Origin of the sequence: Paenibacillus sp. NPDC093718, assembly GCF_050279985.1 — a bacterium.
GTDB lineage: Bacteria > Bacillota > Bacilli > Paenibacillales > Paenibacillaceae > Paenibacillus_AQ.
The window spans coordinates 1-115,343 of sequence record NZ_JBNNUS010000004.1; the positions used below are offsets into that span (position 1 = coordinate 1).

At 47.2% G+C, this 115,343-nt stretch carries 89 protein-coding genes and 1 rRNA gene (1 of these 90 running past the window's edge); 10 read left to right on the plus strand and 80 right to left on the minus strand.

Annotated elements, in window-relative coordinates:
* Positions 1-74, minus strand: a 16S ribosomal RNA gene (locus ACQKPA_RS13010); the annotation flags it as partial.
* Positions 75-568: 494 nt separating this feature from the next.
* On the opposite strand from ACQKPA_RS13010, the gene ACQKPA_RS13015 reads away from it, so the two are divergent.
* Positions 569-1,825 (plus strand): MFS transporter, encoded by a 1,257-nt coding sequence (locus tag ACQKPA_RS13015; protein WP_427492811.1) that lies wholly within the window; start codon positions 569-571, stop codon positions 1,823-1,825.
* A gap of 63 nt (positions 1,826-1,888) precedes the next feature.
* Here ACQKPA_RS13015 and ACQKPA_RS13020 read toward each other — a convergent pair whose 3' ends face one another.
* The 25 genes from ACQKPA_RS13020 to ACQKPA_RS13140 all read right to left on the minus strand — a co-directional run bounded on the left by ACQKPA_RS13020 (position 1,889) and on the right by ACQKPA_RS13140 (position 35,507).
* Positions 1,889-2,080: a hypothetical protein gene (locus ACQKPA_RS13020; protein WP_427492813.1), complete on the minus strand. Its 192-nt coding sequence runs from the start codon at positions 2,078-2,080 to the stop codon at positions 1,889-1,891.
* 252 nt (positions 2,081-2,332) lie between these two features.
* Positions 2,333-6,802 carry a S8 family serine peptidase gene (locus tag ACQKPA_RS13025; RefSeq protein WP_427492815.1) on the minus strand — a complete coding sequence of 1,490 codons (4,470 nt, stop codon included), beginning with the start codon at positions 6,800-6,802 and terminating at the stop codon, positions 2,333-2,335.
* 360 nt (positions 6,803-7,162) lie between these two features.
* Positions 7,163-9,178, minus strand: a complete 2,016-nt coding sequence (gene ligA / locus ACQKPA_RS13030) for an NAD-dependent DNA ligase LigA (protein ID WP_427492817.1) — start codon at positions 9,176-9,178, stop codon at positions 7,163-7,165.
* 144 nt (positions 9,179-9,322) lie between these two features.
* Entirely contained in the window at positions 9,323-11,653 is a 2,331-nt protein-coding gene (gene pcrA, locus ACQKPA_RS13035; protein ID WP_427492819.1) for a DNA helicase PcrA, read from the minus strand.
* 284 nt (positions 11,654-11,937) lie between these two features.
* Positions 11,938-12,627, minus strand: coding sequence for a heptaprenylglyceryl phosphate synthase (locus ACQKPA_RS13040; protein ID WP_427492821.1), 690 nt, complete (start codon positions 12,625-12,627; stop codon positions 11,938-11,940).
* A 423-nt stretch (positions 12,628-13,050) separates the two neighbouring features.
* Positions 13,051-13,923, minus strand: coding sequence for a phosphatidylinositol-specific phospholipase C/glycerophosphodiester phosphodiesterase family protein (locus ACQKPA_RS13045; protein WP_427492823.1), 873 nt, complete (start codon positions 13,921-13,923; stop codon positions 13,051-13,053).
* 117 nt (positions 13,924-14,040) lie between these two features.
* On the minus strand, positions 14,041-15,441 hold the full coding sequence (locus ACQKPA_RS13050) for an undecaprenyl-phosphate glucose phosphotransferase (protein ID WP_427492824.1): 1,401 nt from the start codon (positions 15,439-15,441) through the stop codon (positions 14,041-14,043).
* Complete coding sequence (locus ACQKPA_RS13055; protein WP_427492825.1) at positions 15,438-16,349, minus strand: glycosyltransferase family 2 protein; 912 nt, start codon at positions 16,347-16,349, stop codon at positions 15,438-15,440. Before ACQKPA_RS13055 ends, ACQKPA_RS13050 begins: the two co-directional genes overlap by 4 nt.
* 109 nt (positions 16,350-16,458) lie before the next feature.
* Complete coding sequence (locus ACQKPA_RS13060) at positions 16,459-17,388, minus strand: glycosyltransferase family 2 protein (RefSeq protein WP_427492827.1); 930 nt, start codon at positions 17,386-17,388, stop codon at positions 16,459-16,461.
* A 127-nt stretch (positions 17,389-17,515) separates the two neighbouring features.
* Entirely contained in the window at positions 17,516-18,400 is an 885-nt protein-coding gene (rfbD, locus tag ACQKPA_RS13065; RefSeq protein ID WP_427492828.1) for a dTDP-4-dehydrorhamnose reductase, read from the minus strand.
* Positions 18,397-19,419 (minus strand): dTDP-glucose 4,6-dehydratase, encoded by a 1,023-nt coding sequence (rfbB, locus tag ACQKPA_RS13070; protein WP_427492829.1) that lies wholly within the window; start codon positions 19,417-19,419, stop codon positions 18,397-18,399. Before rfbB ends, rfbD begins: the two co-directional genes overlap by 4 nt.
* 12 nt (positions 19,420-19,431) lie before the next feature.
* The gene (gene rfbC, locus ACQKPA_RS13075; RefSeq protein ID WP_427492831.1) at positions 19,432-19,980 is read right to left on the minus strand and encodes a dTDP-4-dehydrorhamnose 3,5-epimerase; all 549 of its coding nucleotides are present in this window, start codon (positions 19,978-19,980) and stop codon (positions 19,432-19,434) included.
* 26 nt (positions 19,981-20,006) lie between these two features.
* The gene (locus ACQKPA_RS13080) at positions 20,007-21,209 is read right to left on the minus strand and encodes a glycosyltransferase family 4 protein (protein ID WP_427492833.1); all 1,203 of its coding nucleotides are present in this window, start codon (positions 21,207-21,209) and stop codon (positions 20,007-20,009) included.
* Positions 21,210-21,253: 44 nt separating this feature from the next.
* Complete coding sequence (locus tag ACQKPA_RS13085) at positions 21,254-22,114, minus strand: dTDP-4-dehydrorhamnose reductase family protein (protein ID WP_427492835.1); 861 nt, start codon at positions 22,112-22,114, stop codon at positions 21,254-21,256.
* A gap of 20 nt (positions 22,115-22,134) precedes the next feature.
* Positions 22,135-23,265 carry a non-hydrolyzing UDP-N-acetylglucosamine 2-epimerase gene (wecB, locus tag ACQKPA_RS13090; protein WP_326120383.1) on the minus strand — a complete coding sequence of 377 codons (1,131 nt, stop codon included), beginning with the start codon at positions 23,263-23,265 and terminating at the stop codon, positions 22,135-22,137.
* A gap of 18 nt (positions 23,266-23,283) precedes the next feature.
* On the minus strand, positions 23,284-24,336 hold the full coding sequence (locus ACQKPA_RS13095; RefSeq protein WP_326120384.1) for an SDR family NAD(P)-dependent oxidoreductase: 1,053 nt from the start codon (positions 24,334-24,336) through the stop codon (positions 23,284-23,286).
* 15 nt (positions 24,337-24,351) lie between these two features.
* Entirely contained in the window at positions 24,352-24,702 is a 351-nt protein-coding gene (locus ACQKPA_RS13100) for a hypothetical protein (protein WP_326120386.1), read from the minus strand.
* A 45-nt stretch (positions 24,703-24,747) separates the two neighbouring features.
* Positions 24,748-25,491 (minus strand): sugar phosphate nucleotidyltransferase, encoded by a 744-nt coding sequence (locus ACQKPA_RS13105; protein WP_427492838.1) that lies wholly within the window; start codon positions 25,489-25,491, stop codon positions 24,748-24,750.
* Positions 25,488-25,865 (minus strand): DUF2304 domain-containing protein, encoded by a 378-nt coding sequence (locus ACQKPA_RS13110; protein WP_427492841.1) that lies wholly within the window; start codon positions 25,863-25,865, stop codon positions 25,488-25,490. The genes ACQKPA_RS13105 and ACQKPA_RS13110 overlap by 4 nt, the downstream gene beginning before the upstream one ends.
* Before the next feature lie 10 nt (positions 25,866-25,875).
* A complete protein-coding gene (locus tag ACQKPA_RS13115; protein WP_427492843.1) occupies positions 25,876-26,586 on the minus strand; it encodes a glycosyltransferase family 2 protein in 711 nt (236 codons plus the stop codon).
* Complete coding sequence (locus ACQKPA_RS13120) at positions 26,583-29,039, minus strand: DUF7657 domain-containing protein (RefSeq protein WP_427492844.1); 2,457 nt, start codon at positions 29,037-29,039, stop codon at positions 26,583-26,585. Before ACQKPA_RS13120 ends, ACQKPA_RS13115 begins: the two co-directional genes overlap by 4 nt.
* Positions 29,040-29,063: 24 nt before the next feature.
* Positions 29,064-31,322 carry a glycosyltransferase family 2 protein gene (locus tag ACQKPA_RS13125; protein WP_427492846.1) on the minus strand — a complete coding sequence of 753 codons (2,259 nt, stop codon included), beginning with the start codon at positions 31,320-31,322 and terminating at the stop codon, positions 29,064-29,066.
* Positions 31,323-31,352: 30 nt separating this feature from the next.
* Entirely contained in the window at positions 31,353-32,903 is a 1,551-nt protein-coding gene (locus tag ACQKPA_RS13130; RefSeq protein ID WP_427492848.1) for a class I SAM-dependent methyltransferase, read from the minus strand.
* Positions 32,900-34,117 carry an ABC transporter ATP-binding protein gene (locus tag ACQKPA_RS13135; RefSeq protein WP_427492850.1) on the minus strand — a complete coding sequence of 406 codons (1,218 nt, stop codon included), beginning with the start codon at positions 34,115-34,117 and terminating at the stop codon, positions 32,900-32,902. The genes ACQKPA_RS13130 and ACQKPA_RS13135 overlap by 4 nt, the downstream gene beginning before the upstream one ends.
* A gap of 22 nt (positions 34,118-34,139) precedes the next feature.
* The gene (locus tag ACQKPA_RS13140; protein ID WP_427492852.1) at positions 34,140-35,507 is read right to left on the minus strand and encodes an ABC transporter permease; all 1,368 of its coding nucleotides are present in this window, start codon (positions 35,505-35,507) and stop codon (positions 34,140-34,142) included.
* A gap of 112 nt (positions 35,508-35,619) precedes the next feature.
* Here ACQKPA_RS13140 and ACQKPA_RS13145 point away from each other — a divergent pair, with 112 nt between their 5' ends.
* Positions 35,620-38,079, plus strand: a complete 2,460-nt coding sequence (locus ACQKPA_RS13145; protein WP_427492854.1) for an O-antigen ligase family protein — start codon at positions 35,620-35,622, stop codon at positions 38,077-38,079.
* A 72-nt stretch (positions 38,080-38,151) separates the two neighbouring features.
* On the opposite strand, the gene galU is transcribed toward ACQKPA_RS13145, so the two are convergent.
* Positions 38,152-39,024, minus strand: coding sequence for a UTP--glucose-1-phosphate uridylyltransferase GalU (gene galU, locus ACQKPA_RS13150; RefSeq protein WP_427492856.1), 873 nt, complete (start codon positions 39,022-39,024; stop codon positions 38,152-38,154).
* 298 nt (positions 39,025-39,322) lie between these two features.
* Here galU and ACQKPA_RS13155 point away from each other — a divergent pair, with 298 nt between their 5' ends.
* Positions 39,323-40,369 (plus strand): acyltransferase family protein, encoded by a 1,047-nt coding sequence (locus ACQKPA_RS13155; RefSeq protein ID WP_427492858.1) that lies wholly within the window; start codon positions 39,323-39,325, stop codon positions 40,367-40,369.
* A 146-nt stretch (positions 40,370-40,515) separates the two neighbouring features.
* On the opposite strand, the gene ACQKPA_RS13160 is transcribed toward ACQKPA_RS13155, so the two are convergent.
* From ACQKPA_RS13160 to ACQKPA_RS13175, 4 genes are all read right to left on the minus strand, one after another.
* Positions 40,516-41,823 carry a lipase family protein gene (locus ACQKPA_RS13160; RefSeq protein ID WP_427492860.1) on the minus strand — a complete coding sequence of 436 codons (1,308 nt, stop codon included), beginning with the start codon at positions 41,821-41,823 and terminating at the stop codon, positions 40,516-40,518.
* Between the two features lie 24 nt (positions 41,824-41,847).
* A complete protein-coding gene (locus tag ACQKPA_RS13165; protein ID WP_427492862.1) occupies positions 41,848-42,117 on the minus strand; it encodes a hypothetical protein in 270 nt (89 codons plus the stop codon).
* A gap of 306 nt (positions 42,118-42,423) precedes the next feature.
* Positions 42,424-44,937 carry a DUF3656 domain-containing U32 family peptidase gene (locus ACQKPA_RS13170; RefSeq protein WP_427492863.1) on the minus strand — a complete coding sequence of 838 codons (2,514 nt, stop codon included), beginning with the start codon at positions 44,935-44,937 and terminating at the stop codon, positions 42,424-42,426.
* Positions 44,938-45,576: 639 nt separating this feature from the next.
* Positions 45,577-46,674 carry a DNA alkylation repair protein gene (locus tag ACQKPA_RS13175; protein WP_427492865.1) on the minus strand — a complete coding sequence of 366 codons (1,098 nt, stop codon included), beginning with the start codon at positions 46,672-46,674 and terminating at the stop codon, positions 45,577-45,579.
* Positions 46,675-47,282: 608 nt separating this feature from the next.
* On the opposite strand from ACQKPA_RS13175, the gene ACQKPA_RS13180 reads away from it, so the two are divergent.
* On the plus strand, positions 47,283-48,491 hold the full coding sequence (locus ACQKPA_RS13180) for an MFS transporter (protein WP_100540887.1): 1,209 nt from the start codon (positions 47,283-47,285) through the stop codon (positions 48,489-48,491).
* Between the two features lie 257 nt (positions 48,492-48,748).
* Here the strand turns inward: ACQKPA_RS13180 and ACQKPA_RS13185 are convergent, their stop codons facing one another.
* The 8 genes from ACQKPA_RS13185 to uvrB form a co-directional block, all read right to left on the minus strand.
* Positions 48,749-50,707, minus strand: a complete 1,959-nt coding sequence (locus tag ACQKPA_RS13185) for a GTP-binding protein (RefSeq protein ID WP_427492867.1) — start codon at positions 50,705-50,707, stop codon at positions 48,749-48,751.
* 244 nt (positions 50,708-50,951) lie between these two features.
* A complete protein-coding gene (locus ACQKPA_RS13190) occupies positions 50,952-52,886 on the minus strand; it encodes a copper amine oxidase N-terminal domain-containing protein (RefSeq protein ID WP_427492869.1) in 1,935 nt (644 codons plus the stop codon).
* Positions 52,886-53,962 (minus strand): S1C family serine protease, encoded by a 1,077-nt coding sequence (locus ACQKPA_RS13195; RefSeq protein WP_427492871.1) that lies wholly within the window; start codon positions 53,960-53,962, stop codon positions 52,886-52,888. Before ACQKPA_RS13195 ends, ACQKPA_RS13190 begins: the two co-directional genes overlap by 1 nt.
* Before the next feature lie 246 nt (positions 53,963-54,208).
* The gene (locus tag ACQKPA_RS13200; RefSeq protein ID WP_071219760.1) at positions 54,209-54,418 is read right to left on the minus strand and encodes a hypothetical protein; all 210 of its coding nucleotides are present in this window, start codon (positions 54,416-54,418) and stop codon (positions 54,209-54,211) included.
* 255 nt (positions 54,419-54,673) lie between these two features.
* Complete coding sequence (locus ACQKPA_RS13205; RefSeq protein ID WP_427492873.1) at positions 54,674-55,375, minus strand: hypothetical protein; 702 nt, start codon at positions 55,373-55,375, stop codon at positions 54,674-54,676.
* Between the two features lie 164 nt (positions 55,376-55,539).
* Entirely contained in the window at positions 55,540-56,169 is a 630-nt protein-coding gene (locus ACQKPA_RS13210) for an S-layer homology domain-containing protein (RefSeq protein WP_427492875.1), read from the minus strand.
* A 261-nt stretch (positions 56,170-56,430) separates the two neighbouring features.
* Entirely contained in the window at positions 56,431-59,298 is a 2,868-nt protein-coding gene (gene uvrA / locus ACQKPA_RS13215) for an excinuclease ABC subunit UvrA (protein WP_216534555.1), read from the minus strand.
* Positions 59,299-59,400: 102 nt separating this feature from the next.
* Entirely contained in the window at positions 59,401-61,392 is a 1,992-nt protein-coding gene (gene uvrB, locus ACQKPA_RS13220) for an excinuclease ABC subunit UvrB (protein WP_071219763.1), read from the minus strand.
* Positions 61,393-61,694: 302 nt separating this feature from the next.
* Here uvrB and ACQKPA_RS13225 point away from each other — a divergent pair, with 302 nt between their 5' ends.
* Together ACQKPA_RS13225 and ACQKPA_RS13230 are read left to right on the plus strand one after the other, a co-directional pair.
* A complete protein-coding gene (locus ACQKPA_RS13225) occupies positions 61,695-62,489 on the plus strand; it encodes a flagellar motor protein (RefSeq protein WP_427492878.1) in 795 nt (264 codons plus the stop codon).
* The gene (locus ACQKPA_RS13230) at positions 62,473-63,291 is read left to right on the plus strand and encodes a flagellar motor protein MotB (protein WP_427492880.1); all 819 of its coding nucleotides are present in this window, start codon (positions 62,473-62,475) and stop codon (positions 63,289-63,291) included. The genes ACQKPA_RS13225 and ACQKPA_RS13230 overlap by 17 nt, the downstream gene beginning before the upstream one ends.
* 207 nt (positions 63,292-63,498) lie before the next feature.
* Here the strand turns inward: ACQKPA_RS13230 and ACQKPA_RS13235 are convergent, their stop codons facing one another.
* From ACQKPA_RS13235 to ACQKPA_RS13245, 3 genes are read right to left on the minus strand one after another with little or no spacing between them, the layout of a single operon-like run.
* Entirely contained in the window at positions 63,499-64,662 is a 1,164-nt protein-coding gene (locus tag ACQKPA_RS13235; RefSeq protein WP_427492882.1) for an ABC transporter permease, read from the minus strand.
* A complete protein-coding gene (locus tag ACQKPA_RS13240; protein ID WP_427492884.1) occupies positions 64,655-65,836 on the minus strand; it encodes an ABC transporter permease in 1,182 nt (393 codons plus the stop codon). Before ACQKPA_RS13240 ends, ACQKPA_RS13235 begins: the two co-directional genes overlap by 8 nt.
* Positions 65,837-65,883: 47 nt before the next feature.
* Entirely contained in the window at positions 65,884-66,822 is a 939-nt protein-coding gene (locus tag ACQKPA_RS13245) for an ABC transporter ATP-binding protein (protein ID WP_427492886.1), read from the minus strand.
* Positions 66,823-67,019: 197 nt separating this feature from the next.
* Between ACQKPA_RS13245 and ACQKPA_RS13250 the strand changes: the two genes are divergently transcribed.
* Complete coding sequence (locus ACQKPA_RS13250; RefSeq protein ID WP_427492888.1) at positions 67,020-68,180, plus strand: sensor histidine kinase; 1,161 nt, start codon at positions 67,020-67,022, stop codon at positions 68,178-68,180.
* Positions 68,181-68,233: 53 nt separating this feature from the next.
* Positions 68,234-68,884, plus strand: a complete 651-nt coding sequence (locus ACQKPA_RS13255; RefSeq protein WP_427492890.1) for a response regulator — start codon at positions 68,234-68,236, stop codon at positions 68,882-68,884.
* Between the two features lie 72 nt (positions 68,885-68,956).
* Here the strand turns inward: ACQKPA_RS13255 and ACQKPA_RS13260 are convergent, their stop codons facing one another.
* The 5 genes from ACQKPA_RS13260 to ftsE all read right to left on the minus strand — a co-directional run bounded on the left by ACQKPA_RS13260 (position 68,957) and on the right by ftsE (position 74,854).
* Positions 68,957-70,279: a PDZ domain-containing protein gene (locus ACQKPA_RS13260; RefSeq protein ID WP_427492892.1), complete on the minus strand. Its 1,323-nt coding sequence runs from the start codon at positions 70,277-70,279 to the stop codon at positions 68,957-68,959.
* A gap of 93 nt (positions 70,280-70,372) precedes the next feature.
* Entirely contained in the window at positions 70,373-71,842 is a 1,470-nt protein-coding gene (locus ACQKPA_RS13265) for a S41 family peptidase (protein WP_427492894.1), read from the minus strand.
* Positions 71,843-71,973: 131 nt separating this feature from the next.
* Positions 71,974-73,242: a murein hydrolase activator EnvC family protein gene (locus ACQKPA_RS13270; RefSeq protein ID WP_427492896.1), complete on the minus strand. Its 1,269-nt coding sequence runs from the start codon at positions 73,240-73,242 to the stop codon at positions 71,974-71,976.
* 27 nt (positions 73,243-73,269) lie between these two features.
* Positions 73,270-74,178: a permease-like cell division protein FtsX gene (gene ftsX, locus ACQKPA_RS13275; RefSeq protein ID WP_427492898.1), complete on the minus strand. Its 909-nt coding sequence runs from the start codon at positions 74,176-74,178 to the stop codon at positions 73,270-73,272.
* Positions 74,168-74,854 carry a cell division ATP-binding protein FtsE gene (gene ftsE, locus ACQKPA_RS13280; protein ID WP_071219774.1) on the minus strand — a complete coding sequence of 229 codons (687 nt, stop codon included), beginning with the start codon at positions 74,852-74,854 and terminating at the stop codon, positions 74,168-74,170. Before ftsE ends, ftsX begins: the two co-directional genes overlap by 11 nt.
* A gap of 206 nt (positions 74,855-75,060) precedes the next feature.
* On the opposite strand from ftsE, the gene ACQKPA_RS13285 reads away from it, so the two are divergent.
* On the plus strand, positions 75,061-76,497 hold the full coding sequence (locus ACQKPA_RS13285; RefSeq protein ID WP_427492901.1) for a VanW family protein: 1,437 nt from the start codon (positions 75,061-75,063) through the stop codon (positions 76,495-76,497).
* 316 nt (positions 76,498-76,813) lie between these two features.
* On the opposite strand, the gene ACQKPA_RS13290 is transcribed toward ACQKPA_RS13285, so the two are convergent.
* Entirely contained in the window at positions 76,814-77,542 is a 729-nt protein-coding gene (locus ACQKPA_RS13290) for a polymer-forming cytoskeletal protein (protein ID WP_427492903.1), read from the minus strand.
* 387 nt (positions 77,543-77,929) lie between these two features.
* On the opposite strand from ACQKPA_RS13290, the gene ACQKPA_RS13295 reads away from it, so the two are divergent.
* On the plus strand, positions 77,930-78,706 hold the full coding sequence (locus tag ACQKPA_RS13295; protein ID WP_427492905.1) for an alpha/beta hydrolase: 777 nt from the start codon (positions 77,930-77,932) through the stop codon (positions 78,704-78,706).
* Positions 78,707-78,887: 181 nt separating this feature from the next.
* On the opposite strand, the gene argH is transcribed toward ACQKPA_RS13295, so the two are convergent.
* The 32 genes from argH to ACQKPA_RS13455 form a co-directional block, all read right to left on the minus strand.
* Positions 78,888-80,303: an argininosuccinate lyase gene (argH, locus tag ACQKPA_RS13300; protein ID WP_071219779.1), complete on the minus strand. Its 1,416-nt coding sequence runs from the start codon at positions 80,301-80,303 to the stop codon at positions 78,888-78,890.
* Between the two features lie 132 nt (positions 80,304-80,435).
* The gene (locus ACQKPA_RS13305) at positions 80,436-81,668 is read right to left on the minus strand and encodes an argininosuccinate synthase (RefSeq protein WP_260069440.1); all 1,233 of its coding nucleotides are present in this window, start codon (positions 81,666-81,668) and stop codon (positions 80,436-80,438) included.
* Positions 81,669-81,775: 107 nt separating this feature from the next.
* Complete coding sequence (argF, locus tag ACQKPA_RS13310) at positions 81,776-82,732, minus strand: ornithine carbamoyltransferase (RefSeq protein ID WP_427492907.1); 957 nt, start codon at positions 82,730-82,732, stop codon at positions 81,776-81,778.
* A gap of 58 nt (positions 82,733-82,790) precedes the next feature.
* Positions 82,791-84,008: an acetylornithine transaminase gene (locus tag ACQKPA_RS13315; protein ID WP_427492909.1), complete on the minus strand. Its 1,218-nt coding sequence runs from the start codon at positions 84,006-84,008 to the stop codon at positions 82,791-82,793.
* Positions 84,009-84,243: 235 nt separating this feature from the next.
* Positions 84,244-85,080 carry an acetylglutamate kinase gene (gene argB / locus ACQKPA_RS13320; RefSeq protein WP_427492911.1) on the minus strand — a complete coding sequence of 279 codons (837 nt, stop codon included), beginning with the start codon at positions 85,078-85,080 and terminating at the stop codon, positions 84,244-84,246.
* A 31-nt stretch (positions 85,081-85,111) separates the two neighbouring features.
* Positions 85,112-86,338: a bifunctional glutamate N-acetyltransferase/amino-acid acetyltransferase ArgJ gene (argJ, locus tag ACQKPA_RS13325; protein ID WP_427492913.1), complete on the minus strand. Its 1,227-nt coding sequence runs from the start codon at positions 86,336-86,338 to the stop codon at positions 85,112-85,114.
* Between the two features lie 18 nt (positions 86,339-86,356).
* Positions 86,357-87,412, minus strand: a complete 1,056-nt coding sequence (gene argC, locus ACQKPA_RS13330) for an N-acetyl-gamma-glutamyl-phosphate reductase (RefSeq protein ID WP_427492915.1) — start codon at positions 87,410-87,412, stop codon at positions 86,357-86,359.
* A 390-nt stretch (positions 87,413-87,802) separates the two neighbouring features.
* Entirely contained in the window at positions 87,803-88,372 is a 570-nt protein-coding gene (locus ACQKPA_RS13335) for a GNAT family N-acetyltransferase (protein ID WP_427492917.1), read from the minus strand.
* Positions 88,373-88,702: 330 nt separating this feature from the next.
* Positions 88,703-89,608, minus strand: a complete 906-nt coding sequence (locus ACQKPA_RS13340; RefSeq protein ID WP_071219787.1) for a YitT family protein — start codon at positions 89,606-89,608, stop codon at positions 88,703-88,705.
* 26 nt (positions 89,609-89,634) lie between these two features.
* Positions 89,635-90,748 (minus strand): peptide chain release factor 2 gene (prfB, locus tag ACQKPA_RS13345; protein ID WP_113059739.1). Its coding sequence is split into 2 segments (ribosomal slippage): positions 89,635-90,675 and positions 90,677-90,748, totalling 1,113 coding nucleotides; the frame shifts between segments, so codons are not numbered across the junction.
* A gap of 393 nt (positions 90,749-91,141) precedes the next feature.
* Positions 91,142-93,655: a preprotein translocase subunit SecA gene (secA, locus tag ACQKPA_RS13350; protein WP_427492920.1), complete on the minus strand. Its 2,514-nt coding sequence runs from the start codon at positions 93,653-93,655 to the stop codon at positions 91,142-91,144.
* Positions 93,656-94,378: 723 nt separating this feature from the next.
* Positions 94,379-94,942: a ribosome hibernation-promoting factor, HPF/YfiA family gene (gene hpf, locus ACQKPA_RS13355; RefSeq protein WP_100540918.1), complete on the minus strand. Its 564-nt coding sequence runs from the start codon at positions 94,940-94,942 to the stop codon at positions 94,379-94,381.
* Between the two features lie 198 nt (positions 94,943-95,140).
* Positions 95,141-95,338, minus strand: a complete 198-nt coding sequence (locus ACQKPA_RS13360; protein WP_009594275.1) for a cold shock domain-containing protein — start codon at positions 95,336-95,338, stop codon at positions 95,141-95,143.
* Positions 95,339-95,603: 265 nt separating this feature from the next.
* Entirely contained in the window at positions 95,604-97,352 is a 1,749-nt protein-coding gene (locus ACQKPA_RS13365) for a glycosyltransferase (protein WP_427492922.1), read from the minus strand.
* On the minus strand, positions 97,349-99,250 hold the full coding sequence (locus tag ACQKPA_RS13370; RefSeq protein WP_427492924.1) for a glycosyltransferase: 1,902 nt from the start codon (positions 99,248-99,250) through the stop codon (positions 97,349-97,351). Before ACQKPA_RS13370 ends, ACQKPA_RS13365 begins: the two co-directional genes overlap by 4 nt.
* 21 nt (positions 99,251-99,271) lie before the next feature.
* On the minus strand, positions 99,272-100,360 hold the full coding sequence (locus tag ACQKPA_RS13375; RefSeq protein ID WP_427492926.1) for a glycosyltransferase: 1,089 nt from the start codon (positions 100,358-100,360) through the stop codon (positions 99,272-99,274).
* A 52-nt stretch (positions 100,361-100,412) separates the two neighbouring features.
* The gene (locus ACQKPA_RS13380) at positions 100,413-103,583 is read right to left on the minus strand and encodes an IPT/TIG domain-containing protein (RefSeq protein ID WP_427492927.1); all 3,171 of its coding nucleotides are present in this window, start codon (positions 103,581-103,583) and stop codon (positions 100,413-100,415) included.
* A gap of 12 nt (positions 103,584-103,595) precedes the next feature.
* Entirely contained in the window at positions 103,596-103,919 is a 324-nt protein-coding gene (locus tag ACQKPA_RS13385) for a hypothetical protein (protein WP_427492929.1), read from the minus strand.
* Between the two features lie 2 nt (positions 103,920-103,921).
* Positions 103,922-104,308: a flagellar export chaperone FliS gene (gene fliS / locus ACQKPA_RS13390; protein ID WP_427492931.1), complete on the minus strand. Its 387-nt coding sequence runs from the start codon at positions 104,306-104,308 to the stop codon at positions 103,922-103,924.
* Between the two features lie 61 nt (positions 104,309-104,369).
* The gene (fliD, locus tag ACQKPA_RS13395) at positions 104,370-105,863 is read right to left on the minus strand and encodes a flagellar filament capping protein FliD (protein ID WP_427492933.1); all 1,494 of its coding nucleotides are present in this window, start codon (positions 105,861-105,863) and stop codon (positions 104,370-104,372) included.
* 21 nt (positions 105,864-105,884) lie between these two features.
* Positions 105,885-106,229 carry a flagellar protein FlaG gene (locus ACQKPA_RS13400; RefSeq protein WP_427492935.1) on the minus strand — a complete coding sequence of 115 codons (345 nt, stop codon included), beginning with the start codon at positions 106,227-106,229 and terminating at the stop codon, positions 105,885-105,887.
* Positions 106,230-106,304: 75 nt separating this feature from the next.
* Positions 106,305-107,129, minus strand: a complete 825-nt coding sequence (locus ACQKPA_RS13405) for a flagellin (protein WP_427492937.1) — start codon at positions 107,127-107,129, stop codon at positions 106,305-106,307.
* 164 nt (positions 107,130-107,293) lie between these two features.
* Positions 107,294-107,536, minus strand: a complete 243-nt coding sequence (csrA, locus tag ACQKPA_RS13410; protein ID WP_427492939.1) for a carbon storage regulator CsrA — start codon at positions 107,534-107,536, stop codon at positions 107,294-107,296.
* The gene (gene fliW / locus ACQKPA_RS13415; RefSeq protein WP_427492941.1) at positions 107,514-107,978 is read right to left on the minus strand and encodes a flagellar assembly protein FliW; all 465 of its coding nucleotides are present in this window, start codon (positions 107,976-107,978) and stop codon (positions 107,514-107,516) included. Before fliW ends, csrA begins: the two co-directional genes overlap by 23 nt.
* A gap of 74 nt (positions 107,979-108,052) precedes the next feature.
* Positions 108,053-108,628: a DUF6470 family protein gene (locus ACQKPA_RS13420; RefSeq protein ID WP_427492943.1), complete on the minus strand. Its 576-nt coding sequence runs from the start codon at positions 108,626-108,628 to the stop codon at positions 108,053-108,055.
* A 12-nt stretch (positions 108,629-108,640) separates the two neighbouring features.
* Positions 108,641-109,534 carry a flagellar hook-associated protein FlgL gene (gene flgL / locus ACQKPA_RS13425; RefSeq protein WP_427492945.1) on the minus strand — a complete coding sequence of 298 codons (894 nt, stop codon included), beginning with the start codon at positions 109,532-109,534 and terminating at the stop codon, positions 108,641-108,643.
* A gap of 12 nt (positions 109,535-109,546) precedes the next feature.
* A complete protein-coding gene (gene flgK, locus ACQKPA_RS13430) occupies positions 109,547-111,118 on the minus strand; it encodes a flagellar hook-associated protein FlgK (protein WP_427492947.1) in 1,572 nt (523 codons plus the stop codon).
* Positions 111,119-111,136: 18 nt separating this feature from the next.
* Positions 111,137-111,637 carry a flagellar protein FlgN gene (locus ACQKPA_RS13435; RefSeq protein ID WP_427492949.1) on the minus strand — a complete coding sequence of 167 codons (501 nt, stop codon included), beginning with the start codon at positions 111,635-111,637 and terminating at the stop codon, positions 111,137-111,139.
* The gene (flgM, locus tag ACQKPA_RS13440; protein WP_006213058.1) at positions 111,634-111,930 is read right to left on the minus strand and encodes a flagellar biosynthesis anti-sigma factor FlgM; all 297 of its coding nucleotides are present in this window, start codon (positions 111,928-111,930) and stop codon (positions 111,634-111,636) included. Before flgM ends, ACQKPA_RS13435 begins: the two co-directional genes overlap by 4 nt.
* An 87-nt stretch (positions 111,931-112,017) precedes the next feature.
* Positions 112,018-112,428, minus strand: coding sequence for a TIGR03826 family flagellar region protein (locus ACQKPA_RS13445; RefSeq protein ID WP_194539924.1), 411 nt, complete (start codon positions 112,426-112,428; stop codon positions 112,018-112,020).
* A 113-nt stretch (positions 112,429-112,541) separates the two neighbouring features.
* Positions 112,542-112,985 (minus strand): ComF family protein, encoded by a 444-nt coding sequence (locus tag ACQKPA_RS13450; protein WP_427492952.1) that lies wholly within the window; start codon positions 112,983-112,985, stop codon positions 112,542-112,544.
* Positions 112,986-113,530: 545 nt separating this feature from the next.
* Positions 113,531-115,343, minus strand: partial view of a helicase-related protein gene (locus tag ACQKPA_RS13455; RefSeq protein WP_427492954.1) — the 3' portion only. It continues 86 nt past the right edge of the window; only the last 1,813 of its 1,899 coding nucleotides appear in the window; its start codon lies beyond the right edge, outside the window — the gene reads right to left on this strand; its stop codon occupies positions 113,531-113,533.

The following is a 115,343-nucleotide window of genomic DNA, read 5'->3' on the forward strand; positions in this document are numbered from 1 at the left end:
CAAGTCCGCTCGACTTGCATGTATTAGGCACGCCGCCAGCGTTCGTCCTGAGCCAGGATCAAACTCTCCAATAAAGTGTTTGACTTGCTCATTTCAAAGCTAACGTATTAACGTTTGCTTGTGTTACATTGACGTGATCCATTTGTTCAGTTTTCAAGGAACTTGTTGGCTGCTTTGCCGATCATCTCAATCAGCAGCGCAGGTTTATATCTTATCAAGTATTTAACTTGATGTCAACACTTTTTTTCGACGCCGTTCGACAAGCTTCAAAAGCTTTCGTCAAAAGCGACAGTTAGTAATATACCATGATACAAAAAATATAGCAAGCATTTTTATAAGAAAATATGTAAAGTTTCGCATAACATCGTTCCTATCAAGATTTATACCTTATAGAGATCGATATATAATCCCGCCTGCCGGCGACATTGCTATAAATTTGCTCCGTCGTAGACTTCAAATTCATGAAGTATCATCTCGAATTGTAATTGATTTCCTATAGAAAAGGTTTTAAGGTTAGTTCATCGCTTTTCTGAAGCCCGACTACATACATAAGAAAGGAGTTCGCCGAATGGCAGACAAAAGCATCGCTCTCCAAAAGCCCACAGATACTCCAAGTCCTGCGCACGGAGAGGCAAATCAGGCTACCGTATATAAAATTCTAATCGCCATCAGTTTCGTTCATTTGTTCAATGATTCGATTCAGTCCGTGATCCCTGCTATCTTTCCTATATTAAAGGATAATCTGCTGCTTACCTTTACGCAGATCGGTTGGATCTCCTTTGCCATTAATTTTACTTCATCCATTATCCAGCCTGTTATTGGGTATGCCGCGGATCGAAGGCCGACACCAATTCTACTTCCGATTGGCATGTGTTTCACCTTCGCAGGCGTATTCATTCTCGCATATGCACATACATATATCCTTGTTCTGTTCGCGGTCGTTCTGATCGGATTAGGCTCGGCGACCTTTCACCCTGAGGGAATGCGGGTCGCTCATATGGCTGCAGGGATGCGAAAAGGGTTATCCCAATCGATCTTTCAAGTAGGAGGCAATGCCGGGCAATCACTTGCTCCGCTCCTGACACGATACATTTTCGTACCGTTCGGACAGTTTGGCGCGATCGGTTTCACCTTCGTTGCCGCGGCTGGTATCCTCGTGCAATCCTATGTTGCCCATTGGTATCACGGCATGCTGAAAGCTGGTTACACGTTTAAAAAGAAAGCTGCCGGACGCATGCTTGATCCAGCCCGCCGCAAAAGCGTACGCAATGCAACGCTGGTTCTCGTCATTCTCGTGTTTATCCGCTCCTGGTATGGCGCAGCCATTAGCAGCTATTATGCGTTCTACCTCATGGATGCGTACAAGATCACGATTGATAACGCTCAGATTTATATTTTTCTATTTCTCGCATCCGGAGCTGTGGGTACCTTCTTCGGCGGTCCGCTGGCCGACCGCTTTGGCCGCCGCAACATGATCATGCTCTCCATGATCGGCACAGCACCCATTGCGTTGATTCTGCCGTTCGCCTCCCCGTTCTGGGCGGCTGTATTGCTGCTGATTGGCGGTTTTGTTCTATTGTCCAGTTTTTCAGTTACCGTCGTATATGCCCAAATGCTGCATCCGGGCAATATCGGTACGGTATCTGGGCTGATCACCGGGTTTGCTTTTGGCATGGGCGGGGTCGGTTCGCTTGTGCTCGGTAATCTCGGGGATGCTTGGGGAATCGGCAATGTTATGATCGCCATCGGCTTCTTGCCGCTGCTTGGTCTGCTTGCCCTGCTTCTTCCCGGTGATGATAAGCTGGACCAGTGGTCGAGGGAATAATCGAGATTATGGGAAAAAGACACTCATCGTGCTGCACAATACGTGCGTGCGGTGAGTGTCTTTTTACTTTATTTTTCTGACAAGTTTAATGAACCAGTACAGGAATATCCATGGGAGCACGTACTTCGTCAGCCACTCGATGCTCATGCGAATCATTCCAGCAGCATCCTCAGCCGCGATATCCCCGAGCACCGTAACCATAATAAAAAATAGAACTATTCCAATGGTTACATAGAACACTGTATTATATTTCATTCCCTTCCTCCTTTCATCCGACTTCACACGCTACCGAAATATTACATATCTCGGGATGTATAATCAACATTTTTGTTGACGGTTCCAATAAACGAGGGCCAACTTTAAAAGGAGCAACGATGTTATCATACACGTGTATCAAAGCAAGCGCATATAAAAAGAGGAGATGCCCCGTCAATTCGCATGACATGGAGCAGCTCCTCTTTTGCTTAACCACGATTGTATTCTAAATGAATTAATCTTAGACCTTCATTAGATTTTGTTCAGATAATCCAGTAAACGATACACAATCACGGATACCTGAGCCCGAGTGGAAGTCTCACCCGGTCCAAAGCGGTTGCCATTCACTCCCTTCACCAGACCTTCCTTCACAGCAAAGGCTACGGCCGCGTGTGCATCCTCAGAGATTAAGTTATTGTCATTGAATGACAAGGAGCCTGCATCGGAATCAATCTTCAGTGCTTCCGCAATCATGACCACCATATCCTCACGGGTCAGCGGATTTTTCGCTCCCGCTTCTTTGCTGCGTGTTTCCCAATCGATGCCTGTTTCAAAAATACGATCAAGCAGTGTCGCAAATTCGGCACGGGTCACCGCATTGTTTGGCGAGAAGCGGCCTGCACCTGTACCGTTCGTGATATGCTGCGAGGCAGCAACCTCGATCTCATCCTTAGCCCAGTGACCGACAATGTCGTTGAATGTCACGTTATTCTCGGCAGCCACATATGAACCTGGACCGTTAACACGGAACGTGATCGATCCACGCGCAGTCGATTGCAGCAATCCAGCGGATTGCAGGTCTCCTTTTTCCGACTGCACATAGGCACCTACCTTGCGCGCATCCTTCACTTTTGTTGGGTCATAGTTCAATGTCAACAGAAGTGGGTGTTTGAACTTGTCTCCGTGTTTGATCGAAACGATCGGGGATACAGCGTTCAATGTGTTTCCGGATGCCGCTTTGCTTGCAGCTACGGAAACCGCTAAGCTGAATCCGCTGCTCGTTGTGAAATCATCCAAGGCATTAGCAGGAACCGTCAGGCTAAATCCGTTACCCGCAATAACAAGCGGTTTGCCTGATGCTTTCAGTTTATCCAAGGCAGCCTTACCGAGGGTAAAGGCTACATCGCTATATTTGCTGAAATCAAGCTTCGATACGTCCAGCTTCACTTCCTTGCCTTCCCCGGTAATCCCTGCCGCAACAGCTGCTTCAGACAGAGCAGCCGTTGCAGACTCGGTACCATCTGCATTTTTCTTCGTGGTTACTTTGGCATCCCCCAACACTTCAGGTGCTGGAGTGGTTGGAGTCGTAGAACCGCCGCCGGAGGACGAGCCACCACCGCCTGAGTTGCCTGGACCCGGAGCACCGGTCAGTTGCAGGTCAACCTTTGCTGTTCCTTCCAGACCTTGATGGTCCTTGACGGAAAGCTCAACGATATAGTTACCTGAAGACAGGTCGTCTAATGCGATGGTAAATGCACCATCCTGTTTGACATCGAAGCTGCCTTGCTTAGCCACCGTTTTGTTAGCTCTTTTAATGACATAGCTGGCATCCAGCCATTCGCTGACGTCAAAGTCTATCGTCCATTCATCCCACATCGCTGGAGCAGCCGTTACATAGAGGTCATCGATCGTGCCGGTTAGCGCTGGATTGTTCTTGCCGGAGATTTTGACATCCGCGCTCGTGTTAATGATTGGTGCTTTGGTTTTAACGAAGAATGGAACAGTTGCGTAATCGGAATAAACGATTCCATCCGCACCGAGGGATAGTAGTTCAACCGAGTACAGACCATCTTTAATCAATTCATATTTTTGAGTCGTATAGTTACCGAAAATACCATCCCAAGGAAGCTCATATTCAGTGTTGGCTTGTAAATCCAGCTCATCATAAAATATCCGCCCTATCCGCCCATCGCCATCTGGTCCTGATTCAGGGTTAAGGCTATCATAGAGATCAACTTGAACAGCTATCATAGGATTGTAGAATTCAAAACCTACATTCAGTTCACCCAGTTCTCCTTGTTTGTTCAGTGGGAAATGCGGCAAATAGTCCTCGGTCTCACTGTAAACCTTGGTATATTTGACACCGGTCATCTCCAGATTGAAGTAAGCTACATATGGTACAGAGTAAGAACGAGTTTCGTTTTTAAAAATAATGTAGCCTTGCTGTTCCGATACTCCAGATACACCCGTTGGAACTTGAAGCGATACAGCCAGTTCTTTCTCACCGCTTAAATCAAAGGAAGGCTGATCCACCGTTACCGCTACCCCAGGGGTTGATCGGGTTGTACTGACCTCAACCTCAAACTGTCCGCCAATGTCACCAATCTGTTCAATTTTTATTTTCTTTTGCACGGTTTGGGCGGTGGCGGTTTCTCCCGTAAAATTACCGAAGTTGATGCTTCCCGTAATGTTATCCTGCTCTTTACTTGTTCCGTTCTCCTGATACGAGGTCTTGTCCAAGACCTTCACCAGAGCCTCTGCCTGGATGGTATTGAGTGCTTGTACGCGTCCGGCTCCTTGATCCGTTACATCGTAGGATTCGGTATTCAGCACTTTGGCGTTATTCATCAGTGCGACTTTGACGTCGAATGGAGTCCAGTCGTTGTGCTTCTCCAAAATGAGAGCTGCAAGCCCTGCCACATGCGGGGATGCCATACTGGTGCCCGTGAAGCGATCATAGGACTGACTATAATCTGCATCGGCAATGTCCCTACCGTACGCCGGAATGGATGACAATATGCTTGTTCCCGGTGCAACCACGTCAGGCTTGATGTCCAGCGTCTTTTTAGCCGGGCCACGGGAGCTGGAATCATTAATTTCATCGCCTGCGGTTCGGTTTTTGATAAAATCCGTAAAATTCACTTTCATATTCGGGTTGGCATCGAGCAGCGATTTGATATAATCGCCGTCTTCTTTGCTCATACTAAAGGTTGGAATGAAGGCAAAACTGTCCCCAAGCAACACACCGATAGGTCCAGGGTTCTGGTTGAACACAATGGCACCCTTCGCGCCTGCCGCCTTAGCATTGGCAATTTTTTCGACGAAGGCAATTTCGCCGCGTTTAATCAATGCGATTTTGCCCGCTACGTCTTTACCCGTGAAATCCTCTGGCTTACCCAGATCCGCATATACCAGTTCGAAATCCCCATCCAGGACTACTTCTGGATCCTCGGCCAGATTCCAAGCCATTAATTCAAGCTTATACGTTGCATCTACCACAGTAATCGGAGCGTTATCGTCTGCTGAAGGCACTTCCTCATCCTTGACAGGTTCAACAGCCTCTTCTTCGGTAACCGGCTCCTCTCCGGCTACTTCAGTCGGTTGAGCCGGCTCTAGATCTTGCTCCGTATCGACGGAAGGCTCCGTCCCAACCATAGCAGCCGTGTCATCAGTCGATGTTGGCCCAGATGATTCATCTGCCTGTGCTCCTACATCCGTCTGCTCTTCAGGTGTAACGGGTTTTGTTGGCTCTGCTCCAAGCTCCAACGGCCCCTCATTGTTATCAATTGGCTCAACCGGCAATTCCGCATCCGTGAAAAAGTGCGATGTTGCCGCCATTTCGTCACTTGGACCCGTTGAGTTTCCTACCGTTATCGGAAAAGCCGCCGCACCCGGCGATCCAACCGTCCAGCGGTTAGGCCCTGAATTGCCACTTGCAACGACTGGCGTGACACCAGCCAGCGCAGCATTGTTGAGAGCTACGGACGTCACATAGTCCGGATCATTTCGGGAATTGCCCAGGGAGAGGTTGATTACATCCATTCCGTCCTGAACGGAACGGTCGATACCTCCCAGTACCCAGCTGGAATAGCCGCTTCCATACGGCCCAAGAACGCGATACGCATAGATATCCGCGTCCGGCGCAATGCCTACAACTCCATATTCGCCCACATCACGGGCTCCAATGGTACCTGCCACATGTGTTCCGTGATCCGTCCAGTACGTGCTGCCGTTGTCATCGACCTCTGGTGGATTGGAAGGGTCATTCTTCCAGTCGAGCGGGGTGGTCTCGTATGGATCATTATCATTATCAACAAAGTCGTATCCACCCTTGTAGGCATCCTTCAGAACAGGGTGAACGTAATCAATACCCGTATCGATAACGCCTACTTTAACGCCTTTACCTGTATAACCAAGATTCCATACTTCCGGAGCACCGATAAACGGCCCCGTATCCTTCATGTATGGATTCACTTCGCCCTTCGGTCCAACCGTTACCTCCAGATCGGGATATACACCTAGAACGCCAGGGAGATCAAGCAGCGCTTCAACCTTGCTGCCGTCGATCTCCATGGACAGCCCGTTGAATGCGTAACTATATTGCTCCGAGATTTCGTGCGTTATATTCTTCGTGCTCAGGCTGCGTATAAAAGTCTGCTGCTCCAATTGCACTTGTGCCTCAACCCTCGCCTCTGCGGAAGAACTAAAGGATTGACCCTGAATAGAGGAAAGCCCTTTGGCTAAGGCCACTGGCTCAGTAGACAGCTCTACAATGACTCTTGTAGGACCCCCGGCAGATTTCTGCAGGCTTTGTTCAAGCACCGGAAACTCCGCAAGCTTAGCTCGCTGTTTCAGAATATCCTTTATCTGCCTAGCTTCATCGGCACTGAGCGGATTGTCCAGCTCGATCTGCCGTTCTGACGGAGCCGCCCCAGCCGCTGGTGCAACGAGTGATAGCATTAATACAAAACTTAGTAGTGCGGACCATAACTTTTTACTCAAGGCTTTGCCCCTCCCATAAGATAGATTTCCCAATCACATTAGGGTCTGGGATGTCATCAGCATATCTGCGCTGCCTAACGATGGTATCCACTCCTTTCTGCATAAGACTGACCCGTGGTAAATTATTCTAGAATTAAAAATTAGATTCCTTCATCCTTTTCTGTATGCTTTTGTTAAATTCAGTCGATTGTATAGGAGGTTTTGACGAATGATCAAAAATATCAAAGATTCAAGGAAAATAAGGCTTACATAGGAAGTAAGGGAGGAGCAATGAAATCGAGAAAAAGAAAAACCGAGACTATGAAATAGCCTCGGTTTCTATGGGATGCAACTGATTCTGCAAGATATATCCAGGTTGTATTATGATTCGTTCAGCAGCCGCACGAACTCTTCTTCATCCTCCAGGATGTCGATGCCGAGCTGCTGGGCTTTAGCCAGTTTGCTACCGGCTTTTTCGCCTGCGATGAGGAGGTCGGTTTTCTTGGACACGCTGCCGGTGACTTTGGCGCCGAGCGCTTCCAAGCGTTCGGTTGCCTCTTCGCGTGTCAGCAGATGGAGGGTGCCTGTCAGCACCACCGTTTTGCCGCTGAAGTAGGAATCGGTGCTGACCGGCTTCGGTGCTTCCGGCGCTTTCGCTTGGACACCCAGCGAGAGCATCTTCTGAATGCTTGCTTGGGCAAACGGGTCCGCGAAGTATCCAGCGATGCTTTCGGCCACGATGCCGCCCACGTCCGGCAGCTCGACCAATTCTTCTGCTGTCGCTGTCATCACGCGTTGCAGATCACGGTAGTGATCGGCCAGCATTTTGGTTGTGGATTTGCCGGTATTCGGTATACCCAGTGCGAAGAGGAAGGATGCAAGATCCCGCTCCTTGCTCTTCTCGATGGCATCCAGCAGGTTCTGGGCTTTTTTCTCGCCGAAGCGCTCCAGCTTCAGCAAACTATCAAAAGATAACGTGTACAGATCAGCCGGTTCTCTCACGCCAAGTTCGTCGTATAACTGGATCGCAGTTTTGTCGCTGAACGTCTCAATGTCCATGGCATCCCTGGAAGCAAAATGCGTGATCCGGGCCACGATTTGCGGTTTGCATCCCGTCTTGTTGTTGCAGAAGAGATGAGCGCCGCGCTGCTCCAGCGGGAATCCGCAGGATGGACACTGCTCCGGATACAGGATCTCTTCTCCGTCCTGCTCCTCCGTTACTTTGCCGAGGATCTCGGGAATAACGTCATTCGAACGGCGAATGAAGACTCGGGAGCCCAGTGCGAACTTGAGGTTCTTGCGCTCAATATCCCCGATATTGTTCAGCGTACAATTTTGCACCGTGACCCCGGCAAGCTCAACAGGCTCTACACGCGCTAACGGCGTGATTTTTCCGGTCCGCCCCACATTCCAGGTTACCGACTGCAGCACGGTCGTGGTTTCTTCCGCTTCGAATTTATAAGCGACTGCCCAGCGCGGGAACTTATCGGTATATCCGAGGGCCTCGCGGATGCGGAAATCGGTGACCTTTACCACCGCTCCGTCAATGAGGTAATCGAGCTCGGAACGGCGCTTCTCGATATCGGCCAATTGCTCCATTACATCGTCAAATTGATCAAAATAGAAAATGTACGGATTGACCTTGAGCCGGTTCTCGCGCAGGAAATCCATCATCTCCTTGTGATCGGCAAAGGTGATTCCATCCGAATAACCTACATTGTAGAAGTAAGCGTTCAGCTTACGCTCGGCCGTTACCTTTGGATTGAGATTGCGGAGCGCCCCTGCGGCGGCATTACGCGCGTTTTTGAGCGGCTCGGCCGCGGTCTGATTGTATTGTTCCAGCACGGACAGGTTCATGATGCCTTCGCCCTGTACTTCAATCGTACCTTCCGTGTACGGAATCGTCATCGGTACCGACTTGATGGTCTTCACCTGAGCCAAAATGCCTTCGCCAACCGCACCGTTGCCCCGTGTCGACGCCTGAACCAGCTTACCGTCCTGATAGGTCAGATTCAACGTCAGCCCGTCAAACTTCAGCTCCAGTGCATAACAAGGTGACGACAGAGGATTACCGGGATTCTTCGAATTGTAGTCATTGACCAGCCTGACCACGCGATCATGCCAGGTACGGAGCTGCTCGATGTTCTGAGCCTTATCAAGGCTCCATAACGGAGCCAAATGGCGGTGCGGGGCAAAGCCCTTCAGAATCTCCCCGCCCACCCGCTGGGTCGGAGAATCCGGAAGCGTCACTCCGGTCTCGGCCTCCAACGCTACCAGCTGGTCGTACAGGGCATCATATTCCTTGTCGCTGACAAGCGGCTGATCCAGCGTGTAGTAATGGTAATTGTAATTGTTTAGCTCCGCAATGAGCTTCTCCATCTTTTCCTTGAAATCCATGCAGGGGCAATCCTCCTTCAATATAATAAGGCCATTATAGGTTGCGTTGTGACGTGGACTGTTGTGGACTGTTATTCAACCATTTTATTACATTGTTGTCCAAACATCCTGCTCTTAACATGCAGCAACCACCATCGCCCGTGGTTATTCCACCTTCGTAATCGGCGCGAAGCCGGCAAGCAGACGTTTCACGCCCACAGGCGCCGGGAATGCAATCTGCAATTCCATGTCGTTGCCGCTTCCCTTTACCGCTACGATCGTACCGGTTCCCCATTTGCCATGGGCCACTTTGTCGCCGGCTTTAAATTCCCCACTGCCCGAAGAAGCAGCTGGACGGGATGCTGCACCGGTTGTCATCGTCACCCGGCTCTTCGGCGCAGCTTGCGCGGAAGCGGTCGATCCGCTGAGGGAGAGGTCCACGCTGCGGCCGCCGCCAAAGTTGCTGCCTCCACCGCCTCCGAAGCCGCGTCCTGCGTAAGATCCGCCCACGTTGCTTCCGCCACCGCGGCGGTATCGGTCATGCGCCATCTGAGTGTCTTCCTTCAGCTCTTCCGGGATCTCCTCCAGGAATCGCGATGGCATGTTCGCCGTCGTGCGGCCAAATAGCGTACGCATGCGCGCACAGGACAGGAACAGCTGCTTCTCCGCACGCGTGATGCCTACATAAGCAAGTCGGCGTTCCTCTTCCAGCTCTTCGTTATCCATAAAGGCACGGCTGTGAGGGAACACCCCTTCCTCCATGCCGATGATGAACACCACCGGGAACTCCAGACCTTTGGCGCTGTGCATGGTCATGAGCACGACAGCGTCGTCACGATCTTCTTCGTCATCGTTCATCGAGTCGATGTCCGCGATCAGCGCAAGATCCGTGAGGAAGGAGATGAGCGATTTATCCTCGTTGTTCTTCTCGAACTCTTGCGTCACCGACAGGAACTCGTCGATGTTCTCGAGGCGGGATCTGGATTCGATCGTATTCTCGTTTTGCAGCTCGAGACGGTACTCGGACATCTCCAGTATTTTTTCCGTTAGCTCGGTGACCGACAGGAACTCAACCATTCGGCTGAGCGCGGCAATCATGTCGTAGAAGCCCACCAGCGCATTGCGCGTCCGTCCGGCAAAGCCGAGATCGTCCACGATTTCCAGCACGCGGAAAATCGAGATGCCCCGCTCTGCGGCTGCAGCAGCCAGCTTTGCAACGGTTGTGTCGCCGATGCTTCTTTTTGGCACATTAATGATCCGCGTTAGGCTGATATCGTCGTCCGGGTTGGAGATCAGGCGTAGGTAGGCGAGCAGGTCCTTAATCTCTTTGCGATCGTAGAACTTGATGCCCCCGACGATCTGGTACGGAATATCCGACTTGATCAGAATTTCCTCGATGACCCGAGACTGCGCGTTGGTCCGGTACAGAATCGCATGATCCTGATAGCTTTTGCCGGCGGTAATGCTCTTGCTGATTTCCGAGGTAACAAAATACCCCTCATCATGCTCCGTATCCCCGCGGAACACCTTGATCTTCGGTCCTTCACCTTGCTCGGTCCACAGATTCTTCGGTTTGCGGCCTGTGTTCAGGCCGATGACATTGTTGGCAGCGTTCAAAATGTTCGCTGTAGAGCGGTAATTCTGCTCGAGCAGAATCGTCCGCGCCTCGGGATAATCCTGCTCAAAATTCAGGATGTTCGTGATATCCGCGCCCCGCCAGCGGTAGATCGACTGGTCGCTGTCTCCGACAACACAGATGCGGTGATGGCTGTCCGCCAGCATGCGGCAGAGCATGTACTGCGCCCGGTTGGTATCCTGATACTCATCCACGTGAATGTACTGGAACTTGCGCTGGTAGAAGTCGAGAACCTCCGGCACTTCCTTAAACAGCTGGATCGTGGTCATGATCAGATCGTCAAAATCGAGCGAGTTGTTGCTCTTCAAGCGCTTTTGGTATTCGGTGTAGACCTTGGCTACAAGGGATTCAAAATAATCTCCGGCTTTCTGTTCATACTGCTGCGGGGAAATCAGTTCATTCTTAGCGGCGCTCATGGCCGCTTGAATCGCCTTCGGCTCGAATTTCTTCGGATCGATGTTGTGCTGCTTCATCACATTCCGAATAACGGACAGCTGATCCGTCGAGTCTAAAATACTGAAATTCGATGTAAAGCCAATCCGTTCAATGTCTCTACGCAAAATCCGCACGCACATCGAGTGGAACGTCGATACCCAGATGTCCTGGCCTTCCCGGCCGACCAGCTTGGATACCCGCTCCTGCATCTCGCGGGCTGCTTTATTCGTAAACGTAATCGCAAGAATGCTCCAGGGAGCTGCTTTGCGCGTGGCGATCAGATACGCGATCCGGTGCGTCAGCACCCGCGTCTTACCGGAGCCGGCCCCCGCCATAATGAGCAGCGGTCCGTCGGTTGCTTCAACGGCTTGACGCTGCTGTGGATTCAGCCGTCTGACGGCTTCATGTATATCAATGGAATGCATAGTATTGCCTCCTAATAGGTGTAGATTTGGTAAGGGAGAAACTTGGTTAACGATGAAAAGCGAAAAAATGGGATAGGGTCCGGCAGATAGATAAAATTTAAAGGAATGCTGTCTGTTTAAGATACGGTGTGTTCTGGTTGCTTGGTTAAATGGAATATAAAATAAATATTATATAATATGGTTACTTAACCGTCACAAGGCGGATGAGAAAACACACTATTATAGAGCCTGAGCTGGCTTAACGCGCCTCTATATTTTTGGGCAGATCATATATCAGAGACCAGTCAGCCCTTCACGGCCTTAACCGTCTCGAGCGCCTGCTTCAGATGATCATACACAACGTTGCCAACAACGATCGTATCAGCGATAGCAGCTGCCTCCGACGCTTGCTGGGCGCTCGTTATTCCGCCACCGTAGAACAAACGGGCGTTATCCAGCGATCTGCGCACTGTACGGACGGTCTCCATATCCCCATATACACCACTGTATTCCAGGTACACGATCGGCAGATTCATCAGCTTGTCCGCAATTTGGGCATAAGCGGCGGCAGTGCTCGCTTCGATCGAAGTTTCTGCTCCGGTCAGCTTCGCCACCGCGGCATCCTCGTTCAACACGATATACCCCTCGGTTACAACCAGATCCCACAGGATCATATACCCGTAGCGTTCGATTCCTTCGCGATGCCTGCCCATAATCCAGGTCGGATCCTGCGTATTCATGACCATCGGGACCATATATAGATCAAATCCGGGTACAACGGCTTCCAGATCGGATACTTCCTGCACGCACGGCAGCTCGTAACGCCGAACTCGGGACAGCAGATCCACGGTATTTTCATAAGTGACTCCGGTTGAGCCTCCGACCATAATGGCATCGGTTCCTGACAAACATACCGCATCAAGGGTCTCGTCATCGATCTCCTTGTCGGGGTCCAGCTTAAACACATGCCTCCAGGATTGTATCATCTCTTTCAAGCGTCATTCCTCCACGTTCACGGGTTACTATTATACTAAAATAAGTCTATGCTAGCACGGTAAGCAAGTCAATTTATGTTCGCATAAAATACGAACATTTTTTTGGTAATTGCGGTTTATCGGTTTAGCCGATATACGAACCGGGCCGCTGGAACGGGATTGGGGCTAACACTTCGCTTAAAAAAAGCGTCGTCTACCGACGTATAGTCCCAGACCGCATGACGCACAATCCCAGTCATAAAGATGGTGGTTTTCTGTGCTATCAAGTAGGCCATGCTTCGAATTTATATCTACTGATATCATGAAAATAGCCCGCGTCTCTTTTGGAGACAACGGACTTAGATGTTCTGCATCACTATATATGAAGAATAGCCTACTTCATAGACGGGCCATGCAATTAAAGCCATGCCCCCTCTATACGAGTCACTTTTTAATGGTATATCTCAGGCTGTTCTGCTCCAGCTCCGGCTCTGTCAGCAGGTCCGAGTAAACGCCGTACACGCCCCATTTTTCATAATTGTTCACGGTGTTGGTGTCATTGATGGTGTGGACATAGGTCACGGCACCCGCTTGCCTCAGCTTCGCTACGAAATTCGGGCTGACCTTGTACTCCGGCATGGTAACGGCGTCAATGCTGTTTTCCTGCACGAAGGCCGTGATCTCGGCGGGTGAATCCTGCGTGGCATACAGCGTATAGATAATCGACTTAAACGGATAGATGTCCCTGACCATATCGAGCATCGGCTCATTATATATTTGGATGACCACCCGATCCAGAAGTGCCGGGTTCCTCTCATTAGCAGCACTTACAATCTCCGTGAACAGATGCTGAATATCCTGATCCTCCTGCTCCTTCGTATCCGTCACGATATAGATATCGGGATGACGCTCCATCATATCCATAATCCCCTCGATATCCATCGGCCGGTATTGCTCCAAAATCGGCGTATTAATGAATTCCTCATGGCTCAGGCGCGCTGCCTGCTTATCATCAGGGAGTTTCTCCTTCTGACCCAGCTGCTGCGTCATGCTCTCCGTCCACTCGTGCCTGGCTACGACCTTGCGATCCTCCGTCAGCATCAAATCAATCTCGAATACCCGAGTGCCTTTCTCGTAGTTAACGACCATGGCTTCGTAGGCGTTCGTGTAGGGCTGTTCCCTGATACTTCCCATGGCATGAGCAATCAGGCGATAGGCCGCGAATCCTTGCGGTTCTTCCTCTTCCAACTCCAGATGAGTCAGAAGCAGTATCATAATGGCGGAAAATAATAGAAGGACAGCTGCGATCCGTTTCATGGTATCCCCACCCTTTGTTTCGTTCATTGCTGTTGCTAGGTAATACCCGGTTGAAGGGTAGGCCAAACAAAAAAACGCCCCTTGGCTGCTGCCAAATGACGTCTACATCCATTACAATCAGTATGCGTTCTTGAATCCGTTGCGGATCGTGCGCAGAATGATTTTGATATCAAATAGAATGGACCAATTCTCGATGTAGAAAATATCGTGCTTGATCCGTTCCTCAATCGAAGTATCCCCACGCAGGCCGTTGCTCTGCGCCCATCCCGTAATGCCCGGGCGTACGTGGTGTTTCACCATGTACTTTGGAATTTCCTCTTTGAACTGTTCCACATAATATGGTCGCTCCGGCCTAGGACCAACTACGCTCATATGACCAAACAGAACATTGAAGAACTGAGGTAACTCATCCAGACTGGTCTTCCGAAGAAAAGAGCCAAACTTGGTGCGGCGCGGATCATTCTCTACCGTCCAGCCCGTATCCGGTGCCCCCTCCGGCAGCGGCTTCATGGAGCGGAATTTATACATATAAAAGTTCCGGCGGTTCAGCCCAACCCGCTCCTGCTTAAAAATGACGGGTCCCCGGGAGGTTAATCGGACACCGAGGTAAATCCCGATCATCACCGGCAGGGTTAGGATGATCGCCACCAAAGAGAATACGATATCAAACGCTCGCTTGAACAGTCGATTTGCCGCTAAATCCAGCGGGATATCGCGCACGTTGATCATCGGCATCCCCGCAAAGTTATCAAACACCGGCCGTGCCGGGAGGTAATCGAAAAAGTCAGGGATAATCAGCGTTCGAACACCGGCTTTTTCACAAGCGGCGATGATCTCCGGGTATTTGTGGTGCGCATTTAGCGGCAGTGCCAGCACGACCTCATCGACAAGCTTTTCGTTTAGCACCTTATGTAGATCGCTCACCGAGCCCAGAATGGGTTTAAGCCGTCTGGCTTCGATCTCGTCCCACTGCTGGTAATCATCCAGAAAACCGACAACTTCATACCCAAGCTCCGGGTATTGCTTCAGATTTTTGAAGAATTGCTTGCCCAGTGTACCTGCACCCACGATGAGCACAAATTGGCGATTATAGCCTTTCTCCCTAAAGTGCTTCAAAGACGTCTTTAAGAAATAACGGTACAAAATGATGAATGCTACATTGAGAATCATGTAAATGGCGAGATACCAACGGGAGATATTCACCTCTTTAACAAAGAACATGATACTTAAGAGAATGAACATCCCGATAAAATGCATCTGAAAGATTTTCATGAACTCGTCGGCAAAGCGCTTTTTCCTCTTCGGTGAGTATAAGGAAATCATGATGCCAACAGCTACGGCAACCGCGCCGTAAATCAAGCTCCACATTCCATAAGATTCGATGGGCAGAGGTTTTTCGTACGGAAACCAACCGCTTTCGAATTTCATCCACCAAGCGAGCAGAAAGGCCAGTTGGATGAAGACAAAGTCAGTTAACATATACAGCTTAGTAAGGAAGCCCTGATTCTGGCGGATCATGATTTCACCTCCACTCCACCTGAAGATTGCGTTATGGTTGCCGTACGAATGGGCTTAAGCCGGTTCGTGAGCAAGGATAGGAGTAATTTTAAACCGACACCCGCATACACGGCTCCATTAACGAATATGTTGTATTTCTGCCGGTAATGCTTCCGATGAAAAAGAATCATCGCCCGATGGAACTCATAAATGATCTTAAATGGCCTGCGCCGAGCGCTGCCGCCTTTATAATGGATGATCGTCGTCCGAGGATAATAATGAATTCCCCATCCGGCCTGCTTGATGCGATAACACCAGTCGATATCTTCCCCGTACATAAAGAAAGTTTCATCCAGCCCACCAACCTGCTCGATCGTCTCGCGGCGTACCAGCATGAACGCACCGACCAAACAATCCACCGGATACTCTACGTCCGGATTCAAATACCCCAGCTGATACTGGTTAAATTCCGGCTTGTTCGGGAACAGCTTGCTGAGCCCAAAAGCATAATAGAAGGACGCCGAAGGCGTTGGGAACCCTCTTTTGCAGGCCTTATCCAGCGAACCGTCCGGAAGGACGATTTTGCAGCCGGAAGCGCCAATGATCGGATTGTAGTCCATAAAAGCGACCATCGTCTGGATCGTATCCTGCTGGATAATCGTGTCGGAATTTAGCAGCAGCATATAGCGACCTTCCGCCACTTCCATCCCCTGATTGTTGGCTTTGGCAAAGCCGATATTCTCCATGTTCTCGATCAGCTTAACCTGCGGAAATAACTCTCGGATGGTCTGAACCGACTCGTCCTTCGAGTTGTTATCTATCAAAATGACTTCATATGTATAGTCCGTCTCTGATGCAAACACGGATCGCAAACAGTCCACCGTCAGCTGACAGGTATTGTAGTTCACGATTAAAATGCTTAAATCCATTGCATAACGTCTCCTGACAAATATAGTAATCTATCGACATTATAGCATAGTTCGTGGGGAAAGAAGGAATATCAAGGAATAAGTTTGCTCTGCCCTATTTCATTCAACCTCATATAAACCCGATCAAAATAAAAAACTTAAACAACAAACTCTCTGCCTTGGATTGTCTGTACAATTTGCTCTTGCGTGCATAATGTAATCTGTCCATGAATCTTGTGCGAGTTGCAAGAAATAAATCCAGCTGCTCTTTCTGTTCGCCAGTCAATCGCGATCCATAGATTCGATCAAACTCGCTCGCTTGTTTATGCAGCAAGTCTTTGCCTGTATGTCTTTTAAAACTGGCCCATTTGCTCTTCAACTTACCCACAATAGAGCTGCTGCCCCCTACCACATTATTATTGTGCTGACGGTATAACATGGATGGCGCGTTATCGTAGATTACAGTTCCAAATGCGGAAACGAGCAGGTAGAACCACCAATCGTGCATAAGAATCTTTTGACTGTCAACCGATCTACTATTTATAAACAGGTTTCTTGCCGATCGATTCATCGTAATTGTCGCGCCAATGGCAATATTCTCATATAACGCATTGAAGAAAGAGGGTTCAGAAGCAGGAGGCTTTGGCCATGCACCTTTCCGGTTTAACTCGTCATCCGTAAGGTAGGTCGATGTAAATACCATCGCCGGTACTTCCGTATATATAGAGGAGTCTAGGCGGGCTATAGCATGCTCTACCTTATGATCAAGCCACACGTCATCCTGGTCGCAAAAACAGTAATAATCAGCCTCAGCGTCTGCAGCACGCAGCAATTCGAAGAAACTGGACACAACGCCAACATTCGTTCCTTTTATGAGCTTGATCTTGTCTGGATGCATGTTCATCATCTGTTCTAGAACTTCCACTGTTTGGTCCGTGGATCCATCGTCTCTTATCAAAATCGAGATGGAGGGGTGAGTCTGGTTGAGAATGCTCTGGATTTGTTCGGATATATACCGTTCGCCGTTATAGGCGGATAGTAACACTTGCACATTATTCATAGTGAGGAACCTCCGGAAAAACACATTGGCTTTATACTGTTGTCATTCATTAGATTCATGAGTGATGTTATGAAGTAGGCTAATAAAAAACCTGATCCATAAGATCAGGTCTCTTACATCGCTGTATTCACTTTAAGTATAGTTCAGGGTACTGCTTCATATCCAGCATAAACTGCTTCAGCCCTTCACGCCAATGCGGTAAATCCTCTAATTGGTTTAGGCGGATAGCCAAGTGATCCATCGTTGAATTGGCTGGACGCGGAGCGGGCCGTGGAAACTCTGCCGTCGTGCAAGGTTGCAATTCAGCCGTTATCTCTAGTCCCAATTGTTCACGGGCTTCTTCAAAAATGGCCTCGGTGAATTCATACCATGTACAAGAGCCGCTGTTGGAGGCATGATATAAACCGTATTTTTCTGTGGAGATGAGGTTTAACAAGAACTGTGCCAGATCTACCGTGTAGGTGGGGGAACCCTTTTGATCGTTAACCACCTTTAATAACGGTTTTTCCTGACCTAGACGGAGCATCGTTTTCACAAAATTATTTCCGTGAAGACCAAATACCCAAGATGTTCTCACGATAAACCACTTGGAGCAGAAGTCTCGAATCATTTGCTCGCCTGCCAGCTTGGAGCGGCCATAAATCGTTTGCGGGTCGGTGTCGTCATACTCAACATAAGCCGTCTCACTAGTACCATTAAAAACATAATCCGTACTGATATAAACTACGGTGGTACCCATCTTTTCGGCGGATACAGCAATATTACGCGTACCTGTGGCATTCACAAGATAGGCACCGTCCGTATCGCTTTCGGCTGCATCCACAGCCGTATAAGCCGCACAATGAATGATGACATCCGGATTATGAGAAGAAATTACCTGTCGGCATTGCTCCATGCTCGTAATATCTAGCTCTGCTCTCCCGCACCCGATAACCTCATGCCCAGCTTCAGCAGCAACATGCGTTACATCCTGCCCCAACTGACCAATTGCTCCAGTTACGAGTATCTTCATTCCACTTCACCCAAACGGCTGCCATACTGCTGGGTCATATAATCACGATATGCGCCGGATTGAATTCTTGTCCACCACTCTTTGTTGTTCAAATACCACTGAATCGTTTCCTTAATGCCTGTCTCGAAGTTGTGCTTTGGTTTCCAGCCAAGCTCATTCATAATTTTTGTAGGGTCAATGCCATAACGTCGGTCATGACCTGGACGATCTTCTACGTAAGTAATTAATGACTCCGACTTACCGAGCTCCCTCAGAATTGTTTGCACAATATGCAGATTGGTACGTTCGTTGTTGCCCCCAATATTATAAACCTCACCTATTTTCCCCTGATGAATAACCAGATCGATCGCACTGCAATGATCCTCGACATACAGCCAATCACGGATATTGAGGCCATCGCCGTAGACCGGCAGGGATTCATCATTTAGGGCACGAGAAATAATCAGGGGGATCAGCTTCTCAGGAAATTGGTATGGACCGTAATTATTCGAGCAGCGGGTAATGTTAACCGGGAGACCAAAGGTCTCATGGTAAGCCCTTACGAGCAGATCTCCGCCTGCTTTGCTGGCAGAATACGGGCTATTCGGTGCAAGTGGCGTCGTTTCAGAGAACAAACCGGTTTCGCCCAAGGACCCATATACTTCATCCGTGGATACTTGGACAAACTTAGTCACGCCATATTTTTGGGCCGCATCCAGAAGAACCTGTGTCCCCATGACATTGGTTTTCACAAAGATTTCCGGTTCCAAAATGCTGCGATCCACGTGTGATTCTGCCGCAAAATTAACAACCACATCGATACCCTGTTGGAAAATCGCGTCCACTGCTGGTTTGTCAGCTATAACTGCTTGCACAAAAGAGTAGTTAGGGTGGTGTTGAACGGATTTTAAGTTTTCAAGGTTGCCTGCATACGTAAGTGCATCCATGTTAATGATCTGGTAATTCGGATGCTGCTGAATCATATATAAAATAAAGTTACTGCCGATAAAACCGGCGCCGCCGGTAACAAGAAGTTTCATCCTCACTGCCCCCTAGTCAAAATTCATCTCTGCGTCTTTCAGCAGCGGGTGCCGCTGGTCTTTGTCCGATAAAATCGGATTCGACGTTGGCCAATCGATCCCCAAAGCCGGATCATTCCATAATATGCCGCGGTCATTTTCGGGGGAATAATATTCGTCCACTTTATAAAGAACCTGGGTATTAGGGACTAGCGTACAAAAACCATGTGCGAAGCCCTTAGGAACAAGCAGCTGACGATGGTTGTGTTCGCTTAAAATGACACCGTACCACTGACCAAAGGTAGAAGAGCTTTTTCTGATATCTACGATCACATCATAAATAGCACCTGTAAGGACACGTATGAGTTTGGTTTGGGCCTTGGGGTGTAACTGATAATGCAGCCCTCGAAGAACACCAGGTTCTGCGGATAGAGAGTGGTTGTCTTGGATGAAGTTATAGGTAATGCCATTCTGCTTAAATAATGATTCATTGTAACTCTCCATGAAGAAGCCACGGTGATCTCCATGGACTTTAGGTTCTATTAAAATTAGACCGCTTATAGGTAGAGTGCTGCTCTTCACTTTACAGGCCCTCTTTCATAATCCAATTATTTTTGAAGGATATTTACTAAGTTTTCTAACACAACATTCTTCTTAAAATGAGTTTTATAATATTTACTCGCATTATTCCCCATTGTATCTAATTCCTCTTTATCCATTAGGTACATTTTAATCGCGTTCTCAGCTAATTTTTCTGAATCTCCAGAACTGCTGACTAAACCTGACTTACTTTCAAGTATTATATCCGCTCCTTCCCCATCTAGAGAGGCTATTATTGGTTTTCCTGAGGCTAAATAGGATTGAACCTTAGAAGGTATAGTAATTGAAAATAAGTCACTTTTAACTAGCGAAACTAATAATACATCTGAAACATTGTAGTACTCGGGCATACTCGCAGCGGGTTTTCTCCCAATAAACTCGACAACATCACTGATGCCAAGTTTAGCAACTTGGTTTTCTGCCCATTCCTTGGTCATACCATCTCCAATGATAAGCCACTTAATCTTGGAATATCCCCTTAATTTACAATTTTTAGCTGCTTCTAGTATCGTTTCAAAACTTTGCGCTGGTCCGATATTTCCTGCAAATACCACATTAAAAGTATCTTTATATTTGTTTATAAGATTTTCATCTTCTCTATTTACTTCATAGAAGTCCTCTGCCCAATTTGGAAGATAAAATACCTTATCACCTCTAATTCCAAACTCACTTTCAATCTTCTTCTTTATTCCTTTTGAAGTCGTTAGATAAAAATCAAATTGCTTATAAATATGAATAGATATTTTATCAAATATTTTCTTCAGACATTTTGATTTGAAATCATAGACAGAATATAAACTCTCAGGCCACAGATCCTGTATGTATATATAACTTTTAATTTTAAATAACTTCTTAGCTAGAATAGCAGGATAAGCCATAAATACTGGTGTTAATTGATAAACTAATACTCTATCATATTTTCTTTTCCTCAACTTTAACAACTTACTAATTGAGAAAATAGGATAGGAAATATAATTCATGAAAATTTGAATTGGATTGCCATTGCCTCGGGGGATAACAAAACTTCTGTATATATTTATCCCCTCATAGTTGTCCATTCTTTTCTTAAAAGCAGAGTAGCCATCAAAGTACCTTCCATGAGGGTAATTAGGTATACCGCTAATTACGTCTACTTCATATCCCATCTCAACTAAGGACTTACATATATCATTTATACGAAACTCTTCAGGCCAGAAATGCTGACATATCACAAGAATTCTATTATTTATGACCCTTCACTCACTTCTGTTCATTTTTAATAGTGATCGTAACGATCTTTGTGGTTAAGTATCCATTCTCTCATCTCTTCGATCATCGCGGGATAACTTTTAACCGTATATTCAAAGTCTACTCTTGTGTTTACTAAGCTCTTGTCAATCAAAACATCATTATTCGGCTTTATATTAATATCTTCTCTTTTAAAAATTTCTTTTATGAGACTCAATAGATCGTATTTATTTATTTTTTCTCTTGCAACAAGATGATAGAGTCCGCTTATATTTTGAGAATTTATAATTTTTTCAATAGCCTGAGCTAATTCAATAGTAGTAATTCCAGACCAGTAAGCACCAGAATAACCATTGACAATCCCTTTCGATTGCATAAACCAGTTAAACAACCCAATTCCGTCCTTGTTTATATCTGGGCCAATAATCGAAGTCCTGATTGTTAAATCTTTGTCATTATCGAGTTCACCCAGTATTTTGGTTCGGTCATAAAAGCTATCCCCATCTCTAAACGATTTTTCAGTATATCCTCCTTTTTCACCTGAAAATACACAATCTGTGCTCAAATGAATAATTTTAGTAGTTGAGTCCTTAAACCTCTTCTCAAGAAATCGTGGAAGATAACTATTTAATAAGATAGCTTTTTCTTTATCTTGCTCTGCGTTGTTATTTAGCACGCCAACACAATTAATTATATAGTCGTACTTTTTTCTTTTCAAAAAATCATCAAACAATTCAATATTAGTCAGATCAAATTGGTAGCTTCTTTCATTTAGCTTCCTTGAATGGCTGATATTATCCACTTGATACTCATCACTTTTTTTTTCAAAATGATCAGTTATAACATGACCTGCCATTCCATTCGAACCTAAAATCAATAAATTATACACTTGCTCCTCCTCCACCTCTTTTAACTTTTTTTCCATACTGTCCTATTAATATAATCAGTATAACTTAGGATAACTCTCACCACTTTTTGAGATACATTTTTCCCTTCGTAATCTTTAACTATATCAATATTATAAAGTGGACTGTTTCTCTGTTCTGTAACAACATCAATGGACTGTATCACTCTATCTTTACTCAACCCACTCATGATTAAAGTTCCTTCATCCATACCTTCTGGTCTTTCAATTGCATTTCTAATCGTTATAGCTGGAAACTTGAGTATTGATGACTCCTCAGTTATGGTTCCACTATCTGACAGTACACAGAACGCATTTTGTTGTAGCTTTAGATAGTCAAAAAAACCCAATGGCTTTGTGAAAACCACTCTTTCATTCACACGTATATCCAATTTATCTAGTTTCTTTCTAGTTCTAGGATGAGTTGAAAAAATAATCGTCATATTATATTTCTCAACAACCTCATTAAGTGTTTCGATAAGATTATAAAAGTTGGTTTCGTCATCAATATTTTCTTCACGGTGTGCACTAACAACGAAGTAGTTCTTCTCTGTTAAGGAGAACCTATCAAGGATATCTGATCTATTAATTTGAGGTTTGTAGAATTCAATTACTTCATGTAATGTTGAGCCACTTTTAATAATTGTTTCTTGTTTTATACCTTCATCAATTAAGTATCTTCTAGCATGTTCAGTTAGAGGTAGATTTATATCACTCAGATGATCAACAATTTTCCGGTTAATTTCTTCAGGAACTCTTTGATCAAAACAGCGATTCCCTGCTTCCATGTGGAAAATGGGAATCCTTCTTTTTTTTGCGGATATGACAGCCATACATGTATTGGTATCACCGTAAAGCAATAAAGCATCCGGTTTTTCTATTTCCATAACTTTATCTGAAGATTTGATAACTTCTGCTATTGTTTCTATAGCACTTTCTTTTGCAGCACCTAGAAAATGATTAGGTTTTCTAATTCCTAGATCATCAAAGAAGATTTCATTAAGCTCATAATCAAAATTTTGGCCTGAGTGAACCAATATATGATCTGTAAATCTATCTAACTCCTTAATTATCATGCTTAGTTTAATAATTTCCGGACGAGTGCCGACTATGGTCATTACTTTAAGTCTGTTCACTATATCACACCCTAATCATCATAAAATATCTATTAATTCTGTTGCTCCAGAATCATACTCAACTAATTTAAGATCAACCTTTAATAAATCCAAAGAAAGTAACAACTCTTTCACCTCTTCAACATTAAGTTGAACAGTGTTGTTAGAGTTATAATCTTCTTGAGAAGATATCTGTTGAAGCCCTTCCGAAAAGTACTTTTCATAATTTAGTCCTCTATTATCCGAAGGCACTCGATAAAATTTATCTAACTCTTCTGCTTTTGCCATCTCTTCTCTTGTAAGCAACGTCTCTGATTGTTTCTCCCCGTGGCGAGTACCGATAATTTTAATTTTTGACTCCCCATTATAAAGTTGAACAAGTGCTTGAGCCAAATCTATAATTGTAGAGGCAGGAGCTTTCTGTATAAATACATCTCCATTAGTTGCCTTTTCAAATGCATATAGCACTAGATCAACGGCTTCATCTAAGCTCATAAGAAAACGAGTCATTTTAGGATCAGTTATAGTCAAGTCTTTTCTCTGTTTGATCTGCTCAATAAATAAAGGAATAACCGAACCTCGTGAAGCCATAACATTCCCATATCTTGTGACACACAAGACAGTGTCGTCTCTTGTTAGGTTTTTAGATTTAGCAACTACTATTTTTTCCGCAAGTGCTTTTGACATCCCCATTGCATTAATAGGATAAACTGCTTTATCCGTACTTAACAGAATAAACTTTTTCACCTTATTCTGTATGGCAGCATTAACAGTATTTTCAGTGCCAATCGTATTGGTTTTTATTGCCTCCATCGGATAGAACTCACAAGATGGCACTTGCTTTAGAGCTGCTGCATGAAAAACATAATCAACGCCTTTCATGGCATCATTTATACTATTAAAGTCACGTACATCACCAATATAATATTTAATTTTGTTACTTTTAAACCGGTTTCTCATCTCGTCCTGTTTCTTCTCATCTCTACTAAATATCCTAATTTCTTTAATATCACTATTAAGAAATCTCCTAACTACAGCATGGCCAAACGACCCTGTTCCACCAGTGATAAGTAATACTTTGTTTAAAAACACTTATAACCCCTCTTTTCATTTCTTAGGAAGATTTAATAAGATAATTCCTATCAGTATGATGACAATCGCAACCCCAGTAAGAGGAGTTATTTTTTCTTTGAAGATTAAAAAACCACATATTACAGTTGCAATATAAGTTATACTGGTTGTCAATGGTACAATGTAAGACAAATCAAATTTTCTCAATAATACAACATACAATAAAAAGCTTAGGAGATACATGATTAATCCTAGTATAATATTAATATTAAAACTAATATTAAAAGTAGATTTAGCAAATGCTACACTCGCCCCTGTAGCGCCCAACTTAATAAAAATCAATCCACCAACAGTAAAGATCAGGTAAGCAACTATATAAATGACCATTTTTTAGGTTCCTAACTTTTTAGTTTATTATTCAACCATGTTGAGTTAACTTTTAAATTTTCCGAACGATTCATCGAAGACCACATCTTTTGCTAATTCATTCGCCCTTGTTAAGGATTGATGAGTTCCTGCATCCGTCCACCAACCACTCATTATATCATACGCAAGCTCACCTGCATTTATATAAGCGTTATTGACGTCAGTAATTTCAAGTTCACCTCGTGTTGAAGGCTTTAATGTTTTTACAATATCAAATACTTGACTATCATACATATAGACCCCAGTAACAGCATAATTACTCTTGGGCTTTTCTGGTTTTTCTTCTATTGCAATAATCTTATCTCCTTCCAGGTCTGGAACGCCGTATCTTTGTGGATCATGTACCTCTTGTATCAATATTCTTGCACCAGTATTTTGATCTCTAAATTTTCTAACATAAGAATTAATGGAGTCGGAGAAAACATTATCTCCAAGTATTACAACCATTTTATCGCCATTAACAAATTGCTCGGCTAAACCTAATGCCTGAGCAATTCCCCCTGCTTCATCCTGCACTTTATAAGTAAATGTTACACCGAATTCTCTTCCACTTCCTAGTAGATTTACAACATCGCCCATGTGGTCTTTACCAGTTATTATTAAAATGTCTGTTATGTCGCATTCTTTTAATTTAGCTATATTATGGAATATCATAGGATACTTACCAACTGGTAACAAATGTTTATTTGTTACTTTTGTTAAAGGAAAAAGTCTTGAACCTGTACCGCCTGCTAATATTATACCTTTCATTTATGAGTGCCTCCTTGTGGCAATTTCTTTTTCAGTTCATTTATTTCATGTTTTAATAACCCCAACTCTTGTGATAAGGATTGAATCTTGTTGACTGATTTAGATAGTGTCAGAGTTAATGAAAATATTATAGTATATAACGAAAATATAGCTAGCAAAAACAATGCATTAACTGCTAGCTCAATGCCCATTGCTTCTGAAATAATAACAAATGATTTAGGGAAAATTGATAGTACTGTTACAAAAGTAATCAAAACCAGCCATAACATAGAATACCTTAATTCAAGTTTGTATTTACGAATGAGATTTAACAAAATAATCAAACACAATATCGAGCCAAGAACCAATAAAAATTGCAATCTATACGATATCATTAGGTTACCTCTATATAACTTGCTTTCTCATTTTATCAATTAATATAGCCAATGAAACTTTTGTCATATAATATATCGATCGTACGGAGGTTATAGAAGATTTACCCCCAACTCTTTCTTTCATATGCACTGGTACCTCTTTTATACGATAACCTTTTCTTTTTAAATACATTATCGACTCCGGTTCAGGGTAGTCCACAGGGTACCTTTTCGAAAAAAGTTCTACTGTCCTTTTGTTGCACGCTCTAAAACCAGAGGTTGGATCCGTTATTTCTTGTTTAGTTAGAACCTTTATTAATTTCGAAAAATAACTTATCCCTATTCTTCTTATTAATGTTGATTGAAATCCCAGCTTATTTATGTATCTTGAACCGATTACCATATCAGCCTCATTATTCAAAATTGGGTCTAGTAGCTCAACAATAAAAGTGGGGTCATGTTGCCCGTCCCCATCCACTTGAATAGCGATATCATATTTATTCTTATTTGCATACTTGTACCCTGTTTGTACGGCACCTCCTATTCCAAGGTTACAAGGTAAATTGATTACGTTTAGATTAAGCTCATTACAAACCGCTAAAGTATTATCTGTCGAACAATCATCGATTATCAGTACGTCAACTTTATAAGAATATTTAATACTAGATATAGCATCAATTAAAGATCTTATATTCTGCTCCTCGTTATAGGCCGGTATTATTAATAAAATTGTTGGATTCATCTGTTCCCCTCCTCTAACTTATAAATATATAAATTACTTGTAGAATCATAAAATATCTCCTTTACATAATCTTCCTGTTCTAAAGCAGAAGGGGACAGAATGTAATCGACATCTGCATTTAATAAGTCATTAAAATTAAGATTCACTCTAATAACGTCCGGATTTAACAAATCAAAAGATGCTTGATTCTCCATTGTCAAATGTACTATAACATGAGCATAGCGATTATAAACCTCTTCATAGGAATTAGTTTGATCAAGCGATCTCCACATAGGTAGATCAGGGTAAAAATGCACACTATTAAATGTCTTAGATCCTAACGAAACTAGATATTGACCATTTACAAGACTATCAACAGCCACCCACTTGTTACCAGGCTCTTTATTAATTTTCTGGATTTCGTTAGCGATTTCCTTATTAAAAATAGCATCAGTACCTTTTGCAATAGGGTTCACTGTGAAACCAGAAATTACTATTAAAATAAATACACTAGTGATAAGTGATTTTTTCATACCTTTAAGAATGAACACATTGATCAACAAAAATGCAATAACAGTAATTATCAAAAAACCATTTAAATAATCTCTAATGCCTGTGTTATAAATTGAATAACCGTATATACAAGCTATTAAAGAACAAATTAGTGCTACTTGAAAGTTTTTGAATGGTTTCATTTTAACTATTAGATTGGTAAACCATATCGTAAGATATAGTGCTGTTAGTCCGAATACAAATTGAGCAAGCCTTCCTTCATTAACAAACGAAAATAGTGTTATTTTCCCTACAATTTCAGGGTAGGGTATGAACAACCATGATAATTGAAATATAAAGAAAGTAAATATAGGAACAATAATTTTTTTGTTCTCAACTTGACCTATCTTTTTGTTAACAAAAATCATTACTAAGCCCAACATCATTGCAGGAAAAAAATTAATAAAACTGCTAATCTCACTTTGATTTGAAAAGTCAATATTCTTGTAAGGTAGGAGCCAACTTAGTAAATACATTTGGAGATCTCTAAATGAATAACCTCCTCCCGAATTCACTACCTCACCAGGGTAGACGGTACCCAACAATAGTTTGAGATCAGCTTTTGAATTAATAACGAATGTCATAATAGCTGCAACCACAAATAGTACACAAACCAGCAATGACCATGCTTCCTTTTTGGTAAAAGATTCAACTATTTTCCTGAAGCCAGCGTTATAAACTAATCCAACAACAAATACAGCTGTTAAAAATCCCATAGGGACTTGGATGGCTGGATAAATTGTAAAAACAAACCCTAGGAAACTTAATGCAGTTGCGAATATATACCCTATCCTTGCCATCTCTTTTTTTGATTTGATAAAGTAATTTATAGCAACAATGATGGCTTGGGAATATACTATTAATTCTACGAATGTTGTTGAAAACCACCATTGAGTAGGAGGAGAGAACGCTATCCACATCGCTCCCAATAAAGATAATGCCTTGTTATCCCTTGTTAGGATCATGCATATCTCAAAAGAAAGTAAAACTAATAATATTAATTTAGAAAACCAAAACCATGAAAGGCCATAATCCGTTCCAAATAGAAGGTACCCCCACAGAAAAGGTTTACCTACAGTTTCAATGGTAAAGGTAGGTGCATTTGCTAGCACCATATTTTGTCCATCAGACCTTATATTATCATTCTTGTACTTGAATAATTCCGCGCTTTTAGCCTGGGAAAATAAATATGGCGTTTGAACAAGCCACTCATCACTACGTATCCCTCTCTCTACACCAATTAGGTTAGTACTCCTTTCTTCTCCTCGTACATAAGTATCCCACATTCCTATTGATGATCCATGTATCTTAAATAGCACCAATAACATAAAAATTATAGTTGCAATTAGATAACGATATTTAACCACAATATCAATCTTTTTTATAACGGTATAAATCACAAAAATAAAAAGGGACAGTAAAAGAGATGTTAGAAACCATTTTGAAATATTAAAATTAAAATCTGGTTTCGGATTGATCGTAATCTGGTTAATGGTGAACTCAACATCTTTTCTATTCACGAAATCTATCCTTAAACTATCGACCTCGTCATTCAAGGCAAACATATATTGACTAGCGGAATTAATTACCTCGCTTTTAAATGACCTCTCCTCAGCGTAAGCAGCAGAATTATTACCGGTATAGAAGAGTTGAATAACATCTCCCGAAATAGAATTATTATAAGTAATATCAAGACTAACTCGATTCACCTTTTTGTTAATATTCCGGAACTCAATCCATGAGTCATCTGTACTTGAAACAAGCCATCCCCGGTTTCCTTTTATTTCCTTTAATATAGCATTATCAATAGATATCTCTTCTTGATCATCATCATGCTTTATATAATCAAAGTTATAATATATCGCTTGGGCCCCAGTAAGTAACAAAAAAAGTGATAAAAACCAAATGTATATTTTGCGCACTCGCACACCGCCAAATTAAGTTAATTAGATTTTCAAATTATATGATTTATCACTTTCTAAAGAAAGATTGGGATTATAGAATGGATCATTACTAATGACAGAAGACCATTTGGTTTCCATATATTTTATTTCGCTAGAGAAACGTTCGATTTTTTCTAGTGTGTCCTCCATTCCTCTTGTCTTTGATTCATGATGATATAAGGATACATTATTTAGAATAACATTATAGTAGCCCTTATCCAGTAGTTTTAAACAAAAATCGACATCATTGAACGCTACTGAAAGTTCCTCTTCTAAACCGCCGACTTCGAAGAATAAATCCTTTTTAACCATGAGACATGCAGCGGTAACCACTGAGCAATTTCTATTAACAAGTAACATTCCGAAATATCCTGGATCATACTCACTACAAGTTCTAAAGGCATGACCCGCTATACCACCAATTCCCATTACTACGCCAGAATGTTGAATTGTTTTATCAGGATAAAATAGTTTAGCACCAACTGCCCCAGTATTCTTTCTTTGAGCATACCCAACCATTTCTTCAAGCCAGTCCGGGCTTATAACTTCAATATCATTATTCAGTAAAAGCAAAAACTCACCATTAGATTCATGTGCTGCAACATTATTCAATTTTGAGTAATTAAAAGGAATATCAAGCTCAATAACCTTAAATCTCTCATTGAAGATAGCTTTCCATTTATTAAATACTGAGAACGTATGAGCATTTCTACTTCCATTATCCACAACAATAATTTCATAGTTCTTATATTTCGTTACTCTTTGAATGGAATCAATACAGGTATCCAGTATTCCTGCCATATCTTTAGTTGGAATTATTATCGATACTAGTGGATCTTCTTGCACTTTATAGTGAACTCGATACATATTGGAATACCCGTCTAATTCCTCAACGCTTCCCTTTATCCCCCTTCTTTTTAGTGCATCGTTAAGGGCCTTAAGTCCAGCATAATGTGTGTAATTTTTCGCAATTGCCCCGGATGCAGTCGATTCAGGAATAGATCTCCAATGATATAGAATTTTTGGTATATGTATAACTTTATCTGTCCTTTCTGTAAATCTTAGCACTAAGTCATAATCTTGGCTCCCTTCATAGCCCTTCCTGAAGCCACCAATTTCACTGATAATTTGCTTCCTGTATACACCAAGATGACATGTATACATATGTGAAAGTATGAGATCTGGAGACCAATCTGGCTTAAAGTAAGGCGAATGCCTCTCACCGTTAACCCCAATTTTATCTTCATCGCTATATATCATATCTGCATCTGGATGTTCATTCAGATAACGAATAACTTCATACAATGCATTCGGAGCTAATTCATCATCATGGTCCAGTAATGCAATGAACTCTCCATTCGCCATATCCAGCGCTGAATTAGAGCATTCGGAAATATGGCCATTAACCCCCCTAAAATGAACTCTGATTCTTTCATCTTTTTCCATATATTCGGTTAATACTCTCTTTATATGTGGTTTCGTGGATGCATCATCCGAAATGCACAACTCCCAATCCCCATATATTTGATTTATGACTGAGTCTATACATTTTCGAAGCCATATTTCATCGACGTTGTAAACAGGTAATATCACAGAGATAAGAGGTTTGTAATTCAATTGTTCTATAACTGAACTTGCTTCTCGATAATAATTTTTATCTATAGAGTTATATATCAACCAACTCTCATAACTGTTAACTGATTCATTCATATGATTTTGTACTACCCTTATTTTATGTTTAAGTCCTTTAAAGCCATGATATTTATAAGTGCTAAATATCTTATAAACTAAGGACTTAACCGAATTAAAACTAAACCCTCTTTGAAATAGAAGGTGTCTTACCATGTTAGAAATCATATGAATCTCTGTTGTTTTTTTTATTTGAATATCTTTTAGTTCAAATTCAAGTTCATTCTCTCCCGGATCTATACGCAATTGCTTAGCTTCCCTAGGTATAAAAATTTGTGTTTTATAAAAAGACTCCCCCGGAGAAATGGGAATCATCTTCATCGTTCTCTCTTCAGAAAACCCTTCACCATTATCCCAATATATTTTTATTGGTATCGGCTCCGTACAATTTGATTTCCAAGTAATAATGTTCCATCCATAATAATATCTTCCACTAAGCAAAAACGAAGGGTCTACTCCGGTAGATCTCCACTGATCCCGAACACGTTCTACGTCCGATAAAGGAACAAGCTTCAGAGATGACTTTTTCCCTAAAATTCCTAATAATCTATTTGCAATATTATTAATTTTCAAAATTCTCCCCCATTGCTGTTTATAAAAAAATCACTTTTTGAAAATCTTCTTGATATTCCGTATAGCATTCCAGGCCCTTGAACTATAAATGGCCTCTAGTTCAGACTCAAGACAATACACTCTAGAACGTAATTCTTCAACTTCTTTTTCTCTTAATTCAAGTAAACTTATTGCATTATTTTTCTCTATTATTAATAGTTCAATATTAACTTTTATATTTTCAATTTCTGATATTAGAATATCGTTCTCTTTCTGTAGAGATTGATTTAATGAATCCATCTCCGATACTTTATTTTGCAAATTATTAGATGTTTCAGAAGCAACATCATTCATTTGTGTAATTTCCTGAATCACTCTTATTATCTTGTCAATTAATACCCTATATGAAACCTTTCTTATTTCAAACTGAATTCCCGTTAATTTTTCAAGGGGCATATTAATACCAATTTGAGGATCATCCTCATCAAATAAGTAGATATCCTCATAATTAAATATGAAGTTTCCTTCATAATGATTAGGAGATTTCTCTCCATTTTCTAGAATAAGTTTCATATTTTCTAATATAAAACAACCACTATAATCTGAAGGGTCTATCCTAATCCTATATACATTTTCTTCTATACCAGTAAAGTCCAGAGAAATATATTTTGTTGAGGATTCTCCGTAGAGAAATGTTCTACTACAATTTTCAGCAAAACCTTCACCATAATCAATAAATATCTGGATCTTATCTTCATTTATATTATTATTGATATTTGGTAAATGGTCATCATTGTTTACAATTGATGCTAGCCGAAAAAACAAATCTTCTAATCTATTAAATTCATTTAGATAATCGATTGGTATTTTAGATAAGTGATTCCTTTCCAAAGACATATTCACTTTGTTAACAACCACTATTTTCCTGTATGAGTTATCTGAATAATCATAACTAAATAAATACGTATTATAATATTTATCAATTTCTTCTCTCATAAAGCTCAGCTTTGGATTGGATGCCGCGAAAAAATGTATTGTCATTATTCTTTCCCACAAATCTACGCTACCATGGCTTAATACTTCAAAATTCATTTTTTTTTCTTCTAAGTATTCCGTTAATTGTTCTATCTTCGGCAATCCAAATTCTATGTGTTCGGCCAGCCAAATAAAATCCTCGTTAAAAAAACTCTTAAAAACACTATTAACCCTACTTTCCGCTTCAACAACATGTTTGCTGTGAAAAGGAGCCGTTAAGATAAACAAACTTGAACTAACACGATACAATTCATCAATAAACTTTTTTCTAAGTTCACCAGGGATATGCTCATAAACATCAAGTGCAACTATTATATCGAAATGATTGTCTGGAAAATCCATTTGAGTTGCATCACCAAGTATAAACTGAGGATCAGACAATAATCCGTCAGGCAACTTAATATCAAGATAAGTTATTTCATCTGTTGGTAAAAAAACTTCAAGATTTCTATGCTCATTAGCGCCAACTTCCAATATTCTCAATACACGACCTTCATTACGTAATGAGTCGACTATTTGTTTTACATTGTTATATCTTTGAAATTGATCAAATAAAATTGTTTTCATTCCGACACCTCCCATCTATGTTTCATATAAATTAATCCTTCTGATATATATTTGTTAGTCACAATAAAATCGGTAATGCTTTCCTTGTAGTCTAAACAAACAATTCCCTGATTATTAAATAATCCTACATCAATACAATAAGAACCGCTAAGTAAGGGCAATTCATTAATAATATATTTCATTTTATGTCTTCCAATAGAATTTGGAATATTCACATTTTCAAGATGCGTGTTTGGTCCGAATATATACTCTCGATCGGGAGTGTATATTGCAACACCAATTAATAAATCCGGAATATTCTCATACACTTCATACTGTACCTCAACTACCAGTTCATCAAATGTTTTAAATCTTTTTTGGTTAATTTCCACCTTAATAATAGAAGAGACTATATTCGTATTAACCGGCATAATAAAATCCTCAGGTAATGAATTAAGCTGAGACTCAGTATTATCTGAGTTCTTTATCTGTACTTCGTAGCCATATTTCATGTAATCTTCATATATATCAACTATTTCTGACGACTCGCCTTCAGCTTCTACTTTTCCATCTTTTAACCATACCGCCTTGTTACAAAATCGTTTAATTTGTTCTGTTGCATGAGAAACAAATAATATTGTAGTGCCGGCGTTTTTTAATTCTTTCATTTTATCTATACATTTTGTCTGGAAACGAGTATCACCAACAGCTAGAGCCTCATCTACTATTAATATATCGGGTTCAACGTTAATCGCTACTGCAAATGCCAATCTAGCAAACATACCACTGGAGTATATTTTTACTGGTTGCTCAATAAAATCGCCTATATCCGCAAATTCAATAATGCTTTCAATTTTTTTATCAATTTCTTCTCTTGAAAATCCCATCATAAGGCCATTGAGAAGTATATTTTCTCTCCCACTATACTCTGGGTTAAATCCAGCACCAAGTTCTAAAATAGCCGATACTTTACCCCTAATTTCCACACTCCCACTAGTAGGTGACAGCACACCTGTAATTATTTTCAACAAAGTAGATTTCCCAGATCCATTTTTCCCTAGAATACCTATTGCGTCTCCCCTTTTCACTTCCAAAGAGACTCCATTCAAAGCTTTAAAATCAGTATGATATTTATTTTTAATCAGAAGTATGGATTCTTTTAATCTATCTAATGGCTTTTCGTATAACTTATACGATTTAACCAATCGATCTATTTGAATAATATTATTATCCAATGTAAAACCACCTTTACGCTTCTTAAAGAACGTCAGAAAAATGCAACTTTAAACGACGTAAACATTTAAGTCCGATAACTGTTGTTAAAGTACAGAACAGCCAGAAATATAATGTTTGATAAGGATGCTGATAAAATAATATCTTATTTATAAAGGTATCCCTGTAACCCTCTACAACATAAAACATCGGATTCAATTTAAATATATTTATCCAAAAATCATTAACCATAGTATATGACCAACCTATGGGTGTAAACCAAAATCCCATCTGTAAAACTATCATAATGATTTGGTTTAAGTCTCGAAAAAACAAGACTAACGAAGAAGTTAACAATGATATTGAAAACACCAAGGCAATACTACAGATCATGTAGTAAATTAACTGAAAGTTATACCATATAGGTGGATGCCCATATATACCATATACTATAAAAATAACTATAACAAAAAAGAGGTGCACGAATAGAGCTGAACCTATTTTAACTAATGGAAGTAACTCAACTTTAAACACCACTTTCTTTACTAGATAGCTGTACTCGAAAAATACGTTTGTTGCACTTGATAGTCCATCAGAAAAGAAAAACCATGGAATGATTGCGACAAGGAACCACAGTATAAAAGGTACCTCTGCAACATTACCACTTCTTAAACCAACTTGAAAAACAAACCAATAGGTTGCGATTGTAAGCAAGGGTTGAATAAACCCCCAAGTTATCCCAAGATATGAAGAAGCATACTTGGTTTTGAAATCATTTCTAGCCAGATTATAAATTAAATTCCTACCCGCATATGCCTCTTTTATATAGCTAAGCACTTCTCTAGTAGAAGATATAATAAAAATAATTATAAAACTAACTATTAGAGTCAAAATTATATTTATTAACTCATCAATAATAGAACTTTTATTACTTGAAAGTTCAACAAATGTAGACACATCCATGGTGAAATACGGATCACTGTTTTTGACTTGAAATTCAAAATACCCATCAGATTTATCAATTAGTTCTAGGTTGTGCTTTTCAATTTTAATTCCACCAACTGGAATATTAACAATGCTATGATTAATTAAATTAAAATCTCTTAAAGACACTCTTCCTTTAGCATTACCCGTATCAATTCTTATTTCTTCTATTTCGGATGGTAAATGGTAGGTTAATTTCTCCCATTGTTGTGGTGTATTATATTGATGAGTAACAGAATTTTGTTCTGTCCATTTTTGTTCGTTAGTTTTATAAAACACTTGGTAATTATCGGATACTTTAGATTTAACAGAAAACTCTAATTCCAGTTCTTTATTTTGTGTCTCGGGATATAAGCCCAGAAAATTATACACTAGAAGAAAAGAAACAATCCCTGCACATAATAAAATAATTTTTTTTCTATACTTCACACTTAAAATCCCCTTTTGAAATAACCTCTGCGTGTATCTCAATATTCAATTCTGATTTTCTATTAAATATGCTAAAATATTGTCGTATCTACAAGAAAAGGAGCTAATTACGTTGTCGAATCCAGTATACGGTAAAAAAGCCGCTGAGTCGAGGATAGAAGGAAAGAGACCCGCTTTGTTCTGGGTGTTAATTTCAGGAATTATTTTATTTCTGTTTTGGACGCCTTTCCAAACCGCTCTGTTCAACGGACAAGAGTTACAATTTGAAAAACCGATTTTTTGGGCTGCTATACTAGCAACTCTACTATTATTTCTTTGGATCGCACAATTTTATAAAAGCATCCAACTCAAGGATGAAAGAGATTGGCTTGCTGTGGGTGTGCTTTTACTACCTCTAACTTACATACTCTCACTCATCAGCGCGGCTTCCCATAGTCTTGCCATGAATATGGTCGTCATAAATTGCATTTATGCCATTATGTTCATCATTGGGTTATACGTACTTCGTGACAAGTTAGGGAACCGAATCATTCAAAGTACAATTATGACTGTAGCATATCTTATTGTTGGTTTCGGTCTACTCCATTGGTTTGGCCAAGGTAAGACTGCGGGAGCTATTGCAAAATGGTTTTCTAACACGGTTTTAAACGGTACGTATACTCATGCGGTCATGACCGACTCTAATGGTCTTCGTCTGACTTCAGTATTTCAGTACGCGAATACTTATGCAGCTTTTCTAATGGCTTTCTTGTTCGCGGCAGTCTTTTTTGTTACAACATCTAGAAAATGGTATGGGCAAGCGTTTCATAGCTTCATGCTGGTGCCCATCATTGTATCGTTGCTCTTAACGTTATCTCGTGGTGGTTTGGTCATGCTGCCGGTTGTATTTGTTCTGCTGCTCCTATTCCTGAAGCCGGCTAAACAATTATTGTGGATTCTTTATTGTGGTATAGCGGGTGTCACTTCGCTGATCATTTCCAAACCGGTAACAGAGTTAGGGTTGAATCTGAATGAAACCTTCAACAGCGGCGACGCCCTTAAGGGTTGGGGAATTTTACTCGGTGCGTCCGCTATAGTAGGACTTCTTGGATGGGGCATTCAAAGTTTCATTGCTCCAAAACTGGAGAAAGCATTAAGCAATTGGTCCGCTAAAAAGGCCTCTAACATGTGGATTCCCATCGGTTCCTTAGTTTTGGGTGGCTTGCTGATCTTCCTATTCATCGGCACCAATCTCAAAAATGTATTGCCACAAAATATCAGCGTCCGGCTCGAAAACATTAACTTCAACCAACATAGTGTCCTTGAACGGTTCACATTCTACAAGGATGCCATGAAAGTTCTGGCTGACTACCCTATTATCGGTGCTGGCGGAGGCGCTTGGGCTTCACTGTATGAGCAGTATCAGAACAACCCCTATACAAGTACTCAGGCCCATAACTTCTTCCTTCAATACTTAATAGAGGTTGGTCTTATTGGCTTTCTAGTATTTATGTCATTCATTGTGTATATCTTCTATAAATACATCCGAGGGTACGTTCAAACTGATGATGAGGGACGCAACAGTCACTTCCTATATCTCATCTTGGTACTGTCAATATTAATTCACAGTATTTTGGACTTTAACATGAGTTATGTGTTCATGGGAATCCTTGTGTTCTTTGGACTCGGTGGCATGGCATCCGTAATGAACAGCAAACCAATTAAAAAATGGCATATACAAGATTCGACTGCAAGGAATTTCTACTCCGCTGTTGTAGGTCTTGCTTCTATCATTATACTGATTACTTCTATACGTTATGTCCAGGCTACTGAAGCAGGGTTGGAGGCTCGAAAAATTGTCCAGGTTAGTACATCGTTTGAAGAGATTAAAGCACCACTGGACAAAGATCTCAGCATTCGACCTAGCCACCCGGAATCCGTGCTTCTATTAAACTCATTGTATCAATCTCTTTACCAGCAAAGTCAGGATGAAGGCTTTTTTCAACTATCTACTAATCTCTTAAATCAAGCACTTGAAGATGAGCCTCATAACAAATCCATGCTGAACCAATTAGTAAAGAGTTATGAAATGAACAAACAGCCTGAACAAGCTTATGAAGTTCTTATCAATAATGCGTATAAGTTTAAATGGGATATCAATTGGTACGACCAGATAATAAATAAAGGGTATGACCTGGGAATGAAAGCCTTAGGGGAAGGGGACACTTCCGGAAAAGAAAAGTACTTTAATTCGGCAACATCAGCCTTTGTTAAAGTACAAGAAGGTATCAAGCATTTAGCTACATTACCTGAAGGCCAACTACAAGGTAACCCTTTCGAAAACACAGCCGACATGATCCTCCATACAGGAAAAATGCACTTCATGATGAATCAGCCGAAGCAAGCATCGGAAGTTCTTAAGCTCGGCATACAAGAAGATCTCTCGCAAGCAACCCAGCAGGAAATTGTACGTTGGTATCTGGCAGCATTGCAAAAACAAAACTTGAGTGATGATGCCCTTATGGGGAAACTAACCCAAGTTGATCCGAATGCGAAGGAAAGTGTTCAACAGCTTGCTAATCTTCAATTCTAATTAAAAAGGGGGCAGTTGTGGTAGAAATTCTCTACCCAACTGCCCCCTCTTTCTTATGTGTCAAAATTGCTTCTACCGAACTTTCGCCAAAACCCCACTTAAATACGCAATCAAATCCTCTTTCAAATCTTCCCGCTGCAATGCATAATGAATGCTGGTTTCAATAAATCCCAACTTCTCGCCGACATCATGGCGCATCCCGTCAAAATGATACGCATAGATGGGGCTCCGATGGGCTAAGGTGGAGAGCGCATCTGTTAGTTGAATCTCCCCGTTCTTCCCAACCTCCTGATTCTCCAGCAGGTCGAAGATTTCCGGCGGCAAAATATAGCGGCCCATGATGGCCAGGTTAGAAGGCGCCTCGGCACGGGACGGCTTCTCTACCAACCTTGACGTTTCATAGATTCGTTCTGATTTCTGAAGTCCATCTACGATCCCGTAACGGTCCACTTCGTCCCAGGATACCGGCTGAACGCCTACAATGGCAGATTGGTAGGTGTCGTAGACTTTCATCATCTGTTTTAGGCAAGGGACTTCCGACTCCACGATATCGTCGCCTAGCAGCACGGCAAACGGCTCGTCCCCAATGAATTTTCGTGCGCACCAGATGGCATGACCCAGCCCCTTAGGCTCCTTTTGCCGGATATAATGGATATCTGCCATGTTGGAGGGCTTGCGCACTTCTTCGAGGAGGTTCCATTTCCCTTTCTCAGCTAGGTTATGTTCCAGCTCAAATGAAGAATCAAAATGATCCTCAATCGCCCGCTTCCCTTTACCCGTCACAATAATAATGTCCTCAATACCGGAAGCGACCGCTTCCTCGATGATGTACTGAATGGTCGGCTTGTCCACAATGGGAAGCATCTCTTTCGGCATCGCTTTCGTGGCTGGCAGGAACCGCGTACCAAGTCCAGCGGCGGGTATGATCGCTTTACGAATGTTCATCTTATCTTCTCCATTCCCGTAAGTCTCCCATATTGATGATATTGTACCATGAGTCCGGCCAACCCATCGATTAAAATCGGTTTTTGTCAAAGGCAGGCAACTTATTGTCCGTGACTTTAGCCGCCTAGGCCGCGTTACCTTTCTCTTCACCTTATCGGTTTTGATGTGGCTTTTTCAAGGTGGAGCCGATAACTGGAAATGACAACTTCCAGTTTTATCCATGGAAATAGCCAAGACCCCTCCGATATACTAGTACGAAACTTCGATGGACCAAAAAGCCAAAGGAGCTGGTTACCTGATGAAAGAGAGAGACGCCTATTTCGATAACCTCAAATTCATACTGATCCTGTTGGTGGTTGTAGGGCATCTCATCGAGCCGTTTAACGACGAAACAGCGATGGGAACGATCTATCAGTTCATTTACTCGTTTCATATGCCGCTGTTTATTTTTGCGGCCGGTTATTTCGCCAAATGCATTCAATCCCCCAAACAATACGTCGGCCTGTTGTCGGGACTGGTCGTGCCGTATTTCATATTCGAGACGCTCTATACCCTGTTCGACCATTACATGAAAGGCTTGGATCGGCTCGATTTCACGTACTTTTACCCCAACTGGATCCTGTGGTTCCTGTTCAGCATGATGCTATGGAAAATGCTTCTGCCGTACCTGCTGATGCTCAAATACCCGCTCGTCGTCTGTTTCGCGATGTCCATCATGCTCGGGTACTCGATCGATGTCGACTATTACGCGAGCATTTCGCGCACGCTGTACTTCCTGCCCTTTTTTCTCATCGGATATGTTTTCAAAAGGGAATGGCTGGATGCCATCAAGGCCCGACCATTTCAACTGCTATCGATCATCCTGCTCTCCGCCGGATTTGTCTTGCTGTACGTCATATCGCCGATCCTGCCAACTAACTGGTTCTACGGAGCGATGCCTTACCTGGAGTTCGGCTTGGACTCGTGGTATGCAGGCTTCTACCGTATGATCACCTACGCCTTCATCGTCATCATGGGACTGTGCGTCCTCTCGCTCATTCCGGAGTCGGATACGCCCTTCACCGACAGGGGGGTCAATACCATGTACGTCTTTTTGCTTCACGGGTTCATCGTCAAAACGATGCAGCATCTGAGCTGGTTCGAAACGTTCCGGTCCACGGGAGGCAAGCTGCTGCTGATCCTGTTCGGCGCCCTTTTGACCTGGCTGCTATCCTCCTCCTGGATCAAACGCAGCTTCGGTTGGATCGTCGAGCCGAACGTCGGGTTTCTATTCCATTATCGATCCAAGCACCGCCATGAACGAGCTGAAACGAAGCGTTCCGACGCAAAAAGGAGTGATGCCTAACTTGGCATCACTCCCTCCTATTCATTAAATCGCTCGGTATATACGCAATACGCGTGCTGCTTCCTTACTTCACCAACTGCCCCCGCTTTAGAATAAACTCCTTTTGAAAATTAGAGTTCTTGAAGCAAGGCAACTAATTGCAGTTGCTATCCGCTATTATCAACATTTTCAAATTGATCTGCTTTTATATTTATGTAGTACAATATATCATTAGTTTGCTGCAGATAATATTGGCTCAATGTAGTAATGGACATCAATAATTGCTCAACCAAGGGCTGGAGTCGACGACTTCGGCTACTCTGGATGTATTGGGAGAATCGGGTTTGAATGTTTCCGAGTTCTCCATGAGCCCTATGCGCATTTGTTTTCCATCTATTCGCAACATGGCGAAGCTCATCTGGAGAGACCTGAATGGTCCCTGTCTTTAAAGCCGCTGTTGTAGAAGCAAATACCCCATGCTTTTTCAACAAAGGCGCCACACTATTGCTTAGGCCTAGTATAAAGTCACTGATCTCATCCATGACATTGAAATCAGAGGGCATTCGAGGTGATTCGCCGACTCTCTCTCCATTACTCGCATCAAATATATCATTAGCTAAATAACCATCATCAAAACTATACCGATCTAGTGAATGATAATTAGCTCCGCCAAAGGAATTACTAACTTTCTCCCACAGACTGATGCCTTCATTTGCCTCTGCATAATTGGAATCAATGTAATATGTGGAGCCTACATGCCGATCATAGCCCCCCATTGCACCACTCGCAACAATGTCCCCAGGATGGGCATAGTTTATTATCTGACGATCAAACTCACCGGCCTCCGCCTTTCGGCGGACCTCAGGTGTGAGGCTGGATATAACAGAAGGCGCACTGAAAGTAACTGCAAAGATCCCAGTATAAGCTGCTGCATATTGGGCATTTGCACCACCTAGAGAATGTCCAGTAAGTGAGAAATTATAATCCTTATATTTGCCCTGCATTTCCTTGGCGTAATCCTCAGCAAGATACAATTGATTGGTCTTACCGCGTAATAATGGCGATTTATCCACTTCCTTCGCGATTTCGCCGACCCACTCGTCTGCTTTGGTTATGCCGGTGAAATCATTAAAATTGGATATTTTGTTATCAAGCCACTCTGGAGTAACATCCAAACTCTGAGATAATTTCCGACCGAGTTCTGGCATCCCGATTTGAATATCATTGAGGAAATCAGGAACTGAATGGACCCACTCAGCCTGTCCCTCAGTTCCTCGATAAGCGATTACTGCTTGGTTGATACTAGCATTATAGAAGGTTACAGCATCAAAACCGGAGAATACGCCGTCAGCCGGTTTCTCCAAGACAACCCACCCGTCAAGATCGACGGGCTGAAATCCATCGCCAATATTGGAGTATGCAGCGTTGGATAATTTTGCATATGTTTCATCATCAATTCCTGTTGTGTTGCTCAAACGAAATCCTCCATTTTATAAATCTTATTTTTCTGTTTTGGAATTAAGCGCATCATTCAACTCCGGACTCAGAAACGTATTCAAGGTGGTCCAATCTTTATAATTAACGGAGATGTTAAATCGCTGTTCTTCCTCTCCGACCACGTGTCCCTCCATATTAACCTGGGAAGCCACATAGGTAGGGAGCATCTCTTGTTTCGTTATTCGGACCTCTAAACCGTACTCTTCTTGAAAGTGCGTAATTGCTACTTTTTGTGCTTCCTCTATGATTGCTGTTTGTTCATTTCCCTTCACGTCTTTACACCCCCCAAGGACTACAGCCAATAAGGTAAGTAACCCGAGCCAAAGCATATATTTTTTAGAAATCATATTCCCCCACCTTTTTACTCTTAATCCATAACAAGCTGTTCTCTCGATTCTATCACTAAATAAAACAATAGATTCCAATTATAAACAATTTTCGTATAAATCTCACCATGCGTATAGGGGACTGAAGTCCCGAATGCAGCGCACATTAAGAACCCCTCATCTTATTCCAAAAACAAAAAAACATGCCTGACCCTTTCAAAGGTCAGACATGTTGTATTTATAATCCGTTCCTTACTTCACCAACTGCCCCCGCGTAACGCCCAACTGGTTGGTCGCCTTCAGCTTCTTCCACACCTGGGTGCCGCTGATCTCGCCGCGCAGGGCGCGGTTGTAGAGGTCGATGACCTCGTGGACTTGTTCCGGCGTTTCCTCGAGGAACTCCACGCGGTAGCTGGATACGCCCAGCTCCATGAAGTTAGCCAGGTACTCGGCGCCGGATTGCTCGATGGCATTGTACACGGTGTTACGGCAGCCTTCGTCGACACGTACCGGGTGGGACATGCCGATCCGGTCCTGCAGGGACACGCGGCTCTCTTCGCACGGACGACCACAGTTCGTGAAGTCCGTTCCTTCGCTGAGGAACGTACAATACACGCAGTGCTCGGTATGGAACATCGGCAGATGCTGATGGATGACGATCTCCATCTTGGACGTGTCGGCCTTGCCAAGAAGATCCACCATCTGCTGGATGTTCAGGTCATAGGAAGGCGTAACGGTATCGCATCCGGCTTCGACGAACAGGTCAACCGCCTTGTGGTTGGCAATGTTCAGGGAGAAGTCGCCGATCAGCCGGGGATGCTTCGCCCCCGGGTTCTCCATCCGGTGACGCAGGTAGAAATACAGCGCACCGGTGTTGCGCACCAGCACAGCGTCCGGCTGGAGGCGCAGAATGTTGTTATGGTAGCCGTTCTCGCCCGGCATGTGAATGCGCGGCGTTGCCAGCGCAATCTGCTTGCCGGCTGCACGCACGGCTTCCACCGCTGCCGGGAACTGCTTGATGAACTCGAAGTCGGCGTAGATCATCTCGACGCCGGCCGCAAGCGCAGCCTCAACCTGCGGGAGGCTGCGGCACAGCGCGGTGAGCTTCGCCTCACCGCGGGCCACGGGCGCTGCGGGCACAGCCGCATCGCCATACACCGACACCGCCCGTTTCACGTACACGGGCGGCTTCGGCCGCTCGCCAGCGAGCAGCTCCACCGCACGGCGGCGGATGCTGTTGAGCTCGCGAATCGGCACGATGACGTCGCCATACAGGTCGACGTCAAGTGCCTCAAGCTGGAACACCGTTCCGCCCAATCGGCCAAGCTGCTCCTCCAGGATCTCCTGGCTGAGCGGCCGCTTCTGGGCAATCTCCAGTTCCAGCTCCGAATCCACCTGGACCGTCGTGCCCTTCTGCACATCGGTCCACCAGGTCGACAGCGGCTGTCCAGGACGGCCGCTGACCCGTACATGTACCGGGAATACCCGATACGGCTTCTCCGTCTCGTACGTCTGACGGAGGCGCTTATCCAGCGCCGGATCGTTGGTCTTCCAGATCCGGTCGCCGACATGCAGCTTGCGGAGGTCCACGTCGCTCCGGCCGGGAACGATATCGACGATCCAGCCTTCCTGCGCTTCACCCTCCAGCTTGACGCCTTTGCGGCGTACGTCGTAGACGCGTCCGCCTTCTTCTTTTTTCGTTGGGTCGCCAGCATCGAATACGATACCGTCCCCGCGCTTCAGCGGTGCATCCAGCTTGCAGACGACACCGTCACGCAGAATCTGCTCTACCCGACCGAGGTACACGCCGCGGCTTTTCGGGAATGTACCCTCGACGAGCTTTTTATTGTTCGTTCCATCCAGGAAGCCATGCGTGAAGCCGCGGGAGAAGCTCTGCTGCAGCTCACGCACCTCTTCCTTGCTCGGTCTCGCATCTTCGCCGTCAAAATACCGGTCGATCGCCTTCCGGTACTTGCTCACGACGTTAGCCACGTATTCCGGACTCTTCAAACGGCCCTCAATCTTGAACGAGGTCACGCCCGCTTCAATCAGCTCCGGCATCAAATCGATCGCGGCTAGATCCTTCGGAGATAGCAAGTAGGCGACGTCACCCATCGGCTTCTGCTCGCCATCCACGATCAGATCGTACGGCAGACGACAGGCCTGCGCACACTCCCCGCGGTTGGCGGAACGACCGCCCCACATTTCGGAAGTCAGGCATTGGCCCGAATATGACACGCACAACGCACCATGCACGAATACTTCCATTGGGAGCTTCGCCTGCTCCCCGATCTTCTGGATTTGCTTCAGATTGTTCTCGCGTCCCAGTACGACACGTTCCATATTGAACGGCTTCGTGAACTCAACGGCCTCCGGCGACGTAATCGTCATTTGCGTAGAACCATGGATCGGGAAATCCGGGGAAATCTCGCGAATCATTTTCACCAGACCCAAATCCTGCACAATCACCGCGTCGACGCCTGCATCCACGCACGCATCGATCAGCTCCTTGGCATCTTCCAGCTCGTTCTCGAACACCAGAATATTGAAGGTCAGGAACCCCTTAACCCCATAACTGTGCAAAAAGGCCATAATCTCGGACAGCTCGTCCATCCGGAAATTGTTCGCCCGTGCGCGCGCATTAAATTTCTCGACCCCAAAAAAGATCGCGTCCGCCCCATTGGCCACCGCGGCCCGCATGCAATCCCAATCCCCTGCCGGTGCCAGCAGCTCCACGTCTTCTCTTCGTAGTGCTTTCGTGTCCATCTATATCCTCCCAGGCCGGTTCAAGCCGGCGTGCTGTGTACTACTATTCTTTCATTGAAACCTGCAAGCCATACTCTATTTTCATAGAACAGGGCATCCGACATCTATATCAATTGATTTTGTAAATACTTTGAAAGCTTTTCAACTTATCTAGTTTACCAAAAGTCCGGCTTCTCTTCTACCTGCTAACTTGATTTCCACACTTTTGATAGTGTTGCCATAATCCGCATAGCACTCTGTTTCGTAAAAACAAAAACAAGCCCTCCCATCGGAAGGCTTGCCTCACATCATCCGCAGCGACTACTACTGGCAGATGATCATCCGCGCATAGTGTTGTTATCTTTTCTTTTGCATATGGGGATTACTTTCCCTTTCCTTTATCGGGGAGCTGGGATATTGCTTGTTGATCTCCGTATCCTTTAGTCAGAGCTTCCATAACATCTCAGCCGTCGACAGCCATCCAAGCATGCCCCAGACTACATATCGTGCGCACAGGGAGCAGTGCGCACGATGTACAAAACTTTGGAACTGAATCGCCCCAACCGTCAACTGGCTCCAGGATTTCTTCACCACAGGTTTGCCAGTGCACGACCTGCCCTCAAGTTTGCCAGTAAATCGTCCTGCATCACGCCCCTACTCTTACTCCGCGCCCTCCAACACAAAATCCATGCTGGCCAAACGCTTGCCGTTCACAACAATGTGAAGACGGTGATCGCCGGAGTAGAAACGGCGCGTGGAGATCGGTTTAAACGACTGCTTCTTCTCGACCTTCCAGCTTCCCGGCGCATAGATCTTGTCCGAGCATTTATAGCGTTTCGGCGCAAGCTTGCCGCTTGCCTTCATATAATCGATCTCATAATCGATGCGGAGCGCCATCGGATTGCCGGTTTCGTTGACCACTTGAAATGCGAACTCCAGATCGTCGCCCATCGCGATCACGGAACGTTTAATGCGCAGCTCGCGCACTTCAAGGCCTTCCAGCTCTTCCAGCTCTTCATACCCGAAAATGGCCAGTGCCCGGATATCCCCCTTCCGCAGCAGCGAACGCAGCGCATGCCGCACGATCCAATCCGTTAACGGATGTTGGCCATACCATTTGGCGGCTATCTTAAGCACAAGCTCCGGGTGATCCTTGGAGATATCGTTCAAGTGATTAGCAACGCTTTTTCTAACATATAAGGAAGGATCCTCTTTCAACTGCTCCAGGATCGGCAGCGCCGGACGCGGATCCTTAATCAGGGCCGGCAGCTGCGGCGCCCAAGGCAAGCGCGGTCTGCAGCCTTCACTCGCCAACCGGCGCAGATGCTCGTCATCGGACTGTGCCCATGTCATCATCTGAGCCAGCATCCGTTCCTGATCCTGGATGATAAAAGGCCGAACCGCAAACTCCGCCGTGGAAGAATGCGTGAATACCGCCAAAGCCTCCATCGATGTCTCCAGATCCTCCATCCCATTAACCTCTACATAATCCGGAAAGAATACATATTCCACGCCTCTAAAATTCGGGGCCACCTGCGTCAGGATCCCAATGGCTTCCGGGTAAGAAGCAGGCAGCGTGTCCGTTAAGGCCAGCGTAATATGCCGAATGCGCTGCTTGAACTCCTCCTGCTCCCAGGTTTCATTATGAATCAGCGTCATGAACCGGTTCGAATCGAATGCCGGATAAACCTCCTTCAATCGGTCGGTCACTTGCTGGAACAATGTATTTGAATATAGATCCTTCAGCGTTTCTCTCATATCAGATCTCCCTAAAAAAATAATTTTTACGATGTTATATCCACGTCTTATGGAATCCTGAAAGCCCTTTATTTATGCGATAACCCAGCGGTTCCAACCCCTCTCCAAAAGAGCCGCCGACCGCTCTAACCCCGTTCCCCGCCTCTTCCCAATCCAAAACATGTGGTGTAGGATGAAGTTGCACTCCTTTCGCTTTAGCGCGGCAGTCTGGTTCATTCCAGTTTGCCAAATTAGTGGGGCTTTTTGCTTTATCCGATTTCGGCCACCCCTGGGGGGTCGCCATACGATACATAGATGCTTTAGTCCATTAACAATTTTCTGATCTCTAAAGAAAAACGTCCATCGACGTACTCTCACAGATGACACACCGCATGTAGAGGAATTTTTTTTCGAGATAACAGCAACGCCTTCTCCAAGATCCGACGGTAAACCAACGGATTCTCCCGCAGGAGCTCCTGCACCTTCTCGGCGAACAAGGACTCAAGTCTCGAAGCTTATACTTTTGCTATCTCTAAAAATGTCATACATACATCATTATCCCATTTAAAAAGACAGGAGGCGAAGCTCGAAGGATTACAACAAATCGCACACCAGGAGATGAAGAAGACATGGAAAGCTGGAAAAAGAATTTATGGATACTATGGTTCGGCTCATTTATCGTTTCATCAAGCTTCTCGATGGTCATACCATTTCTCCCGCTTTTTCTGATTGAGCTCGGCGTTACCAAGCATACGGAAATGTGGTCGGGACTGCTGTTCAGTTCCGCTTTTTTTGCGGGCGCCTTGTCCTCTCCCTTCTGGGGAGCCGTCGGCGATAAATATGGACGCAAACCGATGATTATTCGCGCGGGGCTGGTGCTCTTTGTCATCTATATTCTGATGGCTTTCGTCACGAATGAATATCAGGTGTTGGTTCTCCGCCTGCTGCAAGGCCTTCTCTCCGGCTTTATTCCGGGCGCAATCGCCATTGTAGGCACCAATACCCCCGAGAAAAAGGTCGGCTACGCCCTCTCCATGATGTCCACGGCAACCGCAACCGGCGGCATTATGGGCCCGATGATCGGAGGCACCCTGGCCTCCCTGTTCAGCAACCGAATGGCATTCGGATTGGCAGGGATGCTGTGCTTCGCAGCCACGCTGCTCGTCATATTCTGGGTCAAAGAAGAGAAATTCGTGCCCAGCAAAGAGCGCGTCTCCGTCATAAACACCTTTAAGGTCGCCGGACATAACAAGGCGCTGATGACCGTGCTCATGCTTACGGTGCTGACGCAGTTCTCCGTCATGACGATCGAGCCGGTATTGCCGCTGTATATCGCTCAGATCGGCGGCTCTTCATCGCATACCTCGATGATTGCCGGCTTTGTGTTCTCCATCGTCGGGATCGCCAGCATCCTCTTTGCGGCCCGCTGGGGACGCTTATCCGATAAAATCGGGTTCCAAAAGGTGCTGCTGATCGGTCTGCTCGCCGGGGGAATCGGGTCGCTTGCCCAGATCCTGTTCAGCAACATTTGGGCATTCTCGGCCATCCGCTTTGCTTACGGCGCGTTCTTCTGTGCCGTATTCCCGGCTCTCAACGGTCTTGTTGTCAAACATACGCCAAGCGAATTCCGCGGGCGTGCGTTCAGCCTCAATCAGACCGCCAACCAAATCGGCGGGATGGCTGGGCCGCTCGCTGGCGGCATGATCAGCGGCATCTTTAACATTCACTCGGTATTCTTAATGACAGGCGTCTTAATGCTGATTACGACCGCCATTACTTATTGGACAATGCGGCCAACGCGACAGCAGCCTGTTGAAAAAGGATCGCTCTCTTCATAAAATCTCTTTACTATGCGCACGCGGGATGATTTCATATCTCGTGTGCGTATTTCATTATGGATATCAATCGAATCAACGGCGTGCTAATATCGCTCCAACGAATACCTCACGACCGCGGAACCTCTTGCCTAACCACCTATCGCTTCCCCAGCACCCTGGAGCAGGGGTGGATCACACGGCTTCGGGTCTACGCCCACATACTAAGTCGCCCTATTCAGACTTGAGATGAAATCAAGGCCTGACCAAATGCTAAAGCATTAGACATGCATATGACGGTCCGCTTCATCCCAGGGCACCGCATAACCGCTTCCTTTCGCACAAAATATCGAAGAGGAGCTGTATTCCGGGTCCGCATTTTTATCGTATCCTTTACGTTCAATGACCTCGGCCTCGTTATGGCACCGGCCATATCCGCCGTAAACCAGGGATATCGTACCTCTTCCCTTCGTGTAGGCGGCTAATTCCATGCTATAATTCATCATGGTCGATACGGGAGCCGATCCCGTGACCGTCACCTTGTTTCCCGCCGTTTCCGGCGGCTCGAAGCTTGCCTTCGCCTGGGTCAGATCTGACATCAACCGACCGACATACTCGGCATCCACCTTTACCTTGAAGTGATAGTAAGGCTCCAGGAGCATATTGGCTGCCTTCTCCAGCCCTTGGCGTAAAGCACGGTAGGTGGCTTCCCTGAAATCCCCGCCGTGCGTATGCTTGTTGTGCGCCCGCCCTTTCAGCAGGGTAATCTTGATGTCCGTGACGGGCGAGCCTGTAAGCAGCCCGTGATGATCCCTCTCGCCGACATGCTGGGCGACCAGATGCTGATAATTGACCGGGAGCACATCGGGATGACAAGCATTGGCGAACACGATGCCGCTATTCCGCTCTCCAGGCTCCAGCCGGAGGTGCACCTCCGCATAATGCTTCAACGGTTCAAAATGACCACAGCCCACAACCGGCTCCGTTATGGTCTCTTTATATAAAATCTCCGGTTCACCGAAGGTAATCCGGTAACCAAAGCGCTCGAACACGATTCGTTCCAGCACTTCAAGCTGAATGATACCCATCACATGGATATGAATCGCCTGAACGTGCTCATCCCACTGCACAGACAGGGAAGGATCCTCCGCATCCAGCAGACGGAATTCGCGCAGCATATCCTTGGGATGAATCGAGGACTCGAATTGCACCTTCGACTTCAGTGTCGGTACAAGCTCATAAACGGTCCGGCCACCACTCAGAGTCCCGAGCCCGTCGCCTGCCGCAGCTGAAGAAATACCCGTCACTGCAAACAGATCACCCGCTTGCACCTGATCGACATTCGTCACGCGCGCCCCATTGATCAAACGGATATGCGTCACCTTCTCAGTGATCGTCTCCGTTCCGGAGAAATAAGTCATCTCATCGCGCACCCGCAGCGTTCCGCCTGTGGCTTTGATATAGGTCAATCTTGCGCCCTGTTCATCATGACGAATCTTATATACCCTTCCGGCAAAATCAGCCCCGGGATCATAGTCCGTAACCGTCAGCAGATCCAGCTGATGCAAGAAATGGGACACGCCCACGTTTTGCAGAGCTGATCCGCTGAAGCAGGGGAATAGCAGCCCTTTCCTTATCATCGCTGTCATCGTATCCAGCCAACGTGAAACCTCATATTCCTGTTCCATGTAGAGCTCCAGCAGCTTCTCGTCCCGCTCCGCGATAGCCTCAATGAGCGAGGACTGCATCACGCCTTCGTGCAGTACATCCTTCTCTGTAATCATACAGACGTCCTCGGTTAGCTCACTCCGAATCTCCGCGAACACACGCGCCACATCCGCGCCTTCCCGATCGATTTTATTAATAAACAAGAAAGTAGGAACACCATGCTTACGCAATAACTGCCATACCGTCTCCGTATGTCCTTCGACACCTTCCACGGCGCTAATGACGACGACCGCGGCGTCCATGACCTGAATGGCCCGCTCCATCTCCGGCGAGAAATCGACGTGACCCGGCGTATCGATTAAATAATAAGCGGATCCGTTAAAATGCATGGTGGCCTGATCAGCAAATACGGTGATGCCCCGTTCCTTTTCAATGTCATGTCGATCAAGAAAAGCACTCTGATGATCCACGCGGCCGCGCTCCTGAATCGTATCAGTCATATATAACAACTGCTCTGCCAGCGTGGTTTTGCCTGCATCCACATGGGCGAACATGCCTATCGTTTTTTTCATCCGCTTATTCCCTCTTCTGCAAGCCGGTTTAATGAATTACCCATTTGCTTCACTATTTTAATTTTAACATATCGGATCGTATAAACGGTACATATGTTCGATATGCATCGAATTATTAGACAATTCCGCTATGATAAACTAAAATAGCTGCCCGCCCGCACCCCATGTGTGCAGCAGGACAGCTATCAGCATTATCGAAGTTTACTCTAATCATGATATATGAGTTCAAAATCCAACCTTCGGGTTACTTCACCAGCTCAAACGAGGACAGCGCACGCTCCAAAGCGGCTTGCTGCATGTCCGTTGCATTGGCATCATTCAACGTCGTCGTAATCGTGTAGGCGATATCTCCGCTTTCAAACACGATTTCCCGAGTCGTAAAGCCAACGCCGTTCTTCACCTGATGCACCTTGAACGACACGGCAGGTACACCGGCAAACGTGATCTTATCCACGCCAAGTAATTTCACCGTCGTCCCTGAAGCCGAGCTGGCTTCATTATAATAACCTTTCAAGTTGCTGACGATGAATTCTGCGGTAGTATCCTTCTGAGCATTAATTTCAAACCCGCCTCCGGCAAATCCATATTCCACCGTTCCCTGTTCGAACTGATCATTCAGCGGCTCCCAGTATTTCGGAATATCGATATGATAGCGGTACGTTTCGGAGTTCTTGCTCCGCATCTTGGTTTTATCGGTCAGATAGCCTTCATCGCCAATGCGGCCGAAATTCTCCGGTACCACATCATAATCGATCTCGATTGATTCCAGCACCTTCTTCCAGTTGGCAGCCGTCTTCTCTTGGCCATCCGGTACCGCATATTCCAGATAATAACGGTAGCTGTTCTTCTGGATCATCACTTCATATTCCGTCACCCATTTATCTCCGAAGTTGTACCGCACCTCTTGAATCTGCCCCTTGACGCCCGAGATCTCCACAGGCGTAAGTCCGACGTATTCGTATGAATCTTGGACAAAGGATTCCGACAGCCAGTCTTTAAGCCGCTGCCCCCAAGCTGTGAGCGTGCCATCAACCCCTGTCGGAGCGGATGTCACCGAGACGGACAGATAGCCTTCCCCTTCGCTGCCGTATAACATATCCTTGTTGTTGATCTCCCAGCCTGCAGGAATGCCAAACCATATGCCGTATTCCTCATTCCCTGCTTCGCGAAGCCCATCTACGATGGAAGAGACGTCTTTTAATGATTTGTCCCCCGCCTTATAGGTCGTTCTAAAAGAACCCAGCAGGCTCGCGTGTTTGTCCATATCCTTATAGTGAACCGCTTCCGAATCGGCAAAATACAATTCATAGACGCGATCATTGGCATAATACTGCCGGCCTTCCCATAGAACGCCGTCGACATCACGGGAAATGACTCTGGCATACGGTACAGCTCCGCTTGCGACCGTCTCTTGGTGAAGCACAACATCTCCAGAATCGCTCAGTTCTTTCAGGAGCCGTTCTAACAGATCGTCAGGACTCAGCTTTACTTTCTGGGAGGAAGCATAAACCTCAAGATAATAGCGGCCCGTAGCATCGTTGAAAGCAGCACCGCTCTCGTCGTCCGTTCCTCTCCCTACGATCATCCAGGAAGGATAATTCATACTCCATTCATAATAGCTATTTCCGATTCGAGTCTTCCCGGTCGTATTGTTGATCTCGCCCTCGTCATACTTCTCTTCCTTATCCGTGACCATGAGGCTGATGGACAGCTTGCCTTGGGCGGAGCTTACCTTGGCGCCAATCCCCGCCGCAACCGAACGCAGCGGTACCATCAGCGTTCCGGACACCATCGTCGGTTCTACCGGCAGCTGTACCTTTTTCCCGTCAATCCATGCGGTCTTGTTGTCGATAACGAGCACAACCGTATGCGGTCCTTGCAGCAGTCGAACTCGCTTCTCGCCCTCCAGCTTGATCTCGCTGCCAAACGCTTTTTTAAACACGCCCAGCGGTACCATCAATACGCCCTGCTTCAGCTGCGGCTTGGCAATCGTATACGAGGTGCCATTGACTGAAGCTGTGCTGCTGCCGCTTTGCACGGTCAGGATACGCTTCTCCGGCACAACGTCATCTCCCCATACGGGAAGTGACAACGACGTAAATAGCATCAAAGCCGATAAGGTTCCGGCTGTCATCTGCCGCAAACGGCGGCTTGGTTCCGTTCTTTCTCTCTTCACCATTACTCGGCCTCCCCAACGCTTGACGAAGCAGCTTGATTACCATCCTGGCTGAGCGTCAGTTTTACATGTACAATATCTCCATCCCGCTGCATCAGCAGCTGAACCTGCTGGCCTGGGATGAAGGGCTTTAACCGTTCGTTGATATCAACAACGGAATAGATGCGCTTTCCGTTAATTGCATATAACACGTCATCTTCTTGGATTCCAGCTTTTCGTGCTTGCTCGGACAGCACCTTCGTAACGGTCAATGGATCGTCTGAAGGGAGACCCACAATGGCGGACCAGCTTTCTTCCAGTTCCAACCCAAGTCCGGCTCTTCGAACCTCGCCGTATTCCAATAAATGATCCACAATATAATGGACCGTTTCCGCAGGAATGGAAAAGCCCATATTTTCGATGCCAACGGCGGCAAACTTCTTGCTGTTGATGCCAATGACCTCGCCTTTCAGATTGACGAGCGGCCCTCCGCTATTGCCCGGGTTAATGGCGGTGTCGGTTTGTATCAGGCGATAGGAGCCGTCTACGCTCCGGTTCAGGCCGCTTACCACACCCACAGATGCCGAGTTTCGTAACGAGAAAGAGATTGGCGTACCAATGGCAACCACCGTTTCACCAACCAGCGCATTTTGGGCGGATGCGGCAAATTTGGCCGGCTTCAGAGACTTGGCGTTAATTTTGACCAACGCGATATCACTCATAGGATCGCTGTATACGCCCTTGGCTTTATAGGATTTACCGTCTGAGGTTACGACCGTGATTCCGGTTAGCCCGTCCACCACATGAGCGTTCGTAACGATCCAGCCGTCTGACTTCCAGATCACCCCCGTACCGTGCGCCAGGTTGTATCTGTCATCCACTTCGCCGCTTCCTTGTGCTGCCTTTCCGATAATGCCAACAACCGATGGCGACATCCGGCTGATCACCTGAGGCACCTCATTTTGTTCATATGTATTCTTGGGCTTAGCGCTTGCTGCAGCCGCAACGTCTGTTTGCATAACCGCATCGCCGCTTCCTGCCATAATGATGGCCCCCAGCAGTACAGCCGCCGATCGTTTTTGCCATTGTACATTCTTCAATTCGTTTGTTCCTCCCCCGGTTCCATCCTAAACCCAACTTGTACTCCTCAATTTATCATGTTTTTCCATTTGTAGCCATTGCTTCTAGACCTATTTCTTTTACGTTTTTCCTGCGGAGCATGTAACTTTTCCCCGAAAAAACAAAAAGACGCCTCCACACTGCGAACAGCAAACGGGCGTCTTGTTTGTATGTAATTCATTACATTCGTCATATGAAGCCGCTTTAAATAAGATACCTAGGCCAACCTAATTGTTAAACCATCCTGTAATCATGGCATAGTCAGAGTACAAGAACACAAATAAGCTGACGAGACCGAAAGCGATTGCGAATTTATTTTTTTGGCGGGCCATCAACAAGCGAACCACACCAACAAAGATCAGAATCGTAAACAGGATCATGAAAATATCAAATGTCTTAAATGTCGCGCTCGCATCCGATGCTGCTGCAAGGATCATGAAACGTACCTCCTCGTGGGTTTCTTCTCGGGCAAATTTACATATCTTCTTCTATGTTATCCATGTGCCCGTCCAGATGCAAGCCCTCCGCCCCTAAAAATCAAAAAAAGTCATAGAATTTTCTCATTTTGTACCAAATTTTCAGATATTAGCATGACTTTCATCACGGCAGAGGCTAGATCAAGCTTTCGTTTATGGATTCAGGCATAGGCTGCTTCGTCTATCCAAGTGACTCCGGACAGGATCGAGAAACGTTCACTCCTGTGCCTCATACTCCTCAGGAGTCGATTCCTGCTCTACTGCCGTTTCCTCCTCCAAGTCTTCACTTGGCAATGCAACGGAAGGATCTGTGATCGTAATCCGATCCTCTGGGTCCTTCTTGACCTCCAGCGCAACCTCATTGGACGGTTCACTGCTTACATTCAATTCGTTCACAGCAACGACGTGGATCGCATACCGGCCGGACGGGCCTACTAACATATTGCGGTTCGGAATAAGGTATGAACGGCTCACTAACGGTTCATCATTCAAACGATACAGTACTCCATCGGGTCCTATGTAATATACATGATAGTTTACGTCTTCCTGCACATCTGTCCAGGTTAAACCAATGGATTCATCTTCCTCATTTAGGATGGCCTGAAGACCGGATATTTTATTCGGACGGCTCGAAACTTCGTTAGAATATCCACTCTTGCCGAAACTGTTCACAGCCTCGACCACATAGTAGGCCGTCTCCTGAAAACGCACATCGGTTGTTGCGTAACTGCCTGACTTCACATTTGCTCCGTCAGTCAATAATGTATAACCCGTTCCGGACTTCTCGCTGAAATAGATATTGTAGGTTTCCCCTTGTCGCTCTGTCCAGGTTAATTGAATTTGCCCCTTCTCATATCGGAACTTCAAATCCATCGGAGCGGTTGGAGCCGGTGTCGGCTTATCCGGCTGAGATGCCATGGTCTCTGACCCCGTATGGGACTGTGCTGGTCCTGGGACGGCAGAAGTTGTGGATGTTGATCCCGGAGATGAGGTTACGACACCTTGGATTACCGGGCGGGAACTTTCTGGTGGTGTCTCAACCTCCCCCTCCGCAGTATCCGAGCTGATGTGCTCCACGGCTTTCACAACTTCTCTGTAAGCAAAGCAGCTTCTTCCTGAGTAACGATACCCTTGGGATTCATAACATCGGCTGCGGATTCCTGAAAGAGACCTAACTCCATGGCCAGTAAGATAGCCTCCTCAGCATATTGGCTGAAGGAGCCCTCATGTAACTCCAGCTGTGCGCCTTCCCTGTCCGAGGTTTCCTTATCGGTACTCCCTTGCAGAGCTCTTTGATACAGCACGGCCATATCCTGACGCGTCAGCGAATGTCCAACTCCAAACCTTCCGTTCCCTTTCCCCTTTACCAGTCCTGCATGAACCGCAGCTTCGATTGCGGAGAAAGCGTAGTGATCGTTAGGTACATCCTTGAAGGTAGCCACTTCCGGCAGTTCAGCCGTGCTCAGGCTTAGAGCATTGGCAATCAATATGACAAAATCCTGCCGGCTGATGGCCGCTTTCGGATGGAGTTCCCCACTCCCGTCACCGGGATGGAGTCCTCCTTCGGTTAACCGGAGAATGGCTTCCTGTGTATCGAAGCGCCCCATTTCTGAAACGGGTACACCCTCATTTGCTTGAACGCTATCGAATGAGTTTATGTATAAAGCACTTGCTGCCAGAGCTATCAGAACAGAACAGGTGATCCTCTTCATACAATCCCTCCATTTTGTCGCAATCATCAAGATCATACCATATCCTGGAATGCGAAGATATTAGAGGATAATATGAAAACAGAAAAAAAAAGAGCCCCCGTTAATAAAACCAGGGACTCTGTTATTACGCTAACCTTGTTCATCTGCTGAAATATGAAATGCAATAAGCTGTGTACCCACAGTTCACTCCAGCATGGAGCAGATTCGCCTAAGATACTGCCAATTCATCCGGTCTCCCTAGCAGAAGCGAGGGAGCAGCTATTAACGTGCCGCTTCCACCTTGTTCAATTCCTCGGTTCGCTTCGTATCGCGTTCCAGGATTGGCTTCAGATACTTCCCTGTATAAGACTCGGGTACCTTCACCAAATCCTCAGGCGTTCCGGTAGCGATAATGGTACCACCGCCGCTGCCACCCTCTGGACCCAAGTCGATCAGATAGTCTGCCGTCTTAATGACATCGAGATTGTGCTCGATGACAAGGACGGACTCCCCGGATTCCACCAGACGGTGAAGCACAACGAGCAGACGATCGATATCGTCCACATGCAGGCCGGTGGTCGGTTCATCTAGAATATACATCGTTTTGCCTGTACTGCGGCGGTACAGCTCGGAAGCCAGCTTCACTCGCTGCGCTTCACCACCGGACAACGTGGTGGCAGGCTGGCCCAAAGTAATATAACCCAGACCGACATCCATCAGCGTTTGCATCTTCCGGTGAATTTTCGGAATGTTCTGGAAGAAGTCCGTTGCATTCTCAACGGTCATCTCCAGGACTTCAGCGATGTTCTTGCCTTTATATTTGACTTCCAGCGTTTCGCGGTTGTAACGCTTGCCCTTACACACTTCGCAAGGCACGTAGATATCCGGCAGAAAATGCATCTCAATCTTGATAATGCCGTCTCCACGGCAGGCCTCGCAGCGACCGCCCTTCACGTTAAAGCTGAAGCGGCCCTTCTTGTAACCGCGAATCTTCGCTTCATTCGTTTGGGAATAGATATCCCGGATATCGTCGAAGACGCCCGTATAGGTCGCCGGGTTGGAGCGAGGTGTGCGTCCAATCGGTGACTGGTCGATGTCAATGACCTTCTCGATATGCTCCAGACCCTTCATCTCGCGGTATTGCCCCGGACGTACTTTAGCCCTGTTCAAATCCCGAGCGAGTGTCTTGTAGAGGATCTCGTTGACCAGTGTCGACTTGCCGGATCCGGACACGCCGGTTACCGCCGTAAAGACGCCAATCGGAATTTTCACGTTAATATTTTTCAGATTGTTCTCTTTCGCGCCTTTAATCTCGAGCCAGCGTCCATCGGTCTTGCGCCGCTTGCTGCTGACCGGAATGAACTTGCGGCCGCTCAGGTACTGGCCCGTCAGAGAGTTAGGGTCGTTCATAATCTCCTTCGGGGTTCCCTCCGCGATGACCTGGCCGCCATGAATGCCGGCACCAGGACCAATATCGATGATATAGTCCGCAGCCATCATGGTGTCCTCGTCATGCTCGACCACAATCAGCGTATTGCCCAGATTCCGCATATGCTCCAGCGTCGAAATCAGGCGGTCATTATCCCGCTGATGCAGCCCAATGCTGGGCTCGTCCAGAATGTACAGCACGCCCATCAGGCTGGAGCCGATCTGTGTGGCTAACCGGATCCGCTGCGCTTCCCCGCCCGACAGCGTTCCCGCCGAACGACTGAGAGTCAGGTAATCCAGACCCACATTGACAAGGAAGCCCAAACGGCTGTGAATCTCCTTCAGAATGAGATTGGCAATCTGTTTTTCTTTCTCGCTAAGCTCTAGGTGATCGAAGAATTTCAGGGATTCTCCGATCGACAGGCTGGTCACATAGGCCATGTTGCGGTCATTGATCGTAACGGCAAGGCTTTCCTTCCGGAGACGATGACCTTTACAAACATCGCATGGCTTGCTGCTCATATAACCTTCGATGTATTCGCGAATACCCTCGGAATTGGTATCGCGGTAACGGCGTTCCAGGTTCGGAATGATGCCCTCGAAGGTCACATGCGCTTCCTTGCGCTGACCGAAGTCATTCTCATAACGGAAGTGAACCTTCTCATTGCCCGTACCGTACAACAATTTATTCATCTGTTCCTGGCTAAAGGTACTGACCGGCTTGTCCAGCGGAATGCCGAAATGTGCGCAGACCGATTTCAGAAACTGCGGATAATAAGTTGACGTGCCCCCGCTCCATGCAGCGAAAGCGCCTTCCTCCACACTTTTGCTTGTATCCGGCACAAGCAGCTCCGGATCCACAATCATCTCGACGCCAAGTCCGTCGCAATCCGGACAAGCTCCGAAAGGAGTATTGAAGGAGAACATCCTCGGCGTCAGTTCTTCCATGCTGAAGCCGCAGATCGGGCAAGCAAAGTTGGAGCTGAACCGCAGCTCCTCCTGACCCATGATATCAACCAGGAGCTGACCGCCTGACAGGTTCAGTGCCGTCTCGATCGAATCGGCCAGACGTGCCTCTATATCTTCCTTAACTACGATCCGGTCCACAACCACCTCGATCGTATGCTTTTTGTTCTTCTCCAGCTCAATGCTTTCCGACAGATCGCGCAGCTCTCCATCGACGCGCACCCGAACGAAGCCCTGTTTGGCAATATCGGCAAACAAGTTCTTATGCTCGCCCTTGCGCCCGGAAATGACAGGCGCGAGAATTTGCAGTCTCGTCTTCTCGGGATACTGCATGATGCGGTCTACCATTTGCTCGACCGTCTGGGAGGTAATCTCCACGCCATGCTCCGGACAGTGCGGGTGTCCCACTCGGGCAAACAGCAGACGCAGATAATCATAGATTTCCGTTACGGTACCTACCGTAGAGCGCGGATTTCGGCTCGTGGTTTTCTGGTCAATCGATATCGCCGGCGATAAGCCTTCAATGGAATCGACATCCGGCTTCTCCATCTGTCCGAGGAACTGGCGTGCATAAGCGGACAAAGATTCCACGTAACGTCGCTGACCCTCGGCGTAAATCGTATCGAATGCGAGAGAGGATTTGCCCGAGCCGCTAAGCCCCGTAAGAACGACGAACTTGTCACGCGGTATCGTGACGTCGATATTTTTTAGATTGTGTGCACGTGCGCCTTTGATCACAATATTTTCACTTGCCAAACGATATCATCTCCTACTCCATATGGCATGCATGTGGTGCTTATATTTTCACAAAGAGAACGACCAATTAGGCCGTCCCCCCTGTCATTCATCTCTCCAAATTTATTCGGCTTGCAGCTCCAGCAGCGCATCACGAAGCTCGGCCGCACGCTCGAATTGCAAATTCTTCGCTGCTTCCTTCATTTCGGCCTCGAGACGCTGGATCAGTTTCTGGCGATCTTTCTTCGACATCTTCTGTCCTTCGCCCACCAGATAATCTGCCTTGCCCTCCGCAACCTTGGTTGCTTCGATGACATCGCGGATCTTCTTGCGGATCGTTTGCGGCGTTATGCCGTGCTTCTCGTTGTAGGCAACCTGGATGCTGCGGCGGCGCTCGGTTTCCTTGATCGCCCGATCCATCGAATCGGTGATCTTATCGCCGTACATGATAACTTTACCTTCCGAGTTCCGGGCTGCCCGACCAATCGTCTGAATGAGCGAGCGATCCGAACGGAGGAAGCCTTCCTTGTCCGCATCCAGAATCGCTACCAAGGAAACCTCCGGAAGGTCAAGACCCTCCCGTAGAAGGTTAATACCCACCAGCACGTGGAATGTACCAAGCCGCAGATCGCGCAGAATCTGCATCCGTTCCAGCGTCTTGATATCGGAGTGCATGTAACGAACCTTGATTCCAATTTCCTTCAGATAATCGGTCAGATCCTCTGACATTTTCTTCGTCAGGGTCGTCACGAGCACACGCTCGTCACGTTCCACGCGGTCATGGATCTCGCTAATCAGGTCATCGATCTGCCCTTCAGTCGGACGCACATCGATGATCGGATCAAGCAGGCCTGTCGGCCGGATGATCTGTTCAACCATCGTATCGCAGTGCTCCATCTCATACGGTCCCGGCGTGGCCGACACATAGATGATCTGGTTCACCTTCTCCTCGAACTCCTCGAACTTCAGCGGCCGGTTATCCAGCGCGGACGGCAGGCGGAAGCCGTGATCGACCAGCACTGTTTTCCGTGCCCGGTCACCGTTATACATCGCGCGGATTTGCGGGAGCGTAACGTGCGATTCATCAATGACAAACAGCATATCGTCCGGGAAGTAGTCAAGGAGCGTATATGGCGTAGCACCAGGTTCTCTAAAGGTCAGAGGGCCGGAGTAGTTCTCGATGCCGGAGCAGAATCCGACTTCCTTCATCATCTCGATGTCGTAACGGGTACGCTGCTCCAGACGCTGCGCTTCCAGCAGCTTGCCTTCCGAGCGCAGCAGTTCAAGGCGTTCTTCCAATTCGCGTTCAATGTTCACGAGCGCGACCCGCATCGTCTCTTCACGGGTAACGAAGTGGGACGCCGGGAAAATGGCGATATGCTCGCGTTCTCCAACCAGCTCGCCCGTCAAGACGTCGATCTCCGTGATCCGCTCGATCTCGTCGCCGAACAGCTCGACGCGAACGGCCTGTTCCCCCTTCGAGGCAGGGAAAATCTCGATAACATCCCCACGAACGCGGAAGGTACCGCGAACGAAGTTGATATCGTTCCGCTGATACTGGATATCAACCAGCCGCGACAAAATCTCATTCCGCGGCTTCTCCATGCCTACACGGAGCGACAGCAGCATTTCGCCGTATTCATGCGGTGAACCCAAGCCATATATGCAAGATACGCTTGCCACAATGATGACATCGCGCCGTTCAAACAGCGAACTCGTTGCAGAGTGGCGAAGCTTATCAATCTCTTCATTAATACTGGAGTCCTTCTCGATATACGTATCGGAGGAAGGGATATAAGCTTCCGGCTGATAGTAATCGTAATAACTCACAAAATAATCCACGGAGTTGTTCGGGAAGAATTCCTTAAACTCACTGGCCAGCTGTGCAGCCAGCGTCTTGTTATGCGCAATGACGAGTGTGGGACGGTTTACTTTGGCGATTGTCTGCGCGATCGTAAACGTCTTCCCCGTTCCTGTTGCACCTAGCAGCGTCTGATGTTTTTTCCCTTGGCGGAGTCCTTCGACCAACGCATCAATAGCCGTGGGCTGATCGCCCTGCGGCTGGAATTCAGACTGGATCTCAAAGGATTTGGTACTGACAACTAAATCGCTCATTGCCCTTCATCACCCTCATACTCTAAAATGAAATTCATGCTAAAAGATATGTCGAAACTTCCCGATGATATACTATGGGAAATTAGTGGTGTCTACGTAAGGAATAAGAATATTTGTTCCCGTCTCATTATACCCTTTACGTTTTTTTGATGCAAACAGTTTAATTAAATTTTAATAAGTTCCAGCACGAATGTTCCAAGACTCAGCTTCCTCCCATCCGGCTGTTCCGGAATCCATGTCGGACAAGCTTGAGGCGAACCGATGATTGTTAATTAACTTCCTTAAGGAGATGATACAGCGTTATGGATATTACGATTATTCTTGGCATTCTCGCCGGCTTGGCCGCGTTGATCGGAGGGTTTTTATGGGAAGGCGGGCATCTGAGCGGCCTGCTGCAAGGTGCGGCGGCGCTTATCGTATTCGGCGGCACCATCGCCGCCGTCATCGTCAGTTTCCCTGCTACCCGGCTCCGTACCATCCCGGCTGCCCTCAAGCTGGCCTTCGGCCGCAGCAACCGTTCGGCGGACGAGCTGATTGACGCCATAGTCGATATGTCGATAACTGCCAGAAGAGACGGGGTGCTGGCGCTCGAGCGCATCTCGGCCGAACACGAGGATCCGTTCCTGCGGGAAGGCATGCAGATGGTCGTGGACGGCAACGACCCGGAAATGGTGCGCCAAATCCTGGAGCTCGATATCAATGCCGCCGAGCAGAAGCACGAAGGGTATGCCAAGATTTTCGAGTCCGCTGGGGGATATGCTCCTACCATGGGAATCATCGGTACCGTTATGGGATTGATCCACGTGCTGGGCAGTCTGCAAGACCCAACGGGTCTCGGACCTTCGATTGCGGTCGCGTTCACCGCCACTTTATACGGTGTCGCAAGTGCCAATATTATCTTTTTGCCCATTGCGACCAAGATTAAAGCACGTTCCGAAGAAGAAATTGCAAATATGGAGCTGCTGCTCGAAGGAATTATGGCTGTTCAGAACGGAGAGCACCCGCTGTTGGTTCGTAAAAAGCTAGCCTCCTTCGCTTCCGCAGGCACCACGGACATTCCGTCCTCAAGGGGGATCGCGCATGAGACAGCCGAATAGACGGCGCCGTCATCGCAAGCAGGCGGAAGGCGACCAGCGCGACCGCTGGATGATCACCTATGCCGACCTGATTACGCTGCTCCTGATCTTTTTTGTGGTGATGTATGCCATGAGCCGGCTCGATACGGAAAAATACAAACTCGTCACCCAATCCCTGCAGGCCACCTTCCAGAGCGGAGACAGCATCCTGGAGATGGGCTCCGGCATTACCGGCACAGCCGATACGGAGAACCATAAGAATCCTCCGCCGAAGCCTGCTGCCGAAGAGGAGGGCGGCGAGGATAAGGATACGGCGGCGGAACCGCTAACCGAGCGGGAGCTCGCTTTCCGTGCCCAAGAGGAGGAGCTGGCGAACTTTATGGGACTCATTCAGCAATACGTGAAGGACAATCAGCTCGAAGAGGATATCTTCATCGCGGACGAGCCGCAAGGGATTGCCATTACGCTAAGCGACCGCTTCCTGTTCGATGTCGGCAAAGCCGAGCTTAAACCCGGGGCCGCTCCGGTTCTGGGCAAATTAGCCAGCCTGTTCGGCGATTTAAACACCACGGTGAGCATCGAGGGACATACGGACAATGTGCCGATCGGCCGCTACTCCAGCTACAAAGACAACTGGGAGCTCTCCGGTGCCCGGGCGATGTCGGTGCTGCGGTTCTTCCTCGATAACAGCAAGCTGGACCCGGAAGACTTCCAGTACGCAGGCTATGCCGATACGAGGCCAGCCGCGGATAATGCGACTGCCGAAGGCAAGCAGAAGAATCGACGGGTTGAAATTACCGTATTACGACAGCTTAAGGAGTAGGAAGAGGCCCCCATGCGGCTAAACCCGCTCCCATGCCTCCCCTTAGAAGAAAATGCTTAACCCATCGTCACCTATAGTAAATAAGCGCCCGGTCAGATCTGAATGGACATGCATTCAGATCTGGCCGGGCGCTTTCGTTTTTTTCAAAAAAATGATTCGATCACGAACAACGTTCCTAAGAGCCACGAGGTTTCCAACATTCTCGTTTTATGCGCCGTGCCCAACTCCGCTCTCGCTTGGCCGCAGGATAGCGGAACCGACGGCAAGCAGAATGACCGCCATCAAGCCGAGAACGGCCAGCGGCAGTGCGATATCGGATAACGTGCCGCCCGTGGCTGCGATTTCCACCGCCTCAATGGCCCATTTTTGCGGGATGAAGTTAGCGATTTTCTGCATGAATTCCGGCATGATAGCAAGCGGCCAGAAGCACCCGCCCAGCATACAGGTCGGCGTGACGATCATGGAATTGATCATGGCCGCATTCTGCCCGTTCCGGATCAATCCGGCCACCGTGCTTGCCACGCCTAACGATACCAGCATGAAGGCCATCAGAATAAGGAAATGCAGTAATAACGGAACTCCGTAATCGTAACGGAGCACATACCGGCTCAGCACAAGCACGATGATCACCTGCAGCGAGCCGACCACCAAGCTGCCCAGAAAATTACCTAAAGCGATCTGGTAGGCACGCACAGGTGCCGTGTACATGCGCGACAGCGTTCGCTGCCTGCGGTCATCAATCATCATCGATACCACGCTGGAGATGAGGGTCATCATGAACATCAGGGTAAAACCCGTTACGTTCGAGAGTCCCGGCTTGGCGTACAGATTCAAATCGGTGACCTCCGTATCCACCCGATTCATTGCGGATTGCTTGAGCACTTCTTGCAGCATCAGCATTCGGTCTACATCCGGCTCCGAGGTTTCCCGGATCAAAGCAGCCGTGCCGCTCAGACGTGTAACCGCAGAGTCTGCCGTCATTCGTATCATCACCGAAGCCTCCGAGGTTGAGACCTCGTAAACCTGAACCGTCGGCCGCTGTCCTTCAATCAATCCATCGCTGAAACCCGCCGGTATATAAACGCCTACGGTGCTTTTATTCTCCACCAGGTCTTCTCTCAGCGTATTCTCGGATTCGGACTCCTTGAGTACGTATTGGCCGCTGCGCTCCAGCTCATTCATCAGATACTGACCTGCCGGACCTTCGTCTTCATTCACATATGAGACCAGAATGCTTGCAGCCGAGGTCTGCCCCAAGAGAAACACCGTCATGGTAACGACCACGCAAGGAACCAGCAGGTAGACGATCCAGCCTCTTTTTCGCCCCAGCGTGCGTCGCACCATATGCCAGGCAATGGTTAGGCTATGCATGGTATCCCACCTTTCTATACGTAATCATGGCTGCAGCCGACAGAGCCGCGGTAATGGCCGCCAGCATGCCGAGGCAAGTGACAATCAAGTGCACATCGCTGTTCAGCATCATCCGCAGCATGCTCTGCATGGCCCAATGATTGACGGTGAAGGAAGCGATCTTTTGGAAAAATTCCACGGGAAGCGGCATGAATCCCCCGCTCACAAATGTCATGGCGATAATGATCGCCTGCATCAGCCCCCTGGCTCCTGCCGCCGTTGAGGAGACTAGGGTTATGAACGTGGCAATGGTCATGGACGATAATGTGATTAATACGCAGACCACGATGAGCAGCAGGGGGTGCGGCCCCCATTTTACGCCGTACAGCCACATGGAACCCAGTACAATGGCTGCTGCCTGAACAAGCGTGATCAGACTGCAGCCGATAATTTTACCGGCAAAAACGGTTCCGGGGGTGACAGGTGCGCTTTGCAGGCGATACAGGGTCCGGCTTTCCCGCTCTCCCAGCAGACTGCTGCTTGCCATCAGACCCGAATACAAAAGAAACATAATCAGCATGGAGGCAGCGTAATATTGGGCTGCTGAATACGTGGCTCCTTTCTCGCTCAGTTTCCCGATCGTTACGTTCGGGCCAGACGAGGTTTCCACAGGTGCTGCCGCTTGAGCCGCAAGAACTTGATCTCCGCCCATAACGATAACCTCCGCCTGTTTGTGATTGGCATCTGCGATAAAGGTCTTAAAGATCGTGTCTGCTACCAGGTTGAGATTACGGTCTCTTCCGGGCAGCAATTCAAGCTTCACGTCCGCTCCCTGACCCATCCGTTCATCTAAGGAAGCGGGAATCACTACCGCGTAATCGACCTCGCCCCTGCGCAGCTTCCCTTCAACCTCCTCACGGCTGGCTGCCATCTCTTGAACGAGAATCTCCTGGATTTCCGGCGAGCCGGTTAGAGCCTGAATGCTCCCCGGCAGTTGGCCTCCATCCGCAGCATCCAACACAAATCCCACTCTGACCGATGGCTGTTTAAATTCCTGATCGTTGCCGAACCAGCCCGAGAGCGCGTTTCCCAATATAAAAATAAGAATGAGCGGCAGCAAAAACTGGTTGATCAGCACCGTTCGGCTGGTCGCCATCCGCTTCAGCTCAAACCAGGCGATAATCATCGTATTCATTTTTGGTATTCCTCCTTCATGGATTCCTCTGCACGTGTACGTTATGATCAATCGCGAAGCGTTCGCCCGGTCAGGCTGAGAAACAGCGTTTCAAGCCCCGGCTCCTCGCACTGCAGGGAGCGAAGCGTTGTATGGTGTTTGCTGCAGATGAACAAAATATCCTGCAGCTCATCCTGAGCTGACGGTACATAGACTTCGATCTCGTTATCCTTCTGCGTGACGCGCCGAACGCGCGGGTGAATGGTCAACTCCTCCACCAGTTCCGGTGTGATCCCATCAGCAGTAAGAATGATTTTTTCCTCATGCGCAACGCGTGCCCGAAGCTCCTGCTGCGTCCCGCAAGCGATAACATGACCTTGATCCATAATCGCCACCCGATCACTGATCGCAGCAACTTCCTCCATGTAATGACTTGTATAAATAACAGTAGAGCCCATGCGGTTCAGCGTCTTCACGGATTCCAGGATATGATTCCGGGACTGCGGATCAATCCCCACCGTTGGCTCATCCATAATGATCAGTTTCGGACGGTGCGTGATCGAGCATGCAATATTCAGTCTTCTTTTCATCCCCCCGGAGAAGGTGGACGGCTTTTCCTTCGCCCGATCCTGCAAGCCGACAAACTCCAGCGCCTCTTCCACCCGTTCCTTCAGCAGATGGCCGCGCAGGCCGTACAATTTTGCAAAAAAAGCGACATTGTCCCAAGCCGACATTTCTTCATATAGAGCCAGATCCTGCGGCACCAATCCGATTCTCCGCTTCACTTCCAGCGGCTGCTCTTCTATCGAGATACCGTCCACCTTAATGCTGCCCTGATCCTTGGGAAGAAGGCCACAGATCATACTGATGGACGTGCTTTTGCCGGCCCCGTTCGGTCCCAGAAGCCCAAAGATTTCCCCTTCGTTCACTTCCAGATTCATATGATCCACCGACAGCTTGTTTCCATATCGTTTCACGACATCCTTCATCTGCAGAAAGACTGCCATATTCACCACTCCATTTCTCTTATCTCTCGTATCCATTAGTTGATTTCATTCTATCCGGAATTGCCGGCTTTTTAAGGTAGAAGAAGTCACTTTATCGGGTGACGAAAGTCATCTCCTTACCGAAAACATCCTTGTGATATAATGAAGCCAATCGTTTGAACGGTTTGATTTCACTATGGAAAAGGGTTTGATCGCACGTGACATCCCCACTCACCTATCTAAGGTATGGCTTCATTCTCCTTCCGGCCGCCGCGGACATCTTTTTGCAGCAGCTCGATGATTACGGGGCTTATATGGTGTACATATTGGTGTTTCTGGCGATGACGGTGCTAAGCCGCTTTTTGCCATCGCCTGCTTATTTAAAGGCAGCCGCTCTGCTGGAAATTCCACTATCTTTGTGGTTATGCCATCAATACGGCTTCATGATGGTGTTCCTGTCCATCTCCACCCTATGCGTCTATTTGCCCTTGTTCGAGCGGCCAGGCAGGTTATGGGCGGCGTTGGGTCACCTTCTGCTGCTCAACTTGGCTATTATCGATTACGATGCGCTGCTGCTGACGACCGCCAATCTGTTGTTTGTGTTCATGGGGGTAACGTTCAACCATATCCATGAAATGAGGCAGAAGGAAGCGGACCATATTCAGTTATATGACGAGCTGAAAAGACTGCATTTCCAGCAGGACGAGGCTGGCAGACAATTGCTGCAATTCGCCCATCAGGTAGAGAGTGCGGCGCAGGCCGAGGAGCGCAACCGCATCTCCCGCCAGCTGCATGACGACATCGGCCACCGGCTGATTCGCGTTAAAATGATGATGGAAGCAGCCCTCCTTACCGTTCCGCACGATTCCGCGCGCGGCATGGATATGCTCCGTCAAATCCGTGACCAGCTGGGAGAGAGCATGGAGCAGATGCGAACGGCCGTGAAACAGATGAATCCGGCCCGGCGGATCCCGGACGACTATTCCCTCGATCGGCTGCTGGAGGAAACAGGCAGACAGACCGGGATCGAGACCGAGCTTATATTGCAGGGCATCCCCTATCCGCTCTATCCCAGTCAACAGGTGGTGTTATACAAAAATGCCCGTGAAGCGATCACGAACGCCATCCGCCATGGCGAGGCTAAACGGATCCAAATCATCCTGCATTACGGAGACCAGGACGTCCGGATGGAGGTTTCCAACGATGGTACAATCCAGGAGCCGGTTGGCCACGAAGCTGCACCGGACCGTCAAGGTATCGGAATGAGCGGCATGCTCGAACGAACCCAAGTGGTGGGTGGGACGCTTGAGGTACGGAGAACCGTACCTTTTACCGTTATCACCCGGCTGCCTGTCTACCGGAAACGTGAGATTATGTAATTTAACAAGACAAGATGCAGTATCTTATTTTAAAGAAAAGGTCGTGGCCATCCATGATATCCGTTTTAATTGTAGATGATGATCCGTTCATTCGGGAAAGCTTGAAATTGCTGATTGGGATGGACCCGGATATCGAAGTATCTGCAGTCGCAGAGCACGGAGAGGAAGCGCTGGCTTTGTTGGAGGAGGGACTTCCTGTCAATGTCGTGCTCATGGACATTCGCATGCCGGTATGCGACGGCGTGGAGGGAACGCGGCGGATTCGTGAACGTCACTCGGATGTACGAGTGCTTATGCTGACCACCTTCGATGATGATGAATATATTGTCGAAGCTCTGCGGAACGGGGCCAGCGGCTATCTGCTGAAGAACATTCCACCGGACCGGATCATCCAGGGGATTAAAACAGTGCATGACGGAAACATGCTGATTCATCCCGACATCGCCCGCAAGCTGACCGGCATGCTTCGTCCAACGGCGCAGCCCGTCCCTAAATCTGCTGAGTTGGAACAATTCGGGCTGACCCCGGCCGAGAAGAAGGTCGTCGTCCTTATTGCAGAGGGCCTTTCTAATAAGGAAATTGCCGGGCAGCTTTATTTAAGTGAAGGTACCGTTAAAAACTATGTCACTGAAATCCTGGGGAAGCTGAATCTTCGGGACCGAACGCAAATCGCCATTTTTTATCTAAAAAAAGTGCAGGGCTAACTCCATATACAGCATTTTGCAACCAAAAAAGCGGGTCTTTGTCCTATATAGGACAAAGGCCCGCTTCCAGTATCATGATGAATGGAAACCTGTTTCTTCGGAACCGCCAGTCGTCGTGCTGCCGGAAGAACCCCGCTTGCTGCGAATATGAAGTTTATTCGCCAACAGCGTGATCAAGCTTACCGGCTTCAACCTGACGGCTATGCCATCCCTCGGGTCGGGCGCCACGATAGCTCCCAACTGATGATGATCCCCCGCGTAAATCGCACGCTGCAGGAATTTACTCTCCCCTTGATGATTCTGAACCTCCAGCTTACAGAAGGCTGAATTCTGACGAAGGGCACTATGCAGCTGTTCCTTACTATGGATCAATTTACCGTTCACCTTAAGAATCGTCTCTCCAGCCAGAATACCAAGTTCGCTTGCCGGACTATTCGGAAGCACCGCGAGGACGCGCAGTCCACGAATCGGATGCACAAAGATCGGACTGCGCTGCTGCTCTTCATAACGACTGAACCACACCAGGCCCTCATGCAGCAGTAATGCCGCTAAAGCAGCCACGATCGTGAGCGGTGTCCACCACTCGGCAAGCAGGCTCAATGCCAGGACAATCGCTCCGTAGAATATGAGCCGCTTTGATGTGATTCCTGCCTTCTCCTGCGGGAGCATGCTCTGCGTCATTTCCCCGAAACCGATCACGACCGGAAGCGCCATCATGGTAAAGCCTGTGCTCCAGGCATCACCACCGAAGAATGGCGTCCAGGGCAGCACGCTGCCTCCGCTTACCGCCGGAACAAGCAGGAATAAGGGCAACGGCCAGAAGCTCTGCATATGATAGCCGCCAACGAGCTTGCCACGCTTCCCCTCAAGGAACAACGGTGTAGCAAAACCCGAACCCTGTATCCTGACAAGCAAGGCTTCTGCAAAATGCAGGACGGCGGATAAAGCCAGCAGCGCAGGGATGTCCAATCCAACAATCGTTGTGATTACATGACTGATCCAGCCTTCCGGCTGCCAATTCGGAAACCAGCCTAATACAAACTGAATGATCCCAAGAAGGCCGATGGAATAGGCAAAGCATAAGTACCGAATATGAAACAGCATCAGGATCAGGGAAGTCACCCATATGCATATAATGGCTTCCAGACTTAAGGATATTCCCAGGAAAGCCACAACGACGGACACGCCGATTCCTGCCACCAGCCCGCCCAGAAACGTTCGCCATGTCTGCAACCCCCAGGAATGCAGCTTCACATGGAACAGCTTACGCTCCACCAACACCTGCCTTCGGTAAAACAGCATCACAAACAAAATCGAAATATAATAAAAGGGCTGCGTCAGCAGTTGTATGCCTGCATCTATCCCATACATAAGCAGTTGTTTCAAAGTCTCCAACAGCTTGCCACGCTCCTTTCAGCTTCAAGACGCTTCAAAGCTTATACTTTCTAATATCTTAAAAGAAAAAAAGAAGGCTAACGTTCAGCCTTCTTACTTGTTCGACGCCTGAGCGGCGATTTCCTTCCGAACCTCGGCAATTCCGCGATTCATTTGATTATCCTCTTTCGGATCCTGAATCTTCTCGATCAATGCGGCCTCCAACGCCTCGGCTGTGGCGCCGTTAAGGATACCGTCCGCTTTCAGCTTGTGCTTGCTCTGGAAGCTCTTGATCGCCTTCTCCGTGTTCCGGTCGAAATAGCCATCCGTACGCCCTGTCTTATAACCAACGGCTTCAAGCATGATCTGCGCGTGCTTCACATCCGTGCTATTGGTGTCGTACTTATAGGTTTTCTTCTTATCGATCGGTGCAACGGTAAAGTATTCCGGCTGTGACACCTGAATATCCGGCTCAATTCCCTTCTCATGGATCCAGGTACCGTTTGGTGTCAACCATTTGGCAATCGTTACCTTGAGCAGGCTTCCATCGCCAAACTGCTTATCAAAGCTCGTTTGTACGGTTCCTTTACCGAAGGAATGCTCACCCATCAAGGTAGCACCCGCCGATTGCTGCAGTGCGCCCGCCAAAATTTCGGAAGCGCTGGCGCTGCCCTTGTTCATCAGCACCGTAATCGGATAGGATTTCGCCTCACCATTCGAAGGATGCTTCTCCCGCTTCTTATTCTTATCCTCTACCTGAACGATCAACTCACCTTTAGGTACGAACTGCTCTGCAATGTCAATGACAACGGACAGCACGCCGCCTGGATTGTTCCGGACGTCGATCAGCAGTCCCTTCATGCCCTGGCTTTCCAGTTTTTCGAGTTCTTCCTTAAAGCGTTCGCCTGTATTCAGCGAGAACTGTGAGATCTCAATAACGCCGATTCCGCCCTTCTCCATCCGTGCCGATACGGTTTCCAGATCGACGTCATCACGAACGATAACATACTCGATCGGCTGCTCGGAGCCAGCACGCTTGATCTGAAGGACGGCCTTGGAGCCCTTCGGACCGCGAATCTTGTTGACGGCCGCGTTCAGCTCAAGGCCCTGCAAGGATTCGCCATTGACTGAAAGAATGGTGTCCTTCGCCCGAATGCCGGCTTTATCCGCAGGAGATCCCTTGATCGGAGATACAACGACCACACTGCCATCTACAGAGGACACCTCCGCGCCAATCCCCGAGAAGGAGCCCTCGATGCTCTCTTCAAACTGGGCTGCCGTTTCTTTTCCCATATAGTTGGAATATGGATCTTCCAGCGCTTCCATCATCCCGTTGATGGCGCCGTCGATCAGTTTCGACCGATCGATATCCTTGTAATAATTGCTTTCGATGAGGTCAATTGCTGTCCCCAGTTTTTTCGCTTCAGACTGCTCCAGTCCATTCCTGTTCGCTATACTGGCCAGCAGCCCCTCACCGTCTCCAGTCTGGCTGGGAGCGGGCAGCTGGGTCAAAGCCATCGTTAACAGCACGCCGCATAGCATGGCAGCTATGACCAGAAAGACAGCCGTTCGTTTTTTCAGCAAGTACTTCACCGCCTTTGTACGTTTCAACTGCTACACACACGGGGAATCCCGTCCACCTAGTATATGATTGGCTTGACGGGAATATTTATACAGCGGTCTGAAGGTTATATGGTATAAGTCATGAAATTCCGTTACAGATAAGGCGAAGGATTCACCGGCGATCCATTGACCCGAACCTCAAAATGAAGATGCGGTCCTGTGCTCTGACCCGTGGAGCCTACTTCGGCAATCTTCTGCCCTCTGGAAACCTTATCGCCTTCGCTGACTTTAATGCCGCCGTTGCGGATATGTCCATACAAGGTCCATACGCCGCCCCCATGATCAACAATAACACAGTTTCCGTAACCGCTCCACCACTCGGCCAAAATGACCGTGCCGCTCTCGGCTGCGCGGATTTCAGTTCCCTGCGGAGCGGCGAAATCCTGGCCTGTATGCATCTTGCCGACTTCACCCGTTACCGGATGGACCCGAGGCCCGTAACCGGAGGACAGTCTGGCCCCGGAGACCGGAATGGCGAATGGTCCGCCGTTCCCTGTATATCCGCCGCCGCCTTTACTACCGCCGAGGGTGGTCGCCTTGGCTCTTTTCGCCGCAGCTGCTTTGGCAGCCGCCGCTTTACGTGCAGCTTCCTCTGCGGCAAGCTTATTCTTTTCCTTCTGCAGATCCGAACGTTTACTTGCCAGGGCAACCAGCATTTTATCCTGCTCTTCGGTCAAGATTTCCGCATCCTCGATTTCCTGATCGTATTGGGCGAGCAAAACGCGCTTCTCCTGTTCCTTCTCGTTCAGGATGCTCTTGCGGTCCTCCATTTGACCATATAGATCCTTGGCGGTTGCATACTGTCCTTCAAGTTCCTTCTTCTTGTCAATGACCAGCAGCTTGTCCTGCTTATGCTCCACCAGCAAATCCTGGTCCTGGTTAACGATCGTCTTCAAAGAATCCGCACGCTCAATAAAATCGCTGAAGCTGGTCGAGGAGAGCAGCACATCCAGATACGATACTTGCCCATCCATATAGATGAGGCGAATCCGGGATTCCAACAGCTTCTCACGGGAGGCGATGCGCTCCTCCGCCGCTTCAAGTTCCTTGGTCGTCTTTCTCAGCTGATCCTCTGTCTCCTCGATCTTCATGGAGATTTTGGTCAATTCATTGCTGACGATGCTGATCTGCTCCATCACATATTTCAGATTCTTCGTTGTTTTCTTCTTGTAATGCTGAGCTTCTTGTTTATTTTCCGCTGCTTTGTTCTTCTGCGCCCGTGCTTTCTTGACCTGCTCCTGAAGCACTCTCAGCTCTCGATCTACATCGGCTGAAGTCTTCTTCTCGGCTTGTCCGACGGTCGGTTGAATCATAACAGTGGCCAGTAATAAGGCTGCTACTCCTGCGGCGATCTTCTTCAAGTTTCGCTCCCCATCCTTTACCTTGTTTTATACTTTCAAAAATTTACGTATCGACATGGTGCTTCCCCAGATGCCAATGACAATGCCCAGCCCAACAACAATGGTGCCGATCGGCAGCCACAAATCTCCTAGAGGGATTAAACTTTGGGCTAACGTCAAATCCGCTTGCGATGCGGCGTACAGGCGGTTGTAGCCTACAAACAACAGCGTCACTGTCACAATGGAGCCCATCAGGCCGATCATGGCGCCTTCCACGAAGAACGGCCAGCGAATGAAGTTGTTGGTCGCGCCGACAAGCTTCATAATGCCGATCTCGCGGCGACGGGCCAAAATCGTAACCCGAATCGTGTTCGAAATCAGGAACATAGACATCAAGCCGAGTCCCGCTACGAAAATAAAGCCGATATTGCGCACCGTCTTCGTAATCTTGAACAGGGTTTCTACCGTGCCTTCCCCATACTTGACACGCAGGATCGGCTCCTCCGTATACTTCTGGTTCAGGGCGGTAATCTTGTCGGCAACAAAACCGACGGTGGTCGGTTGAATAACGGAAACCTCGAATGCATCCGGAAGCGGATTCTGGTCCGCCTCGCTGAAGCCTTCCACCCATTCGGAGCCCAGGCTTTCCTCAAGCTCCTTCATGCCCTCTTCCTTGGATACGAACTTGATGGCGCTGACCTCCGGCATGGCCTCGATTTCACCCTTGATGGTCTCGCGCAGCTTCTCATCCACGTTGAGATTTAAGTACGTATTGATTTGCACATTGCTATCTGCTTTATCGGCTAAAGCGTTCACATTCATGACTAATAGCATGAAAACGCCCAGTATAAACAAAGACACCACGATGGAAGTGACGGATGCGACCGACATCCATCCGTTCCGGAAAACGCTCTTCGCCCCTTCCCGCAAGTGCCGCAAGAAGGTTCTAAAATTCATACCCGTAATCTCCTCTCTGCTGGTCACGGACGATCTGTCCATGCTCAATCGCAAGAACGCGCTTGCGCATGGTGTTCACGATATCCCTGTTGTGGGTAGCCATAACGATGGTGGTTCCCCTGAAATTGATTTCATCCAGCAGCTGCATGATGCCCCACGAGGTTTCCGGATCCAGGTTACCTGTAGGCTCGTCCGCAATAATGACGGAGGGGTTGTTCACAATCGCTCTGGCGATTGCGATCCGCTGCTGCTCCCCGCCGGAGAGCTGGGAAGGCTCGCGGTTCGCCTTGGATTTCAGACCCACAAGCTCCAGCACCTCCATGACCCGTCTCTTGATAAGACGCTGCGGCGCTTCGATAACCTCCATGGCAAAAGCTACATTTTCGTAAGCAGTCAGCTTGGGCAGCAGACGATAGTCCTGAAAAATAACCCCGATATTTCGGCGAACATAGGGAATTTTGCGCTGCTTCAGCTTCCCGATATTAAATCCGTTAACTGAAATTTGCCCCTTGGTAGGCACTTCTTCTCTATAGATAAGTTTCATAAACGTCGATTTGCCCGCACCTGACGGTCCGACAACATAGACGAATTCATTTCGATTAATTTTGACGGAAACCCCTTGAAGCGCATGAGCGCCGTTCGGATACGTCTTCCATACGTCCTGCATTTCGATCACTTCATCACTTCCCAATCCTTAATTAGCCTTTATACTTTCGACAGTTTCCATCGAATTCCTTTAAAATCCATGAAAAATCCTCACGACATCGTCTATTGTAACAAATTTGTTACCTTTTGAGTACCCGAAAGTTTAAGCCCACCGTGACATATACATGAACAAGTGCATGAACTGCGGCCAATACGAAGTTAAGAAGGTGGTTTCGAATGAAAAAAATTCATCTTGGTCTCATCATTGTCATCAGTTTCGGTCTTCTCCTCTCGGTCGGCTTCGGTCTATTGACGATGTACGTGAACCAGAAGGAACTCCCGAAGGGGGTCGTTCTCTCCGGCTGGCAGGTAGGCGGTAAACCCGCAGACGAGGTAATGTCAGAGCTGGATCAACGGCTGCAGGCGATGACAGCATTGAAGGTCGAGCTGCAATCGGACGCACTCAAGGGACACACAGAAAGCTTCACTCTCCGTGAGGCCGGAGTTCAATTCAACGCAGCCGATTTTCAGGAAGCTATCGCCAAGTTGTCCGAAGGTTCGCTATGGGAGCAAGTTCTATACCGGCGTAACTTTCAGCTGGAGTGGCATATATCCATGGACTGGGATCGCGATCTGTTAAAAGAGCGGCTGAACGAAGAGTGGCAAAAGGAACGCTTTGGGGAACCCGTCAATGCGGTACGTAGCATATCCGAAGATGATGTTGTCCGGTACACTCCGGAGAAAACGGCATACCGCATCGATTGGCCGGCATTCTATGAAGGGTTCAGCGCTGTGCTTCCGAATGAGTCTCACTTCACCGAGCTGAATCCGGATGAGGTTATTACGGTTCAGCTGCCTCTCATCCGTCAAAAGCCCCCCGTTACCGTGAAATCGCTGCAGGATGAGGGGATTGAGCGCAAAATCGTTGAATTCTCCACCAGTCTCGGATCCAGCGGGCCTGGACGCGTTCATAACGTGACCGCCGCTGCCAAATCCGTAGACGGTATGATTCTGAAGCCCGGCGATGAATTCAATTATGCTCACATTATTGATACTGCGAAAAAGGAATACGGCTTTGAAGAAGCTCCTGTCATCGTGAACGGCAAGCTGGTTCCCGGTATCGGCGGCGGCATCTGCCAGGTGTCCAGCACGGTCTACCATGCCACTCTGCTCATTGGGCTGGAAATCACTGAACGGCGCAACCATTCCCTTCCGGTCAGCTACCTGCCCAAGGGGCAGGATGCCACCTTCGCGGAAGGGGCGATCAATTTCCGCTTCCGGAACAATACAGGCAAGCATCTGCTTATTTTATCGGAAGTATCGCACGGTAATTTAACGCTGAAGATGTTTGGCACCTTTCCGGAAAATACGGAATATGAGCTTGTGTCCACCACCGTTGAAACCTTGCCGTCATCAGAGAAAATCATTCACAATAACTCGCTGCCGCCAGGACTTAAGCAGGTGGTTCAGAACGGGAAGCCAGGCTATGTGGTTGAAACCTACCGAACCAAGAAAGTAAACGGCAAGGTTGTAGAGAAGGTTAAAATATCCAAGGATACCTACCGCCCCCAAAACAGCATCGTTGCCATCAATCCGACAAGCGAGGTCCAACTGCCGGAAACGAATGAAACACCGAAAGAGGAAGTGGTTGAGGACGGTATCAGTGCACCGTGAACCTGGAGATAAAGTTAACAACATCGACTTCCACTCTATCGTTTCCGTTCTGCGGCAAAAGCCTTTGAGGGATTCCCATTGGTCATACCGAACATAGCAGAAACATGGAACAGCCCAGATTCGCGAATAAAAACCGCGAATCCGGGCTGTTTGCCTTGCCGTTATTTTAATGTAATGTATCGATTTTATAATAGATTGCGACATCCACCATGGCATCTGCACTGAAAGCCTCGGTATATTCCATCTCCGGCCGATGGTGCAGCCTTTGCCGATATGGACCCTGCTGCCCCTGACAACGGCGGCATCGTTGTCACCCTTAAAATCGCCGAGACGCTCTGACCTCGGCTTCCGGATGCTGTGACAGTTCATCTCTGTACTCCACTTGCCGAATCTCGCAGCCTTTGCCTAGGATCACCCGGTTACCGCGGACGATATCGGCTTCGACATACTCGAGATCCAGGACATCGCCTTCAATAATGCGAGCTTCCAAACGCGCACCCCTTAAGGGCAAGGACAGCATTTCCCAGAGCCGCTTCCCTTTTTTGCGGATCGTGATCCGATCTCCAACGATTTCCTGCGCAAGGCAGCGGCCCAATACCCGAATATCCGCTGTTCCAACATGCAGGCGGCCATCGATCTTAAAGCCCCCCTGAAACGTGGCCGATTCACTCCGCACATCACCATGGCTTCTCAGGTTTCCCGTAACTTCAAGCTTCTTCGATTCGAAATCACCGTGAATGCTGCAATGCCCCCCGATATAGATGGACCGGCTGCGCAATCCTTCCTTCAAGCTCAGGCTGCCGGCTACATGCAGTTCCTCAGACTCCACGGCCCCCTTAATGGTTCCCGAACCGTTTACGCGAATCGTACGTGCAGCGACGGCGCCATTGACGCTCATCGTTCCATTGCCTATTAATTCCCGGCAATCCAGATCTCCGTTCACCTGTCCGGCACCGTCAATTCGCACCTTATCGTATCGGCCGCCGCTTGAACTTCCGGTTCCCGTAATCTTCAGATCGGATAGCTTGTCGTCATGTGGTATCATGAGTATCCTCCATATTCACAAAGTAATCACTATCTATATCTAAACCGCTTCATTACAACAATTACCTTAATATATGTCCATCCTCCACCAGGTGGAGCCATAATCTCCCTCTAAGATACCACACCCCCGCTATTCATAGAACAGCCCGATGGCTGAACTTCGCCTCGGTCTCAAGACCGAGACGATTTATGCATCTTATCCCATCCATTTCGATTCCGGCCCGAGCCGCCTTTATATTCCCGGAGGATTAGCGAGGTGGCCAAATCTGTTCTCGCCCGCAGAAGCTGGTTCAGATTTGCTTGGAGGAAGGAAGAGCGATTGTGATATGATTTAAATAGACTCGTCTTTTCGATCTCACATTTACAAACGTGAAAGGGGATACATAACATGGCTCTTATGCAATGTCGCTTTTACTCGGAGGTACTCGGTCTCAGCACGTCCATGACCGTTATTCTCCCTCAGCAAACCTCTTCGCAGATCGGTATGACCAATCATGCCAAAAGCGGTCTGCATCCGACGCTCTTCCTGCTGCACGGCCTCTCCGACGACGATTCCATCTGGCTGCGCAGAACCTCCATCGAACGCTATGTGGCCGAGATGGGCATTGCCGTCGTTATGCCGCAAGTTCACCGCAGCTTCTATACGGACATGGAATACGGCGGCAAATACTGGACCTTCATCAGCCAGGAGCTGCCCGCCATTGCCCGTTCCTTCTTCCCGTTATCCCACGCGAGAGAAGATAACTTCGTAGCCGGCTTATCCATGGGCGGATACGGTGCATTCAAGCTAGCGCTCCGCTGTCCGGAAGCCTTTGCTGCGGCCGCCAGTTTATCGGGCGCGCTCGATATGGCGGGTCATATCCGGAGGAATGAGGCCTTGTTTGAACATCAATTAGTCTACGGAGATCAAGATATTACCGGCACCGACAACGACCTGCTGTGGCTGCTTCAGGAAGTAGAACGATCAGAGGGGCCAAAGCCGCTGCTATATCAATGCTGTGGAACCGAAGACTTCCTCTATGAAGACAATCAAGCGTTCCGTAAGGCCTGCGAAGAAACCTCTCTCGATCTCACCTATCTGGAAGGCCCAGGCGGTCATGATTGGGGATATTGGGATACTCATATTCAGGATGTGTTGAAGTGGCTTCCGTTGAAAGCCCGATGAATGAAGGTATGCATCCCCATCCTACGGGCAGCAGTTGTCCCGCTGTTCGGTTTATCCGGGGCAATGGAGGACACCATCCTACTGCTCGTTCATACTTTCTGATATCTTAAAAAAGGTGGATCGGCAAATGTAATGTTTGCCGATCCACCTCTATTTTTTGTAAGCTAAGTATTCTATATCATTACTCTACATTCCCTTGACGGAGACCCAGCCATTCTTCCGTAACCTGAAGGGTCTGCACGCTGCGGTCAATGGCCGCCTTCACCTGCTCGGTTGCCGTGCCGCCGTAAACGTTACGCGCATTGACCACCGTCTCCGGTTGAAGCACGCCATAAATGGAATCGTCGAACAACTCCGAGAACTGCTTGAACTCATCCAGCGTCAGGTCCAGCAGATACTTGTTGTTCTGGATGCAGTACAATACGGTCTTGCCGATCACTTCATGCGCTTGACGGAAAGGAAGCCCTTTGCCAACCAGGAAGTCCGCGATGTCGGTTGCGTTGGAGAAGTCGGTATTCACCGCTTCGCGCATGCGCCCTTTGTTGACCTTCATCGTGGCAATCATCGGTGCAAACAGCTGCAATGCGCCTTCCAGCGTAGCCACCGTATCGAACATGCCCTCTTTATCTTCCTGCATGTCCTTGTTATAAGCAAGCGGCAGGGATTTCAGCACGGTGAGCAGACCCATCAGGTTGCCGTATACCCGTCCGGTTTTGCCGCGGACCAACTCAGGTACATCCGGATTCTTCTTCTGCGGCATAATGCTGCTGCCCGTACAGAACGCATCATCCAGCTCAATGAAGTTGAACTCGGTGCTGCTCCAGAGCACCAGTTCCTCACTCAGGCGGGATAAGTGCATCATGATGATGGAAGCATCCGAGAGGAATTCAAGAATGAAGTCGCGGTCGCTGACCGCATCCAGACTGTTCTCGTAAACGCCGTCAAACCCAAGCTGCTCCGCCACGAAATGGCGGTCGATCGGGAACGTCGTACCCGCAAGCGCGCCTGCCCCGAGCGGCAACACATTAATGCGCTTATAGCTGTCGATCAGACGGTCGATGTCCCGCTGGAACATGGACACGTAAGCCATCAGATGATGCGCGAACAGAATCGGCTGGGCACGCTGCAGATGGGTATACCCCGGAATAATCGTGTCCAGGTTATCCTTCGCTTGCCCGATCAATGCGGTTTGCAGCTCATGCAGCATGCCGGTCAGCGCCACCACGCGGTTACGCAAATACAGATGCATATCCGTAGCTACTTGATCGTTACGGCTGCGCCCTGTGTGGAGCTTGCCGCCGACGGGTCCGATTTCCTCGATCAGATTCTTCTCGATGTTCATATGGATATCCTCATCCGAAACGGAGAACTCGATGCTGCCCTCACGGATGCGCTCCAGCACCTTGTTCAAGCCAGCCTTGATCGTCTCCACATCTTCGGCCGGCACGATGCCGCATTTGCCCAGCATGGACACATGCGCAAGGCTTCCCTGGATATCCTCCTCAGCCAATTGTTTATCAAAACCGATGGATGCCGTATATTCCTCTACCAATGCGTTGGTCTGCTTCGTAAAGCGTCCGCCCCATAACTTGCTCACAACACTTGCCCCTCTCTGTTTAAGGCAGAGGGCCGCTTCCCGCTTAAGAAGTCCCATTGATCCCGGTTACGCGAGAATCAACGGAAGCTCCCTTGCATGAAAACGGCCTTCAGCCTGTTCATTATTGTACACTTATTGATTCTGGTTCACGCCGGTTGCCACTTTCAAACGCAGTGCGTTCAAGCGGATAAAGCCGGTCGCATCACCCTGATCATAAGCTTGCGTTGGATCGGCTTCCATCGTAGCGATATCCGGGTTGTACAGGCTGACCGGACTCTTCACGCCTGCGCCGATAATGTTGCCTTTGTACAGCTTCACGCGCACCGTACCCGTCACGTTCTTCTGACTCTCGGTTACCAGCGCCTGCAGTGCCAGTCGCTCCGGCGCAAACCAGAAACCGTTATAAACCAAGGTGCTGTAACGGGTAATCAGGCTGTCGCGCAGGTTCATCACTTCGCGGTCCATCGTGATGGATTCCATTTTGCGATGAGCAGTGAACAGGATCGTTCCACCCGGCGTCTCGTAGACACCGCGGCTCTTCATGCCAACGAAACGGTTCTCCACCATATCCACGCGACCGATGCCGTGCTTGCCGCCCAGCTCGTTCAGCTTCTCCATCACTTGCAGCGGGCTCATCGATTCACCATTCAGCGCAACAACATTCCCTTGCTCAAACGTAAGCTCGAGGTATTCCGCCTCATCCGGCGCATCCTCAGGCGATACGCTGAGCAGGTACATATCCTTGCTGTCCTCTGCGCTTGCATCGAACCAAGGATCCTCCAGCACGCCGCTCTCATAACTGATATGGAGCAGGTTGCGGTCCATGGAGTAGGATTTCGCCGCGGATGCCGTCACCGGAATGCCATGGGCTTCCGCGTAAGCGATCATCTCTGCGCGACCCGGGAAGGAGTTACGGAACTCCTCGATGCGCCAAGGCGCGATTACTTCTATGTCCGGTGCCAAGCCGGCTACGCCCAGCTCAAAACGAACCTGGTCGTTCCCTTTGCCCGTAGCGCCGTGCGCAATCGCCGTCGCGCCTTCGGCACGAGCGATATCCACCATTCGTTTCGCGATTAATGGACGCGCGATGCTGGTGCCGAGCAGGTACTGCCCTTCGTACATAGCACCCGCCTGGAACATCGGATAGATGAAATCATTCGCAAATTCGTCGCGAAGATCGTCGATGTATACTTTAGAGGCGCCGGTCGCCAGCGCTTTTTCCTCAAGTCCGTCCAGTTCTTCCTTCTGGCCGATATCGGCCGTGAAAGCAATGATCTCCGCATCATAGGTTTCTTTCAGCCACTTCAGAATGACGGACGTATCCAGACCGCCGGAATACGCCAGCACGATTTTTTGTTTTGCCATGGTTAAACTCCCTCTCTTTGTTACTAACAACCCTGTCGTTCATTATACTAAAGATAACGTCCATTGACGCATTTTCATAGAGAATGTCCGCTCTGCCATAAACGGCTTTATGCCATCAAAGCAACCATCAAAGCCTTCTGGGCATGGAGACGGTTCTCAGCCTGATCAAAAATGACGGAGTTGGCACCATCGATTACGCCTTCGCTGACCTCTTCGCCCCGATGGGCCGGAAGACAATGCAGGAACAAGTAATCCGGCTTCGCTGCCTTCACAAGCTCCTCATTCACCTGGTAGTCCGCAAAGGCGGCTTCCCGCTGTGCCTGCTCCTCTTCAAAGCCCATGCTTGCCCATACATCCGTATAGATCACGTCCGCATCCTTCGCGGCTTCGATCGGGTCTTGCGTAATCGTAATTTTGCCGCCCGTTTGCGCCGCGATTTCCTCGCTCAGCTTCACGATGCTGGCATCCGCCTCATAGCCCTTCGGACTGGCTACGGCCACATGCATACCCATCTTGGCTCCGCCAATCAGGAGCGAATGCGCCATGTTGTTGCCATCGCCGATAAAGGCCATTTTGAGGCCTTTCAGCTTACCCTTGTGCTCCAGGACCGTCTGCAAATCGGCCAGCACCTGACACGGATGCGCCATGTCGCTCAGGCCGTTGATAACCGGAATAGAAGCATATTTCGCCAGGTTGACCACGTTGTCGTGCCCGAAGGTACGGATCATCAAGCCGTCCAAATAACGGGACATCACCTGCGCCGTATCGCTGATCGGCTCGCCGCGTCCGAGCTGAATATCGTTTTTGCTTAAAAAGAGTGCATGTCCGCCCAACTGGAACATCCCAGCCTCGAACGACACCCGCGTCCGCGTGGACGACTTCTCAAAAATCAATCCGATCGTCTTGCCTTTCAGCGGCTGATAGACTTCGCCGTTCTTCTGCTTGCGTTTGATCTCGATTGCCGAATCGAGCAAGAACTGAATCTCTTCCGTAGAGTATTCGTCCAGCTCGATCATATCCCGCCCTTTCAGGCTTAATTCCTTCAATTGTCCGCTAGCGGCCATATTCTTCAGTCCTCCTTAACCATGCTGTTATTGTCCAAAATGCTACTGTACGATTCTTCTATGCTTGGCTAACCGTCGTATGCTCAAGTATAAGTTCCGTAACAATCGATACCGCCTGGTCGATCTCTTGTTTTGTGACGTACAGATTCGGAAGCAGCCGGATCACATTCGGTCCTGCCGTTACGAACAGCAGCCCGCGGCTCTGGCCTTTCAGCACCAGCTCGCCAACCGGTTCAACGCATTCAATGCCGATCAGCAAACCTTTACCCCGGATCGCCTTCACAAAGGGATGACTACCGAGGCTCTCATTCAGCTTCGTCATCAAATATTCTCCGGCTTCGGCCGCACGCTGCGGCACATTGTCCTCCAGCATCGTTTCGATAGTGGCCTGGATGACGGCGCTCGCAATCGGTGTGCCTCCAAACGTGGTCGCATGGCTTCCTGCCGTGAAGGCTTCGCGCAAGTAAGCTTTACCCAGCATCGCGCCGACCGGGAACCCGGATCCGAGCCCTTTGGCCACGGTAAAGATATCCGGCTCGATGCCGTAATGCTCATGCGCAAACAGCTTCCCGGTCCGGCCCATGCCCGTCTGCACCTCGTCCACGATCAGCAGCAGTCCGTGCTTTTTGCACAGTTCGGTAACGGCTTGCAGGAACTCCGGCTCCACCGGATGCACGCCGCCCTCCGCCTGCACCATTTCGATCATGATCGCAGCGGTGTTGTCGTTAACAGCCGCTTCCAGTGCCGGAAGGTCATGCAGCGGAACGCTCTTGAAGCCTGCCGGAAGCGGAAGGAAGCCTTCCTTTACCTTATCCTGGCCGGTGGCCGTCAGCGTAGCCAGCGTCCGTCCATGGAAGGACTGCGCAAACGTAATGACCTCGTAGCGTCCCGTTCCCTTCACCTTCTGATGGTAGCGGCGCGCCAGCTTAATGGCCGCTTCGTTCGCTTCCGCTCCGCTGTTGCAGAAGAAAACCGCATCCGCGCAAGTGTTCGCTGTCAGCAGCTCGGCTGCTTTTTCCTGACCCGGAATGTGGAACAGGTTCGAGACATGCCACAGTTCATCCAGCTGGGCCTTCAGCTTCTCTTTCACCTTTACCGGGGCATGGCCGAGATTCGTTACCGCCAGGCCGGCCATAAAATCAAGATATTTGTTGCCTTGAGCGTCCCATAACCAGCTGCCTTCCCCTTTGACCAGGGCGATTGGATATCTGGCGTACGTTTGGAACAATGAGCTTTCGTTAGCTGCTTTAACACCGCCTGCTGCTTCTTTTCCCATGACCTTCACACACTCCTTTGCATTTGGACAAAACAGATTCATGAATCCTGAACACTGACAACCCCAGACATCACTACGCATGTGGATTGTTCTTCCGATCGCTGTTGCCCCCAGATTTTTTATTGAAATGGTTGCAGCGGTTAAAATCCGGGGGCAAAGGCGACCGCGCTGCTTCTCCAGAACAATTCCACCTTCTCCGTTGAAGCCGTTATATTGTACAATCTCGAATCTAAATCTACATCCGCACGATGCGCGTGCCCAGCACTTCTCCGCCAAGCACTCGGCTCAGTACATTCGGCTCGCTTCCGTCCACGATGACAACCTCGCTCACCTTGCCGTGAATGCAGCTGATCGCCGCTCTGACCTTCGGTATCATGCCGCCATAGATTTCGCCGGTTCCGATCATATCCTCGATCTCCTGCACCGTCACGGTCGGAAGCACCCGCTTCTCGCCGCCCGATCCCTTCATGATCCCCGGCACGTCGGTGACAACGATCATCCGGTGAACCCCCAAGTGGGAGGCAACGGCTCCAGCCGCCGTATCGGCATTGATGTTGTAGCGCTGACCGGACGGATCCACCCCGATCGGCGCAACCACTGGCATGTAGCCCATCTCCAGCACACCGCTCAGGATGGATGACTTCACAAACGTAACGTCGCCTACCCAGCCAACTTCCGCGTGGTTCGTCACCGGTTTGGCCTCGATCAGCCCGCCGTCCGAGCCGGACAAGCCGATAGCAGAGCCACCTACGCTTTGAATCCGGCGTACAATCTGTTTATTGATAGTGCCTGCAAGTACCATCTCCACAACGTCCAGTACATCCTCCGTCGTCTTGCGCAGCCCGTTCACGAACTCGGTCTCGATGCCAAGCTTCTCCAGATTGCCGGAGATCGCGGGTCCGCCACCATGAACGATAACGGCGTTAACTCCCTTTAGCTGCAGATCCTTCAAATCCTCGAAGAAGCTGTCAGGAAGCGCAGCGAGCGTGCTGCCGCCGCATTTCATCACGAACGTATCCGCACCTGATGTTTTAACCGGCAGCGTATCCTTTTGATCGATCGTGCTCTTCATATCCGTCTCCTCCGTCCTACTGAATGTTTATCTACGTACGATAAGCCGCATTAATACGGACATAGTCATAAGTTAAATCACAGCCCCAGGCCGTAGCCGAGCCATTTCCGATATGCAACTTCACGTCAATATCCACCGTGTCACCCTGGAGGTAAACCAGAGCCGCCTCCTCGTCAAAAGCAACGGGCCTTGACTGCTCCAGCACCGAAATCGGGCCAATGGCAATATCGACCGTCTCCGGATTAACCGGACGGCCCGCACGGCCGACAGCCGCAATAATGCGTCCCCAGTTGGCATCCGCGCCGAATACGGCGGATTTGACCAGGCTGGAGCCAATGATCGTCTTGGCAATCGCTTGCGCGTCATCATCGCTCTCGGCACCGTCCACGCGAACCTCGATCAGGCGGGAAGCTCCCTCTCCGTCACGCGCAATCGCCTTCGCCAGCTGCTGGCAAACATAATGGAAGCCAGCTGCGAATGCATCCCAATCCGGGTGCTCCGGCGAAAGCATGTCGTGCCCCGCCAGTCCGCTAGCCATCGCAACCAGCATATCGTTGGTGCTTGTATCGCCATCCACCGTAATCATATTAAAGGTCAGATTGGTCGTTTGGCGCAGCAGCAGCTGCAGCGCTTCCTGACCAATGACCGCATCTGTTGTCATAAATCCGAGCATGGTCGCCATGTTCGGATGAATCATCCCCGACCCCTTTGCTGTTCCGGCGATAGTCACCTTCGTACCGTTAACTTGAACGGTCACGCAGGCTTCTTTTTTCACGAGATCGGTTGTCAAAATCGCTTGGCTGAAGCTCTCAGCCCCTTCGCTTCCGCCGCTGAGTCGTGCAGGCAGGCCGGCGATCCCCGAGGTAACGCGGTCCATCTTCAGCAGTTCCCCGATCACTCCCGTTGAGGCAACGGCCACATCGTTCTCGTCCAGGCCGAATTGCGCAGCCGTATTGGCACGCATCGTGTAAGCGTCCTCTTCACCCTGCTTACCCGTACAGGCATTGGCATTTCCGCTGTTCACAACGATTGCGCGAAGCTTGCCGTCCTGCAGGCTTTCACGCGTTACCTTCAGCGGTGCCGCTTGAAACAGATTCGTCGTATATACAGCTGCCGCCACGGCAGGCACGTCACATACAATGACGCCCAGATCGTTACGGTCGGTCTTCTTAAGTCCACAGTGGAGCCCGGCAGCCTTGAAGCCTTGCGGCGTTACGATGCTGCCCCCATCAATAATCGCAAACATATTCTCTCCCATGTCTGTATCCCCAGCCGCTTACGGATAAATCGGCGTAAACGTAAGTCCGAGGCTCTCCTCCCATCCCATCATCAAATTCAGGTTCTGGATTGCCTGACCGGCCGCACCCTTCACCACGTTGTCAATGACCGATATAATGGTCACTCTGTTCGTACGCGCATCCACAGCAAATCCGATGTCGCAGTAATTGGACCCGCTGACTTCTTTTGTCGCAGGCCACACGCCCAAGTCCCGGATTCTCACAAACTTGCGATCCTTGAAATACTGGCGATACAGTTCAATAAAATCCTCTTCCGTGTATGGACCATTCAGCGTGGCATACATAGTGGTCATGATTCCCCGCGTCATCGGCACCAAATGGGTGGTAAAGGTAACGGTAATCGGTTCGCCCGCTACCTGAGTCAATACCTGCTCAACCTCAGGAATATGCTGGTGCTTATTCACCTTATAGGCTTTGAAGTTCTCATTGATCTCGGCATAATGCGTCATCAAATTCGTTCCCCGGCCTGCACCAGATACGCCGGATTTGGCATCGATAATAAGGGAAGAGGCATCAATCCATCCCGCGCTGATTGCCGGAATCAGCCCGAGCAGCGTTGCTGTCGGATAGCAGCCCGGATTGGAGATGAAATCCACATCGCGGACCTCTTCGCCAAACACTTCGCATAGGCCGTATACGGCTTTCTCCAATAGTTCCGCACTCGGAGCCGTATGCTTATACCACTGTTCATACACTGCTCCATCTTTTAAGCGAAAATCTCCCGACAGATCAATAACCTTCAGGCCTGCATCCAGCAGCTCCGGCACCAGCTTGGCACTGACCCCCGAAGGCGTGGCCGCGAACACTAGGTCTGCCACCTCAGCGATTTCCGCCGGGTTAACGCCATCCAGGTTCTGGGTCATGATATTTGTCAAATGCGGAAAACCATCCGATATCGGTACGCCTGCCGTCGATGAAGAGATTACCGATGTAATCTCAACGCGCGGGTGTGCTTGCAGCAGCCGGATCAGTTCCACGCCACCGTAGCCGGTAGATCCAACAATAGCAACTCTTACTGTGTTTGTGTCCGTCATATCCTCATCCCTCTCCCCAAGGAACAGCTGAAGGACCTTATGCAAGGTCCCATTCATCCATCCTTCATCTCTACGCCATGCTCATCCGTATAACTTCTTCCGAGCGATCACGCTGCCGCTGATGCTATCCTCATCATATGATGGGTTATCAAAAACCACGCGTGTCTACTGGTGCTTCTTGATATCATTTTTGCTTCAAGAAGCAGTCAAGCTGGTGATGATCTTCTTCGGAGTTTTTTGTCTCCTGCGTTAGCACACTCTTTATTCATAGCTATTCATTGACTTTATCCGTCTCATAAATATGTATTATTATACGACCGTATTCATATAAATACAATGGATTATTCAAATTTGGTCCCAATTACAAGTGAAATCCGTTTCATACAATGACTAAAGTGCTGATTCATATTCTTCTTTTAGCATGGAATATAATTTGAGGTCCCAATGCCGCCCTTTGGTCTTAATCCCCTTCCTCAACGTCCCCTCATAGGACATGCCGATCTTCTCCATAACACGCTGAGAGCCGATATTCCCTTCTATGCAACGAGCTTGGATGCGCACAAGATCCATTTCACCAAATCCGAGCTTCAATAGAGCAGAAGCAGCTTCCGTCATGAGACCTTGTCCCCAACAATCCCGCGCGAGTACATATCCAATCTCTGCACTCTGCTGTTCCGGCTTCCACCATACGAAATCCACCGTCCCGACCAGACGTCCGTTCTCCTTTAGCTCGATCCCCCAAGGGGCAATATCATGCTTGGCATACTGGACCAGTATAAACTGGATAAATTTCTTACTGTCGCTGATCGAGCGGTGAGTTTCCCATGTTACGTACTTGGCAACCTCATCATCAGAGGCATAGGCATACATTTGTTCCGCATCCTGCATCGATATTCTGCGAAGCCGCAGGCGCTCGGTTTCCAATACCGGCAAATTAGCGTAGATCTGTTCGATTTCCATAATCTCCTACCCCCTGAACAATATTAGATACCATTATATGCTCTTTACTAGAAAAATAAAGGAAAATTCATGGACGATAGTCTGACCCTACCCTAAAGGCCGATCCCATAAGAAAAACGACGATCGAAGCACTTCACAGAAGATGACGGCGTTTAGAGGAAGTTCTGCTTGCGATATCAGGAAGGCTCATGCCTCGAAGTTTTGCTTGCAACTCAACAAATGGTTCAGCTTCGCTAAAATCTTATACATTCTATAGCCCACAAAAAAAGAGACGGTGATATACACCGTCTCTCCATGTGCCGAGAACCTTTCGACACCGTTTCTATTCTATTACGCCTTGATATTGCGGAAGCCTTCACCCAATACCTCATGGGCATTGCTAATGATGACAAACGCATTCGGGTCCACCGATTGTACCACCGTTTTTAGACGGGGAATTTCACTCTGTCCGACGACGACCATCAGAACCGTCCGGTGTTCACCCGTATAGCCTCCCTCTGCGGTCAGCTTGGTTAAACCACGGTCGAGATCCTCGAGAATGGCCTTGGTTATCGGCTCCGTATGATCGGATATAATGTAAGCCACCTTGGTGAAGCTAAAGCCCAGCTCAATCGCATCAATCACTTTCCCTGTCACGTACAGTCCAATGAGTGCGTACAACGCCTGCTCCAGCGACAGCACGAGGGCTGCCGAAGAGATCACAATGGCATCCAAGAGCACGACGCAAAGGGAGAAGCTGAGGCCGCTGTATTTTTGCAGGAGCTGAGCCACGATGGTCAATCCACCGGTTGAACCCCTGCCGCGATAGACCAGCCCCATGCCGATCCCGACGCCGATCCCGCCATAGATGGAAGCCAAGAGGGGATTGGAGGTTGGAATCGGCCAGTCCTTGGTCAAGAAAACGAACAACGGCAAAACCACGCTTCCCAAAAGGGAACGAATGCCGTAGTCACGTCCAAGCAGCCAGAAGCCGAGCACAAACAAGGGGATATTCAGCGCCCACTGCGTAAAGGCCGGTTCAATGCCGAGCCATGCTTGCGCAAGAACGGACAATCCGGACACACCGCCTGAGGCGATGTGGTTGGGCAAGAAAAACAGATTAAATGACAGCGCCATAATAAAGGAGCCGATGATGATAAAAACGGTGTCCACCGTCTGTCGAAGGGGACCATTGATCGGAATCAGGGGTTCTCTTTTTCTTTTGTTAATCGATGGATTGCCAGCGGATTGCGCCATAGTTCTTCAAATCTCTCCTCAACGTCCTACTCGACTTCCTGCTTGATCTGGCTGCGCAAATATCCATCGATAAAAGCATCCAGATCCCCGTCCATGACGGCTCCTATATTACCGGTCTCCACCTGTGTGCGATGGTCTTTAACCATGCTGTACGGATGGAATACATACGAGCGGATCTGGCTGCCCCATGCGATGTCGGACTGCTCACCGCGGATTTCCGCCAATTCCTTTTGCTGCTCTTCGATCTTGCGCTCATAGAGCTTGGAACGAAGCATGGTCATCGCGCGCTCACGGTTCTTAATCTGGGACCGTTCATTCTGACAGGTTACGACCACACCCGTTGGCAAGTGAGTGATCCGTACGGCCGAGTCCGTCGTATTGATATGCTGACCACCGGCGCCGCTCGCACGGTAAGTATCAATCTTCAGGTCCTCCGTGCGGATGTCCAGTTCAATCTCATCGTTAATCTCCGGAACAACGTCACAGGACACAAATGAGGTATGTCGACGGCCGGAAGAATCGAACGGGGATATCCGAACCAGGCGATGCACGCCTTTTTCAGCCTTCAAATACCCGTAAGCATTGTAGCCCTTAATGAGCAGTGTCACGCTTTTGATTCCCGCTTCATCCCCAGGCAAATAATCCAGTGTCTCTACCTTGAAGCCACGTTTCTCCGCCCAACGCGTATACATGCGATGCAGCATTTGGCCCCAGTCCTGCGACTCGGTCCCCCCCGCGCCCGGATGCAGCTCAAGGATGGCATTCATTTTATCGTAAGGCTGGTTCAACAGCAGTTGGAGTTCAAACTCTTCCACACGCCCAACCAGGTCCTTGATCGTCTCTCCAATTTCTCCCGCAAGGGAGTCATCGCCTTCTTCATCCGCGAGCTCGATCATCACGACGGCATCGTCGTAATCCGCTTGCAGCTTCAGATATTGATCCACGGATGACTTCACGGCATTCATCTCGGCAATGAGCGCCTGAGCTTTCTCATTGTCGTCCCAGAAATCCGGGGCTGCCATCTTTTCTTCAAAGTTCTCAATCATCTCCTGCTTTAAATCTAAGTCAAAGAGACCCCCTAAGATTGGTTAGTTTCTTGCTAATTTCACGCAGGTCCTGCTTCACACTTGGATCGATCATGAGTCCTCGCCCTTTCTTATCTTCATGTAATAATTTCAGTATACCCTCTCCTGTATGAAAAACGTTCCATTTCAAGAGAAAATCCATGTCACATCGCTTCACAACATGTTTCGCTGTTTATTCAGATAAACTCCCTTAAGCGCAGCAGTGATTTCGGATCACGGTGGAATAGACCACAATCACCCGGTTCATCTGCCGTTCTTAAGGGAGTTAAATAGTTCCGCGCCCATATTCTGGACGGGCTTATATGGATCACCGAATTCGTCGGTTTTACGAAACTGAACAAATTCGATCATCGCAAGAAAATGATCCTCTAAACACGGTCCGAATTCTGGAACGCACGTCGATGGACGCTTTTCTTATGTTATATTCATCGCCAATGGGCCGAATCGCTTATGCGTTCTGTCCATGGCAGTGCTTATATTTCTTGCCACTGCCGCAAGGGCATGCATCATTCCGGCCGATCTGTTCAGCCACTTGGACCGGACGCTTCTCGGCAGATTCGCTGCTGCTGTTCGTGGAGACTTTGTTCTCGTCCACAACGGCTTGACGCTCCTGATTCGTCGCGATTTGGGCCTTCATGATGTAGGTCGCCACTTCTTCCTGGATCGTCGCGATCATGGCATTAAACATTTCGAAGCCTTCGAATTGGTATTCGCGAAGCGGATCGGTACCGCCGTAAGCACGAAGGTGAATACCTTGACGCAATTGGTCCATTGCATCGATATGATCCATCCACTTACTGTCTACCGCACGCAGCACGATAACCTTCTCGAACTCACGAACCATTTCTTCGCCGATGGCTTGCTCACGCTCTTCGTACTTCTTCATCACGCGATCGAAGATGTACTCGGTAAGCTCTTCGGCTTCTTTACCCCACAGATCTTCGCGGGTAACGGCACCCTCGTCCAGCAACTTGCTGTTCACATAGTCTGCCACTTCTTGCAGTTCCCAGTTCTCCGGAATGTCATCGCTGCAGTGAGCCTGAACGACACGATCAATGACCGGCTTAATCATCTCTACAACGATTTGCTTAATATCTTGGGACTCCAAGATCTCGCGGCGCTGTTTGTAGATGATCTCACGCTGCTGATTCATGACGTCATCATATTGGAGAACGACTTTACGCATGTCGAAGTTGTTGCCTTCTACCCGCTTCTGCGCGGATTCAACCGCACGGGTAATCATTTTGCTCTCGATCGGCTGGTCTTCTTCAAAACCAAGACGTTCCATCATATTCAGCACGTTGTCCGTACCAAAACGTTTCATCAGCTCATCGCCGAGGGACAGATAGAACTGAGTGGACCCCGGATCACCCTGACGACCGGCGCGACCACGCAGCTGGTTATCAATCCGGCGCGATTCGTGACGTTCCGTACCGATAATGTGAAGCCCGCCAATATCCTGCACGCCTTCACCAAGCAAAATATCCGTACCGCGTCCCGCCATGTTCGTCGCGATCGTTACCGATCCCGGCTGACCGGCGCGGGAGATGATTTCCGCTTCCTCCGCATGGTACTTCGCATTCAGAACTTTATGCTGGACGCCTTTGCGCTTCAGCATTTCCGATAAACGCTCGGAGTTCTCGATGGAAACCGTACCCACTAGAATAGGCTGGTTCTTTTTGTGACGTTCCACGATCTCAGCTACAACCGCCTTAAACTTGCCCTCTTCGCTCTTGTAAACCACATCCGGCATGTCGATACGCTGATTCGGTTTGTTCGTAGGAATTTGCAGCACTTCAAGACCATAAATCTTCTTGAATTCTTCTTCCTCGGTTTTCGCCGTACCGGTCATACCTGCCAGCTTGCGATACATCCGGAAGTAGTTCTGGAAGGTGATCGTTGCAAGGGTCATGCTCTCGTTCTGAACCTCGATGCCTTCCTTCGCTTCAATCGCCTGGTGGAGACCATCGCTATAGCGGCGTCCAGCCATCAGACGTCCCGTGAATTCATCAACGATAACCACTTCGTCGTCGGTAACAACGTAATCCACATCGCGGCGCATGATCACGTTCGCTTTCAGCGCTTGTACAATGTGGTGATTCAAGGTTACGTGGTTATGGTCATACAGGTTGTCAATACCGAAAGAACGCTCCGCCAGCGCTACGCCTTTTTCAGTTAAGGCCACGGATTTGACTTTAATGTCTACCGTATAATCCTCTTCCGCAGTCAGACGCTTTACGAAACGGTCAGCGGCAAAATACAGCTCGGTCGATTTCTGAGCTTGACCCGAAATGATGAGCGGTGTACGCGCTTCGTCAACCAGGATGGAGTCCACTTCATCAATGATACAGAAATAGAGCGGACGCTGAACCATCTGCTCTTTGTAGAGGACCATGTTGTCCCGCAGATAGTCAAAACCGAACTCATTGTTCGTTCCGTACGTAATATCGCAAGCATATGCCTGCTGTTTATCCGGGTGTTCCATACCGCTCAGGTTAACCCCGACCGTCATTCCCAGGAAGTTATATATTTGCGCCATCTCTTGGCTGTCACGCTGCGCCAGATAATCATTGACCGTTACAACGTGAACACCTTTGCCAAGCAGGGCATTTAAGTAAACCGGCAGCGTACCTACAAGGGTCTTACCTTCACCGGTCTTCATCTCTGCAATTCTGCCTTCGTGGAGGGCCATTCCTCCGATCAGCTGCACGTCATAGTGACGCTTGCCGAGTGTCCGTCTGGAAGCTTCACGAACGGTCGCAAACGCTTCAGGAAGCAATTCCTCCAGCGTCTCACCTTTCTCGATCCGCGCACGGAACTCTTCGGTTTTGGATTGCAGCTGCTCATCGGAGAGCTTCTCAAAATCCGGTTCCAGTTTGTTGATTACATCGACCGTCTTCATGAGACGTTTGACATCACGCTCGTTGGTGTCGCCGAATATCTTTTTGACAAGTCCTAGCATGGTTAACCCCTTTCGTGCAAAACAAGTGATAGAATCAACTTCATTAAATGCCAAAGGGTTAAATGATGAAATCGATTCATTGATTCCTTATGATGGTCCCATTTCATGCAGGCTAAAAAGCCCGTCCCATAAAATGAGGGTTTGCATAAATTGTAACAGTTTGTAAGGGATGCCGCAACAATATGTGCTATCACAAGAGATGTCTGTTACGTGAAGCCCTACTCTATGAGACGCGGGAGGGCTCAAAAAAGTTGCGTGGTGCATTTACCCAGCCATAACCAATGGAGGTATATTCATTTCATAAAATGAAACTCTACATCTAAATGGGTGCCAAATATTCATCGCCCATTGTCCGAAAATAACAAAGACTCCGCCCCAGAACTATCGCTGAATCGTGGCTAACCGAACGTTAATCCTCTTATATAGGAAGTACTTAAGACGTTGTACCTGAAGCTGTTTTAGAAACCGCCCCGAAGTCCCCTAGGAGCCATCTCATTAAAATAATGGTTGCACTATTCAGCACACTCCGATGGCTTACCATCCAATACCAGCGTCTTTACGATGCCTATCGCCATCGAAAACGTATATATCCAAATAAAGAGCCCCACCCGCTTACACGGATGAAGGCTCATCTTACATTTCAATTTCATTTCACCGTTTAAAATTTAAAATTCGATCAGGTCCAACTGCCTCTGCATTCCGTTTGGAATGCCGTTTAAAAACTTAGTCCCGCTCGATCAATCCGTACTTGCCGTCATCACGCTTGTAAACGACATTTACTTCTTGTGTGTCAATGTTGGAAAATACGAAGAAATTATGGCCTACCATGTTCATCTGCAGGATCGCTTCTTCCACGTCCATTGGCTTCATGGTAAAACGTTTCGTACGGACAACTTCGTAATTGTCCTCGTCATACTCGACTTGCTCTGCCTCCATCTGACTGGTTGCTGCTCCGTTCGCCGCAATGAGCGTCTTCAATCCGCCCTCTTGCTTGATCTTACGGTTCAGCTTGGTTTTGTGCTTGCGAATCTGACGTTCCAACTTGTCCACAACAGCGTCAATGGAAGCGTACATATCGTCGCTTCGGTCTTCCGCACGCAGTACCACGCCTGTGAGCGGAATGGTCACTTCCACTGTGTGCAATCCTCGAATGACATTCAGGGTGACATATCCTTCAGAGGTGGGGGGTGCATCAAAATACTTATCTAGCCTGCTGAGTTTCTTGTCAACATAGTCCTTCAAAGCATCGGTCACTTCAATTTGTTGACCTCGGATAGTGAATTGCATTGGGCACTCCTCCTTTGCACCTTCATTATAGCATTTTGTTAAGGCTATGTAAAAAGTCAGAATTGTGAATTTTAGCACAATATTTATCGGAGGTCGGATACAAAAAAAAGACCCCGGAAGTTCCGGAGTCTTGGGCTAGCGAATCTCCAATTGTTAACCATCGATTACCGTTTATGTAGGTCGGCTAAGCCGGGATGATTATAATTTGATTACGTTAGCTGCTTGCGGGCCACGAGCGCCTTCAACGATCTCGAATTCTACGGATTGTCCTTCTTCCAGAGTCTTGAAGCCCTCGGATTGGATCGCGGAGAAATGTACGAATACGTCGCCGCCGTCCTCAGTCTCGATGAAGCCATAACCTTTCTCTGCGTTGAACCATTTCACTTTACCTTGCATGCACTAACATTCCCTTCATTGTCAAATAAAGTGTGACACTAATTGTCCACATTTCCGACTATAGCACCCGACTTATCCAGTGTCAATTACCAAGGAAAAGGTTTTCTTTTGCAAAAAAACCGAAAAAATGTCGACTTGGCTTCAGGCCTGAGTTGGTGGGCGAAAATAGTTTGCGGACAAAATAGGTTTAGGGTTATTTACCCGGGGAGGGAGGGGGTGAAACAGGGTGATAAGTTATAATCCAGCTCCTCTCTCTTCAAAAAAATCAATTACTTACCATCATTTCTTTTACTACCTCAGATAAATCTTCGTACGCTTGTTTATCAACATTGCGGAGTTCATCACGATATTCATCGGCCGCAGAATTTTCCCCAATAAAGTATAGAAAATAAGAAATATTATATAAAGCTTCCGAATTAAACATATCCGCTAAATGGGCTTGCTCAAAAAACGGTAGTACACGTTCATATTTTCCATTTTCAAAGTGACCTACCCCTAAAAGGTTTAACACTTCAGTTTTACTATCATCCTTAAATAACACGTTAACCATACTTATAATATCCTGTACAGCATACTCCTGCAGTTTTTCTACAATCGTATGGGGTTGGTCCTTAAAATCCATAATGGTTAGCATGACATCATATAATGGATTCTTGGAAGAGCTCAAAATATACTGATACGTTCCAAATTGAGCCTTGAGGTCCGATTCACTAAGCATATTAAGTCGATCTATAAAGACTTCTTCTTTCTTGGAAATCCCCGTACTCACCCCTCCTATTTGGGTAATTTTATATCCTGTTGAAAAACTCATTCTTTGAATTTCTTTCAGGGTGAAAAACCGCATATGAGTTCTATCCAAAATACCTGCTTCCGCATAAGTGAAGTTACCTTCAACCAATAAATCACTCATTACACTATGATGCATAATATTAGGAAGGCTGATAAGTAATTTACCTGTTGGCTTGAGATATTTACGGATGTTGGTGAGTACATTCCACGGGTCGTAAAGATGCTCGAGCACATCTGCAAAAATAATATAATCGAAAAAACCTTCTTCATAATTCATGACATCATTTTCGACATTTTCCGGTTGAACATCCGCTATAATTTTTGCGACTTCTGCTGCTTTCTCATTAAGCTCTATTCCGTAAAGATGGCTATTTTTATACCGATTTTTTATCTCCAGCAACGTGCCTCCACAAGCACAACCCACTTCCAGAACGTTAATTGGCGAATCAGTTGGCTCATCAATAAGCTTAATAACTTCCATACGAATATGTTGGGAGTACAGAGGGCTAAATCCCCATTTGTTTTCATATTTCCGAGCATTATTTCTTAGAATTTGACTATATTTTGCCGACATCTCTCCAAAAGATACACTACCAAAATGATGAATAAATGTATCTTTGCATAATAGTAACTTGTAACCTGCCTTGCGGATTCTTAAGGAATAGTCATCATCCTCAAAATTTCCGGGAGAGAAAATTTCGTCCAAAACCCCAATTCGGTCTATAACAGTCGATTTAATCAGGTAACAGAAACCAATTAATTTCAAGCGTTCATCCCACTTCGTTGGATCTGTTGCATTATATTCAGCAGCAAACCGCTGCATTTGTTCCAAATTGGTATAGCTGGTCGTTATCTTTTGAGCATAAGAACAATTATTTGTTACGCAGCTAACAGCTCCCACGGTATCATCACTGTATAAAGCAGTCGTTAATTGCTCTAACCACCGCTCAGTAACTACTGTGTCGTTATTTAATAATAGGATATTATCGCCTGAAGAAATTGCAATCCCTTGATTACATCCTTTTGGAAATCCAAGGTTACTTTCATTGAAAATTGTTTTTATGTCTCCTTGCTCATGAAGCCAGCTGATCGTTCCGTCCGTTGAAGCATTATCCACGACAATAAGCTCATAACTTCCGGGGGCTGTAAATTTTCGGATACTTTCAATACAAAGCTTGGTGTAATCGAGCTGATTATACGTTAATATTACAATACTTGTTTTCATTTTGCCTCCTGCATACTTTTGTGTACAATCTGTTTTACCCAAGCTGATTCCGGTTTCAAATTCGCCATCGAAACAAGAGTCTGTTGTTGAATCTCTTCATCTCCAACCGCTACTGCCAGGTCATAAATTTTATATAACCCTTCAAATTTGCTGGAGGAAATGCTTGCTTGTGTATAGTAAGTGTAAGCATCTCCGTGCATATTCAAGTCTCTAAGGATATCCCCTGCCAGTAAGTAAACCTTGTCTTTATCTATCGATTTATCTGGTTCAAGAATACAGCTTAGAGCGAGCTCTGAAAATTGAAATTTATGAAGCATCTTGGCAAGTTCATAACGAAGCATGGGAACCTGAACCTGGTTCATAAAGTACTCAATAACTTCATATCTGCGCTGCATCAATAAATCAAAACATAAATTAATAAAATACTCGTTTATATCTTTAGTTATATCTGCTTCACTAATCTTTTCTCTATTCATCATTTTTAGAAACAAAGTTTTGTCTCTCGAACGCAAATTGAACTCCATTTCGAAGTGTTTAAAAAATTCCTTATCTTCGGTAACGATGGCATGTAATAACAGATCCCGCTGGCTTCCACCTGAAATCTTGTCACAAGATAACCAGAGTTTCCTGGAAGCTTCAAAGTCACCTTCCATCTGTAACACAACAGCTTGTAACTCAGTAGTCATCTCCTGACGAATATTTTTGGATAAAACCGGGAGTAGGGAGCTTCTTAATAAGTATAAGGATTGCATTAATAGCATAGCTTCCTCAGAAGAATCCAGTGTGTAGATCCCTTGTAGCTGCCGCAGGAGATCCTCATGGGGTGCATTAACAAAGAGCTCCAAATAGATTCGTAAAGAGGCAAAATGCATTTTGTTTTGCATTAAGCTTTGAGTAATGTGTTTGTGAGTCTGTTCCCTCTGACCCAGCTCTAAATAGATTTCCGCCAAATGAGCGTGTGCAATATAAGAACCAACCCCCTCTAATGAGGACAGCAGGTAATCATCTACTTCTCCTAATTTGAGACATTCCAGAAACGAAGCTTCCGCGTCTTTCCAATGTAGAATTCGCTTGTATTGAAGACCAATTTCATAACAAATATCCGTATACGTTGGATACAGCAATGAAGCATCTTTAGCGACTTTCAATGCGTCTTCGTATCTCCCTAAATTCGACAAGCTCTGAATTAGGAATACCAATAACTTCGGAGCAAACGTCGTATTTGGGTTTAGCGCATAGGATTTTTGAAAAGCCTGAACGGCATTTTCCATTTCGCCTACAGCTTTATATTGAGTCCCCAAATTAAAATAACCAAATGCAGTTGGTTCTTGTTTTAATTCTTCTTTTAGAATTTGCATGTTTCTTTCATTTTTATCTTTACTTTTAATTACAGCCTTGGTGTAGCCATCATGATTTATATAGACCGGGAGAACCTGGCCCTTAAGTTCGGGCAAATCCCAAAAATTGATCTGTTCATGAAGTGCACCTTCATATAGAAAACCAGCATCTCTTTTAAAGAGACGAGCAAAAGAATGAGTGTCAACAATCCCGGAACGAATCATATTTCTTATTCTTAAAAAATAGTAGCTGGCCTCGAGGGGATTAAGCAGTATCTTTTTACTGTCATCGCCAAAGTACTCATCTGCATCCAATGACAATATATAGTCACCTGTTGCGCGTTCAACTGCGAAATTACGTGCATCCGAGAAATTATTAGTCCATGTAAAATTATAGATGTTAAAAGTAAAACGTCTTGCAATTTCAATGGTTCTATCAGTTGAACCTGTATCTACAATTACAATTTCATCAACAACATCTAATACACTGTTGAGACATCTCTCCAATGTTCGCTCCTCATCCTTGACAATCATGCACAACGATATTGTCTGATGTTTCATAATAAAACTCCTCACCTAATTTTATCTGTTCAACATTGCTAGTCTCTTTTGCGCAGGAGTATAATTCATCTTACCGCTCTGGATGTATAACTCTTTAGCTTCCTGAGTTTTCCCTGTTATCTCGTAGTATAGTCCTAGATTGTATAATGCTTTATAGCTCCCTACACCTGTTGACGTTTCATATTTTAATGGATCTGCTTCTCCGATCTCCAAGCATTTGCTGTAGAGCCAAGGGATCTTATGGAAGTACTCTACGCGTTTCGCTTCTATAATCCAAGATGCATATATATAATATAAATCGGTATAGTAAGGGTAATTTTCGATAGCTTTCGCTAAAATGTCTTCTAATTCGCTCCATTTTTTTTCTTTTAGCAGACTATATGCGAAATGCAACCATAAGTTAGGTGTGTATTTATACTCATTTCCTTCTTTATCCAGAAGGCCAAGAGCTCGTTGAAAATAATGAGATGCCTGTTCGTAATCCTTAGCAACATACAGGGTTTTGCCAATCTGAAACAAAAGGTAGGGATCCTCCGCTTTCTCATCCAACTGTCTTAACAGTAAATTCAGGTTTCTCGATGTTTTTTGTTTTAGTTCAATCCATTTCTTCTGATAACCATAATGAATTAATACGATTTCTGTAGCCACGCCATTGACCGGTTGGTCATTACTTGTCAGTTGCTCATGTATAATCCCTTTATACCGATATCCACTGTTTTTTGGGAATATTCGAGTAATATATGTTTCTGTCTGCTCTCCATCGTCCAGTTCATTCACTATTTTAATCCTGCCCGCTGCTGACGTGCCTAAAGTAACATAAGCGGCCAAATCGGAACCATCTCCTACATATACTTCATCTGCATCCATCATCAATATAAACGGAGAACTGGCTGACTCCAGTAGCCGGTTGCGCGCTTCACTAAAATCCTCCGTCCATTGCATCTCATTAACCCGTGCCCCAGCAGTTTCTGATATTTCCCTTGTTTGATCTGATGACCCTGTATCAAGAACCAGGACTTCGTTAACATATGGGAGTATTGATTCAATTGCATTCCCTATATAAGCCTCTTCATTTAATGCAAGTATACACACACTAATCTGTAACAGCATATCTCCTCTTCCTCCATTGAAAAAAGAAAGGAGTCCAAAGGACTCCCTGACTTTATTTATATTCAAAATTTAGTGTAGCAGTCTCCTGACCATCCGGATTAATTACTTTAATAGCAACAATTCCCGGAGCACTTGCTTTTGGCGTTCGGAGTCTTACTCGTGTACTGTTAATAAAGCTGGCAGCATAATTAACGCCTGCAATATTAACGACCGCTCCTGCTTGAAAATTAGATCCATCGACATACAGTAATGTTCCGCCAATCACTGGCCCGCTTGTTGGTGATAATGCTCTTAGTGTAGGCGCAGGTATTGGCGGTGGCGCATCATAAGTATACTGGGCAGTAGCTGAGACGCCTGAAGGATTTGTAATTACGAAATCAACCGCACCGGGAGTTGAAGATTGCGGTGTTTTAAACCGTATTCTCGTACTGCTGATATATTCGTAACTCATAGGAGAACCGTTAAACATTAAAGTAAGTCCTGCCTCAAAGTATCTTCCATCAACATATACCAGGGTACCTCCTGCTAGAGGCCCATTGGCAGGTGAAATGTTAGTGATTTCCGGTTTCGCCTCTTCGTAAGTGTATGCTTTTAACAGGGTTGCGGATTTACCATCCGGATTAGTTACTGTAACATCTACAGACTCAGCAGTGATCGATGCAGGCACTTTGACCCGCACGCGGGATTTATCTACAAAAGCATAAAATTCAGCCGTTTGTGAGCCTATCGTTACCGTTATACCCTGTTGAAATTCGTCCCCATAAATATCAACAACTCCACCACCGGCTTTATTTCCTGAATTAGGGGAAATAGAAGTGAGAATTGGAGCCGGATATACAGGAGGAGGATCGTAGGTAAACCCGTCAGCTTTAATAGCCTCTTTACCGTCCGGATTAGTCACTTTGATGGCTACCGTTCCTGGTTCAGTCGTTGCCGGAACTCGAATTCTTAGACGTGAATTGTTGATATATTCAGGGCTAATAACCGTAGATTTGCTGTTCTCGATCCATTCCAGCTTAATGCCTGACTGATAGTTGGTTCCATCCACATAGACCAGTGTTCCGCCACTCATTGGGCCGTTGGCAGGTGTGACAGTCGTAATGGTAGGAGCAGGCAGTTCGGGAAGCGGTTCATAGGTAAAAGCCTGGGTTTTAACCGCATACTGTCCATCCGGATTGGTTACTTTAATATCCACTGTACCAGGTTCAGTGGCAACGGGTACGCGTAAACGCAACCTTGTAGATGAAATGTATGTGGCACTTAAATCCGCAGACGCTCCAATGTCAATTTTGGCTCCATTCACAAAATTTTCCCCATCAATATAGGTGAGTATACTACTATCCATAGGAGCAGTGTTTGGTGTTACTGTTGTAATAACAGGTGCTGGTGGCGGAGGCGGCGTTTGGTAAGTATATGCCTGGGATAGGCTGGATTCCGTGCCATCCGGACTAACCACCTTTATATCAACCGTCTCTGCCTGTGGCCATGCTGGCGTTTTAACCGTCATCATTTGAGAAGTATTAACGACTACGCTCGAACTCTCAACGGTATTAAAATATACTTTTGTGCCTGCTTTAAACTCCTTACCGCCTAAAACAACAGACTCATTACCCGTTATAAGCCCTTCGTTTGGACTCACGCTTAAAAGTTCTATTTTGGGCGGCTCATTATATGTAAATCCATCTTGTACGACAACGGACGTTCCATCTGGATTTACAAGGGTAACGTCCACTTTTCCCCACTGTTGAACAGCTGGCGTTTTGGCATACAGGTAAGTATCATTATTAAAAGTGACTGCTGCCGGTTGATCCCCAAACTTGACAGAAACACCGTTCATAAAATACTTTCCATAAACTTTAACCGTTGTTCCTCCAGAAACTGGGCCATTGTCAGGTACGAGGCTGATGACTACCGGATCCATATAATAACTGTATGATCCAGTTGCAGATTGGTTATCTGGATTAACCACCTTCAATTCCACTGTGCCCTGCCTTCCAGGAGGGGTAACAATCGTGATTTCCTTATCATTCATAACTGTCACGCCCGAAGAAACGAGCGTATTAAACAGATATACTTTGGCATCGGGAAGGAAGTTCTCTCCATGAATCGTAACCGTCTCGCCACCGGTAAGTATCCCTTTATCCGGTGTGATGGAAGTAATGACGGGTGCGAGATAATTCACTTGCAGATTGGTTGCAGGAATATTGTACGTCAAATTAGCACCGGTATAGTCCTTATACTTGATCGTGGAACCAGGTTTGGTAATTGGGAAAGTTCCATTCTTGCTCTCTGCTTTATGTCGGATTTTGTAGGTAAAGGAAAGAGTATCATTTTTTAATTCCAAAAAATTCCAAGTTAAAGTGTTCCCTGATACTACAGGTTTCGGTATATTGCTATCGTATGATCCCGGGACAATTTCAAACTGATCCGATACTGTATCGGTAACAACCACATCATATGCACTTGCAAGACCAATTTCCTTGACAATTGCTGCATAGATTTCGGACAATCCAGTTGAACCTAATACAAAATGATGGTGATGCGATGTAGTGGCCATATCTTTCAAAAGCTTGTTGGGACCACTTGTATCAGGATCTATTCCTTGATCAAGGAGAGCAATGGTGTAAAATACAATACCTGCATTCTTGGCTTCTTCAGCTTTTTTCAATGTATATTCATAAGCGCTCAAGCCATCGCCGCCCACAGTGGCATCGCCGTCCGTCATCAGAACGATAACGGGTTGAGCTTCCGGCCGGTGATTGGCAAGGTACTCCTGTGCCTTCATAATGGCTAATGCAGTCCCAGTACCGCCACTTGCGGTGATTGTGTCTATGTAACTTTTAGCTGCAGCTCCATCATTCGTCAACTGGACACCCTGGTATGCCTCACTTGCATAGTCAACAACACCAACTTGGTGCTTGGTCAGGTCCATAAGATCTATGAATCCTTTTGCAGCAAGTTTAGCGTTATTCATTTTTTCAGTTCCCATGCTACCAGATCTGTCTATAATTAAAATAACATCATTGGGTTTTACTACATTAACTGGCGGGGTGCCTTGAATATTCAAGGTTACTTCAGCTTCGCCACCGACCAGAATGCTGTTCGGATTCACTGTCTTGGTAGCAGTTACGTAGTTCGTTGCGGCGTTTGATGAGTAAGGAAACGAACTTATCCCTACGAGAAATACTAATGCTACCATGACAAGCTGCTTTAATCTTCTCAATATTTAGCCTCCTTAAAGTTTTTTATCGTAAAAATACGACTCACTATAATCAGCGGCTTGTTCATAATGCCTTGTTATGACAGGTGACATGTTATGACTCTTTTGCATCCTGTTTCGTGCATCACTCACTAAAGATTCAATTGATGCGTTTAATCGGGACAAACATTCTAATAATGCTAACTCATTTGAATCGTAAGGTTCGCCTTGATTCGAATACAAAATGTTAAACAGATGCTCTACTTCATCCGTTTTATTTAAATACAATCTGGCATCTCCATCTGCTATAACCTCTTCATATATGCGCTTCAAATCCTGCATAACCTCATAACGCTGCATCTTTAGTTCCCCTTGCCGCTTTTTACAAGCTGAACGGCCTGTTTCCATGTCTCTGCAAGTCCTTTTGCAAACTCAATCGCGGGCTCTAACAGCTCGGGTTGTTTTTTGATCACAAATATATTGAGCTGACCTAGGTAAAACTGATACAAATCCCGTAATTGATGTGCAATGGCATATTCAAAATTAAGGGTGGCCATAAGTTCATACATAATAGCCATGGCTTTGTTAACCGACTGGATCATTTCATCGTTTTGATTGTGTTGCAGTTGCCATTCAGCCATCTTCAATTTACGATATAACTCTTCGTACAAAAGGAGAGTCAAATCACCGGGGCTAGCTGTTTCCACTTTTGTCTTTAAATACTGTTGCTGATAATTTGATGCAATCATTCTAACATTCGCTCCTTTTATACTTAGGGTGCAAAATCGAAGAGCTAGGCAGCTACTAATACTAACCCAGTTGTGATGCGAGCCAAGAACCCTGACTATTTAATTTCTGCAATGCCAACTCCATCGCTGTAAATTGTTTGTAATATCGATCCTCAACAGCTTGCATTCTTGTCTTAAGCACATCGATCCTGCTGTTCAAATCACGAATTTGTGTACCCATTTGGCTGCTATCAGCCGCATCCGAAACGGACCCGCTGCCAATCCGTTTGATCACTTTATTAATCTGGGTGTTTAAAGTACTATAGAGTCGTTCAGCAATCCCAATTTCTTTCTGATAATTGGGATCTGTCTTATCCAAGGTTGAACTCTTCGTGAATAATTTCATAACGCCGTCAGGGTTGCTAGCAATCGCGTCTGTAAGCTTCGCTTCATCCAGTTCGAGTTTTCCAAGCTCACTGGTAGCACCTACAGTAAACTTTTTAAATGTAATCCCTATGTCTGAAAGAGTATCAATCCCTGTTTTAACGCCATTGCTAATGGTTGCTAGACCTTCAACTTTGTTGACAAGGGCACTGCGTAAAGAAGAGAGAGTATCTGTTAAAATATCATCTCGGTATAACAAGCCTGATTTCGCTCTGGTTTCCCAGAGTTCAATTTGCTTCTCTGACATATTTTCTTTCTGCTCGTCAGTTAATGGCAAATAGCTTCTGCTCGGTACTGCTTTAGTTTTTTCATTCACTTTATCGACAAGGTTGTTATATTGCTCAACAAATCCTTTGATTTGACTGACTATGCTGGAAGTATCCCTAGCTACCGTTATAGACGCAGCTGAAGAGGATACTCCTTTCAGATCAAACCTAACCCCATTTAACTCAAAAGCATTATTTTCAAGTATCATCGTTTGACCATTCACTAGAACAGAGGCGTTTGTTCCAGTCTGAGGCGTACTCATCTCTTGAAAACCGAGCTCGGCTACCCCAGTGCCGGTCACTTGAATAGTTGCGCTCTCACCCGTAGCTGCCGTGCTTAACATAAATCGCTTATTCACACTATCAAAGCTTAGGGTTGCACCTATGTTAGCTGCGTTAACCTGTTTAATAATAGAATCATAAGTTGTAGCACCCGAAGTCATATCAACATCTACTGAGCCGTTTGGCCCTGTAATGGTTATGCTCCCCCCACCTGTTACAGTAGACTTGGTGCTATCGATTGAGGTTTTGCTACCTGTCACTAACGCGCTGGAGGCTAACTGATTGACTTGAATAGCATAACTACCACTACTGGCGTTAGACGAGGCAGTAGCTGTAACAACGCTGGAATTGCTGCTTGTCGCGCTCTGCTTACTAAACGAATTCGAAAATCGCAATTTATCTGCCAAGGTACGAATGGATGACAGCATCGTATTCATTTCCCGATACTCATCACGTTTCCAGGCAATCTTCTGCTTCTGTTGATGCAACTTATCAAGCGGTGCTCGCTCAACTTGCATAAGCTGTTTAATAATAGTATCCGTATCCATTCCGGACACCATTCCGCTTAATTTAATGGTTGACAATTATGAACACCTCCTCATCGTTTACTTCCTTTCGTCCAGAAACAAACCTACTTGTTCACACAAGTTTTGGACCAGTTCCAGATATTTCTCTGGTGGAATTTCCCGCAATATCTCATTCGTCTGTGTATCCATTACCTTGACAATCAGTTGTTGGCTTTCTTCATGGATTGACCATTGCAGACGCGTGTCCATCCTTTGGAGCACTTTGTTTCCATGCTCAATCAGGCTCTGAAGTTGATCTTCTCCGAGAGTGGGTGTTTTCTTCGCTGATTGGCCCTGTTTACTGACATTAGCCTCAATGTTGCGCTGTCCCATGGTCACTTCATTAGAGCGTTGAGGTTTATCCGAGAATGAATCGATTCGCATTCTTACAACCCCTTGTTAAGATATAGAAAAGAAACCGACCGGATAATCCGGCCGGCTCCTGTGTTAATCCTTTGATTAACGAAGCAACTGCAGAACACCTTGCGGTTGTTGGTTAGCTTGCGCCAACATAGCAGTAGCAGCTTGTTGAAGGATATTTGTTTTCGTAGATTCGCTCATTTCTTTAGCCATGTCTACGTCACGAATACGGGACTCGGCTGCCTGAAGGTTCTCTGCAGTTGTTCCCAAGTTGTTGATGGTATGCTCCAGACGATTCTGAACAGCACCCAAGTCAGAACGCATTCCGGAAACGCTGTTAATCGCACTTTGAATCAGTTCAAGGTTGTCTGTTGCAGTACCATTAGCTCCATCCAAAGCTGTCAAACCATCGATACCCAATGAAGCAGTATCAGCAGCAGCTAGTGAAAGAACAATTGTATCGCCTTTATTAGCACCTACTTGGAAAGTCAAAGTAGTACCTGCTACAGCAGCGCTCAACAGATCTTTCGTATTGAACTTGGTTTGACTCGAAATTGCGTCGATTTGCGAGGACAACTGATTAATCTCACTATCAATTTTCGCAGCATCTTCAGTAGTCAAAACTTCGTTCGCAGCTTGAGTGTACAATTCGCCCATACGTTGCAGCATAGCATGAGTCTCATTCAATGCACCTTCAGCCGTTTGAATCAAAGAGATACCGTCAAGAGCATTTTTGTTTGCTTGCTCCAAACCACGGATTTGGTTACGCATTTTTTCGGAAATAGCCAGGCCAGCAGCATCATCAGCAGCACGGTTGATTCTGTAACCGGAAGACAATTTTTCCAAAGATTTGCTTTGAGCATTGTTATTAGCAGTCAGTTGACGCTGAGTGTTGTACGAAGAGATATTGTGGTTAATACGCATGATAAAATTCCTCCTTGGATTATGTTGGTGATTCGCATCCATGCTTCACCCATTTTTGTAATCGAAACCATAGCATTCGGCCGTCACTGCCATGTCTTTCGACCCATATTATATTTATCGGTAGCACTGCTAGTTTGTTTAATAGCTGAATGATATATTTTTTATTAAATCTTATTTTTTTTCTGTGCAGTGACCTGATGCAGAATATCTTGAATATCTTCGTTGAAATCCAACGCATGTTGATTCTGCTGCTTTATGGCCTCATAAATCTCTTCGCGGTAAATCGTTACGTTCGAGGGAGCTTCGATACCGATCCTGACCTGATCTCCATTGATTTCTATAACGGAGAGGACAATATTATCATTGATCATGATCTTCTGACCTTTATTTCTTGATAGGATCAGCATCTGCGCCATCTCCTCTCTTCGTTCCCATCAGTGGCTGCCGGGTCGAGTATCCGCCTTGGTCAAGAACAATCTGGGCTGCAACATTTCCGGCTCTGCTAATGACAAGGGGGGCTTTTAAGTTACATGTAATATCCTGAGCAGAACGAACGGTGACAATCACCAAAATCCGAATATCCTTTTCACTCTCAATATTCAGCGTTTCTAACCAATGAGAGTCCAGCTGAAACTCATAATCATTAAAAAAAACAAACGGATCCGCCACAATAAACGTTAAATTTTCATCTTCTACAGACTGTAGAAATTCAAACGGATGCGGATTCTCTTCCGGCTGAATAATAATATATTTCGCTATATCTCCAAAACCTAGGACTGGACCTACAAAAGTAATAACTTGATCCTCTTCGATTTCAATTGGCCCGAATCTCTTTGTATTGACAACCATAATTGATGTTCCTCCCTTTCTAACAACAATAGCTATAATGACACTTGTCCATTATAGCTATTGTAATTCTGTAGTTAGACAACTGAATCCAGTTGATTCCCTATTACAGATATATTCATATAATTTTTTTGTGTTAAATAAGTATTGACCTTGCCAAGCTGGTAATCCATTACCGGCTTATGAGTTTCAGGATTAAAAGTGACCCCTCCTGGAATATAAGTGGTATTCACCTGTCCGGGGATGAAAGTTATATCTACATGGTCATACCCCGGTTCACCCGTTACCTCGACTCTCGGTCGATCCTTAAACACATTGTCTCGCGCAATTTCGGCAAATACGTTTCCGCCTTGTTGAATAGCCATCATCCGATCCCCGTCGCGGGCAATCTCTGCTATATTTTGCATCGAAATCTGAAGGGAAGACTGAGCTATTCGGTCTGTCATCTCTTCAATACGTGCCTTTCCAAGTGCGGACCACGCCTTTCGCGAATCAATCATCAGACTAGGCATGGTACGATCCATCTTTAACACACCAGGCTGCTGGTTCATATTAAGTGACGGTCTGGGCTGCTCTATACTCTGCTGGCCCTTCGTCGTTTGAAGGCCAATCTGGGAGTACCCTTGCTGAATTTGTATTCGGGGGATATTCATATATATCCTCCTCTATCTTAGGAAATCCATCAAACTTGGGCGAATAATTCGAGCCATAGTATCTAAAGAAGCCTGATACACACTTTCAGAGGTTTTGAGATCTATAATAACTTTTGAAATATCTGCGTCTTCCACTTTGGATTGTAAATCCATGTAGTTTAAATTTAGATCGCCAAGTCTGCTAAGCGTAAATTCCAGACGATTTTGTTTACCACCCATCTCCGCTTGCGCAGTAATGGTCGTCTCCAAATTCTTCTGCAGTGAAGGTATGGCACTTTGAATACCTGCTGTATCATCAGCAAGCAGTGCCTTCTTAAGATTATCTACCACAGCAAATATTCCCGAAGTGTCTCCATATGCTCCAAACACTTGCTCACCTAAGGTGTTCACAGACACCGTGATTCCAGCACCAACTTGATACCTTACTTCGCCATCATCCAAAGCATATGCGGTTTGCGTTGGATCCTCAGGGAATGGCTTCTCATCGGTTCTCTCACCATTAAAAATATACTTCCCTTTAAATTGTGAGTTTCCTAAAGATACAAGCTGTTGGTACAACTGATCTACTTCAGCCGCAATGTTTTCTCTGGCATCCTTCGGTACAGTGTCAGTTCCACCCTGCACCGCTAGCTCCGATAGCTTTTGAACAATCTGTGTAACTTCTGTCATGACCGTATCGCCATACTTAAGCCAAGAATCCGCATCTTCCGCATTTTGCTCAAACTGCGTTGTAGCAGTAATCTGGCCGCGATACTGTAGAGCACTGGCTACACCCACCGGATCGTCGGAAGGACGATTAATCCGGCGCTGGGTCATCATTTGCTCCTGATATTTATCCAGTCTGCGATAGTTGCCTTGCAAGCCGCTCATCATGGAGCCAGTCATCATGGATTGGGTTATGCGCATGACTTATTCCTCCTATCTTCCGACGACGCCGGTACCGTTAATTAATTTATCCAACATTTCATCAATCGTAGTGACAACACGTGATGAGGCGCTGTATGCATGCTGGAAGCGGATCAGATCCGACATCTCTTCATCAAGCGATACACTGCTAATCGACAGACGGAGTGTATCTGCATGCTCAACCAGCAATGTGCCATTCTCCACCATCTTGTTAGCATTGCTGCTGTCCGTACCTAATTTGGAGATAACAGACTGCAGATATCCTTCAAAGTTCGTAATATCCGTTACCGCACCGTTGCTGTTGTTTGGATTGAAACTAAACGTTCGCTCAGACAATCCCGCGATCAGAAGTGCCATGCCGCCGTTACCTTTAAGAACGACCTCGGAGGTTGTTCCATCCGGATTACTCTTCATCTCGGTTCGTAAGGAAGCGCCGATGTTTTTCAGATCGGATTGAATGGTTTGGTTAAGCCTCATATTTCCCGCCGTAATTGGCCCCCCGTTAGCAGATACAAAGAAGTCGCCGCCGGTGGTGGCCGGCTCCTTAAGGGTGTAACCCAGTTTATGTAGTCCATTTAGACCGTCAACGGTATGCTTCGTATCCTGGGCAAGTTTGCGTGGATTATTCGCATCCATCACCGCATTCGGAATGTTCACGCCCGGAGGGAGAATCGTTCCAGCCGGCAGGGTCACTTCCACTTTGCCGGTAGCCAGTGTGTTGGCCATAATGTTCAATTGGGTGATATATCCTTGGACGTGCACATCACGGGAGGTCACATACCCGGCAATCTCCCCGCCGGTCAATGCACCGGCAATCGCGTTCGTAATCGGAGTGAACGCCATATCGTCAACCACGACCTGGTTGCCAAACGTCACTTGATAAACGTCCCCGGTCTCCGTCACATTTACGTTCCCGAGCAATGATAGCTGATCAACGAGCAGGTCCCGCTTATCGCGCAGATCGTTTGCGTTATCGCCGAGACCCTCAATCCGCTTAATACTCTGCGTCAATTCCGACACTTGCTCAATATAGTTGTTAGCTTCCGCAACCTTGGTGTCGATGCGAGAAGTCAAATTATTGCTGAGGGTATCCAATTGGGAATAAATATGGTTAAACGTCTCCGTCAAAGCGATTGCTTTCTGCTGAACCGCCATACGAGCGGACAAGTCGGTGTCGCTTGGATTCTTGCTCAGCGTCTGCCAAGCCGTCCAGAACTCGGCAATGCTTGCACTCAAGCTGCTGTCCGAAGGCTCGTTAAAAATCCCCTCAATATTCGAAAGCGTCTCTTGCTGAACGTTCCATGTCGACAAATTTGTATTCTGATTGCGGTATTCGATATCCAATAAAAAGTCCCGTACCCGCTGAATGCTCTCGGCTTCTACGCCCATTCCAAGCTGACCTGCAGCTTGGGAACGCTGCATTCCCGGAAATGCAATCGGGTTAGCTGCAACCAGGCGAGTAGTCTGACGAGAGTAACCTGGCGTATTGGCGTTCGTAACGTTATGACCAGCTGTGTTAATTGCAGCTTGTTGGGCAATCAAGCCCCTCTTTCCGATTTCGAGCAAATGAAATGTGGATCTCATCTACATTTTCCTTTCTGCTTATGCCCTGGTATCAAACATGCTTCGGCCCTTGCCGGCAGGATTCTGATGCTTCGGATGCTGATAAAGCAAATCATCCTCCGGACGGCTGACTAATAAATTCAAACTATAATCAATGAATGCCAGGGACTGTTCAATCAACTCCCGGTTGATCGCATTCAGTTCCTTGAGTTCCATGAGTCTGTCCATTAATTGACGCTGTACATCCTGTAATTCTGTTTTTTCATCCGGGTTAAATACAAGACGGGTCATTTCAGTAACCGTCAGCTGAAGCTGGGAGCGGATGCCCTTCTCACGTAAAAAATCATCTGCGGCACCTTGACGCAGCGCTTCCGTTTCCGCCACCTGCTTCAGCAGGCGGTTCTCCTTGGTCATGACCGCTGTAAGACGTTCCACATCATTATCCAAAATGGCTTGCCTTTTATCTTTCCCTGCCTCTATGAGCTGCTGGTGCAGCTCATCCTGACGCTTCATATATTCGATTATGGATCTAGCACTCACTTGGATTCACCTGATTTATTGTAGGATTGAAAATACGGGAGCAATTTGTCCGCTAAACGGTCGACCGGCACTTCATAAGTGCCATTGGCTACAGATTCCTTCAAACGCTGAATTTTCTCCGCACGTTCCGGATCCTGAACTTTACTCTGTGCACTCAGTTCCATCGCCTCCGGGGAGATTGATACTTCATCCTTACGGCGTTTCTTCTTATCGATATGCTGCATCTCCCGAGATTCAATATTCCGTTGATACGAATTGATGCCGTTCACACGTCCCGATTCGTTAATCTTCACGCCCTATTCACCTCACTTAAAATAAAAGACCGATAAGCTTTACTAAGTTTATCGGCCGGATATGAAACATTGTTAATAGTTCAAAAGTTAGTATTTGCGCAGTTTATCGACTGCACTGTAAGTCTCTCTGTCTTTGCGGGACCCAGGCTGATTTTCCTGGTCGCCAGCAGCCGCCTGCCTTAGCTCCCTCGTTAATCGCGTCCGGCAGGACTCGCACATATTGCTCTCACGAATCAACGTTCCGCATACTTCGCAAGGATACGCAAGGTTTGGCGCGTTCGCAATCGAGATCCGGCCTTCCTTGATGAACTTCGTAATTTGCCGCACAGATACTTCCGTAGCCTCAGATACCTCATGAATCGTTGCGCCTTTTTGCTCACGAAGGAAGGTTGCGCATTTCTCATATTCTTTCTCAATAACCTTCATGCATTCAGGACACAACTCCCGAATATTAACCGTATATAACTTGCCGCACCGAGGGCAATTCCCCAGATTCATGCTCAACAACCTCCATGCCACATAGAACCTTTGATACCCCTAGATTACATTATCTTAGGCCATACGTCTATCATTCGGTAACAGAATCCACACATTTTTCCTATTTTAATCATTTACGAACGAGCCCAGGTTAAACTATAGATCTCGACGGGCATTTCCATAAGGGGTTCGCATCTCCGCAAAACCTGCGCACAAGCATTAATCGTACTTCCAGTTGTATAGATATCATCAATCAAAAGTATACGGAATGGTCCTCTGAACAGAGATGCTCCCACTTCAGAACGAGTATGCTCTGCGACCTGATTACTTATGGACAAAAGCATATCGGGTCCATCCTGCAATGAACCGAAAACACCCTCCATATCCTTCAACCGATCCATCCGGTTTTTGAAGCTCTGTTTATCCGTGTGACGTCTACGTTCCAACATCCGTACATAAGGCACCTTAATTCTCAGCGCAAGCCCCTGTGCGAGCACCTCCGCTTGATTGAAGCCCCTCTCCTGAAGCCTTTCCTCACTGACCGGAACCGAAGTGACAGCATGTACAGTCCATGGCATGTTACTAGATTTCCATGACCCCTTATTGCCCAAATGGATGTTTGCTTCCCGATGGAGCATTGCGTATGCCCGTAGCAGCATCTCTATCAAAAGAGGAGCATAACGTTCATTCCCCCTATATTTGTACTGAGCCAACCACTCTCTCATCTGTGTATCGTAGGTTACCGCACTTCGGTTCAGAACAAAACTTCGATGGCTCAAGCCTGGTCGAATGCAGTCGGGGCAGCCGATTCCCCGCCCGCAACGCCAACATTTAGGTTTCATAATCCAGGGGATATTCCGATAACAGGCACGGCATATGCCCGGAAGTTGCCGGGTGAATGAACCTGTTTTTCCACAAGCGAGACAGGTTTCGTCAATTGGTTTGAGCAAACGATGCATATGTTCGAGCAGATGGCTAAAGACGTTAGATATCAAATATGTTCCTTCCTTTCTCAGAGGGATAGAATAAAGAATGATAGACGTCACTCAACGGATAAAAAGACTACACACAACAACAGTGCGTATATGAGTGCTACACTAAATATCATGCTCAGTTCAACTCCCTACTCTTTCGACAATTCCTGAACAGATCGTAAATACCCTCCCTTATGGGCGATTCTGTTCATCGCTTTGATTTGCCGGACTGCCGAGCTTTGGCTCTGAGTCCATTGAGGAGCAGCAAATACTACTCGACCCGCCGGGTCATCCTTTGATCGGCCCGCGCGGCCGGCCATTTGAATTAATGCAGCTTCGTCAAAAAGCTCACTGTCCGCATCCAAAATAAACACGTCACTCTTCGGAACCGTTACCCCGCGTTCAAGAATGGTCGTTGTCACGAGCAAGCGAAGCTCCCGGTTACGAAAGGCCATCACTTTGCTTGCCCGTTCCGGATCGATGGATGAAGTCCCTTCAATCGGCATATTGGTTATGGTCTTTCGAAGCAGCTCCAGAATCGGAGCAATATGCTTGATGCGGGAAACGAACAGGAACACTTGAGCACCGCGGGATAGAGATGCGCTCAGACTGCGGACCAAGAGTGGGGAAAGCTTTTTTTCTTGTAGACAGCGGTTCACCGTCAAGATTTTCAGCTTTTGTGGAACGGGTAACGGATGACCGTGGAAGCGTGCGGGGACTTTGGCATGTGGCAATCTGCCTGCAGCCGCCTCACGCTGTAATGGCGTTGGCGGTGTGGCTGATAGGTAGATATACTTCCCCCCTGTTTTGCAAGCACCTTTAGCCGCGTAATCCAGCATCGGATCATTATGATACGGGAAGGCATCTATCTCGTCGATCACCACCAGGTCAAAAGCCCTCTTGAAACGCAGCAGTTGATGCGTCGTTGCCAGCGTGATGCTCCCCCTCTTCCATCTGTCCGGACTTCCCCCATATAACGTGACTACCGTCTGTTCCGGGAAGGCCATGGATAGACGTGGTGCCAGCTCCAGCACCACGTCCCGTCTTGGCGCAGCAACCAGCACACACCCACCTGCATCCAGGATGGACTGCAGCAGCGGAAAGATCATCTCGGTCTTTCCGGCACCGGTCACCGCCCAGATGAGAAACCGGGCAGCCCCCGCGGAGCCCCCTGCGGGCGGCTCCGCCAAAAACCGCAGCGCAGCGCCAGCGGCGGCGCTCTGCGCTGCGCTTAGCCCCCACCGGCCCAAGGCCGCGGTGGGGGAACCCCCGGCCGTGCCCCGCACGGCCGATCCTGCTGCGCCATGCAGCAGCAGGGCACAGGCGCGGCTGCGCCCCATCGCGAGGCAGGCCTCGCAATAGGCGCAAGCCGCCGAGCCGCACGCGGCGCATGCCGTGCGGCTTCGGGCCTCGCTGCCGCATCGCCGGCAGCGGGGGGCCATGGCCCGGCGGCGAAGCCAGCCGGCCGCACCCTGCGGGGCAGGCTGTGCCAGCCCCGCTTCCAACCGCAGGCGGCCCAGCAGGACGCCGAGCTGGGCCGCAGGGCGCCAGTCGCCGGTGTCCCCGGCGACCTCCACCAATAAGGCCTCGACCTCGCCGGCAAGCAGGGCTCGTCCTGCCATACACTGAATCAGCAGCTCTGCCTGCTGCATCAACAAACCCCAATCCTCAGCCTCGTTCCTATCTTCGATAGAGTAATTTACATACGATCCGTCCAACATCTGAATCTCCTTTAACAAATCACTCCATTGCGATCTGCTTCCTTCAGGCTCATGTAATAAGAACGAACTTAAGCCCTGGTACAAATATTTCTGCCAATCGGATTTCCCCCATTGATCCATGTCTTGGATAGATCGAAATCTCTCTTTAATAACAACGGCCCATCCAAGTGGAACCCGTGTTGATAACAGCACTAATGACAAGGCACTCGTCTTCTCATCCGTCCATCTATTCACTTCACAC

Bases quoted from the DNA above. Each gene is read 5' to 3' on its own strand.
- ACQKPA_RS13050 (WP_427492824.1), bottom strand. From the start codon at position 15,441: ATGATCCGCCAGAATCAGGGCTTCCTTACTAAGCTGTATATGTTAACT.
- argJ (WP_427492913.1), bottom strand. From the start codon at position 86,338: ATGGGAGAGAATATGTTTGCGATTATTGATGGGGGCAGCATCGTAACG.
- ACQKPA_RS13235 (WP_427492882.1), bottom strand. From the start codon at position 64,662: ATGCATAGCCTAACCATTGCCTGGCATATGGTGCGACGCACGCTGGGG.
- ACQKPA_RS13230 (WP_427492880.1), top strand. From the start codon at position 62,473: ATGAGACAGCCGAATAGACGGCGCCGTCATCGCAAGCAGGCGGAAGGC.
- ACQKPA_RS13015 (WP_427492811.1), top strand. From the start codon at position 569: ATGGCAGACAAAAGCATCGCTCTCCAAAAGCCCACAGATACTCCAAGT.
- ligA (WP_427492817.1), bottom strand. From the start codon at position 9,178: ATGGATTTCAAGGAAAAGATGGAGAAGCTCATTGCGGAGCTAAACAAT.
- ACQKPA_RS13240 (WP_427492884.1), bottom strand. From the start codon at position 65,836: ATGAATACGATGATTATCGCCTGGTTTGAGCTGAAGCGGATGGCGACC.
- ACQKPA_RS13420 (WP_427492943.1), bottom strand. From the start codon at position 108,628: ATGAATATCCCCCGAATACAAATTCAGCAAGGGTACTCCCAGATTGGC.
- flgK (WP_427492947.1), bottom strand. From the start codon at position 111,118: ATGAGATCCACATTTCATTTGCTCGAAATCGGAAAGAGGGGCTTGATT.
- rfbD (WP_427492828.1), bottom strand. From the start codon at position 18,400: ATGAAGATACTCGTAACTGGAGCAATTGGTCAGTTGGGGCAGGATGTA.
- ACQKPA_RS13405 (WP_427492937.1), bottom strand. From the start codon at position 107,129: ATGCGTATTAACCACAATATCTCTTCGTACAACACTCAGCGTCAACTG.
- flgL (WP_427492945.1), bottom strand. From the start codon at position 109,534: ATGCGCATAACCCAATCCATGATGACTGGCTCCATGATGAGCGGCTTG.
- ACQKPA_RS13225 (WP_427492878.1), top strand. From the start codon at position 61,695: ATGGATATTACGATTATTCTTGGCATTCTCGCCGGCTTGGCCGCGTTG.
- pcrA (WP_427492819.1), bottom strand. From the start codon at position 11,653: ATGCATTCCATTGATATACATGAAGCCGTCAGACGGCTGAATCCACAG.
- ACQKPA_RS13190 (WP_427492869.1), bottom strand. From the start codon at position 52,886: ATGGTGAAGAGAGAAAGAACGGAACCAAGCCGCCGTTTGCGGCAGATG.
- ACQKPA_RS13360 (WP_009594275.1), bottom strand. From the start codon at position 95,338: ATGCAAGGTAAAGTGAAATGGTTCAACGCAGAGAAAGGTTATGGCTTC.
- ACQKPA_RS13370 (WP_427492924.1), bottom strand. From the start codon at position 99,250: ATGAAACATCAGACAATATCGTTGTGCATGATTGTCAAGGATGAGGAG.
- ACQKPA_RS13110 (WP_427492841.1), bottom strand. From the start codon at position 25,865: ATGATATCGTATAGATTGCAATTTTTATTGGTTCTTGGCTCGATATTG.
- ACQKPA_RS13285 (WP_427492901.1), top strand. From the start codon at position 75,061: ATGAAAAAAATTCATCTTGGTCTCATCATTGTCATCAGTTTCGGTCTT.
- ACQKPA_RS13175 (WP_427492865.1), bottom strand. From the start codon at position 46,674: ATGAGAGAAACGCTGAAGGATCTATATTCAAATACATTGTTCCAGCAA.
- ACQKPA_RS13255 (WP_427492890.1), top strand. From the start codon at position 68,234: ATGATATCCGTTTTAATTGTAGATGATGATCCGTTCATTCGGGAAAGC.
- ACQKPA_RS13450 (WP_427492952.1), bottom strand. From the start codon at position 112,985: ATGCCATGGACTGTACATGCTGTCACTTCGGTTCCGGTCAGTGAGGAA.
- ACQKPA_RS13315 (WP_427492909.1), bottom strand. From the start codon at position 84,008: ATGGGAAAAGAAGCAGCAGGCGGTGTTAAAGCAGCTAACGAAAGCTCA.
- ACQKPA_RS13335 (WP_427492917.1), bottom strand. From the start codon at position 88,372: ATGGAAATCGAACAGATCTACGCTAATTTGCCGGTATTGGAAACCGAG.
- ACQKPA_RS13020 (WP_427492813.1), bottom strand. From the start codon at position 2,080: ATGAAATATAATACAGTGTTCTATGTAACCATTGGAATAGTTCTATTT.
- ACQKPA_RS13385 (WP_427492929.1), bottom strand. From the start codon at position 103,919: ATGCAGCGTTATGAGGTTATGCAGGATTTGAAGCGCATATATGAAGAG.
- ACQKPA_RS13295 (WP_427492905.1), top strand. From the start codon at position 77,930: ATGGCTCTTATGCAATGTCGCTTTTACTCGGAGGTACTCGGTCTCAGC.
- ACQKPA_RS13155 (WP_427492858.1), top strand. From the start codon at position 39,323: ATGAAAGAGAGAGACGCCTATTTCGATAACCTCAAATTCATACTGATC.
- ACQKPA_RS13180 (WP_100540887.1), top strand. From the start codon at position 47,283: ATGGAAAGCTGGAAAAAGAATTTATGGATACTATGGTTCGGCTCATTT.
- ACQKPA_RS13055 (WP_427492825.1), bottom strand. From the start codon at position 16,349: ATGGATTTAAGCATTTTAATCGTGAACTACAATACCTGTCAGCTGACG.
- ACQKPA_RS13115 (WP_427492843.1), bottom strand. From the start codon at position 26,586: ATGAATCCAACAATTTTATTAATAATACCGGCCTATAACGAGGAGCAG.
- ACQKPA_RS13340 (WP_071219787.1), bottom strand. From the start codon at position 89,608: ATGGCGCAATCCGCTGGCAATCCATCGATTAACAAAAGAAAAAGAGAA.
- uvrB (WP_071219763.1), bottom strand. From the start codon at position 61,392: ATGAGCGATTTAGTTGTCAGTACCAAATCCTTTGAGATCCAGTCTGAA.
- ACQKPA_RS13245 (WP_427492886.1), bottom strand. From the start codon at position 66,822: ATGGCAGTCTTTCTGCAGATGAAGGATGTCGTGAAACGATATGGAAAC.
- galU (WP_427492856.1), bottom strand. From the start codon at position 39,024: ATGAACATTCGTAAAGCGATCATACCCGCCGCTGGACTTGGTACGCGG.
- ACQKPA_RS13170 (WP_427492863.1), bottom strand. From the start codon at position 44,937: ATGGACACGAAAGCACTACGAAGAGAAGACGTGGAGCTGCTGGCACCG.
- fliS (WP_427492931.1), bottom strand. From the start codon at position 104,308: ATGATTGCATCAAATTATCAGCAACAGTATTTAAAGACAAAAGTGGAA.
- secA (WP_427492920.1), bottom strand. From the start codon at position 93,655: ATGCTAGGACTTGTCAAAAAGATATTCGGCGACACCAACGAGCGTGAT.
- ACQKPA_RS13210 (WP_427492875.1), bottom strand. From the start codon at position 56,169: ATGAAGAGGATCACCTGTTCTGTTCTGATAGCTCTGGCAGCAAGTGCT.
- ACQKPA_RS13100 (WP_326120386.1), bottom strand. From the start codon at position 24,702: ATGGTCATTTATATAGTTGCTTACCTGATCTTTACTGTTGGTGGATTG.
- rfbB (WP_427492829.1), bottom strand. From the start codon at position 19,419: ATGAAACTTCTTGTTACCGGCGGCGCCGGTTTTATCGGCAGTAACTTT.
- ACQKPA_RS13205 (WP_427492873.1), bottom strand. From the start codon at position 55,375: ATGGCATCTCAGCCGGATAAGCCGACACCGGCTCCAACCGCTCCGATG.
- ACQKPA_RS13375 (WP_427492926.1), bottom strand. From the start codon at position 100,360: ATGCTGTTACAGATTAGTGTGTGTATACTTGCATTAAATGAAGAGGCT.
- fliW (WP_427492941.1), bottom strand. From the start codon at position 107,978: ATGGTTGTCAATACAAAGAGATTCGGGCCAATTGAAATCGAAGAGGAT.
- argC (WP_427492915.1), bottom strand. From the start codon at position 87,412: ATGACGGACACAAACACAGTAAGAGTTGCTATTGTTGGATCTACCGGC.
- ftsX (WP_427492898.1), bottom strand. From the start codon at position 74,178: ATGAATTTTAGAACCTTCTTGCGGCACTTGCGGGAAGGGGCGAAGAGC.
- ACQKPA_RS13290 (WP_427492903.1), bottom strand. From the start codon at position 77,542: ATGATACCACATGACGACAAGCTATCCGATCTGAAGATTACGGGAACC.
- ACQKPA_RS13305 (WP_260069440.1), bottom strand. From the start codon at position 81,668: ATGGCAAAACAAAAAATCGTGCTGGCGTATTCCGGCGGTCTGGATACG.
- ACQKPA_RS13185 (WP_427492867.1), bottom strand. From the start codon at position 50,707: ATGAAAAAAACGATAGGCATGTTCGCCCATGTGGATGCAGGCAAAACC.
- argB (WP_427492911.1), bottom strand. From the start codon at position 85,080: ATGAAGAGCACGATCGATCAAAAGGATACGCTGCCGGTTAAAACATCA.
- ACQKPA_RS13365 (WP_427492922.1), bottom strand. From the start codon at position 97,352: ATGAAAACAAGTATTGTAATATTAACGTATAATCAGCTCGATTACACC.
- ACQKPA_RS13060 (WP_427492827.1), bottom strand. From the start codon at position 17,388: ATGAATAATGTGCAAGTGTTACTATCCGCCTATAACGGCGAACGGTAT.
- csrA (WP_427492939.1), bottom strand. From the start codon at position 107,536: ATGCTGATCCTATCAAGAAATAAAGGTCAGAAGATCATGATCAATGAT.
- ACQKPA_RS13130 (WP_427492848.1), bottom strand. From the start codon at position 32,903: ATGAAAACAATTTTATTTGATCAATTTCAAAGATATAACAATGTAAAA.
- hpf (WP_100540918.1), bottom strand. From the start codon at position 94,942: ATGCAATTCACTATCCGAGGTCAACAAATTGAAGTGACCGATGCTTTG.
- ACQKPA_RS13200 (WP_071219760.1), bottom strand. From the start codon at position 54,418: ATGATCCTTGCAGCAGCATCGGATGCGAGCGCGACATTTAAGACATTT.
- ACQKPA_RS13400 (WP_427492935.1), bottom strand. From the start codon at position 106,229: ATGCGAATCGATTCATTCTCGGATAAACCTCAACGCTCTAATGAAGTG.
- ACQKPA_RS13105 (WP_427492838.1), bottom strand. From the start codon at position 25,491: ATGAAAGGTATAATATTAGCAGGCGGTACAGGTTCAAGACTTTTTCCT.
- argF (WP_427492907.1), bottom strand. From the start codon at position 82,732: ATGGCCGCTAGCGGACAATTGAAGGAATTAAGCCTGAAAGGGCGGGAT.
- ACQKPA_RS13045 (WP_427492823.1), bottom strand. From the start codon at position 13,923: ATGAAACGGATCGCAGCTGTCCTTCTATTATTTTCCGCCATTATGATA.
- ACQKPA_RS13445 (WP_194539924.1), bottom strand. From the start codon at position 112,428: ATGAATCTGGGGAATTGCCCTCGGTGCGGCAAGTTATATACGGTTAAT.